The organism is Dactylosporangium sp. NPDC051087 (assembly GCF_055586325.1).
This window is the reverse complement of the sequence record NZ_JBVJIJ010000009.1, coordinates 1-113,097: the sequence shown is the minus strand read 5'-3', so window position 1 is coordinate 113,097 and position 113,097 is coordinate 1. Positions and strand designations below refer to the sequence as shown.

The following is a 113,097-nucleotide window of genomic DNA, read 5'->3' as shown; positions in this document are numbered from 1 at the left end:
CGGGCGCGGCCGGTGGCTCGCCGCGCGGCTCGGCGTGCACCTGGCCGGCGCCCCCGCCGGCGCGGCGGCGTTCACCCAGCTGATGACGTGGTGGTTCGCGCCGATCGAGCGGCTGCGGGCCGGGGGCACCGTCCTGTACGGGCGGCTCGACCCCAACGTCTTCGACTTCCGGGGGATCGTCCCGGTCGCCTACGCCGTGTTCGCGTTCGCCGTCGGCACCGCGGCCGGGGCGCTGCTGCGCCGGACCGTCCCCGCGATGGCCGTCACCCTGGTCGTGTACCTGGTGACGACGGTGCTCGTGCGGGTCTGGCGGGAGCACTTCATGGCGCCGCTGCGGTCGACGTACGCGTTCGGCGGCACCGACCCGCGCGCCGGCAAGGGCGACTGGGTCCTCGCCCACGACACCGTCGACCCGACCGGCGCCCTGACCACGCTCGCCGAGGTGCCCGCCGCGTGCCGGGCGCAGGCCGACCACGCCGCCACCGACGCGTGCCTCGGTGGCCTCGGCTACCAGTGGGCGGACACGTACCAGCCGATCGAGCGCTTCTGGACGTTCCAGCTCATCGAGACGGGCATCTTCGCCGGGCTGGCCGCCGCGGCGCTCGGGCTCGCCGCCTGGTGGGTGGTTCGGAAGCTGGCCTAACCAACCAAGATGTCCTACCATCCAAATGTCCTACATTTGGAGGTCGGGTGCTGGAGAGTCCTCGCCGGAGCGTGCCGCTCGCCGTGCAGGTCGCCGGTCAGTTCAAGGCGCTGATCGCGGCCGGTGACTGGGCGGTCGGGTCCCGGATCCCGCCCGAGCACCGGCTCACCGAGGAACTCGGCGTCAGCCGCAACACCGTCCGTGAGGCGTTGAGCGCGCTCGTACATCTCGGGCTGCTCGAAGCGCGGCCGGGCGACGGCACCTACGTGCGGGCCGACAGCGAGCTGCAGGTCTCGCTCGGCCGGCGGGTCGCCGAGGCCGACCCCGACGACGCCTTCGAGGTGCGGGCGCTGTTCGAGCACCGGGGCGCCCGCCGCGCCGCCACCCACGCCACCGGCGAGGACGTGGCGCGGCTGCGGGAGCTCCTCGAGCATCGCGACGCGGCCCGCGCCGCCGGTGACCTGCCCGGGTTCGTCGAGGCCGACTTCGCGTTCCACCGCGCGGTCGTCATCGCCGGCGGCAACCCGCTGCTCGCCGAGCTGTATCAGCACCTGAGCCCCGTCATCACCCAGACCATCAGCGACACGGCCGCCCTGCACGAGGACCGTGCCGTCCACGACCTGCACCACCGGCTCGTCGACGCGATCGCCGCCGGCGACCCCGCCGCCGCCGAGGCGTGCAGCGTCGCCCTCGTCGAAGAAGGCCGCGACATCCTGCACGGGAGTGCCTCATGACCGCCACCCTCGCCACGCCTGTCCGGGCCCGCACCGGGCTCCTCGTCGTCGGCGTCCTGCTCATCGCCACCAACCTGCGGGCGGCGCTGACGTCCGTCGGGCCGGTGCTCGACGACGTCCGTGCCGACCTCGGGCTCACCGCCACCGCCGCCGGGGTGCTGACGGCGCTGCCACTCCTGGCGTTCGCCGGCTTCTCCCCCGTCGCGCCGCTGGTCGCCCGCCGGCTCGGCCTGGAGCGCACCATCGGCCTCGGTCTCGCGGTGCTCGCCGCCGGGATCGTCCTGCGGTCGCTGCCGGTCGCCGGCGGGATCTGGGTAGGGACCGTCGCGATCGGCGCGTCGATCGCGTTCTTCAACGTCCTGCTGCCCAGTCTCGTCAAGCGCGACTTCCCGGACCGCGTCGCGCAGCTGTCCGGCGCGTACTCCGCGACGCAGAGCATCGTCGCGGCCATCGCGTCCGGCGTGGCGGTGCCGATCGCGGGCCAGTCGACGGCCGGCTGGCGGATCGCGCTCGGCTGCTGGGTCGGCCTCACCGTCATCGCCGCCGCCGTGTGGCTGCCCCGGCTGCGCACCCGCCCGCCCGGCGCGGACGGCGCCGCCGGGACGACGGCCGCGCACCGCTCACCGTGGGGCAGCGCGACCGGCTGGCAGGTGACGCTGTTCATGGGCCTGCAGTCGCTGGTCTTCTACGTCATGGTCGCCTGGCTGCCCACCATCGAGCAGGACCATGGCGTCTCCGCCACCACCGCCGGCTGGCACCTGTTCGTCTACCTGATCGCCGCGGTCGCCGCGAACCTCGCCGCCCCGCACCTGATGCGGCGCCTGCGGGACCAGCGGCTCGTCGCCCTGGTGTGCGCCGCGCTCATCCTGCTCGGCGCGGGCGGCCTGCTGCTCGCGCCGGGCCTGTCGGTCGTGTGGCTGTGCAGTGCGGGCCTCGGCGCCGGCATGTCCCTGGTCCTGTGCCTGTCGCTGTTCAGCATGCGCGCCGTCGACCACCGCCAGGCCGCCGCCCTGTCCGGCATGGCCCAGTCGATCGGCTACCTTCTCGCCGCCTGCGGTCCCGTCCTGATCGGCGCGCTGCGCGACGCCAGCGGCTCCTGGACGCTGCCCCTCGCGACCATCTGCGCACTGACCGCGGTCATGGGCGTGTTCGCGGTCCTCGCCGGCCGCGACCGGGTCATCGGCTGACCGGGGCGGCGGGTCAGGTTCACCCGCGGATCGACTGGTGCGGATGCGGGGCGGGCGCTAGCGTCACAGCGATGAGCATCCAGCGCGCTCTTGTCCTCGCCGCCGTGACCGTGCTGGCGCTGGCAGGCTGCGACGGCTCGCCCGCACCGGCGCCGACGGGGCAGGCGGCCACCGCGTGCGGCGGGGCGGTCGCGGCGGAGGTCCAGCAGCGCCTCGCGCGGCCCGGGGTGCAGAGCGTGACGGTGGACAAGGACTGCGTGACCCTGGTCGTCGCGACCACGTTGTCCGACGGTGACGCGGAGGCCGCCCGGCAGCTGTGCGACCTGGCCGCCACGACGGCGTATGCGGGCGGCGTCATCCACGTCAGGGTCGACAGCGGCACGAGCAAGGAGCTGGCCAGGGGCGTCAAAGGGTCGAAGTGCGGCTGATGGTGTCCTCGAAGCGCCTGACGCTGCCCGCCCGGGTCAAGGCCCTCACGGTGCCGCTGCCCGCGGGCCGGCACATCCGGCCCGACCTCGACGACGACGAGCCCGCGGTGCTCTGGCTGAGCAAGACGTCCCCGCCGCCGGGGCTGTGGGAGGAGCTGCGCGCCGCGCACGCCGGCACCGGGCTGTGGCCGCTGCTGCTGACCCACCTCGACGGCGACCCGGCCCGCCCGTGGATCGAGGGCGAGCTGATCCCCGACGACATGTCCGACCCCGCCACCCACGACCCGGCGGCGCTGCTGTCGGCGTGGTGGGCGGCGTCGGCGACCGGCCAGGAGGACTGGCCCGGCCTCGCGCCCGCCGTCGCGGCCGTCCACCCGGCCGAGGCCGACGCGACCGCGGACCGGGAGGCGGCGGCGCTGCTCGCGTCGCGGCGGCCGTGGCGGCTCGGCCTCGCCGCCGCCGGTCGGGGCGCCGACACCCTCGCCGTCATCGGCTGGGACGGGCCCGCCAACCACGCCGGGGACACCGCCCACATCAGCGCGGTGCTGCGCAGCTGGGAGGAGCGCTTCGGGGTCCGGGTCGTCGGGGTCGGCTTCGCCGAGCTGTTCCTGAGCGTCGCCGCGCCACCGTCCACCGTGGACGAAGCGGTCGCGGTGGCCGCCGAGCACTTCGCGTTCTGCCCCGACAACGTGTGGGAGCACGACGGCCTGTCCGGCTACGCGGCGACCCTCGTCGGCGCGCCCGCCTGGCACTTCTGGTGGGACTGACGCATGCGGCGGATCGTCGACGGGGTGTGGGAGATCGCCACCGGCTTCGTCCACGCGCACCTCGTCGAGGCCGGCGACGGCCTGGTCCTCGTCGACACCGGCCTGCCGCACAGGGCCGGCAGGCTGGCCCACGCCGTCCGCGCGACCGGCCACGACCTCGCCGACGTTCACACGATCCTGATGACGCACCAGCACGCCGACCACGCCGGGTCGCTCGCCGAGCTGCGGCGGCGCACGGGCGCACAGGTCGTCGCGCACCGCTGGGACGCGCCGGTCATCACCGGGGAGCAGGCGGCACCCGTGCACCACTGGCTGCTGAAACTGTCGGCGCGGTTCCTGCGCGCGGATCCGGCGCCGGTGGACCGGATCCTCGACGGGGACGGCCCGACCGGGATCCCCGGGATCACCGCCGTGCACACGCCCGGGCACCCGCCGGGTCACGTGTCGTTCCTGCTCGACCGCGGCGGCGGGGTCCTGTTCGCCGGGGACGCGGCGACCGCGAGGTTCGGCCGGGTCCGCGCGTCGCCGAAGGTGACCAACGCCGACCAGTCCGTCGCCGTGCGCAGCGCCGCCCGCCTCGCCGACCTCGACTTCCAGGTCGCGGTGTTCGGCCACGGCGCCGCGGTCACCGGCGACGCCGTGTCCAAATTCCGCGACTACGCGTCCCGGCTGCGATAGGCGTCAGACGAAGGTGGGCGTCAGACGAAGGAGTCCAGGGCGGCGCGGATCAGGCCGCGCATGGTGTCGCTGCCGGTGTGGCCCGAGTCCTCGACGATGGTGAGGGCGGCGTCCGGCCAGCGCTGCGCGAGGTGCCAGGCCGTCTCGAGGGGGCTGCTGATGTCGAAGCGGCCGTGCAGCAGGACCCCGCGGATCCCGGCGAGCCGGCCGGCGTCGCGCAGCAGGACGCCCTCCTCCAGCCAGGCGGCGTTGGCGAAGTAGTGGGTGCAGATGCGGACCATGGCCAGTCTCGCGTCGTCGGGGCGGCCACTGTACGCATCGGGCACGCCGTTCGGCTCGAGGGAGATCACGGCGTCCTCCCACGTGCACCACGCCTCGGCGGCCGCGGCGCGCACCGACGCGTCGGGTGACTCCATCAGCCGGGCATAGGCCGCGACGACGTCGCCGTCCGCGGCGGCCGCGTGGTCGCGGAACGCGGCCCACTGCGCGGGGAAGAACCGGCCGACCCCCTCATACAGCCAGGCGATCTCGCGGCGGCGGCCGGCGGTGACGCCGTCGATGACGATGCCGGCGACGCGCCGCGGGTGGGTCTGCGCATACGCGAGGATCAGCGTCGAGCCCCACGAGCCGCCGAACAGCACCCACCGGTCGATCCCGAGGTGCTCCCGCAGCCGCTCCATGTCGGCGATCAGGTGCGCCGTCGTGTTGTGCCGCAGGTCGGCGTCCGGGGTGGCCGCGTGCGGGGTGCTGCGGCCGCAGTTGCGCTGGTCGAACTGGACGATCCGGTAGCGGTCCGGGTCGAAGTAACGCCGGGTGCCGGGGGTGCAGCCGGAGCCGGGCCCGCCGTGCACGACGAGCGCGGGCAGGCCGCCGGGGTTGCCGGCGACGTCCCAGTGCACGAGGTTGCCGTCGCCGACGTCGAGCATGCCATCGTCGTACGGGTCGATGAGCGGATACATGCCCGACACGATACAACAGCGCTGTTATATTAGTGCTGTGACATTCCTCGGCAGCCGGCTCCGGCACCTCCTCGAACTGCTCGACGGCGACGTCGCCGCCGTCTACGCCGACCTCGGGCTGCCCGAGGTGCGGCCCAGGTTCGCCCCGGTCATGCGCGTCCTCACCCAGCGGGGTCCGGCGACGATCCGCGACCTGGCCGCCGCGGTCGGCGTCACCCACTCCGCGGCGAGCCAGACCGTCGCGGAGATGGCCCGGCAGGACCTCGTCCGCCTCGAGGCCGGCGACGACGCCCGGCAGCGGATCGTGCACCTCACCGACCGGGCGGCCCGGCTCATGCCGGCGATCGAGGCGGAGATGGCGGCGACCGTCGCGGCCGCCGGCGAGCTCGACGCCGAGCTGCCGTATCCGCTGAGCCGCCTCGTCGAGGAGGCCGTCGCCGCCCTCGAGATCCGCCCGATGCGGGTTAGGATCGGCGAGGTCGTGGTAGGCGGGGAGACGTGACAGCCGACTACCCGAAGACGATCGTGCCGGTCGACCACACCGAGCCGGTGCCGCGCCGGATCCGCGCCGTGCTGGGCGGCCGGACCGTCCTTTCCACCACCCGTGCCGTGTATCTGTGGGAGTCGCCGGCCTACCCGCAGTATTACGTCCCGGCCGAGGACCTCGACCCGGCGGCCGTCGTCGACGAGGACCACGTGCAGCGGCTCAAGCACGGCAGCGCCCGCCGCATCGGCCTGCGGGCCGGCGACGTGGACCGCCCCGGCGCCGGGCGGATCTACACCGACGGGCCCGTCGCCGGCCTCGCCCGCCTCGAGTGGGACTCCCTCGACGCGTGGTTCGAGGAGGACGAGCAGGTGTTCGTGCACCCGCGCAGTCCGTACAGCCGTGTCGACGCCCTGCGGTCCACCCGCGCCGTGCGGGTCTCACTCGACGGGGTGGTCCTGGCCGAGACGTCGTCGCCGGTGCTGGTGTTCGAGACCGGCCTGCCGACCCGGTACTACCTGAACCGGACCGACGTCGACTTCACCCGCCTGGAGCCGTCACCGACCCGCACGTCGTGCCCGTACAAGGGACGCACCACCGGCTACTGGTCGGCCCGGATCGGCACGACGGCGCATGAGGACATCGCGTGGGCCTACGACTTCCCGACGGCGGCGCTGACCCCGATCGCGGGACTCGTCGCCTTCTACAACGAGAAGGTCGACATCCACCTCGACGGGCGCGCCCTCGACCGGCCCTCAGCCGCCGCCTGATGACGCGGCGGCCGCGGACTGGGCCTGCCACATGGACACGATGACGCCGAGGACGAAGACCTGCACCGGCAGCGGCACCCCGGGCAGGTCGACGGCGACGTCGTTGCCCCAGAAGCTGAGCTTGCGCACCGAGCCGACCTTCGAGCCACCCGCATACAGATCCTGCGCCTGGCTCCACATCGAGGCGCGGCGGAACTCGTAGACGAGGCCGCCGGCGGTCACCGTCCACTGCTTGCGGCCGACCCGGTCGGCGGCGGCCACCGTCCCGCCCGCCTTGTCGAGCATGGCGAACTTGTTGCCCCACATGTTGCCGCGGACCTGGAAGGACTGGCCGGCCACGGCGAGATCGCCGCCGCTGCGCCACACCGCGCCCTCCCACGCGGCGACCTGCCGGCCGTTGTCGGTCACCGTGTATCGGGAGCGCCACACACTGGTCCGCTTCGCGATCAGCATGGCTTCGAGCCTAACCCCGCGGGGCAAACCCGACCGGCTGCGGCGGCGGCGCCGGTGCCTCCTCGACGGGTGGCGCCACCGTCGATCCGAGCACGCTCAGCAGCGCCGGCGCGAGCAGCGAGCGGACGACGAAGGCGTCGATGAGCACCCCGACCGCGAGGGCGAAGGCCAGCTCCTGGAAGGGCCGCAGCGGCACGATCAGCAGCAGGCCGAAGCTCACCGCGAGGGTGAACGCCGCGGTACGGATCGCGCGCGCCGAATGTGGCAGCGTCATCGCGAGGGCCTCCCGCAGCGGGCGCGACCGCGCCTCCCGCCACGCGGGCCCGATGCCGAAGATGTTGTAGTCGGAGCCGAGCGCGACGAGCAGCACCGCCGCCGCGAAGGGCACGTAGAAGGTCAGCCCGTCGCCGCCGAGCCGGTCCTGGAAGACCCAGGTCGTCAGGCCCAGCGTGGCGCCGATCGCGAGGACGCTGCAGGCGAGCAGCCCGACCGGCGCGATGAGCGCCCGCAGGAACAGCACCAGGAACAGCAGGTTCGCCAGCAGCGCGGCGATGGCGATGCGGCCGAGGTCGTGCACGGTCTGGTCGACGATCACGTGCGCGACGGCGGTGTCGCCGCCGAGGGTGGCCGTGGCGCCGTCGAGACCGGCGGCGGCGAGCAGGCCCGGCAGGTCCCGCTGGATCCGGCCCGCGGTGTCGACGGCGCGGGCGCCGAGCGGTTCGTCGGCGAGGATGAGCAGGAAGCGGGCGGCGGCGCCGTCGCGGGCCTGGAAGACGCTGAAGCCTTCCGGCAGGCCCTTGGTGCCGGGGCCGAGGACCGCGGCGATGCCGGCCTCCTTGGCCAGGGCCTGCTGGAGCCGGTCGAGCTCCGCCTGCTTCCCGGCGACGCCGGCGCCCTCGATGAGGACCTCGGTCGGTGACAGGATGCCGTCGGCGAACCCGGTCTGGGCGGCGTCCGCGGCGACCCGCGTCGGGTGGCCGGCCGGCAGCGCCTCGACGAACGACACCCCGAGCCGGATGTGCTGCAGCGGCAGCGCGGCGACGACCAGCCCGCCGACGCACAGCAGCAGCATCGGCAGCGCGAACCAGCGCCGGGTGAGCAGCCTCGCCCACCAGCGCCCGCCGGTCGGGGCCGGCTCCGCGCCACGCGTGCCGAGGGGCCGGCGCAGCAGGGACCAGAAGGTGACCCGGCCGAGGATCGCCAGCATCGCCGGGACGAGTGTGACGGCGACGAGCACGCCGATGAGGATGGCCAGGGCCATGCCGGGGCCGAACGCCCGGAAGGTGGGCGCGTCGGCGACGATGAGCGCGCCGGTACCGGCGGCGGCGGTCGCCCCCGCGACGGCGATGATCGGGGTGAAGCGGGCGGTGGCGTGCCGGGCCGCGTCCAGCCGTGACTCACCGGCGGCGAGCTGGCGGCGCGCGGCGGACAGGTAGAACACGACGTAGTCGGTGACGACGCCGAGCAGCAGCGCCACCAGCAGCGGCTGGGTCTCCTGCGGGACGGGCACCCCGAGCCGCGCCGCGAGCGCGCCGCCGACGTAGATGGTCAGCAGCGTGGCGATGCCGGCGGCGGCGAGGGCGAGCAGCGGCGCGATCAGCGACCGGAAGGCGAAGGCGACGATGAGGAACACCGCGCCGACGGTGATCAGCTCCAGGGTCGGCACCTTCGACTGCAGGATGCGGGTCTGCTCGACGCGGGCCGGCACGGAGCCGGTGATCCCCACGACGGCGTCGTCCGCGTCGTAGTGCAGCTTCACGAACTGCTCCGCGGCGGCGACCTGCCCGCCGAAGGTGACCGACGGGTCGGTGAACAGCAGCGTGACGATCGTCGTGCCGTCCTCGGCGGAGCCCGGGAAGAGCCCGAGGGTGTTCATGACCGGGACCGCCGCCTTGATGGGGCCGACGTCGGTGTACGTGCCGTCGCTGACCGACCGGGCGCGTTCGACCGCCTCCTCCTGGGTGGCCTGCGACAGGCCGTCGGCCTTGCGCTGCACCACGGCGACGCGGCTCAGCAGCGGGAAGCCGAACTTCTCGAACGAGCGGACCTCGCTGGCGACGGCCGGGTTGTTCGCCGACACCAGCTGCTCCAGGTCGGCGCCGCCCTGCGGGGCCGGCAGGTACATCACGGACGCGGCGGCCGCGGCGACCCAGCCGGCGAGGATGAACCAGCGCAGCCACACCACGAGGGCGGCGTATCCGCGCAGCAGTGCGCTGGGGCGCCAGCGGCTGCGGGGTTCCACGACATCGGTCACGGCCCGGTCCCTTCCCGAGGTCTGATGTGGCTCGCCAGTACCCGCCGGGCCGGGCCGGAAAACGGTGCCGCTCGATCGGGCGACGGGCAGGGGTGCGAGGCGCCCGGTGTCAGCCGGGCCAGCGGCCGGTGGCTCTGCGCACGCCGACGGCGCCCGCCCGGTCGACGGTCGCCTTCACCACGGCGAAGATCGCGCCCTGCAGGGCGGCGGCGACGAGGATCTCGCCCCAGCCGCGGTCCTCGTCGGTGGCGTTCGGCGCGTCGTCGTCGTTGGCGACGACCTTCCACACCTGTTTGAAGACCAGCCCCGCGACGAGGCCGGCGCCCGCGCCGAGCAGGAGCCCGACCGGCTTGTACGCGATCTTCGCGCCCAGGCGGCCCATCATCGCCCCCTGCGGCGCACGACGACGGCGACGACCGCGGCGAGGATCAGCGCGGCGCCGATCACGGCCACCGGCACCGGCCTGCGCCGCACGACGACCGCCTTGTCCGACACCGTGCCGGCGAGCCCGGCGGCCTGCCCCTGGATGGCGACCTTCGCCTTGCCGGCGGCGTCCAGCGTCGCGTCTTTCGCCTTGCCGGCCGCGTCTCTGGCCTTGCCGGCGGCGTCCGCCGCGGCACCCTTGGCGCGGTCCGCGGCCTGCGCGGCGGCGTCCTTCGCGCGGGCCTTCACGTCGGTCTTCGCGGCGAGGGCCTCGACGGTGTGACCGAGCTCCGCACGGGTCCTCGCGATCTGCGCCCGCAGCTCCTGCGGGTCCTGGGGAACGTCCGAACTGCCCACGACGCCCGTCCTTCCCGGACCACGGTCCGCACCGCGTCCACGTCCACGTCCGCGGTGACACCGGCCACCGGCTGCAGCGGTCATTCCCTTGTCCTCCGGCAACCAAACACGTCGTCGATGGTTCGGCCCTCGACCGCGGGGAATGGCAGCACGTGAGGGCAACGGTCAGGGAGGTCGGCATGGCAACAGGCACGGACGGGCACGAGACAGACGAGGTCGGCCGCACCGCCGCGGACGAGCCGGACCGGCTCCCCCGCCAGCCGACCGCCGAGAAGGGCCCCAGCAGGATCAGCGGCCTGCCGAAGCAGTCGTACCCGAAGGTGCTGCGGCGCACCGTCAAGGAGTTCACCGACGACAACATCACCGTCTGGGCGGCGGCGCTGACCTACTACGGCGTCCTGTCGATCTTCCCGGGGCTGCTGCTGCTCGTGACCGGGCTGCGCCTGTTCGGCAAGGACACCGTGCAGCGGGTCATCGACAACGTCGGCGGGATCGCCCCCGGATCCGTGTCGGAGATCCTCGGCGACGCCGCCAGGAACCTGCAGGAGGGCCAGCAGGGCACCGCCGGCATCCTGGCCGTCGTCAGCCTCGGCGCGGCGCTGTGGTCGGCGTCCGGCTACGTCGGCGTGTTCATGCAGGCGTCCAACGCCATCTACGACGTGCCCGAGGGCCGGCCGATCTGGAAGACGCTGCCGATCCGCCTCGGCGTCACCGTCGTCACCGGCGTCCTGCTGACCGTCGCGGCGCTGCTCGTGGTCTTCACCGGGCCGCTCGCCGAGCAGGCGGGCCGGGCCATCGGCGCCGGCGGCGGCGCGGTCGCGACGTGGAACATCGCGAAATGGCCGGTCCTCGTGCTGATCGTCGTGCTGCTGTTCGCCATCCTGTACTGGGCCTCCCCGAACGCCAGGCACGGCGGGTTCCGCTGGGTCAGCCCCGGCAGCGTCCTGGCTGTCGTGCTGTGGCTGGTGGCGTCTGCCGGGTTCGGGTTCTACGTGGCGAACTTCGGCTCGTACAACAAGACGTACGGCAGCCTCGCCACCGTCATCGTCTTCCTGGTCTGGCTGTGGATCAGCAACATCGCGATCCTGCTCGGCGCCGAGCTCGACGCCGAGCTGCAGCGCAGCCGCGCGATCCAGGCCGGGCACCCGGAGGCCGAGGAGCCGTACGTGCAGCTGCGCGACACCCGCAAGCTGGACACCGCCGCGAGGTCAGACGCCGGCCGGTCCGCGTGACCGTCTCGCCTCCTGCCAGATCAGGCGGGCGATGCCCGGTCGCACCTCGGTGGTGATGACCGCCATCGCCCGCCGGACGAACCGTTCGCCGTCCAGCTGCGCGAGCATGGCCGCGGCGAGGTCGGAGCGGGCGGTGAAGAGCCCGTCCGCCACGTCCGGGGCGGTCTGGAAGCGGGTGACGGCCGGGTGGTCGAACAGGCCGGACGGGCGGGCGAGGGTCCAGTCCAGGTCGCTGTCGCGGACCAGAGCCTCCATCCGGCGCATGTCGTCGTGGGCGGTACCCGCGATCCTGCGGTTGACCAGCGGGTCCATGACCAGGTTGAAGAAGTGCTCGCCGGTGGGCCGCCAGGCGGGGTCCATCACGCTGGAGCTCACCGCGACGAGCCGCTTGACGCCGTGCCGGTGCATCGCCGCGACGATGCTCGCCGCGCCCCGCGAGTAGACGCTGACCGGCCGCCGGGTCGGTGGCACGCCGAGGCTGGACAGGACGGCGTCGCTGCCGGCGACGGCCCGGTCCACCGCGCCGGGGTCGAGGACGTCGCCGGTGACGACGGCGAGCCCGGCGCGGGTCGCACCGGAAGGGGTGGGGCCGGCCGGGACCGGGCGGCGGGTGACGGCGGTGACCTCGTGGCCGGCCGCGAGGGCCTGGTCGACGAGCCGGCGGCCGGTGGGGCCGGTGGCCCCGAAGACGGTGAGTCGCATGCGTTGACGGTGCCTCGCCCGCGGCGCAGTATTCAACCGTGCTGAATAAAACCCGGGGCCGCCCGCGGGGGCATCCGGACACCAAGGCCCGTATCGCCGCCGCCGCGCGCGAGCTGTTCCTGACGAAGGGCTACCGGGGCACGACGGTCCGGGCGGTCGCCGCGGCGGCCGGCGTCGACCAGGCGCTCATCAGCTACCACTTCGGCTCCAAGCAGGGCCTGTTCGGGCAGTCCCTCGACCTGCTGTGCCTCGGCTCGACGGCCCTCGACGAGGCGCTGCGCGGCGACCAGGCGGGCCTCGCCGACCGGTTGCTGACGGCGGTCACCGGCCTGTGGGACGCCGCCGACCCGGCCGGGCACCGGATCGCCGGGCAGGACGACGACACGATGCGCGTGTTCCGCGACTACCTGGAATGTGAGCTCCGTGTCCGCATCGCTGAATTTCTCGGCGGGCCCGGAGCGTCCGACCGGGCCACCGCCGCCGTCGGCGTCATCGGCGGGCTCGTCTTCACCCGGTATCTGCACCCGATCGGCTCGATCGCCCGGCTGCCGGCGCCGGAGGTCGTGCGCGTGTTCGGCCCGGCACTGCGGGCCGCCCTTCACCCGCCCAGGAGGAGGCCGTGACGGGGTGGCGCCGGGGCTGCGTCGATTTGCGATGGTCGGGTCCGTGCGGGGTACCAGGAACGGGTGACGAAGACCGTGCTCGTGACCGGGGCCTCCGGGTTCATCGGGTCGCACCTGGCCCGCGCGCTCGCCGACGAGGGATACGACGTCCGGGCGATGACCCGCCACCCCGACCGCTACGACGGCGCCGGCACCCCCGTGCGTGGTGACGTGTTCGACCCGGACAGCCTCGGCGCGGCCCTCGACGGCGCCGGGGCCGCCTACTACCTCGTGCACTCGCTGGACTCCGCCGACTTCGAGGAGAAGGACGCCGAGGCGGCCCGTACCTTCGCGGCAGCGGCGGGAAAGGCCGGCCTGGAGCGGATCGTCTACCTCGGCGGGCTCGGCGACGACGACAGCGAGCTGTCCCCGCACCTGCGCTCGCGGCGCGCCGTCGAACGCATCCTGCGGGAGGGCCCGGTGCCGGTCACCGCGCTGCGGGCTGCGGTCGTCATCGGCGACGGCGGGATCAGCTGGGAGATCACCAGGCAGCTCGTCGACCGGCTCCCGGCGCTGCTCACCCCGAAGTGGGTACAGACGCGGACCCAGCCGATCGCGTTGCCGGACGTCATCCGGTACCTCGTCGGCGTCCTGGAACCGGTCGAGGCCCGCGGCAAGGTCTACGAGATCGGCGGCCCCGAGGTGCTGCGCTACATCGACATGCTGACCCGCGCGGCGCAGGTCCAGGGCGACCACCTCGCCAACGTGACGGTGCCGCTGCTCACGCCGCGGCTGTCGTCGTCGTGGCTGGTGCTCGTCACCGACGTCGATTTCACGACCGCGCGGAACCTCGTCGACTCCCTCAGCAACGAGGTCGTCGTCCACGACCGCAGCATCGAGGAGGTCGTGCCCGGCCCGACGATCGGCTACGACGAGGCGGTCCGGCTCGCGCTGCGGGACCGCGCGGCATGAGACGGTTCGTGAGGGCCGCGTTCATCGACCGCGTGCCCCGCGACCACACGCAGCCGGACGCGCAGTTCCGCCGCCGGCGGGTCGTGTCCGCGGTGACGCTCGTCGTGGGCGCGCTGCTGCTCGGGCTGTCGCTGTCGATCCGCCCCGGCGACGCGCTGTTCTACCCGATGACCCTGGCCGTCGCCGCCACCTGGGTCGCCGGGGCGTTCCTGTCCGGCCCGCTGCACCTCGGCCGGATCCTGTTCCGCGACACGCTGCGCCGGCCCGTCGTCACCCCGATCCTGACCGGGCTGCTCGCCGGGGCGGTGTTCATCGCCGGTTCGCTCATCGTTCGGGAGATCCCGCCGCTGCGCGCCTCCACCGAGGACGTGCTCGACCACGCCAGGTACGGCTCGATCGTCCTCATCACCGTCGTCACCCTCGCCAACGGCGCCGCCGAGGAGCTGTTCTTCCGCGGCGCGCTCTTCGCCGCCATCGGCCGCACCCTGCCGGTGACGATCTCCACCGCCGTCTACGCGCTCGCGACCGTCGCCACCGGCAACCCGATGCTCGTCTTCGCCGCCGTCGTCCTCGGCACGGTGCTCGCCCTGCAGCGCCGCGCGTCCGGCGGGGTCCTCGCCCCGGTGCTCACGCACGTCACGTGGTCGATGGTCATGCTGTTCGCGCTGCCGCCGCTGATCGCCGGCTGAGCACGCCCTAGCCCTCCAGCAGCGGCCACACCTCGACGACGCCCTGCGCGACGGCGCACGGGGTGCGCGAGACCATCTCCACGGCCTCCTCGATGCTGCCGGCCTCGATGATCCCGAACCCGGCGAGCGGCAGACCGGCGGACAGGAACGCCCCTTCCCGCACGGTCACCCCCGCGCCGTCGTGGTTGCGCACCTGCACCGGGGTGCCGGCCCGGCCGGCGCTCGCGCCGCCCGCGAGGAGCTTCGCGTCGTGCGCGTGCGCCTCGTCCCGGACCGCGGGGTCGGTGCGGTCGTACCCGGCCTGGTCGCCATATCCGATCGTCACGAACCGTGCCATGATGACCTCCTTCGCCTCGATGGTATGTCCGCCGTGCCGGTTTCGCCGGGTTCACCGGGTTCACCGGCCGAAGGTCAGGTCCGCCTCGATGCCGTAGTGGTCGGACAGGAACAGCTCGCGGCCGTCCGCGACCCGGACCGCGTCCTGCAGGACGGTGCGGGCCCGCGCGGTCAGCGGCCGGTCCCGGCCCGGACGGACGAGGACCTGGTCGAGCGCCGGCGGGGAGGGCCAGCGCGGTGTCGGCCGGTAGGTCGTGGCCGTGTCCCCGGCCAGGACGTCGCGCAGCCCGGCCGCGGCGGCGAACCTCGTGAACACGGGCGCGTCCCGGGGCACGTTGAAGTCGCCGGCCACGACCGCGGGCAGCGCCGGCTCGAACCCGGCGACGACGCGCGCCAGCTGCGCCAGCTCGCCGTCGATGATCCGCGTGTACCGGTTGCCCTCCGACCAGTCGTCGTCCCGGTTGGCGGTGAGGTGGGTGTTGACGACGACGAGCGGGCCGGCCGGCGTCTCCACGACGGCCAGCTGCGCGCCCTTGCGCATGAGCAGCTCGGTGCGGCGCGGCCCGGTCATGGGGTACCGCGCGAACCGGTACCGCAGGACCGGCCACCGCGACAGGATCAGCAGCCCACCGGCGGGCAGCACGCCCCAGCTCACGGCCCGGTGCGGGTAGCCGGACACCCGGCGCAGCAGCCGGACGCTCCCGCCGTGCAGGACCTCCTGCAGGCACACGATGTCGTACCCGGAGCGCTCCAGGACGGGGCCGAGCGCCCGCAGCCGGGCCGGCACGTCGTCCCGCATCAGGGCGTTGAACGTCAGCAGCCGAACATCGATCATCGACGCATTCCACCATCCGCCCGCCCGGCGGCGCCACGAGGAATCCCCGGCCCGCCCGCCCGCGCCGGGCCGCCGGCCGTCGCGGGAGGACGGCCGGCGGCACGGGTGCCGGGTCAGGTGCAGGTGGTGCCGTTGACGGTGAAGGCCGCCGGGGCGGCGTTGGTGCCGGTGTACGTGGCGTTGAAGCCGAGGCTGACCGTGCCGCCGGCGGGGACCGCGCCGTTCCAGGCCTCGTTGGTGACGGTGACCGCCGCGCCGGTCTGCGTCCAGCGGCCGGACCAGCCCTGGGTGACGCGCTGGTCGCCGGGGAACGCGAAGGCCATCGTCCACGACGTCCACGCGGCCGGGCCGTTGTTGGTGATCGTGACGCTGCCGGTGAAGCCGGTGCCCCAGCCGTTCACCGAGTACACCACCTTGCACCCGCCGGTCGGTGCCGGCGGCGTCCGTACCGTCACCGGCGCCGACAGCAAGGAGAACTGCCCGGCGGTGTCCTTCGCCCGGACCATCAGGACGTATTCGGTGTTCGCCGTGAGGCCGGTCAGCGCCACCGCCGGCCCGGTGCTGGTGGCCAGCACCGACAGCGCGTCGCCCTGCCGGCGGTGGATCTCGTAGCCGGTGACGCCGTTGTCGTCGGTGGACGCCGGCCAGGTCAGCGTGAAGCCCGTCGAGGTCACGGCCGAGGCGACCGGCAGGCCGGGGGTCGTCGGGCGGGCGTCCGCCGGCGGGTCGGCGGTGGTGACGGTGACCGGCGCGGACGCGGCGGACGTGAGCCCGGCGCCGTTACGGGCCGCCACCACGTACGTGTACACGGTGGCCGGGGTCAGGCCGGTCAGCGACACCGACGCGGTGGTGGTGGTCGCGACGACCGTCGACGTGCCGCCCGAGACGCGACGCACCTCGTAGCCGGTGACGCCGCTCTCCGGGTCGGTGGACGCCGCCCAGGTCAGGCGCAGCCAGGTGGCGGTGACGTCGGACGCGACCGGCGTGCCCGGCACGGTCGGCGGGGTCGTGTCCTGCGGCAGGACCGTGCCGGTGTGATCCGCGGCCCAGCTCGCCAGGGACGCCAGCGCCGAGTTCCAGTTGATCGCGACCTCGTTGACCGAGTAGGCGCCGATGTCGTCGACGAAGCACTTCTGCGCCTTGCACCCGCCGAGCTGCGCCTGCGCGACCGGGTCCTGCAGGCCGCTGTTCGGGCCGCCGGACAGCGACCCGGGCGGCGCGGTCGGCAGCGACGCGTCGGACTGGTTGGCCCAGAACCGGTGGTGCACGTTGCGGACGGCCTTCTCGCCGTAGCCGGCGATGTACGACTGGTTCAGCGGGTTGCGGCCCAGCAGGTAGTCCAGCGTCTGGAACACCCCGGTGCGGTACTTCGCGAGGCCGGTGAAGTCGTGCGCGAGGCCGAGGACGGCGGCGTTGTTGGCGATCTGCCCGTCGGAGCCCCAGTTGTAGGTGGTGCCCCCGTTCGGCGCCGGGTAGCCCTGCGCCGCCATCTGGCTCAGCAGGCCGTCGGCGAACGTCGCGAACTTCGCCCGGGTCGCGGCGACGTCGGCGGCGGGCAGGCCGTTGGGGACGAGCGCGAGGGTGGTGTCGCCGAGGCCGCCGACCCAGCCCCAGTCGTAGCCGCGCTGGTTGAAGCTCGCGCCCTTGTACAGCGGGGATCCGGTCACGTCGGTGCGGTAGGACGCGCCGCCGGTGGTGGTGAACAGCTCCGCCGCGGCCCAGTAGAACTCGTCGCTGACGTTGCTGTCGTCGTACGCGCCGCCGCCGGTGCTGTCGGTGCCGCTCGCCAGCCGGTTCGGGTTGGCCTTCGCCGCGGCGTACGCCTTCTCCGCGGCGGCGAGCGCCCGGGCGGAGAACGCGGGGTCGAGCGTGCGCCAGATCCGGGCCGCCTGCGCGGCGACGGCGGCGAGGTTGAGCGTCGCGGCGGTGCTCACCGGCGACAGCAGGCGCCGCTGCGGGTCGGCCTCCGGGCGCATCGGCAGGCCGGTCCAGTTCTCGTCGTGGATCTTGTGATGGACCATGCCGGCGTCGGTGCGGCCGTCCGGGACCTGCATCCGCAGCAGGAACTCGACCTCCCAGCGGGCCTCGTCGAGCACGTCGGGGACGCCGTTCGCGCGTTCCGGGATGGCGAGGGTACCGTCGCCGAGCGCGGCCCGGTCGCTGCCGGCGACGTTCGCGGCCCGCTCGTAGATGTTGAGCAGCTGCCACGCGGCGATGCCCCCGTTGACGACGTATTTGCCCTGGTCGCCGGCGTCGTACCAGCCGCCGCGCACGTCCAGGGAGTAGCCGCAGGTCGCCCGGCACGGCACGGACGTGTCGCCCTGGTTCGGCGCGACGCCCACGTGCCCCGCGGGTCGGGCGTAGCGGCTGCCGACGTACTGCGACTCGATCGCGATGCCGCTGCGCTGGTGGTAGAAGAACGCGAGGGAGTCGTAGCGCAGCTGCTTCACCGGCGCGGCGGAGATGTCGAAGGGGTAGCTGTCCGACCCGCCGGCCGACAGCACGTAGCCGCTGCCCGGGGTGTCGTAGGCGGAGAAGTCGGCGATGTGGACGGTGTCGCCGGACAGGGCGTCGGCGCCCTTCACCGTCGTCTGTCCACTGGCGACGGTCGCGCCGGCGGCGTTGCGCAGCGTCCAGCCGATCGGCGCGGCGGCCGAGCTGACGACGGTGGCCTGCTTGGTCAGGCCCGGCACGTACGCCACCTGGTTGACCTTGACCGGCGACCCTGGGTCCGGCGCGGCGGCCGCGGGCGGCGCACCCACGGTCAGCGCCAGCAGTGCGCTCGCCGCGGCGATCGCCACGGTACGGCTTCTCATTGTCGGGAGTCCTCCTGCGGCAAAGGGTGCCGGCACTGGCGGGCGCCGGCGTGCCGGACCGTATGGGGGACCTCGACGCGCTGTAAAGCTCTGCCGGAAAGGCGGACGATCCTGCGGCGTCGCCGATGTAACTTACGGTCGGGGGGAACACATGCGGATCGCCGGCTACAACGTCGAGAACCTGTTCAACCGCGCCAAGGCCCTCGACCAGCGCACGTGGGCGGCGGGCCGGCCGGTCCTGGAGGCGTACCAGCGGGTGTGCGAGCTGCTCGAGGAGCCCGTCTACACCGGCGAGGTCAAGCACGACATCCTGCGCGAGCTGGGGAAGCTCGGGCTGCGCGGCGGCGACACGGCGAAGTTCGCCCGGCTGCGGCAGAACCGGGGACGCCTCCTCGTGCGCCGCCGGACCGGCGTGGTCGAGGTCGTCGCCGGCGGCCGCGCCGACTGGATCGGCTGGGTGGAGCTGACCACCGACCGGGTCGACGAGCTCGCCCTGCTCAACACCGCCCGGGTCATCCTCGACGTGCGCGCCGACATCCTCGGCGTGATCGAGGCGGAGAGCCGCCTGGCGCTGAAACGCTTCGCCGACGGCGGCCTCAACGGCATGTACGAGCACTTCATGGTCGTGGACGGCAACGACGAGCGCGGCATCGACGTCGGCGTCATGTCCACTCCCGGCTTCCCGCCGGTGGGCCAGCGCACCCACGTCGACGACGCCGACGACCGCGGCCGGATCTTCAGCCGCGACTGCCCCGAGTACCACTTCCGGCTGCCCGGCGGGCAGATCCTGGTGATGCTGGTCAACCACCTCAAGAGCAAGGGCTACGGCGGGAAGGTCGCCTCCGACGCGCGCCGCCGCCGGCAGGCCGCCCGGGTCGCGGACATCTACCGCGCCCTGGACACGCCGCTCGTCGCCGTCGTCGGCGACCTCAACGACACCCCGGCCAGCGAGCCCCTGGCCCCGCTGCTGCGCGACACCGACCTGCGCGACGTCGGCACCCACCCCGGCTTCGAGGACGGCGGGCGGCCCGGCACGTACGGCTACTGCACCGCCCCCAACAAGCTCGACTACGTCCTGCTCTCCCCCGCCCTCTACGCCGCGACGACCGGCGGCGGCATCCTGCGCAAGGGCGTGTGGGGCGGCCGCCGCGGCACCCTGTGGCCCATCTACGACACGATGACCCAGCCGGTGCACGCCGGCTCCGACCACGCCGCCATCTACGCCGACATCGACCTGTCCCGCTTGTAACTTCCACACCGGGGCACACCGGGGCGGCAGATCAGCGGCCCTGCGCCGGGCGCGTCGTTGACGGCGGGCGCGGCGGCTGCGGAGCCTCTGCGCATGCGTCTGCGGCGGTGGTTGATGGTGCTGGCGGTCGGGATCGGGACCCTGGCGGTCCCCGTGGCGCCGGCCGGCACGGCGGCGGCCGCGACGACCGGCTGGCTGGAGGTCTCGGCGGGCACCATCCACTCGTGCGCGATCCGGTCCGACCACACGCTGTGGTGCTGGGGCCGCAACGACTCCGGCCAGCTCGGCGTCGGCGACCTCACCGAGCGGCCGCTGCCGACCCAGGTGGGCAGCCAGGCGAACTGGCAGACCGTCGAGACCGGCCTGCAGCACACCTGCGCGGTCAAGACCGACGGCGACCGGTACTGCTGGGGCCGCAACACCGACGGCGAGCTGGGCCTGGGCGACACCACCAACCGCACCGCACCGCGCCGGATCATCGACGAGGGCGCCTGGCGGTCGGTGTCCGCCGGCACCTACTTCAGCTGCGGCATCCGGGCCGGGAACACCCTGTGGTGCTGGGGCCGCAACAGCGACGGGCAGCTCGGCGTCGGCGACACCACGGGCCGGTCCCGCCCGGTCCAGGTGGGCAGCCAGGCGAACTGGGACATGGTGGCGACCGCCAGCGGGTTCGTCTGCGCGCTCAAGACCGACGGCACCCGGTACTGCTGGGGGCGCAACGACACGGGCCAGCTCGGGCTCGGCGACACCACCACCAGGACCGCGCCCCGCCGGGTCATCGGCGAGCCCGGGTGGCGGACGGTCACCGCGGGAGCGTGGTCGGCGTGCGGCATCCGCACTGAGGGGACACTGTGGTGCTGGGGCGACAACGACACCCACCAGCTCGGCATCGGCGAGGACCACACCGAGCACCCCTCACCGGTCCTGGTGAGCAGCCGCAGCAGCTGGACCCGGGTCACCATGGCGACCACCGGCCTGTTCGCCTGTGGCCAGGCGGCCGGGGTGCGCTACTGCTGGGGATCGGGCGCGCTCGGCGTCGGCGACCACGCCCTGCGCGATACGCCGGCCGCCGTGTTCGACGGACCTTGGACCGGTCTGTCCGCCGGTGGCGCCCACACCTGCGGCCTGCGCAACACCCACCTGTACTGCTGGGGCGACGCCCGCTCCGCCGGCGCCGGCGGCACCGAGGAGATCCTGGAGCCGCTGCTGATCGCCGCGTGACATTGTCCTGACAGAGCGCATCGGCCCAGCCGATCGGATGATGTCATGACATGCCCGATCCCCATAGATTGCTGACGCGGTGATCGGCCGCCATCAATCACGGGGGGACCGGGATGACCAGGATCGTCGGCGTGCACGGGGTGGGCAACTTCGACAGGTATCCGTCGGCGCACGACGCCGCGGTGGACCTGGCCTGGATCTGGCAGCAGGCGCTGACCGACCACGTGCCGGCCGAGACGGTCGACCTGCGGATGGCCTACTACGCCGACCAGGTGCGCCCGACGCCGAGCCTCGCGGCCGCGGTCGGCCAGCAGCTCAGCGGCGCCAACTTCGGTCAGCTGGCGGCCTGGGCCGACGCGCTCGGCGCGCCCAGCGACGCCGGGCGCGGGCACGCGGCGCTGCCGCCGTTCGTCGACTGGCTGGCCAAGCGCAAGGACCTCGACAACGCGCTCGTCCGCTCCTTCGTCACCACGTTCATCGGCGAGGTGGACCGCTACCTGGGCGGGCCGGCGACCCGTCTCGCCGTGCGCCGCACGGTCGAGGCGCAGGTGGAGCAGCACCGCCCGGACGTGCTGATCGCGCACTCGCTCGGCTCGGTCGTCGCCTACGAGGCGCTCGTCGCCCGGCCCGACCTGCACGTCGACCTGTTCATCACCATCGGCTCGCCGCTCGCCCTCGACACCGTCGTCTACGACCGGCTGCCGCACGACGGCGCGGACACCCCGTCGCGCCGACCGAACGTCGGCCGGTGGGTCGACGTCGCCGACGCCAAGGACCTGGCGGCGGTGCCGCGCAGCCTCGCGGCCCGCTTCGACGTCGACACCGAGCACCGGGAGGACCTCGGGCTCACCGCGCTGCCCAGCGCCGTGGACTACCTCCGGACCCGCGCGGTCGGCGAGCTCCTGGCGGCGGCCTGAGTCCGTTCACCGGTTCGAGCGACCAACAACCGGTGAAAAATCCACGAACTCTACGCTCTGGGTAGCGGATCCATAGCTTTCCGTGACAACCTGAAAGCCGCGAAGATCAATGGGGGTCGACGAACTGCGGCGCGAGGGAGGAGCGGGAGATGACCGCGACTGCGGCCGCGATGAGTCTTGCCTCCGGAGAACCGCCGATCAACTTCGCCGCACACCAGCTGCGGGCCGGCAACATCGCGGGCGCCCGCGACGACTTCGAGCAGATGCTGGCGATGCTGCTCGCCGCGATCTACCCCGGCGCCCGGGCGATCACCGCCAACCCCGGCGACTGGGGCATCGACATCCTCCTCGGCGAGCTGTCGGGGCTCGTCATCATCTGGCAGTCGAAGTACTTCTGGCCCGTCGTCGGCCGCGGCCAGCAGGGCCAGATCCGCGAGTCGTTCGACTCCGCGGTCGCCTCGGCCGCCCGTAACGGCTACCGGCTCAGCCAGTGGGTCCTGTGCGTGCCGGCGAGCATGGACGCGCAGACCGCGCAGTGGTGGGACAACTGGCGGGCCAGGCGGCAGCGGGACACCGGCGTCTCGATCGAGCTGTGGCACGAGAACGTGCTGCGCGGCCACCTCGTGCGGCCGGACTGCGCGCACGTGCGGCGGCACTTCTACGACCCGTACGTGCCGGCGCAGACCCCGCGGGCGCCGGTGCGGGACCTCGACCCCGACGACGACGCCGGCCTCGACCGGGCGCTGTTCGTGCGCCAGCTGCGCGCCGCCGGGCACGTCGAGCTCGGCGCGGCGAAACGGGAGTACTTCAACGCCGAGCTCCTCGCCCGGGACGTCCTCGACAAGCGGATCCCGTCGGAGGTCGAGGCGCTCAGCGAGGCCGACGGGATGGTGCACGGCATCTGGGAGGCGTCCTTCAACGCCAAGGCGGTCACCGGCGATCCGCGCCTGCCCGGGCTGCACGCCGAGGTCATGCACGAGATCCGGGAGTCCGGCGCGTTCCCGTCGCAGCTGCGGGCCGGTCCGGTGCACCGCTGCGGCCTGATGCACCGCGTCGTCGAGGACCGTCGCGCGGGCTGGGTCCGGCACTGGCGGGACATCGCATGACCCCCGAGGAGATCTCCGTCTTCCGCCAGGCGAGGCTGCTCCTCGCGCTGGAGTGCGCCGGCGAGCCCCTCGACGCCGAACGCCTCGGCGTCTACGACTTCCTGGCCACCCACCCGCTCCTGCTGGCCCGCGGCGACGACGACCCGGAACGCACCGCGCTGCGCCTGGCCGGCTTCGACGACCGCGCCACGGAGTACGCCAGCCCCGCGCAGCGGTTCGTCACCGCCCAGCTGCACCTGCCCCGCGACCTCGCCGCCCTCGTCGGGCGCGGCCTGATCGAGGTCACGGCCACCGGACGGGTGACCTACCGGCTCACCCAGGAGGGCGCGAGCATGGCCGCTCGATTCACCGCGATGTATGCTCAGCTGTACCGCACAGCGGCGCGCATCGTCATCCGCCGCCTCCGTCGCCTGAGCACCCGGAGGCTGCGCGAAGGCCTACGGCAGTGGCTCCTTCCGGTTCCTTCTTCCGCGGTGAAGGACCTGACATGATCGGTCTGCGAGCACACGGCATCCGGCTCAGGCGGCTGCGCCTGCACAGCGGCGACCGCACCTATGACGTCGACTTCCGCGCGCCCGACGACTCCCCACGGCCGCTGTCCGTGCTCGCCGGCGCGTTCAGCACCGGCAAGACCACCGTCCTGGAGTTCGTCGACTACTGCCTCGGCGCGTCCGACCACCCGCGCCACCCGGAGATCATGCCGAAGGTCCGCGCGGCGACCCTCGAGGTGGAGCTGTCCGGCACGCCGTATCTCATCGAGCGGGCCGTCGGCGAGCCGTCGATGTTCGCCTACGTGCGGGCCGGGCGCCTCGACGAGCCGGGCGCGGCCCCTCCGGTGCGCCGGCCGCTGCGCCCGGCGAGCCACCCGGAGAGCCTGTCGTCGCTGCTGCTGTCGCACTGCAAGCTCGAGGGTGTCCGGCTGCGCGACAGCGGCGTCGACACCGACCCGCTGAGCTTCCGAGACCTCATGTGGCTGTGCTTCCTGCCCAACGAACGCCTCGACGACAAGGACCTGCTCTTCCGCAGCGTGCCGATGAAGCACCTCAAGCTGCGGCAGGTCGTCGACGTCGTCTTCGACGTCCACGACGACCACTCCGTGGAGATCGGCCGCCGGATCCGCGCGGTGGAGGCCGAGCTGTCCGCGGCGCGGGCCGCCTACCGCGCGGCGGAGCAGATCGTCGACGAGCAGCACGCCGGCGACCGCGACGACCTCGAGGCGCTGCACCGCGGCGCGAAGGACGAGCTCGCCGCGTGCGCCCAGGCCCTCGCGGCGCTGGACGCGCAGGGCCGCGCCGGCACGATGTTCGCCGAGGAGCTGCGCGAGCGGCACCGCGCCGCGGCCGTCGAGGCCCGCCGGGCCGCCGAGGAGCTGCGCGACCGGGAGACCTCGCTGCGGCGGATGGCGGAGCTGCACGGCAGCTACGCCGACGACGTCGCGAAGTGGACGATGCTCGCCGAGGCCGACCACCTCTTCGAGCCGATGCGCGTGTCGGCGTGCCCGTCGTGCCTGGCACCCCTCGCGGGCGGCGAGGACCGGTGCCCCGAGTGCCGGCTGCCGATCACCGACGGCGGTTCCGTCGACGTGACCGCCGAGCTGCGCTCCGCGAAGACCCGCCTCGCCGAGCTCAACCGGTACACCGACGAGCTGCAGGAGCGGCTGCCCCGCCTGCGGGACGCGGCGGAGCGCGCCCAGCGCGCCGAGGCCCGCGCCGCGGCGGAGGTCGACGAGGCGACGGCGCACACGATCACACCGTTTCTCGCCCAGCGCGACGCCCTCGCCCGGCGCCGGGAGGAGGCCGCCGCGACCCTCCAGCGGGCGCTGAGCGGGCTGCGGCTGGTGCAGAGCCTGGAGCGGCGGGCCGCCGGCATCCTGCACCAGATGGACCAGGTCGCCGCGTACCGCGAGGAGCTGGCCGCCGCCGGCCCGCAGGCGCGGCGCGCGGACCGGTCCGCGGTCGTGCGCCGGGTCGGCGAACGCTACCGGGAGATCCTGCAGGAGTGGCGCTACCCGAAGGTCGCCGACGCCTACCTCGCCGAGGACCTGACCCCGTACATGCGCGGCGAGCCCTACACGGCCGCGTCCTCGGGCGGCCGGACCCTGATCGCCCTCGCCTGGCAGCTGGCGCTGTTCGAGGTCGCGTGGGAGTCCCGCTCGTCGCATCCGGGCTTCCTGATGCTCGACAGCCCGCAGAAGAACCTCGGCGTCGCCGACGACCTCGCCGACGGCGTCACCATCGAGCGCATCTACCAGCACCTGGAGCGCTGGCTGGCCGGCCGCGGCGTCGGCGCGCAGATCGTCGTCGCCGACAACGCGCCACCACCCGCCGCGGCCGACGACGTCATCGTCCGCTTCACCCGCCGGCCGGACCAGCCGCCCTACGGCCTCATCGACGACGAGACAGGGTGACCCGACGACCGGTCAGCGCGCGGCCACCTCGTCCACGCGCCCCGGCACCCACCCGAGCCGCGTCGACAGCCGCGCGGTCGTCTCGAGCAACGCGTCGCGGCAGGCGTCGAACTCGGCCTCGAACCGCTCCTTGGGCCCGCAGACGCTGATGACGGCCGCGACCTTGCCGTTGTGGTCGAAGACCGGGGCGGCGACCGATGCCGCACCGCTGCGACGCTCGCCGATGGATCGCGCCCAGCCCTGCTCGCGCACGGCCCTGAGCTCCTTGAGCAGCGCCGCCGTGTCGGTGATCGTGCCGTCGGTCACCGCCTCGAGCGCGCTGTCGAGGTAGCGGTCGACCTCCTCCTCCGTGAAGAAGGCGAGGAACGCCTTGGACGACCCGCCGGCGTGCAGCGGGTAGGGGATGCCCAGGCTCACCGACATGATGACCTCGCGCCGCGGCACCACCTCGTCGACGTAGATGCGCCGGCGCTGGTCGACCCGGACCGACAGGGTCGCCGTCTCGTTCGTCCGGTTGGACAGCCGGACGAGCTCCGGGTGCGCCATTCGACGGATGTCGATCTGATCCATGTAGGCGAGGCCGAGCTGCATGATCCCGATGCCGAGGGTGTACCTGCGGGTGGTCTCGTCGAGCTCGATCAGGCCGCGCACGCGCAGCGACGCGAGCATGCGGTGCGTAGCCGCCTTCGACATCCCGAGCCCGTCGGCGATCTCACTGACGCCGAGGTCACGGGTCGGGGCGTCCTTGAAGTACATCAACAGATCCACGGCCCGCACGACCGTCGCGATGGTGGCGCTCGAGACCTTGGCTCCTCCTAGTTGGAGCTCGAGGTCATCCAGCTGCGTGCCCTGAGACAACGTGTCCATCCCTTCCCAAGTCGTGCCCCTCGGCCGCGTCAGTGGCATCGAGCACGGTGCCGGTCCAGCCCGTCGTGGTGGGTCGCGAGGCTACTCATCGAGCCTGACCCATCCGCCGGTCCGCGCGGAGGTATACCAGAGATCTACGAGACGCACGGCGGCCAGTCCTTCGTCCCCCCGCACGGGGAACGGGTCCCCCGACCCGACGGCACGGTCGGCTGCACGAAAGTACTCCAGATGGCCTGCGCCGTAAAGGAGGTCCGCGCCATCGGCCTCCGGTTCCGGCGGGATCATCCCCACGGGGGATGAGACTACCTGAGCACCTTCGATGACCACGTTGCCCTGATCGGCGAAGAGGGTCATCCGCACCCCGGCGCCGCGGGCCGCGACGGCCGCCACCGACACCGCCGCGCTGACGTCGCCGGGCAGCCCGATCAGTGCCGTCGCGACCTCGTCGGACGGTCCGGTCACGTGGCCCACGAGCCGCTCCGGCAGGCCGAGCCACCAGACGAGCAGGTCGAGGTAGTGGACCCCGACGGTGCGCAGGAGGCCGCCGCCGGCCCGTGCCCGGTCCGACTGCCAACCGGGCACCTGGACGGGCGCCGGTAGGTTGACCTCGACGACGACGCTGCGCACCCGCAGCGTGCCGTCGGCGATGACCTGCCTGACCCAGCGCAGGTGAGCGTAGGCCCGGTAGTTCATCAGGCAGCCGAGCTCGACACCGGCGGCTTCGGCGGTGGACACCATCCGGCCCGCCTCTTCCGCGTCGCGTGCGAGCGGCTTCTCCACGAGGACGGCGAGCCCCTTGGCCGCTGCCACCTCGACCGTCCACTCGTGCAGGTCGTGCGGCAGCGCCACCGAGATCGCGTCGGGGCGCTCCCGCTCGATCGCCGCCTCGAGGTCGCCGTAGACGGTGTAACCGGCGGCGGATGCCTTCTCGCGAGCCTCCGGAACGGAGTCGACGATGCCCGCGACGACGGCCGACGGGACGCGCGACAGCGCGGCCGCGTGCACCTCACCGGCCCGGCCGTAGCCGACGATCAGCCACCGGCTCATCGCGGACCTCCGGCCCGCGTCCGGAACCACTCCGCGACGAACGCCCAGTCCTTCTCGGCGGCCGTGCCGTCGACCCCCTCGCCGAGCGCGCCGGCGATGACGTCGCCGAGGGGCAGGTGTCCCCCGTGCTGCCGGGCTTCCGCCCGGGCGAGGTCGACGTCCTTCTTCCCCAGCCGCATCGTGAACGCGACCGGCTCGTAGCGTTGCTCGCTGACCATCTGACCGTAGGAGCGATGGATCAGTCCGGAGAACAGCCGCTCGGTGAGGACGTCGAGCAGCCGGCCCGGCTCGAGCCCGCCGCGTTCGGCGATCCCGGCCACCTCGCCGAGCGAGCCGGCCGTCACCGAGATCAGGTAGTTGCCCAGGATCTTGACGAGATTGGCCTGCGCCGCCTCGGGGAAGGTGTGGACGCTGACCGCCAGGTCGTGCAGGACCGGGCGGATCAGATCCACCGGCTCGGCGTCGCCACCCGCGACGATGGTGAGCTGACCCCCGGACGCGGCCGCGGACCGGCCGAACGCCGGCGCCGAGACGTAGTGGGCGCGCCGGGAGCGGTAGAGACCGTCGAGCTCGCGCGAGAGACCGGGTGAGATCGTCGCGCAGTTGACGTGGACGCTGCCCGGCGTGACGGCCCCGAGGACCGTGGCGCCGGCGAGCACCTCCCGCACGGCGTCGTCGTTCGGCAGCATGCTCAGGACGATGTCGCACGAGGCGGCCGCGGAGATGTCGGACGTGACGGTGACGCCGTGCGCGGCCGCGCCGGCCGCGCGTGCCGCGCCCCGGTTCCAGCCCAGGACCGGACGGCCCCGGTCGACGAGCCTCGTGGCCATGGCCATGCCCATGGCACCCAGCCCCAGCCACCCGATGGCCGGCTCCGCGCGGGCTCCCGGTGCCGCGCCGCCCGTCGTCACGACCACTGCCAGGTCGAGCCGCGCCGCAGGAAGCTGTCGCAGCCGGTCTCCTCGAACAGTTCGAGCTGGACCTCGTTCGCGCGGCGCACGGCCTCCTTGAGATCGACCTGGACCGGCTGCCCTCGGAGCATCACGGTGCGGCCGCGCACGACGACCCGGTCGATGGAGTCGGGGGCGGGCCCGCCGGACCAGACGAGGTTGGCCAGCAGCGCCCCCTCGGGGGCGGCGGTCGGCTCGGCCGACAGGTCGATGACGAGCAGATCGGCCTCCTTGCCCACCTCCAGCGACCCGATCCGGTCGCCGAGGCCGAGCGCCCGCGCACCGCCGATGGTGCCGAGCTCGAGCGCCTGCTCCGCGGTGCCGAACAGCAGTTCGTCGCCGAAGTGGCCCTTGTCGCCCCGGACGAGCTTGCGCGCGCTGTCGCCGATTCGCTGGGCCATCAGGTACGACCGCATCCCGAGCCAGAAGTTGTGGCCGTAGGAGACGACCGGGCCGTCGAGGCCGAGACCGACGGTGACCCCGGCGTCCAGGTACTGCCGCGAGTCGAAGGTGACCATGCCGAGGATGAGCTCCATGTCCGGCACCAGGGAGACGCTGGCGCCGGCGCGGGCCAGCAGCTCGGCCTCGCCCGGGCGGATGTTCTGCGCGTGGATGCCGATGACGTGCTTGTCGAGCATGCCCTCCGAGTGCAGCCACTCGAAGGAGCCGCCGTCCCAGCCGCGCACGTCCTTGAGGTAGGCGCCGTCCATCATCGAGGGCGCGTGGATGTCGAACTGCTTGCGGTTGTCCAGCGTCCACTGGTAGAGCGCACGCAGGTCGGACTCGCTGACGTAGGTGATGCCGATGGTGCTGGCCGTCACCGACATCGTCGCCGAGTCGTAGGCCGCGGCGAGCCGGTCGGTCTCGCTGAGCGCCGTCTCGACGTCCTCGCGCAGCTCCTCCGGCACCGCGAGCGGGTCGTTGATGAGCAGGCGCGCGGCACGGGCGCGGATGCCCGCGTCGGTCAGGGCGCGCAGCACGCCGTCCATCGAGCGCTTGTTCGCGTGGGTGAAGTGGTCGTCGGTCGTCGTGGTCACGCCCGAACGCAGCAGGTCGAGCGTCGGCGTCATCGCCGACCAGTAGGACCGCTCCTCGTCGCAGGCACCGGTCATCGGGTAGTAGAACCCGAAGAGCCGCTCCTGGAACCTGGTCCCCTCGGCCATGCTGCGGATGCAGCCCTGGACGAGGTGCGTGTGCGTGTTGACGAGGCCCGGCATGATGAGGTGGCCGTCGCCGCCCCAGGTGTCGCGCGGCTGATAGGGGGCCGGCCCGGTGCCGACACCGACGATGGCGCCGTCGGTGACGGCGACCCAGCCGTCGGAAAGTACGCGCCGGTCGGCGTCCATGGTGATGATCCGGCCCCGGATCAGGACGTCACACGGTGTTGGCTCGTTCATGTGGAGACCTTCCTCTGGCGCCGCGGCGGTGCCGTCCGGTGACGGATGACGCGATCCGCGGTCGCAGGACGGGAATCAGGCTTGGTCGAACTGTCCTGGGTAGTGGCACGCGACGAGCAGGCCGTCCCGCCGGGGCGTCAGGCGCAGCTCGTCGGTGCGGCAGTCGGGCCGCGCGATCGGGCAACGCGGCGCGAAGCCGCAGGCGGACGCCGGGTCGACGTCGCCGGCGTCCCCGCGCAGCGGGATCTCGGGGCGACGCTCTTCGGTGTCCAGTTGCGGGACGGCGCTGAGCAGGGCCGCCGTGTAGGGGTGCAGGGGGTCGGTGAGCAGGCTGCTCGCCGGCCCGGCTTCGACGACGCGGCCGAGGTACATCACGGCGACGCGGTCGCAGAGGTGCCGGATGACGCTGATGTCGTGGGAGACGAGCACGGCCGTCAGCCCGAGATCCTTCTTCAGGTCCTGCAGCAGGTTGATGATCTGCGCCTGGACCGACAGGTCGAGACCGGACATCGGCTCGTCCATGACGACGACCTTGGGCTGGACGACGAGCGCCCGGCAGATGCCGACCCGCTGCCGCTGCCCGCCGGACAGTTCGTGCGGGTAGCGGGACTCGATGCTCGGCATCAGGCCGCACTCGGCCATGTACTCGCGGATCCGCTTGGCACGCTGAGCTTTCGAAAGATCGGTGAGCCGCTTGAGCGGCTCCTCGATGATCTGCCAGACGGTGCGCCGGGGGTTGAGCGAACCGAACGTGTCCTGGAAGACGTACTGGACGAAGGTGTGGTCGACGCGGCCCCGCCGGTGCGTGAGCTCCCTGCCGTCGGCGTAGCGGATGAGGCCGTCGGACGGCTGGTCGAGCCCGGCGAGGATCCGTGCCGTCGTCGACTTGCCGCAGCCGGACTCGCCGACGATGCCGAGGGTCTCGCCGAACGCGAGCTGCAGGTCGACGCCGTCGACCGCCTTGGTGATGTGCCCGCCGCCGGCGAACACGCGGCGCAGCCCCTCGACGCGGATGGCCGGGACGCCGGGCTCGGCCGGGGCCGGGGGCAGTGAGATCGACACGCCGGCCGACCGGACGGGTTCGCCCGGCGCCGGCGAGGCGTAGGGGTGGATGCAGCGCGCGAGGCGGTCCCCGGTCGCCTTCGGCGGCGGCAGCAGCGCCGGGTTGGCCTCGCCGCACTCGGCCGTCGCGACCGCGCAACGCGGCTGGAACCGGCAGCCGACGGGGAACTTGAACAGCTCCGGCGGCCCGCCCGAGATCGCGTTGAGTTTCATGCCGGGGCGGCCGTTCTCCGGCCGCGCGTCGAGCAGTGCCCGGGTGTAGGGGTGCGCCGGATCGGCGAGGACCTCCTGCGTGGGTCCGCTCTCCACGACGTTGCCGGCGTACATGACGACGACGCGGTCGCTGTACCCGGCCACGACACCCAGATCGTGGGTGATCAGCAGCACGCCCATGCCCCATGACACGGCGGCCTCGCGGACGAGGCGCAGGATCTGGGCCTGGACGGTCACGTCGAGCCCGGTCGTCGGCTCGTCCGCGATGAGCAGCTTGGGCTCGTTGGCCAGCGCCATCGCGATCATGACCCGCTGCTGGGTGCCGCCGGACAGCTCGTGGGGGTACTGGTCGATCCGCTGCCTGGGGTTGACGATGCCGACGTCGCCGAGCAGGCGCAGGGTCCGCTCCCGCACGGCTTCCCTGGACAGCTTGCGGTGCACCGTCATGGCCTCGCCGATCTGCTGACCGACGGTGTGGAACGGGTTGAGCGCGGTCATCGGGTCCTGGAAGATCATCCCGATCTCGCCGCCACGCACCCGGCGCAGGTCGGCGGGCTTGAGGGCGGTGAGGTCCTCCCCCGCGAGCCGCACGCTGCCGCGGGTGAGCCGCACGGGGTTACGGATCAGCTGGAGCACCGACAGGGCCGACAGGGACTTGCCCGACCCTGTCTCGCCGACGATGGCCACGATCTCTCCGGCGGCGACGTCGAAGTCGATGCCCGTGACGGCGTCGGTCTGGCGCTTGCCCTTGGCGATCGTCACGGTGACGTCGCGCACCGCGAGCAGGGGCGCGTTCGGGGTGGCAGTCATCGGGTCCTCGGGTTCAGCGTCGTGCGGAGCGTCCGGCCCAGCACGGTCGCGCAGAGCACCGTGACGGTGATGGCGACGGCGGGCATGAACGCGTACCACGGGTTCTGGATGAGGAAGGCCCGCCCGGAGGCGAACAGCTGGCCCCAGTCGGAGGCCGGGGGCTGCACGCCCAGGCCGAGGAAGCTGAGGCCGCTCACGAGCAGCAGCACCGTCGCGACCGCGAACGTCCACAGGACGAGCACGGACGACATGACGTTGGGCAGGATGTGCTGGAAGGTGATGGTGAGGGTCGACCCTCCGCTGCCGCGCGCCGCGAGCACGAAGTCGGCCTGCCGGAGGGTGAGCACCGCGCTGCGCACGACGCGGGCGAAGTGCACCCATCCGAAGATCGACAGGACGACCAGCAACGAGCTGATGCTGTTGCCCTGCGACGTGATGACGACGAGGGCGAGGACGATGTTGGGGAACGCGAGCTGCACGTCGCAGAGCCAGTCGACGACCGGCCCGACCCATCGGCGGTTCATGCCGCCGACGAGCCCGAGCACGGTGCCGACGACGGCACTGATCGTGGCGGCGCCGAAGGCGAGGGCGAGCGCGGTCCGGGCGCCGAAGATGAGCCGCGAGAGCAGGTCCCGGCCGAGCTCGTCGGTGCCGAGCAGATGGTCGCCGCTGCCGCCGGCCCACACCGGCTTGAGCAGTGACTTCGCGGGGTTCAGCTCGCCGGGGTCGTAGGGCGCGACCCGGTCGGCAAGCAGGGTGACGACGACGATGCCGAGCAGCACGACGAGGCTGAGCACGCCGGCCTTGGAGCGCAGGAACGAGCGCACCAGTGTCCGCGACGGGTCGCGGCGCTCGGGAACGGCCGGACCGGCGGGCGTCGTCGCGGCCGTCGGGATCTCGGCCGCGACCGTGTCGATCCGGTCGGCCGGGCCCGGCACGCCGGCCGGTGGCAGTGGCTGAGCCATGGTCAGCGCCCCTTTCGGATCCGCGGGTCGAGCTGGCGATAGGCGATGTCGATGATGAGGTTGACGAGCACGACGAGGACGGCCGCGACGAAGGTCGCCGCGCCGACGATGGGGTAGTCGCGGTTGGAGACGCCGGAGATGAGCACGTGCCCGAGACCGGGCCAGACGAAGATGAACTCGACGACGACGCCTCCGGAGAGCATCCCGGCGAAGTCGACGCCGAGGACGGTGATGAGGCTGTTGAGCACCGGGCGGATCGCATGACGGGTCACCAGCCGGGCCGGCGGCACGCCCTTGGACAGCGCGGTGCGGACGAAGTCCTCCTGCATGCTGTCGGCCAGGCCCGCCCGGGTCACCTCGAGGATCCGCGAGATGGGATGGATGGCCAGGACGAGGATCGGCAGGATGATCGCCCGTGGGTCCGAGGCGAAGCCGGCCGTCGCCAAGGTGGGCACCCAGTGCAGCTGGACGCCGAACAGGTAGACGAGCAGGACTGCGACGGCGAAGACCGGGATGGCCTGGCCGCCCACGACGATGACGTCCATCGCCTTGTCGTAGACCTTGCTGCGGGCGAGTGCGGCGATCATGCCGAGCGGTATGCCGATGAGCGGCGCGAGCGCGAGCGCGGCCAGGATGAGCCCGAGGGTGGCCGGCAGCCGGTGCAGCACCTCCGCCATCGCGTCGGAGTTGAGCCGGTAGGAGTCGCCGAAGTCGAACAGGAACGCCCGGGTGACGAACTCCCAGTACTGCGTCATGATCGGCCGGTCGAGCCCGAGGTCGGCGCGGATCCGCAGGAGGTCGGCGGGTGTCGCGTCCTGCCCTGCCAGGGCCTTGGCCGGGTCGCCGGCCATCCGGAGCAGGACGAACAGCAGCGTGAGGACGCCGACGATGACCAGGACGAGCCGCACGACACTGCGCACCGCGAAGCGGACGACGCCATGCGAGATGAGACGGGACCAGAGCGGGGCCTGCGGCCCCCGGTCGTCGCCACGGGTCGTCGCGGGGGCGGTGCCCATGGGCGCGACGTTCAGAGTCATGCGATCAGCCTTTCCGTCGCTACGGGCACGGGCGTCGAGGGTCGTCGGTGGGTTCCGCGGACAGGCGGACGAGCAGCTTCGCGAGCCAGTCGGGCCGCGCGATCATCAGGTCGTGAGGGCTGTCGACGACGTGCTCGGACCACCCGCCGCCGGACCGGACACGGGAGAGGTAGGGGCGGTCGGCGACCTCACCTGACCGGCCGCACAGGACGTAGTCCTTGGGCAGGTCGAGCGGCCAGCCACCGGGCAGGCTGACCGGGTCGGTCACGCACCGCAAGGGCTGGGGGGTGACGTTGCCGGCGATCCAGGCGTTGTCCGCCGGGGGAAGGCGGTCATCGGGCCCACCGGCGATCGGGATGATGTCGGTGTCCCCCTGCCGCCGCGCCCGGGCCCGGAGCGCGGCGCCGTGCGGGTGCACGTCCGCCCCGCTCTCGCCGTCCTCGACGACGGGACCGTCGAGGAGCACAACCCGCGCGACCTGCTCGGGCATGGCCCCGACGACGCCCGCGACGACGACCGCGCCGTAGCTGTGGCCGACGAGGCACACCGGGGCCGGAGCCCGCCGGGCCAGGACCGCGCAGACGTCGTCGACGTGCGTCCGCAGGCCGACCTCGGGACCGAGCAGGTGCGCGCGGTCCGCGAGCCCGGTCAGCGTCGGCGCTTCCCATTCCACCCCCGCCGCGTCGAGCAGCGGGGTCAGCCGCTGCCAGCACCAGGCACCCCGGCCGGCGCCGTGGACGAGCACAACGCTCAGGTTGTTCACGGCACCTCCCATCAGTCGGAACAGCGTTCCGCACAACGTAATCCAGCCCTACTGGGTGGTCAATGCTTTTCGGCACTCTCGGTTGCGGCGATCAGCTGGGCGACCGCGGCCGGCCGCTCGACGTGCGGCCAGTGCCCGCAGCCCGCCAGATGGACCCGCCGGGCGCCGCCGCCCTCCCGGATACCTTGACCTTCGACGCAGCTCACTGCCTCCCAGCCGGGATCGCCGAAGATCCCGAGCCGGTGCAGCGGCGAGTCCCGGGAGGGGACCCTGGACCACTCCAGCACCGAGGACAGCGCCTCGGCCAGGGCCGCGGGGTCGAGCTGTCCGGTCACCGCGGACAGACCCAGTCGCTCCCGCTTCTTGTTCACGTTTTCGGACCGGCGTTCCGCATCAGCGAGATCGATGGGCCCCACATGCGCCGGGACCCAGGCCCACGACGTCTCCACGGTCACGACACGGGTGACGAGCGCCGGTTCGAGCCGGGCCGCGGCGAGCGCGACCGCGCCACCGAGGCTGTGGCCGACGAGGAGGGCCGGCCCGCGTTCCAGTGCGCGCACGAGGTCGAGCACGCACCGCGCCATCGCCTCGACCCCGTAGGCCGGGCCGAACGCCGCCCCCGTGCGCGGATGGCCCGGCAGCCCGGGGACGACGACGTCGAACCGGCCCGCGAGCTCGAGGGCGAGCGGCCGCAGGTCCTCCCCGGCGCAGGCCCAGCCGTGCAGCAGCACCGCGAGCGGCCCCCCTCCGGGGTACCGGTCGTACGCGAGTACCGCGGACACGGCGCTCGTCAGTGCCCGGCCGGTCGCGCCGGCGGCAGGTCGACGTAGACCTGCATCGAGGCGTTGACGCGACAGACCATGCAGTAGAAGGAGGTGAGGATGATGAGCTCGGCGGTCCGCCTGACCCCGAGGCGCGACTGGCACTCCCGCACGAGCGGCTCCGGCGCCCCGCCGACGACGACCGCCGCGGCGAGGTCGCAGGCGAGACGCTGGTCGGCGTCGAGCCCGTCCGTCTCGCCGGAGGCCGCCGCGCGGAGCGCCCGCTCGGCCACCCCGGCAGCGGCGGCCAGCCGCTCGTGCGACGCGGCCACCCGGCCGTTGCCGTGCAGCCGCGCGACGGTGATGATCGCCGGCTCCGTGAGCCGCGGTTCGACCGCCAGCTCACGGCGCAACCGGCGGAGCATGTCGACCCAGCCCGACAGGGCCGTCGGCGCGTTCGCGAGGACGGAGAACAGCTCGGAGACATGTCCGAACAGCTCGCGGGACTTCGCGTAGGCCTCCATCGTCTCCGGGTCCTGGGTGGACTCGGGAACCGGAGCGAACAACGCCGGCGACCCGCCGGACGGCATCGTCGTCATGCCGTGATGTAGAGCCGGTCGTAGTACTGCTCGGTCTGCACGTCGCACTGGACCAGGCCCTTGAGGTTCTTCGCCGCGGCGTCCACCCACACGTCGCCGCAGGCGAACAGGAAGCAGGACTCCTCGTGGAAGACCTCGGTCGCCTTGGCGAGGATCGCCTGGCGCTTGGTCGGGTCCTGCTCGCCGAGCTGCTGCTTGTAGAGCTGGTCGAACTCGGGGTTGTTCATGTGGTACGAGCCGCTGTCGGAGACGAACCGGCTGTAGGCCCGCGCGGCGTCCATGTAGGGGCGGGTGAACAGACCGAAGTGGTAGATGTCGGGGCGCTGCTTGGTGTTGTAGAAGTACTCGAGCTGCAGCGCGGTGTCGGTCAGCGCGGTGAACTCGACCTTGATGCCGAGCTTGCTGATCGACGACTGCATCCACTCGCCGATGAGCCGGCGCACCGAGCCGGTGCCCGCGAAGGCGGAGGCCATCGTGATGGTGAAGCGCGTGCCGTCGGCCTTCACGGGGTAGCCGGCCTCGTCGAGCATGGCCTTGGCCTTCGCGACGTCGTACGGGTAGTCCTTCACGGTGTCCGTGTAGCCCGGCAGGCCCTTGCCGATGAGCTGACCGTCGTCGGCGACGGTGCGGTCCTGCAGCACGGCCTTGACGAGCTCTTCCTTGTTGAGCGCGTGCTGGATCGCCTGGCGGACCCGCTTGTCACCCATCGGCCCGGTCTTGGGCTTGCCCTTGTTGTCGACCGAGTCCATGAAGGCGCCGAGGTCGTTGCCCTTGGTCAGCTGGACGAGCGTCGCGCCCGCGTTCTTGAGGGTCGGCAGGTTGTTGAGCGGCTGGATGTTGATGTAGTGCACGTCCCCGGCGAGCAGCGAGTTCAGCTGCGTGCCGGCGTCGGTGACCTGCAGGAAGGTGATCTTCTCGAGGGTCGGCTTACGCCACGTCGTGTCGCCGGCCTTCTTCACGACGGCCTTGTCCGAGGCGTACGACTCGAACTTGTAGGGGCCGGTGCCGATCGGAGCCTTGGCGAAGGCGGCGTCACGCGTCTTCTGGTCCGTGCCGAGGCCTTCGTAGTACTTCTTCGGCAGGATGGCGACCTGGGCGAGGCGCTTGAGGATGAGCACGTCCGGGGTCTTGGTGACCAGCTCGACGGTCTTGTCGTCGACGATGCGCGCGCTCGCCATCGTCGAGAAGTGCGTGGCGATGCCGTAGCCCTGGGTCGCGGCCCGCTGGAAGCTGAAGACGACGTCCTCGGCCGTCATCGGCGTGCCGTCGTGGAACTTGACGCCCTGCCGCAGCGTGAACTGCCAGGTCTTGTCGTCGACCTGCTTCCACTCCGTGGCGAGGAACGGCCGCGGCTCGCCGGTGCTGGGGTGGGTGTCGACGAGCGCTTCGTAGATGTCGAAGCGCCGGGCGCCGCCACTGACGACGACCATGGGGTCGATGGAGGAGGCCAGGTTCGACACGGCGATGGTGGCGACCTGTGAGGCGGCCAGTTTCACGCCGGCCGGCGGCGTGTCGCCCGGCGCGCCGTTGGGCGAGAGCGCGTCGGTGCTGTCACCGGCGGCCGAGGTGGTGTCGTCGACGCCGCCGCACGCGGCGAGGCCGAAGGCCGCCGCGCCGCCCAGCCCTAAGAGCAGCGCGCTCCTTCGGCTGAGCCGGGCCGCCGAGGGGAAGTCGTTCATGATGTCCTCCGATGAGGAGAGGCCCGGTTTAGCAGCCGGGAAGGAAGGTGTTGTAAGGACTGCGAAAGCCGGTCGCGGTAGCGCCGTCCCAGGTCCATCGGACGGGGAGTCGACCGCCAAGTTTCACCTATCGGAACTGTTTTCCTCTAGGTGAGAGTATGAAGCCGCTGAAGCGATGTCAACGGCCGTCAAGACCGTGGTTGAAGTGCGTCGGCCATCCCCTCGGGAGGTGCTGTCGGCACCTCCCGAGGCGGCCGTCCGGGCCTCAGCCGACCGGCTGCACACCGTTGTGCAGGCGGGCTCGAATAAGGTCGAACGCGTATGTTGTGGGATCAACCACCCAGCTGCCGGACCACGGCGAAGGGCCGGTCGCGACAGCGCTGCACCCGTTGAGCACGATGGTGACGCCGGCCCGGGCGCGCTCGTCCACGACCCGGCCCAAGGCGGTCGTCCATTCCCCGTGGTGGACCACCTTTTCAACTTCGAGGTTGAGAACGTCGGTCCCTCTGAACTGCTCGGCGAGGCCGTAGCCCCGCAGTCGCGCCTCGAGCTCGCCGGCGATCGCCGCGCTGCGGGTCACCGCCGAGAACGGCCTGCCGAGCCCGTGCAGACCCGCCGCGATGAGGCGGAGCAGGCCGAGGACGGGGATCCCGCTGTCGGCGCCGGTCTCCACGCCGGGGTCGAGGACGCAGTCCGGCACGACGACGTCATAGCGCGCCGGGTCCAGACTCGCCGCCACGGCGGTGATGTGCGCCGTCGCGGCCTCGATGTCCTCCGGCCGGTCGAGCGCGCGTGGCGCCTCGGGAGGCAGGCCGACGAGATCCACGTCGAGGTCCGACCCGCCGAGCTTGCGCAACCGCTCCGCCCGGGCCGCGGTGACCTGCTCGGGCAGGTGGATCGGCGAGATCATGCAGATGCGCAGCGGCACCGCTCCGGCCTGCTCCATCACAGCTCCAGGACCGACGGGACGCCCGCGACGACCAGGGCCGCGACCTCGCCCCGGTTGATCTTCGCGCTCGAGTTGCGGGGCATCTCGTCGATGAGCAGCAGCCGCGTCAGCTCGGCCGGGAACTGCGCGACCGCGGCCCCGATGGCCTCCCGCTGCTCGGCGGCGTCGCCCTTGAAGTGGACGACGACGGCCATGAAATCCGCGGGAAGCTCGCCGCCGGCGGGCTGTCCGTCCGTACGCAGGCCGATCACGACGGAGTCGAGCACCCCCGGGATCTCACCGAGGATCCCCTCGATCTCGTACGGGTAGACGTACGTGCCGTTGAGGACGAAGGCGTCCTTCCAGCGACCGAGGATCTGCAGGTTGCCCCGCTCGTCCCAGCGACCGACGTCACCGGTGTAGAACCACCCGTCGCCCGCCGCGCCGACGTTGGACGTGGCCGTCTGGTGGAGCTCGGACGCCAGGACGTAGCCGGGCGAGATGCCCGGGCCGCTCGCCCGGACCTCCCCGGCGCCGCGCGTGTCGCCGCGGGCGTCCTGCCGGGGCGCGATGTCGACGGTGCTCAGCGGTGCGGGACGCCCGACCGAGGACGAGTCGCCGTACTCCGGCATCGAGGACGTGAGGATCGCGAGCGTGCTGGTCTCGGTGAGGCCGTAGCTGTTGACGACCTCACCCCGTCCCGCCGCGAGCTCGCCGAGGCGGCGCAGCGTCGCGCGCGGCGTCCGCTGCCCCGTCGCGACGAGGACCCGCAGGCCCTTGTCGAGCAGGCGCTCGGCCGTGCCGGAGTCGAGCATCGCCCGCCAGGCGGGCGCCTGCAGCGGCAGGACGGTGACGCCGTCCTCGCTGTTGCGCTCGATCGAGGCGATGGAGACGTCGTCGAGGGCGATCGTCGTGCCACCCATGAGCGTCATGCCCCGCAGGGCACCGACGGAGACGTTGATGTTCGTCGGGCTGGCGGCGAGCCACCGCTCCGAGTGGCGCAGCCGCATGCACAGTGAGCGGTTGACCGCGTCCCAGTAGTCCGCCCCGACGGAGCGGACCATCCCCTTGGGCACGCCCGTCGTACCCGTCGAGTACTGGATCCCGGACACCGTGTCGGGCGCCCGGAGGCCGACCCACTCGGTGTCGCCGTCCGGCCGCGCGACCTCGTCGTAGGTGTCGGTGCCGGGCTCGGTGAACCAGACGGGCGCCGAACCCATCGCCCGCCGGGCCGCCTCCAGCAGCTCCGGACCGGTGAACAGCTCCTTGAGATCGAGGGCGCGCGCGGCGGCGTCGAGGTGGTTGTTCAGCGTGATGCCGAGCAGCACCGGCTGCAGGCCCGCCGCCTGCGCGGCGAGGTAGAGCTCGAGGCCGAACGTGCCCTGGTAGTGGGCGATGCCGATGCGGTCGCCGGGCTTTCGGCCCCGCTCCCGGAAGCCGCCGACGAGACCGTCGAGACGGGTCCCGAGTTCTCCCCACGTCAGGGTGCGGCGCGACGCGGTCGTCACGTCGCCGACGATGGCGGGGTTGCCGGACAGCAGGTTGATGTTCTGCCTGACCTTGAGAAGCAGATCGGTCATGGATCGCCTCCTGGATGCGCTGAGGGTGATCGGAAAGGCCGGGCCGACGGACTAGGCGAGCGGCCGCGTGCGGTTGATGCTCGGTAGGACCTCGGCGATGACGCCCGCGTCGATCGCCGACTCCCAGATCGACGTGAGGGCGGCCTCCGCACGGGCGCGGACGCCGTTGAGGTCGATGCCGACGAAGGTGCCGTCCTCGATGAGGACCCGGCCGTCGACCATCTCGAACTGGACGTCGCGGCCGTTGCCGTAGTAGACGAGCGACTGGACGACGTCGAGCGCCGGGGCGATCGACGGGTCGGTGATGGCGACGCCGATGAGGTCGGCTCGCGCGCCCTCCTTGATGGCGCCGAGGTCGGGCCGGCGCAGGATCGCGGCGGCCCGGCTCGTCGCGAGGTCCACGACCTCGGCGGCGGTCGGCCGGTGCGACTGGGCGACGCCGATCTTGCCGAGCATCGCGGCGAACTTCAGCTCCTCGACCATGTCGCAGTTGAACCCGTCGGTGCCGAGCGCGACGGAGATGCCCGAGTCCATGAAGGACACCGACGGTGAGATGACGGCCTCCTTCGCCTTGCGCGAGGCGCAGTGGACGATGGTGATGCCGGTGTCGGCCGCGAGCCGGCGGTCCTCGTCCGGCAGGTACGTGCCGTGCGCGGCGATGAGCCGCTCGTTGGCCAGCTCGGCCCGCTGCAGGACCCGCAGCGGGGTCGTGCCGAACCGCTGCTGCGTCGCGGCGAGCTCGCTCGGCGCCTGGCACAGGTGGGTCGTGACGAGGCAGTCGAGCCGCTTCGCCGCCACCCCGACCCCGGCCAGCACGCTGAACTCGTCGGTGTGCACCGCGGCCGGCCCGAGGACCATCGTGATCCGCCCGCCCGCGGCACCGTCCCACTCCCCGAACATCCGCTCGAGCTCCTCGAGCTCGGCCAGCTGGGTCTCCTCCGAGGTGGTCTGCTTGCGGTCCTCCCGCCCACCGGAGAGCTGGCCCAGGCGGGCGGTGACGTCGAGCGGGATCGTCGGGCCGGCGAAGGTCCGCACCCCGACGCGCTCGGCGATGTGCAGGTAGCCCTCGATGTCGGTCGACGCGTGGTTGAGGATCGTCGTCGTCCCGGTCCGCATCATGCCCAGGACGTCCCACTCGATGACCGCGCGGAACTGCTCCCGCAGCTCTTCACGGTAGGCGTGCCGCCACAGCCGCGACAGCGGCACGTAGAACGGCATGCCCGTCGGCAGCTCGTAGTCCTCTGACACGGCTCGGCCGACGGGGCCGGCACCCGCGTGGGTGTGCATGTTGACCAACCCCGGCAGCAGGACCTTGTCGGCCAGCTCGATCCGCCGGGCGTCGATGCCCTCGGCCTGGGCGGCCGGCACGACCCCGGCGATCCGGTCGCCCTCGACGACCACCGCCGCGCCCGTGCGTACCTCACCGCCGCCGAGGTACACCCAGCGAGGGAGAATGACCGAACGTTCCACCATCGTCAACCGCCTTCCGGCCCCGTCGTGAGTTTTCGTTGCTGCTGATGCGCGCCCGCCGGTGTGCCGGCGGGCGCGACGATGGCTGCGCTCAGCCCTTTTCCTGCCGCAGGACGAACACGTTGCCGTCCGGGTCCTTGAAGGTCGCCCACCAGCCGAAGCCGGCCAGGAACGGCTCGGAGACGAACTCGACGCCCTTGGCCTTGAGCTCCTCGTAGGTCGTGTGGATGTCGTCGCAGGTGAAGGTGATGCCCGAGTAGAACTCCACCTCGTCGAAGACCGGCCAGTGCAGGATCATCAACGAGTTGCGCGACGTGGGGGCCGTCTCCAACCAGCGACGCGGGGCGAAGTCGGGCATGACGACGTCGCTGACGACCTCCAGGCCGACCTGGTCGGTCCAGAAGCTCGCCGCCCGATCCTGGTCACGAACCTTGATGTTCACACCGCGGATTCCGGTGATCATGCGTGTTCCCTTCCGTTGTCGACCGATTCGGATGCCCGTCGCCCGCTGGGCGCCGGGTCGCGTGGGCGAGGGTGCCCACGAAGCACTTCGAAGACGACGGCCGTGTCGCTGGCCACGAGACCGTCGGACAGGCCGTCGCGGTAGATGGCCCGGGCGGCGTCGAACAGCGGCGTCACGGTGCCCGCCTCGGCCGCGGCCGACCCGATGATCTCGAGGTCCTTGGCGAAGACGTCCATGCGGATGCTCGCCGGCTCATAGCGCCCCTGCACCATGGCGGGGCCGCGGACACCGAGCATCCGCGAGGCTCCCGCCCCGTCCCCGACGGCGGCGAGCACCTGCCACAGGTCGAGACCGAGGTCCTGGGCGAACCCGAGCGCCTCGGCGGCGGCGACGTTGTGCACCGCGACAAGGTGGTTCGCCACCAGCTTCATCAGGGTGCCGTTGCCGACCTTGCCGAGCTCGAAATGGGCGCGTGTGAAGGCCTCGACGAGGCTCCTGGCCCGTCCGACCGGTTCCGGTGCGCCGCTCACGTAGGCGACGAGGTCGCCGGCCCGGGCCTGGGCACCGGTCCCGCTCAACGGGCAGTCGAGCATCTCGACGCCCACCCGGGCGAGGCGGGTCGCCCCGTCGAGCTTGGTACGCAGATCCAGCGTGCTCGTCTCGACGACGACCGTCCCCGGGCGCGCGGCCTCGACGAGTCCACTGAGGACGGACTCGAAGGCCGCCGCGCTCGGCAGGGAGGTGAGCACGAGGTCGCAGGCGGCGACGAGCGAAGCGAGGTCGTCGTGCACCGTGCCGCCGGCGTCGGCGAACGCCCGGCGCCGGTCGGTGTCGATGTCGTGGCCGTGGACCTCGAAGGCCCCGCCGGCGAGGACGTTGCCCGCCATGGCCGAGCCCATGACCCCGAGCCCGACGAAGCCGGCGCGTGGCCGTCCGGTCGCGTTCATCCCCGGCTCCCCTCGTCCGGGCTGTCATTCCCCGGTCGCACCCAGTTGCGCACGAGCCGCGCGAAGGGCTCGGCGAACTCGAGCGCACTGGCGTGCCGGGCCCCGGCGATGACGGCGCGGTGGGAGCCCGGGATCGACCAGGCGAGACGGGCGGCGCCGTCGTGGAACATCGGTGCGTCGAGCTCGCCGTCGACGAGCAGGGTCGGCGCCGTGATCGTGCCGAGCCGCGAGGAGACGTCGGCCTCCGCGAGCGCCAGGCACGCGAGGGCGTAGCCGCGCGGGTCGATGTCCGCGAGGGTGCGCTTCACGTAGGCGACCTCGGCCCCGTCGGCTTCGAGGGCCGCGGGGGTGAGCCACAGCTGCAACGTGGGCTCGACGAACGGCATCACGCCCAGGCGTGCGGCGTCGGCGGCCCGGACCCGCCACCGCTCGCGCCAGTCCTCCGGGTAGAACGGCACGGTGGCCGCCACGACGAGGCTGGAGACGAGCCCGGGATCGTGCGCCGCGAGCTCGAGGGCGACGAGGCCGCCGAGGGACAGCCCCACGACGTGCACACCCTGGTGACCGAGGCCGCGCAGGTGTTTCGCGAGCGCGACCGCGACGTCCGCCGTGCCGTAGGGGGCGCCGGGGACGGGGCAGCCGCCGTGCCCCGGGAGGTCGACGCAGTACACGCCGAGACCGTCGAGCGACTCGGCGGCCCGCTCCCAGAAGCCGGCGCTCGCGCCGAGCGGGTGCAGCAGCACGACGGTCGGGCCGTGGCTCTCCCGCAGGGCGCGCCCGCGGACCACCACCCCGCTCACGGCGCGCTCATCTCGACGGGCGGGCTGAGCGCGCCGGCGTCGGTCCGGGTCGCGTTCATCACCATGGCGAGGGTCGTGTAGTAGCCCGCACAGACGATGACGTCGATGAGGCCCTCCTCGCCGAGCACGTCGAGCGCCCGGTCGTAGAGTTCGTCGGTGATGTCGTTGTCGGCGAGGACGTCCGCGACGACCGCGTAGCCCGTCGCCAGCGGCTCCGCCAGCGGACCCGGCTCCCGGCCGGCCGCGATGTCCTCCACGACCTGCCTGGGGACGCCCGCGTCGAGGGCGAGCTGACAGTGGTAGCCCCACTCGAAGGCCTGGTTCCGGGCGCGGGCCACCTGAAGGACGGCCGTCTCCAGCACCGCCTTGGGCAGGGTGGACCCGAAGCGGAGGTGGGCGCCGACCTCCTGCAGCCGGACCATGGCGCCGGGGCTGCGCAGCAGGGGGACGAACGGCCCGAAGAGGTCACCCCGGGGGCCGGCGGTGATCGCCGCGACGGCCTCCTGCTGCGCCGGCGTCAGCGCCGCCGCCGGCAGCTGCGGCATCCGGTCACGCACCGCTGCCGTGCCTCTCGACCAGCGGCATGACCTTCGTCGCCATGAGCTCCATCGACCGGCGGGCGAGCCCCTCGTCGACCCAGTCGAGGCCGGCGTAGACGAGCTCCCCGAAGGGTCCGGTCTGCTGCTCGAAGGCGACGAGCTGCTCGGCCACCTGCTCGGGTGTACCGCAGATGACGAGGTCGTCGAGGACCCGGTCAAGGGTGATCGCCTCGTCCGGCTCGTTGCGGTCGCGCTTGAACAGACCCAGCCGCCCGAGCTTCGTCATCTTGCGCAGCATCTGCTCGTAGTAGAAGCGGTAGGGGCTGTTGCGGTCGTCGCGCCCGTAGGCGCGGGCCTCCTGCTCGGTGTCGGCGACGAAGACCGTCCGCGCGATCCGCCAGTCGGCCGGGTCCGCCTCGACCCCCGCGGCCTGCTTGCCCTCGACGTACTTGCCCCAGTGCGAGGCCACCCATTGCGGGAGCAGGAAGTTGGCCGACAGGGGGTGGAAGTCTTTGCGGCCCATCTCCACGACGCCCTTGGAGAACGGCGCGACGACGGTGCCGACGACCTCGGGGCGCGGGCTCTGCAGCGGCTTGGGCAGGACGCCCACGCCGAGCGCGAGGTCCATCGAGCGCCGCGTCGAGACGCTGTAGCGGCCGCTCCCGGACACGATGTCGTAGGGCGGCTCACCCTCCCAGATCTTGAGGATGACCTCGATGGCGTCGGCGAACATCGCGCCCCGGTCCTCGTCGAGGATGCCGAGCACCTCGGCGTCCGACGGCAGCGCGCCGGGGCTGATGCCGAAGATGAGCCGGCCGCCGGTCAGGTGGTCGAACATCGCCGCGTTCGCCGCGACGAGCGCCGGGTGCTGGTGCGACAGGTTCGTCGTGCCGGTCGCGAGCTTGATCCGGGGAGCGTCGCTGACGAGGGTCGCGAGGAACAGCATCGAGTTGGTGATGTTCTCCAGCTCGTCCGTCAGGTGCTCACCGATGAAGGCGTCGTGGAATCCGAGCCGATCGGCGAGGATGACCGCCTCGCGGTCCTCGCGGAGCGTCTCCGCCCATCGGCGTCCGGGGCGGTGCAGTGGCATCGCGAAGTATCCGAGTCTCACCGGCTCAGTCAATCCGCTGGTCAACCCCGGAACAATTACGGCTTCTCACAGCGTGACCGGGGCAGGATGTGGGAACACGTGATTGTTCTGCCTCCGGTGTGGAGGTTGACTCGGGACATGACCGTCGTTCGGACGCCAAACGTTGACCGCGACCATTTCCGCAACGTCGCCGGTCGCTTCGCCACCGGCGTAGCCGTCCTCACGTCACGAGGCGTCCAGGCACGGGCCGGCATGACGGTGAGTGCGCTGACGTCGCTGTCGCTCGACCCGCCGATGGTCCTGGTCTGCGTCAACCGTTCGGTGCCGACCGAGCGGAGCGTCGCCGAGGCGGGCACCTTCTGCCTCAACATCCTCGCCGAGGGCCAGGAGCAGCTCGCGCTGCAGTTCGCCCGCCCGAGCGACGACAAGTTCACCGGGGTGCGCGTCCACGAGGGGGTCCTCGGCAATCCCGTCCTCACCGACGCCCTGGCCTCGATCGAGTGCGAGGTGTCGGACACGGTGCAGGCGGGCAGCCACAGCATCTTCATCGGCCGGGCGCGCGACGCCCAGGCGCGTGAGGGGCTGCCCCTGACGTACTTCCGCGGCGGGTTCGGCGGGCTCACGCTCGACCGCTTCAACCAGGTGTACCAGCGGCTGCGCGACATGATCCTCGGGCGGGAGATCGACGGGCACGACGACATCGACGTCCCGCGGCTCGCGCGGCGCCTCGACGTCGAGCCGGCCGCCGTCCTCGCCGGGCTGTCGACGCTGCGCCGCGAAGGGCTCATCACCTCGACGCGGTACGGCCACCGGGTCGCCCCCTTCACGGCCGCCGACGCCGCGGAGGCGTTCGAAGCGCGGGCCATCATCGAGAAGGGGGTCGCCGACCTGACCGTCGGCTCCGTGTCCGATGACGACCTGGCCGCCCTCGACCGGCTGTGCGGCGACCTCTCCCGGTTCATCCTCAACGACGAGTTCACCGACTTCGAGGCCTATCTCGAGGCCAACGAACGGTTCCACCGCTTCCTCATCGGGCTCTCGGGCAACCGGCGCACCATCGCCCAGTACGAGGCGCTGGCCATGCCGACGATCATGGCGCACAGCTTCGGGATGACCCGGAAGAGCTCCTCCCAGTTCGTCGACGTCCACCAGCGGATCGTCAGCGGCTACCGGCAGGGTGACCTGACGGCGGTCAAGGCGGCGATCGTGCAGTACACCACGCTGGCGACCGAGCGGGCCCGGGAGCTGCTCACATCGCACGGCGGATCGGTGTAGCCGTCTCGTCCAGGCCGGCGAGCAGGTCGTGCAGGCGCAGCGCGAGCATGAGCTCGGCCTGGCGGGACTGCAGGTCGTGACCGAGCAGCTCCTCGATACGGTGGACGCGGTTGCGCACGGTGTTCTCGTGCAGGTGCAGGGCTCTCGCGGTCGCGGCGTAGTTGCGCTCGCGCAGCCAGACGCACAGGGTCTCGCGCAGCACGTCGAGTCCGCTGCCGGTGCCGCTCAGGGTCGCCAGCTCCTCCTCGACGAGCTGGGCCGCGATGGGCAGGTCGTCGAGGAAGATCGCCTCGAGGCGGACGTCGGCGTACTCGATGACGCCGTCACCGGCCAGCTGGTGGTGCCGGCGTCTCCCGGCGAGCGCCGCCCGGATCCGGCGCAGCCGCCCCGTCTGGCCGTAGGTGTGGCGCAGTCCCTCGAGGCCGCGCGCGGGTGCGCTCACCTCGGCGGCGACACCGTGCTCGGCGAGCAGCCGGCGCAGCCCGGCCCGCGCCTCGGCGGTCCACGCCCGCCGGGCGAGGAAGTGCACCTGGGTGCCGTCCGGCTCGGTGTGGTGCAGGACGTCCGTCACGGCACACGTCGCCTGGGCGCGTCGCACCCAGGCGGTGCCGCCGGCATCGGACCGCGACGCGACGGCGATGTGGTCGGCGTCGATGTCGTAGCCGAGGCCGAGCAGTTCGAACTTGTCCGGCACGTGGTCGCCGCTGAGCAGGTCCTTGACGAGGCGGAAGCGGAGGTGGTCCCGCGAGCGCTGCAGGCTCTCCTCGGTGACCATGTGCTCGCGGGCCACCTGGGCCAGCGCGGCGTTCTGGTAGGCCATGACGAGTTCGGTGAGCAGGCGGGCGCCCTCGCACCGGCGGGCCGGGTCCGGCTCGGCGGCGTCGAGCCGGCTCACCCAGTCCCGCCACATGGTGAGGAACCCGACGCGGTAGGACAGGTGCAGGGATGCCTGCACGACCCGCCGCCGGGCCTGGACGACGGCGAGCCGCCGGGGCTGGACGAGGTCGAGCTCGTCGAGCTCGACCTCGCCCATCGCGACCCGGTGCAGGGTGCGCACGTTCTCCGTGACGCTTGCGGTCAGCGCGGCGACGAACTCCTCGTCGTCGCGCAGGTGATCGAACGCCGCGTCGATGTCGACGGCCACGACCTTCGTGATGAGCTCGGTCGAGACGGCGGACCTGAGGGCGTCCCGCAGCCACGAGGGCAGCGGCGCGGGGCAAGCGGACTCCGGAGACACGTTGATCAGCGCTCCTGGAAGGGCAGCAGGACGCTCGATCGGTGGTCACCGCCGCAGTGGACGCGAACCCGTGCGGCGTCCCGCTGTGCCGGACGGTCGACCGGGTCGTCGTGCAGGAACGGCCCGCAGCCCTTCATGGCGTTCTTGAAGTTGGACATCGTCACCGAGTCGTCGAGCGCCGGATTCTCGTAGTCCCGGCCGCCGATGGTCACCGCGAGCGTGTAGCCGGCGGGGACGACGATGCACGTCGGCCAGACCTCGACGTCGACCTCGTACACCGTGCCCGCCTCGACGGGAAGGGTGCGCGAGTGCGAGCGGACCGGCCGCCACCCGGTGGAGGCGGCCTCGTCGAGCTCGCGGTGGCTCAGGCGCAGCCACCCCATGCTGATCGGCGCGTTGGGGTCGACGGCACCGGCGAAGGTGACCTCCTTGCCGTCGGGGTCGAACAGCCGCACGGTGAGGAAGATGTCGGCGTCGTCCGAGTCGGTGGACACGAACAGCTTCGCCGAGACCGGACCGGTGACCTCACGGGCCGCGTCGGTCGCCGGCAGCCGGAAGGTGACCTCCCGGCCACCGGAGAACTCGACGGTTCCCGCCGCGGCGTCGCTCTGCCCGACGAAGTGGAGCAGGTCGGGGTCGAGCTCGAGACGCCGCCACGCCGTCTCGGGGAGCGGCCACGCGGACGCGGTCCGCTCCTCGTAGACCTCGCCGGGTGAGCGGGCGAGCAGGCTCACGGGCGGGCGCCGGTCCCAGCCGTTGTCGGCGCCCTTGAGGAAGTGGTCGAAGAACGCGAGCTGGATCTCCCGCCCGTAGTCCGTGTAGTACGTCGTCCAGTGCTCCAGGCCGTGCATCTCGAGCCACTTCTGCGCGCTGCCGGCGCGCAGGAAGCCCTCGACGTTGCCGCGCAGGTGCAGGCCCGAGCCGCCCCAGTTCCCGGCGGTGAGCAACGGCACCTCGATGTTCTCCAGTACGCCGGACCGCTCGCGGTGCCAGTCGTCCAGCAGCGGGTGGGCGCGGATGACCGCGCCGAAGTCGCACCGGTTCGCGGCCAGCTCCTCCTCGCTGAGCGTCTCGTCGCCGCAGACGTTGAGGCCGGTGATGGGGTTGACCGGGCCGCGGTCACCGAGGCCGTACTGGACGACCTTGATCTGCTTGTCGTACCAGTGCTCCCAGAACGTCGACAGGATGCCGCCGTGGTGGGACGCGTCGCGGTAGAAGTCGCTCGCGCCCTCCCAGATGCAGACCGCGGCGAGGCCGCGTGGCCGTTCCGCCGCGACCTGCCACTGGTTCATCCCGAAGTAGGACACACCCGAGGTGCCGACCTTGCCGGTCGACCAGGGCTGGTCCGCCGCCCATTCGACGCACGCGACGAAGTCCTGCGTCTCGCGTGGGGAGAAGTGGTCGATGTAGCCGGGCGAGCGGCCGCAGCCCCGGGAGTCGACCCGCACGACGGCGTAGCCGTGCGGCACCCACTTCTCCGGGTCGACGACCTCCCAGTTCTGGTATACGCAGGAACTGCCCGCGGCGACATCGGGATGGTTGCTCGACAACGACTCCCACGCCGTGGGGTAGCCCACCTGGAAGGGCAGCCCCTTGGCGTAGGGACCGTAGCTGACGAGCACCGGGTGTCGTCCGGGCTCCTCCGGCAGGAACACGTCGGCGGCGAGCGGCAGGCCGTCGTCCATCGTGATGGTGACGTCCCACAGGATCCGCATGCCGTCGCGGACCTGCTTGATTCGGGCGGCGGTCTCGGTCACAGGCCTGCGGACCTCACTTCTCGGGGATGTGGACGATGAGGTCGACGCTGAGCGCGCAGCCCGGAACCTCCTGGAAGTCCCGTGGGACCTCGTAGAACCCGGCCGCGGGCAGCCCGTTCGTGAAGGGCTCGGGCCAGGCCTGGAAGACCGCGGACAGGTCGTCGAGGTCGGACACGAACAGGTCGGCGCGGACCGCGTTCTCGATCGAGGTCCCGGCCGCCTCGCAGATCGCCGCCACGTCCTCGTGGATGCGCCGCACCTGGTCGACGACGTGCCGCCGGGTGTGCGGCAGGCTGCGGGCGAAGGCGCCGTCGGGCACCCCGGAAGCGGTGCGGCCGAGCTGGGTGGACAGGAACAGCAGGGAGCCGCTGCGGACGGCCTGGGCCTGGTGCCCGATCGGGGCGAGCGCGTTGTCGGTGCGGATGATGTGGCGGTCGCCGCCGTGCCCGGGACGCGCGACGACGACGTAGATCTCGACGTTGCCGCCCTTGACCCCGCCGATGCCGGAGACGGGGACGATGGTGCGCGCGGGCGGGTCGGTCGGCCAGTGCTTGGCCCAGACCTCGTCGATGGCGGGCAGCTGCCGGACGCCCTCGGGCGTGAGGTAGACGACGACCTTGACGACGTCGCGCCATTCCCCGCCGGCCGCCTCCATCGTGATGCGGATCTGCCGCAACGTCTCGTCGGTCTCCGCGGCGACCTGGTTGCCGTACCAGATGTGCTGCGGCACGCGGGCGTTCGGGTGCATGCCGGTCTGGAAGTCGGTCGGGATGAAGCCCGCGCTGAACAGGTAGGGGCCGGACTCGACGCCGACCGAGTAGCCACCGAGCGGGTTGTGGACGTCGTGGGCGTAGGCGCGCTTCTCGATACCGGACCCGTCGAGCAACGAGATGAGCTGGACCTCGACGTGCGTGTCGGTGGCGACGAGGCGCTCGACGGGCAGCAGGCAGCTCGCCGGGCGGTCGGACAGCAGGAACTCGTCGCGGCCCTGGATGTACGAGTGCGCGACGAAGCGCCAGTCCTCCCAGTGGGTCTGGTAGCGCGGCGTCCACTCCGGCTCCAGGTGCCCGCCGGTGTGGAAGGTCGGCTGCCACTGGTTGATGCACACGCCCTGCTCGAGGCTCGACCCGGCGACCTTGAGCGCGGAGTCGAGGCGGCGGTACACCTCACGGATCTGCTTCTTCACCGGGTGGCCGCTGTGCAGCGGCAGGCCCGGCTCGACCTGCGCGGCCTCGACGAGACCCCCGTTGTCGAAATCGGTGGCGCTCATCGAAGCGGTGAACGCGAAGGGGCCCGCGGTGACGACCGGGCTGCTCGGGTACCAGTCAGGGAAGGACGCGTCGGGCACGTCGTGCACGACGCGAGGGCTGTTTTCAGTCAAGGCGAAGCCTCCAGGGGGTTGTGCTCGGAAGGCGTTTCAGAGGGTCTGGCCGCCGTCGACCATGAGGGTCTGGCCGAGGATCATCCCGTTGACGGGGCTGAGCAGGAACGCGGTGGGCAGGATGAGCTCACGGGCATCGAGGATGCGGCCGGCCGGGATGCCCGCGACGACCGCCGCGGTGAAGTCCGGGTCGGCGAAGAGGGCCGCGTTGACGGGCGTCAGCGTCGCGGTCGGGCCGATCGCGTTGACGCGGATGCCGCGCGGCGCCCACTCGACGGTGAGGGTCTCGGCGAGCATCGACACGGCGGCCTTGCTCGCGTTGTAGCTGGACCAGTCCGGGAAGCCGCGGCGGGCGAAGCTCGAGCTGGTCAGGACGATCGAACCGCCGTCGGTCATCCTCCTGGCCGCGCTGCGGGCCGTGAGGAACACGCCGTTGAGGTTCGTGTCGACGACGGAGCGGAAGTCGTCCGCGCTGACCTCCAGCGCGGGCTGGACGACGGCGATACCGGCGTTCGCGACGACACCGTGCAGACCGCCGAAGGTCTCGACGGCGCGGTCCATGGCCGCGTCGAGGGAGGCCTCGTCGGTGACGTCGGCGACGGCGTAGGCGAACGAGGTGCCGGCATGCGCGGCCTGCTCGGCGGTCGCGGCCAGTCCCTCCTCGCGCCTGGCGAGACCGAGGACGTTGGCGCCGAGCTCGGCGAGACCGAGGGCGACGGCCTGCCCGATGCCGGAGTTGGCGCCGGTGACGACGACGGTGCGCCCGGCGAGGCCGAGGGCCTGCCCGAGCGAGGAACGCAGCGCGGGATCGATGAGGATGGCCATGTCAGTGGTCCATCTGGGGAGCGCCGAGGACCCGCTGGATGAGGCGCATCCGCTCACGCCGGAGGACGACCTGCAGCCCCTCGGAGGGCAGGTGCTCGTCGACGGTCGACTCGGTCAGCGTGCCCTTGCCCGCGAGGACCTCCTCGAGGACGAACAGCCGGTCCTTCGTCACCCACAACTCCTCGACGAGGCCCTCGATCATCCGGGCGAGATCGTCGATCGTGGCGTGCTCCAGGTACTTGGGAACTTCCATGGTTTCCTCTCAGGCTGCGGGCTTGACGCCCTTGGTGATCCATGGGTAGTTGGCGGCGCCCACGCCGTACTCCTGGACGTCGACGAACCCGGCGGATTCGAGCAGGGCCTTCCGGTCGGTGAGGAGCGCGCCGCGCCAGAACGGCTCGTTGCGGTTGTCCGTCTCCCAGTCGAGGACCACGGAGCGGAAGAGGCTCTCGTGCTCGCTGTAGGGCGCGACGTCGGCGACGAGGAACTCCCCGCCGGGCTTGGTGACCCGGAACGCCTCCTTGACGGCGGCCTTGGCGGCCGGGGCCGGGATCTCGTGGAAGAGGATGAAGGCCGTGGTGAGGTCGAAGGTGTCCGCGTCGTAGCCGGTGGACTCCACCCGGGCCTGGCGCAGGTTCCACTCGAAGCCGTTGCGGGCGGCGACGAGCTTGGCGTGCAGCAGCTCGCTCGGGCCGAGGTCGACGCCGTGGATCTTCGCGTTCGGGTAGGCGTGCTGCAGCGCGAGGGCGTAGCGGCCGGTCCCGACGCCGAGCTCGAGGATGTTGTCGTAGTGGTCGCGGTTGCCCTCGACGGCGGTGACGTAGCGCAGGTCGGAGAAGTGGCTGCCCGGCTTGATGGCGCCGATCCCGCCGGTCGCGAAGATCAGGTCGTAGACGTAGTCGTGGATGATGAAGCCCATGTGCTCGTGGCCGTCCCAGCCGCCCGGCGTGAGGTGGAACTCCGTCGTCCAGTAGTCGGGGATCTCGACGTCCGGGTCGAGCTCGAGCACGCCACCCTTGCCGGCGTTCGCCTCGTATTCCGCCCGGATCTCCGCCGCCCCGTCCTCGTACGCCTCGAGACCCGCCACGAACTGGCGCTCGGCGATGACCCGGGTGTAGAAGCGGTCCCAGGCGAAGGACTTGGAGCCGTCGAGCAGCTCGTAGCCGCGGCGCAGCCGCTCGCGGTCGCCCTCGGGAAGGGTCTCGCCTTCGAGCCGCTCGTCCAGCGTCCGCTCGGCCGAGGCCTGCAGCTCCCGGCCGCTCCAGGCGGCCATGTCCGCCAGCAGATTGAAATGGGCCCGGCCGCGCTGCTTGAGACCTGTCTTCACGTTCATCCCTCCATGGGTGAGCCGTCCATCAATTCCACTATGCGTAACGCCGTTCCATTGAATGCACCATAGCGATCTAGGTATCCGCCGAACAAGAGGTCCGCGTCAACTCGTCGGACCACTTCGTCACGGTCACCGGCCCTTTTGTTTCGGTTGCCGGCGTCCTTGTTACGGACACCGGCCGCTTTGTCACGGTCACCGGCCGGCCACCCGGCGGCCCACGTCCTCGGCCGCGATGAAGGCCAGCCCGAGCGCCGCGAGCAGCCCGTTCCCGGCCAGGTAGCCGTCCGCTCCCCGGCCGCTCATGCCCACGGCGGCGCCACCAGCCGCGTAGAGCCCCTCGATGGGCTCGCCGGCGGCGTCGAGGACGCGGGCCGCCCCGTCGACAGCGAGCCCGCCCTGGGTGTGGAAGAGCGCGGGACGCACCTCGACCCCGTAGAACGGCGCCGCGAGGTCCGTCTCGCCCCATCGGGAGCGTCCGTGCGGGTCGGTCGCGCCGCGGCGCCCGGCCACGGCCTGCGTGAAGGAGACCTCGAGCCGGTCGGCGGGCAGGCCGAGCCGCGCGGCGAGCTCGGCCACCGAGCCGCCCTGCCGCAGCACCCCGGACTCCTTCGTCTGGCGGAAGTCCTCGAAGGCGAGGCACGCGTCGTGGATCCGCTGGTCGAAGATGATGAACGCGCGGTGGTCCGGCTGCGTGAGCTCGAGCGCGGCGAACTCGGAGTAGCCCTGGGTCTCGTCGGCGAAGCGGTCCCCGCCCGTGTTGACGATGAACCCGCCGTGCATCACGGTCGCCCAGCCGACGAGGATGCTGCTGAGCGAGAGCGCCCCGTGGCCCTGGTAGGCGTCGAGGCAGTCCACGGCCGCGCCGAACGTCCGCCCGATGCTCAGCGCGTCGCCCCGGGAGGCCTCGCTGCCGTGGTAGACGGCGCCGGCGATCTCCGGGATGTGCTCGGCGACGAGCGCGGCGTCGGCCCCGAAGCCGTTCGTCGCGAGGACCAGGGCGTCGCAGGAGATCTCCTCGGTCGTCCCGTCCGGCGCCTCGGTCACGGCGACGACGGCCTTGTCCCGGTGGCCGGCGGCCACGAGCCGCGCGGGGACGATGATGTCGATCCCCCGCTCCCGGGCGACCCGGTGGAGCATGCCGAGCAGGACCGTGCCGTGCCGGCCGGGCACGGTGTGGCAGCGGTGCCGGGTGTGGCCGGGATACTCGAAATCCGTGACGAGCTCGAGCGGCAGTCCGAGCGAGTCGGCCAGCCACTCGACGAGCGGGGCCGAGATCCGGCTCAGCGCCTCGGTGACGACCGGGTTGGCGCGGCCCTTGGTCTTGTACCGGACATCGTCCGCGAAAGTCTCCGGCGAGTCCTCGACTCCTGCCGCGTGCTGGAACCGCGATCCGGCACCCGGAATCATGGCCGTCGACATCGCCGTGTTGTTCGCCCGCAGGAAGTGCTCGTTGGCGTCGATCACCGCGACCGAGAGGCCGAGCTCCTGGGCCCGCAGCGCCGCGACGACGCCGCCGCCCGCACCGGCCACGAGCAGGTTGACGTCCGCCATCTCATCTCCTCCTTCGGGCGCCCCGCGGGGCCGCCTCGGTGCTGCTCATCGGGCGCCTGCTCATCGGGCCGCGACGCGCCGGAACGGCGACCCCGGCCGGCGGTCGGCGATCGCGAGGCCGATCCCCCGGGGGGAGTCGTCGTCGGCGAGCGAGCTGAAGCCGTAGTAGTACAGGTGCAGCCGGTCCTCGACCGGGACCAGCCGGGTCGCGGCCGCGCCGAGGCTGTCCCACGCGCCGGGCTCCCCGGCCGTCAGCACCGGGCCGTCGGACCGGTGGTGCCAGTGCCGGCCGTCGTCGGACTCGGCGGTCGCGACCGAGCGGCCGTGCCGCTCGTCGAGCCCGGTGTAGAGCATGAGCCAGCGGCGGCCCTCGCCGAACGGGTTCTCGAGCACCTGCCGCGTCACGATGCCGTGCGAGTCCCAGGGACGCTCGCCGTCGGCCCAGACCAGCGGTCCCACGCCGGTGAAGACGACCCCGTCGGCGGACCTGAAGGTGTCCGTGTGGAACACGCCGAGGTCGAGGGTCGGTGAGGTCGTCTGGAGCAAGACCGTCCCGTCGGCGTCACCGAAGGCGTTCGGCCACGCGCGGTAGAGCCGGTCCTGGTCGTAGTCGAGCAGGGCACCACCGGTGGCCGGGCCGGCAACGCGGGACCAGGTCACCCCGTCGGGGCTCGTCGCGTGCCCCGGGCGCATCCCGAGCCCCGTCACCGACCCGAGCGCCGTCCGGCTGGCCCGTTCGGTCAGGTCTCCCCCGAAATACCACAGGTGCCAGAGCCGGCCGTCGAAGGTGACGTCGGTGAGCCCGACGTGAGAGGCGTCGAACCCCGACGGGTCACCGCTCGGGGCGAACACCGAGCCGAGCTCCTCAGGGCCGTCGAACCGCTCCCACCCGACGCCGTCGGCGGAGGTGGCCATCGCGATCCGCCCGGACCCCAGCGTCCCCGGTGCCGGGCGGTCATAGGCGCGGTCCCGGCAGTAGTACCACATGAGCCAGCCACCGCCGGTGCGGTGCACGACGGCCCCACCCACCCGGTGGTCGTCACAGCGGCCCGCGGGGCCAGGCCCGAGGACGAACCCGTCCATACGCATCGTGCGGCCTCCCAATACTTCGCTCAGATCTGCTGGAGCGCCCGGACTCGCTCGTGTACGGCGACGACGTGCTCGGCCTCCGCGGCCATGGCGGCGTCGACCATCTGCCCGTCGGGCAGGACCACGACGCCCGCCGCGAGCCGCTGCCCCCGGGCGAGCGCCTCGAGCAGGCTCCTGGCCTTCTCGACCTGCGCCGGCTCGGGTGCGAAGCCCTCCACGATCAGCGGCAGCTGCTTCGGGTGGATGGCGGTGCGCCCGAGGAACCCGGCGGCCCGCCCGGCCGCGCACGACCGGAGCAGGCCTTCGTCGTCGTTCAGCCGGGGGTGGACCGACATCATCGGCGGCGGCAGCCCGGCGGCGCGGGCGGCGACGACGAGTCGCGAGCGCACCCAGTCCAGCCCGCCGTCGCCGGTCAGCCGCAGGTCCGAGCGCAGGTCGGCCTCGCCGAGCGCGACCGACGCCACGCCCTTCGCGGCGGCGATCTCCCCGAGCCGCTCGACGCCGAGGGCCGACTCGACGAGGACGGACACCGGCACGTCCCGCCCGAAGCAGGCGCGCGCCGACTCGACGTCCTGGGCCGACTCGACCTTCGGCAGCCGGACCGAGTGCACGGTGACGCCGGAGAGGACCTCCGCGAGCGCCTCGAGGTCGGCCTGCCCCCACGGACTGCCCACCGGGTTGACCCGGACGCAGAGCCGCGCGGTGTCGGACCCCGACGCCCGGTGCCGCAGCAGGTCGACGACCTCGCGCCGCGCCGCGTCCTTACGGCTGGGCGCGACGGCGTCCTCGAGGTCGACGATGACCACGTCGGCGATCGTCGCGAGGGCCTTGTCGTGCCGGTCCGGACGGTCCGCCGGCACGTAGAGTGCGGTCAGCTCCGGCACGGGACCCGGTGCCTTGCGGGGATCCACGCTGCCCGCCTCACCCGGTGGTCAGCGGACGCCGCAGGTGCTCGCCGCGGGGCTCACCCTGGATGGCCCCGCCGGCCAGGACGTGGTGGCCGCGCACGAACGTGTCGGTCACGGCGGCGGACAGCTCGAAACCCTCGAACGGCGTGTACTCCTGCGTCGAGAGCGAGTCCTCGGCGCGCACGACCCACGACCGCGAGTCGTCGACGAGGCAGAAGTCGGCGTCGTGTCCCACCTTGATGACGCCCTTGCGACCGGACAGTCCGTAGCGCTGTGCCGGGTTCCACGCGGTGAGCGCGGCGATCCGGTCCAGGCCGAGACCGCGCTTGCGGCCCTCGCTGACGAGCGCCGGCAGGAGGTACTCCGCGCCGCCGAAGCCGGACTTGGCCACGAAGACGTCGTCGCGCTCGGCGCCGAACTTCATCTCGTCACGGCAGCAGGCGTGGTCGCTGACGACCCAGTCGACCTCGCCGGCGAGGACGTGCTCCCAGAGCCCCTCGACATCGTCACGCGAGCGGAGCGGGGGGTTGACCTTGCCGCCGATCCCGGACGCGCTGTGGTAGTCGGCGACGAGGTGACCGATGGTGACCTCGCGGCGGAAGTTGATGTGCGGGAAGGTCTTCGCCATGAGCAGGGCCGCCTCGACGGCCTTGCGTCCGCTCAGGTGCAGCAGGTTGATGTTCGCCAGCTGCGTCTCGTGGGCGAGGTAGGAGGCGATGGAGATGGCCAGGCCCTCGGAGTGCGCGGGCCGGGAGGCGGAGTAGGCCTCGAGCCCGGTGAGCCGCCCCTCCTGCTCGACCATGGCAGTGTAGGCCGACATGATCTCGGCGGTCTCGCAGTGCAGGCTGAGGGAGATGGAGTCCGCGATCTGCGGCTCGGCCGTCCGGGCCGCCTGGATGGCGCGCATGACGAACTCGAAGTGCGCGAGGTCGTAACGCTCGCCCTCGGGAGTCATGAGGAAGGAGCTCTGGTCCGCGGACCGGCCGTGCAGGCCGTGACCGCCGTAGAACATGAAGATCTTGAACGACGTGACGCCGTGCTCCTTGATGAGCTCGGGGATCTCGCCGATGTGCTCCTTGGTGATCGGCGCGAGGTGGAAGGCGTAGTCGATGTACGCCCGCCCCTGGGTGCGCTCCAGTACCTCGGGGAACAGGTCACGGTACGCGCCGGTCTTGTTGAGGTAGTACTGCCCGGTGCGCATGTAGTTGAGACCCGTCGTCACGCCGCCCTGGGCCGCGGCCTTCGACTCGGTCTCCGTGTCGACCTCGAGCGGGTTGTAGATGCCCCAGTGCTGGTGGGCATCCACGACGCCGGGAAACGCGAGCTTGCCGCCACCGTCGACCGTGGTCGTCGCGCCGGCGTCGCCGAGGTGACCGACGGCGGCCACCCGCCCGTCCGTCACGGCGATGTCGGTGAGCACGGCCTGGGGCGACTCATGGGTGACGAGGCGAACGTTTCGGACGATGAGGTCGTAGTTCATAGGTCGCCTTCCTGCGCGGTAGTGGTGACGGAGTACTCGGCGGCGGCCACGTCGTCGAGGGCATCGAGGACGGCACCGGCGTCGCTCAGTTCGTCGAGAGCCAGCACGCGCGCCGCGATCCGCGCCACCGCCGTCTCGGGAAGGTGCCGCCCCGCGTTGTCGCGGAACTTGAGCTCGACCTCGTCGTCGGAGAGCGGGTGTTGCGGGCCGCCGCGGTTGACGAGGACCCGCTCGGTCACCGCCGAGCCGTCGACGAGCTCGGCGGTGAGGACCGCGGGGAACTGGCCGGGGAAGATCCGGGTGCACTCGTCGTCGGCGACGACGCTCACCTTGTCCATGATCTCCCGGCGCGTGGGGGCGACCGCGAGCTCGTCGGTGTAGTCGTCGAGGCCGACCCCGAGGCCGCCGCCGCCACCGAGCAGGCCGACGGCGACGGCGTAGGGTCCGGAGAACTGGGCCTGGTAGCCCGTGACCGGTCGGCGCTTGCCGTCGATCGGCTCGCCGATCGTCCTGACGACCGGCGCCGGGACGCCGAGGGTGAGGGTGCGCACCGCACGGTGGTCCACGCCCCTGCGCCGCAGCGCGGTGGCGGCGTCGACGGCGGCGTGGGTGAAGTGGTTGGCCGGGTAGGGCTTGAAGAAGATCCTGGGCACCTCCCACTCGGTCCCCAGGCCCTCGAGGATGGCGGCGGGGTCGAACTCGCCGCGCAGGAACGCCTCGAAGAACCCGAACCGTCCTTCGAGCACGGTCGGCGGACCCGTGATGCCGCGGCTGACGAGGTCGGCCGCCGTCACGGCGGAGTGCGCGGCCCAACCGCAGTGCAGCCGCTTGACGTTGCCGCCGGTCCGGTTGGCCTCGATGATGCCGGCGGCCATCGACGCCGCGACGCCGAGGGAGCTGGTGAGCTGCGCCTCGTCCTGGCCGAGCACGACCCCCACGGCCACCGCGCCACCGAGGGCGCCGCAGATCGAGGTCGCGTGCTGCCCGTGCTCGAAGAACACCGAGTTGCCGGCCTTCCGGTCGTAACCGGCCATGCCGATGCGGACGCAGACCTCGAGGCCCACGGCGATCGCCGTGACCGCCGTGCGACCGTCCGTGCCCGCGCGCTCGGCGGCGGCGAGCACGCTGGGCACGATGCTCGCGCTCGGATGGAGCACCGAAGGCAGGTGCGTGTCGTCGTAGTCGAGGGAGTGGGCGAGCACCCCGTTGCCGAAGGCGGCGAGCGCGGCGGGGACCCGGTGCGGCACCCCGATCGCGCGCGCCTGGGGGGCACCGCCCTGCTCGGCGACGTAACCGATGACCGCCTGGCTGCTGTCGAGTTCCTGCGCCGCGATGCAGATGCCGAGGGTGTCCAGGACGCGCTGCCGCACACTGGCCGTGACCGCCGGGGGCAGGGTCTCGTATCGGGCTCCGGCGGCGAATCGCGCGATCGCCTGGGCGAGGGTCGCCTCATGCACGGCTGGTCACCGCCAGAGGACGGATGGGCGATCCGGTCGCACCGTAGAACTTGAGCGGCGAGGCGACGAAGACGAACTCGTGCACGCCCTGGGCGGCGAGCTCCTCGAGGTCGAGGGTTTCCATGATGTAGATGCCGGCGTCGACGAGCAGGACCCGGTGGGCGGGCAGCACGCTGTGCCCCGCGCCCGGGCGGAGGCACTCGAACGCGATGGTGTCGGCGCCTACGGCGACGACGTCCCGCTCCGCGAGCCACCGGGCGCCGGCCTCGCCGACCCCGGGGACGCCGGATGCGCCGCCGACGAACACCGAGCGGTCGGGGTTGTCGAAGTGCCTGCCCCAGCCGCTGCGGATCAGGACCACGTCACCGGCCCCGACGGACCCGCCCTGACGCTTGAGGGTGACCTCGAGGTCGTCGGGCGTGATCTCGTAGCCGGGCGGGCACCCCTCGGGGGTGCCGAGCGCCGCCGGCACGTCGAGGAGAACGCCACGGCGCACCATGGCGGGGATGGTGTGCGCCCCGAGCTCGGTGAAGCGGCCGCCCGAGGAGGCCTCGCCGGCGTCGGAGCCGTCGAAGAGGCGGCCGTCCTGCGACACGTGGGCGAGGGCGTCGATGTGCGTGCCGACGTGTGTGCCCATGGTGATGATGTCGTTCGAGGCCGAGCCGCCGTCCGCCCGCACCATGTCGCCGTGCCTGCGCGGCAGCGCGTGCCAGTAGTGAGGGTGGTTTGGAGACTGGGGCATCCCCACGAAGAGGACCCGCCCCAGGTCGAAGACGCGCACTCCCTGTGCCACGGCTTCAATCAACACGTCATCCGGCACGTGAACCCTGTCCTCCGTATCGGTCGGGCACTGAGGGTGCCCTTCACCTCCGGTCCCGGTGGTGGTAGTCACGGAGACTAGCCGAGAAAGTCGCAGAGCGGAACATGGTTGCGCCTCGTGGAAAGGGTCTCTTTCGCGGCACTGCTTCAACGTTAGCGCCGCCTTCTTGACCGCCCTCGCGACCGGCGCCACAGTCCCAGGACATCGATGCCCGCCCGGCATACGGGCAGGACCGGGGGCACGGACCGCGAAGTTCGGGCGATTGACTCCGAGCGACATCGAACCTAGCTTGAGTTCGGAACGATGTTCCGCAGACGGGAATCAGGGAGGGACATGACTCAGGATTCGTTGCGTGGCGTCAGGGTCATCGACGCGTCCACGATCCTGGCAGGCCCGCTGTGCTGCCAGATCCTCGGCGACTACGGGGCCGAGGTCATCAAGTTGGAACACCCCACCAAGGGCGACGCACTGCGAGGTCACGGACCGTCCAAGGACGGGGTGCCGCTGTGGTGGAAAGAGGTGTCCCGCAACAAACGGGCCGTCACCTTGAACCTCAAGGTTCCCGAAGGGGCCGAGGTGCTCAAACGGCTCGTCTGCGAGTCGGACGTGCTCGTCGAGAACTTCCGTCCGGGGACGCTCGAGCGCTGGGGGCTGTCGCCCGAGGAGCTGCACGCCCTCAACCCCGGGCTCATCATCGTGCGGATCACCGGCTTCGGCCAGAACGGCCCCTACGCCTCCCGTCCCGGGTTCGGGACCCTGGCCGAGGCGATGAGCGGCTTCGCCCACCTCACCGGTGAGGCCGACGGCCCCCCGATGCTGCCCGCCTTCGGTCTGGCCGACAGCATCGCGGGCATCGCCGCCTCCTCCGCGACCCTCATGGCCCTCTACCACCGCGACGCGCGCAACGGGGCCGGCCAGGTCATCGACCTCAGCCTCATCGAGCCGATCCTCACCGCGGTCGGCCCCGGTGTCACCGTCTACGACCAGCTCGGCGTCGTCGGACATCGGCACGGCAACCGCTCGACGAACAACGCCCCCCGCAACACCTACCTCACGAAGGACGGCCACTGGGTGGCCGTCTCGACGTCCGCGCAGGCGATCGCCGAGCGGGTCATGCACCTCGTCGGGCACCCCGAGGTCGTCGCCGAGCCGTGGTTCGGGGCCGGGCACACGCGCGCCGAACACGCCGACGAGCTGGACGAGTACGTCGGCACCTGGGTGCGCAAGTACGACCGTGACGAGGTCATCGCGGCCTTCGAGCAGGCCGGTGCCGCGCTCGCCTCCGTCTACTCCGCCGCCGACATCGCGCACGACCCGCACATGCGCGAGACCGAGATGATCACGCAGGTCGAGGACCCCGAGCTCGGGCCGATGCTCATGCACAACGTCATGTGGCGGATGTCCGGCACACCCGGACGGATCCGCTTCACCGGGCGGACCAAGGGCGCCGACACGGAAGAGGTGCTGACCGAGCTCGGCTACACGCCGGAGGAGATCGCCGGGCTGAACGCGGCCGGAGCCGTCTGACGCGTTTCGGCCCCCTGGACGATCACCAGCTGCCGCGTCGCCCGGGTCATGGCGACGTAGCGGTCGACCGCGCTGTCGAACGACCCGGGTTCGACGAGGACGACCAGGTCGAACTCGAGGCCCTTCGACAGCTCGGGGGTCAGCGACCGCACGCGGTCCCGCGCCGCGAACCCGGGGTCGCCGATGACGCACGCCGTGCCTTCCGCGTGCTCGGCGAGCCAGGTGTCGATGATGCCGGCGAGTTCCGCTTTCGCCGCGTGTACGACGGGCAGCCCGCTCCTGCGGATCGAGGTCGGCACGTTGGCGTCGGGAAGGGCGGCGCGGATGACCGGCGCGGCGTGTGCCATCACCTCTTCCGGGGTGCGGTAGTTGATGCTCAGCGTCGCCGTCGTGACCCGGTCGACGCCGACCCGCTCCAGCCGCTCCTGCCACGACTCGGTGAACGGCCGGCGGGCCTGGGCCCGGTCACCGACGATCGTGAAGCTCCGTGACGGGCAGCGCAGCAGCAGCATCTGCCACTCGGCGTCGGTGAGCTCCTGCGCCTCGTCGACGACGATGTGCGCGAACGGTCCCGCCAGCCGGTCCGGGTCGCCGTCCGCGATGCCCGCCCCGTCGACGAGGGCCTCGTGGAAGTCCTCGCCGCGCAGCATCGTCACCAGGCCGGTGCCGTACTCGTCGTCGGCGGCCTCGATCAGGTCGTCGACGACCCGGTCCATCCGCTCCCGCCGCGCCTTGACCTCCGCCTGCTGCCGGCGCCGCGCTTTCGCCGCCGCCGGGTCGCCGAGCCGCTGCCGCGCCGCGTCGAGCAGCGGCAGGTCGTGCGTCGTCCAGGCCTGCGGCGCTTGCCGTTGCAGCGTCCGTACCTCCGCCGCCTGCAACCACGGCGCGCACCTACGGAGGTAGGCGGGCACCGACCACAGGTCACCGACCAGGTCCGCCGCCCCGATCAGCGGCCACGCCCGGTTGAACGCCGTGACGAGGTCGCGGTTCTGCGTGAGCGACCTGCGCAGCAGCTCGTCGTCGACGTCCTCGTCGTGCTTCTCCGTCAGGATCCGCAACAGCTCCTCCCAGACGAGGTCGCGGGCGTCGTTGTGCGGGATGCCGGGCTCCGCGGCCTCGAACGCCTCCGCCCAGTCGTCGGCGCCGAGCCAGATGTCGGACCAGTGGGTCTCCACCGTCATCCCCTTCGCCGGAGGGCGTTCGTAGAACCGGACGGCCTCCTCGATCGCCTGCACCATCTCCTTCGTGGACTTCAGTCGGGCCACCTCGGGATCCGTCTCGGCCGTCGCGTCCTGCCCGACGAGGTCCCGGATCGTGCACGTCTGCACGCCCTCCTCACCGAGGCTCGGCAGCACGTCGGCGACGTACGCCAGATACGGCTGGTGCGGCCCGACGAAGAGCACCCCGCCGCGCCGGTGACCGAGCCGGGGGTCGGCATACAGCAGGTACGCCGTGCGGTGCAGCGCGACGACGGTCTTGCCCGTGCCGGGACCGCCGTCGACGACCAGCGCGCCGCTGGACCCCGCCCGGATGATCGCGTCCTGGTCGGCCTGGATCGTGCCGAGGACGTCGCGCATCTTCGCCGACCGGCTGCCGCCGAGGGTCGCGATGAACGCCGACTGGTCGTCGAGCGCCGCGTTGCCCCGCAGGCCTTCGGCGGTGAAGACCTCGTCCCAGTAGTCGGTGATCCGGCCCCGCGTCCAGCGGTACCGCCGCCGGCTGGCCAGACCCATCGGGTTGGCGTGCGTGGCGCCGAAGAACGGCTCGGCCGCCGGCGACCGCCAGTCCAGCAGCAGCCGCCCGCCGAGCTCCGCGGTCAGCCCGAGCCGGCCGACGTACACCGGCTCGCCGTCCGTCGGGACCATCCGCCCGAGGCACAGGTCGAGCCCGAACCGCCGCAACGTCCGCAGCCGCGCGCTCAGCCGCCGCACCTCCTGGTCCCGGTCCATCGCCGCCTGCCCGATCCCGCCGGGCATCCTCCGCTCCGCGTCGAGCCGCTGCTCCAGCTCCGCGACCGTCCCCGCGAGGCTCCTGGTGACGGCCGCGAAGTGTGCCTCGTCGGCGGCGATCAGCCCGGGCTCCCCCTTCACCGCAAGCCGCTCGGGCAGTTCGAACACGCTGGCATCCATCAGTTGGTCCCCGTTTCCGCAGGTTCCGGCTCCGGCCAGCGATTCTGCGCCCCGCACCGGGGCTTGCCGCAAGCCCCGGGGTCCGCTATACGTTGAGAAGGGAAGAGTGCGGCTCAGGCGTGCAGGGTAGGGCGGTAGGTGAGCTCCTGGATGCGGCCGTCGAGCGTCCGGCTCTCCAGCAGTTCGAGGTCGAAGTCCTCCGCGCCCTGGAAGATCGGGGCCGCGCCAGTCCGCCCGCTGATCACCGGGAAGACGGTCACCTGGACGCGGTCGACCAGGCCGGCGGCCATCAGGGCCCGGTTCAGCGACAGGCTGCCGTGCGAGCGCAGCGGCACCGGGGACTCCTTCTTGAGGCGGGCGACGATGTCGGCGGCGGCGCCGGTCGCCAGGGTCGCGTCCGGCCAGTCCAGGGGTCCGCGCAGCGTGCTCGACACGACCGTGGTCGGCAGGTGCTTCATCCGGGTGTTGATCGGGTCGTTGACCGGGGACTCGTCGGCGGCCCCGCCGAGGAAGTGCGTGAAGAGCCGGAAGGTGCCGGCGCCGAGGACCAGCCGCTGCTCCTCGCTGTACTGGGCGAGGCGGCGCTCGAGAAACTCCGGACCTTCCTTGCTCCAGTAGCCGCCCCAGTCGCCGTCGGCGGTGTACGAGCCGAAGCCGTCGAGGGTGGAGAAGACGTCGAACGTGTAGGTGACGGTCATGGTGCGCTCCTCTGTGCGGTTGGGTCGGGCGTCCTTCTCCCCTTCTACGAACGCCTCCGCCCCGATCCGACACCGCGTCCCTGACTTTTTTCGGATCCGTTCTTCGGGTCCCTTTTGCCGGGTCCTTTTCGGGTGCGGCCTCCCGCATCGGCAGGCTGAGCCGATGCCGGAGGCCGCGTCGGTACGGGTGTTACGCGCAGCGCTTCCAGGCCAGGTTGTACACCGTGCTGAAGCTGCCGTCGGTCGAGTCCATCGCCATGAAGCTGGTGGTCTTCTTGGGGTTGGAGCGGCCGGCGTTGACCCGCAGCTCGGTGTTGATGTTGAGGTTGCGCTCCTCGCCGCAGGGCTGGAAGACCAGGGCGGCCACGCCGACGGTGTCCTTGGTCTGCCAGTTGTCCTCCATGGGTCCGCGGAACGGGTGGCTGGCCCGGGCGGTCTGCGAGTTGCCCTGGAAGTAGTAGCTCGCCACCGCCGTGCCGGTCGCGCCGGACGCGAGGCTGGCGTAGCCGCGGTAGTCGGCCTCCGCGATGGCGTACGTGAAGCCGTTCGGGATGTGCACCTGGAGGGCGATCTGGCAGTTCTTCCGGAAGTCGGTGGGTTTGGTGCCGACACCGACCTGCGCCATGTACTGGCTGTAGGTGATCGTGAACGCGCGCCGGTCGAGCGAGACGTCGACCGCGGCGGTGCCGTCCGGACACCCCGAGCCGTTGGCCGTCGCCACGCTGATGCTGACCTCGTTCGGCGGCGGCGACGTGGGCGCGACCGGCGCCGCGAGCGAGGACAGCAGCATGGCACCGGCGGTGATGGCGTGGAACATGGAACCCCCGAAAATCAAGCGAACCCATGAGGTCGCTTACGGTGATGACATGGCCACTCTATGGAGTCGGTTTGCCGGGGATCGCCGGTCTGGCATGACCGCTCAGGTCGTTGTAGGGCGCTGACCGAACGATCACCCTTCATCCGTTCGGTCAGCGCCATGCGTGAAATCAGCGCAGGCCGGCCCGGCGGGCCACCTTGATCAGCTTCTCGGGGTCGTCGGAGATGATGCCGTCGACACCGAGGGCGATGGCCCGGTCCATGGTCGGCTCGTCGTCGATGGTGTACGGGACGACCTTCAGACCGTCACGGCGGTGCAGGACGTCGACGGCCGGGCCGTGGAAGTAGGACGGGTCCTGGCGCAGGTACCAGTCGTCGGAGACGACGGTGCCCTGCGCGGGGTCGTGCACCTGCCAGTTCGCCGAGACGGTCGACGCGCCGCTCGCTTTCACGAGCTTGCCGAGGTCGCGGTACTTCCACCAGTCGAGCGTGCCGGTCCACGGGCTCTTCACGGCCGGGTTGCCGTACACGGCCTGCAGCGAGCACTCGTCGGCGAGCGTGGCGCACTCGCGGGGGCCGTACTGCCACACGAGCGCGACCGTCTCGATGCGCGCGTCGATGGCGCGCGACAGCTGGATGGTCCGCCAGTCGAACGACTGGATCGTGACGCGGCGGGCGAGGCCGGCCTTCTCGATCGCGGTGACGAGCCGGATCGTGAAGATCCAGTAGGGCTCGGTGTCGGCGACGGTCGGGCTGATCTTCGTCTCGATGTTCATGCGGATGTCGTCGCGGCCGCTGGACCGGACGAGCTTGAAGAGTTCGTCGAGGGTCGGGATGCGTTCGCCGGGCGCCGAGGCGTCGCCGCAGTCGATGGTCTTCACCTGGGCGAGCGTCAGGCTGTGGATGGTCCGGCCGATGTACGGGTACAGCGGGTCACCCGGACGCACGGGCGCGGTATCGCGGCAGTGCGAGCCGTTCAGCGCGCGGTCGTGGCTGACGACCAGGACGCCGTCCTTCGTGACGCCGGTGTCCAGCTCCAGGGTGGAGATGCCGGGGTTCGCCAGCGAGTTGCGGAACGCGGCCAGGGTGTTCTCCGGCCGGGTCGCCTTGCCGCCACGGTGCGCCTGCACGTCGAACGGCGACGCCGTGCCGCGCGGCAGCGCGAAGCCCCGCTTCGCGGCGACGGTCCGCAGCCGGTCGGGGTAGTCGGTGATGATGCCGTCGACGCCGTCGTCGATGAGCTTGTTCATCGTCGCCGGGTCGTCGATCGTCCACGGGACGACCTTGATGCCGTTGCGGTGCGCGCGGTCGACCATCGCCTTCGTGACGTACGGCTCGTAGCCGGGGTCGGTGACCTTGCCGTTCTGCGGGAAGCCGTGCACCGGCGAGAAGGCCGCGACGCCGAGGGTCTTCACCGCGGCGATCGGGTCGCCGCCGAAGTCGTCGATGTCGAGGCCGCCCAGCCACGGCGAGGCGCCCGGCTGCCCGGTCTGCAGGAAGTCGCGGTTGGTCAGGGCGACCAGCCCGAGCCGCGGCTCGACCTCACGGAAGCGGCGCAGCGCACCCCAGTCGAAGCTCTGGATCGTGACCCGGCGCAGCAGCCCGGCGGCGCGGATCTCCCGCGCGGCGACCTGCACGAACTGCTCGCGGGGCGCGGTCTCCTGCGGGGCGCCGGCCTCGACCTTGGTCTCGAGGTTGAACTTCACGTCCTCGTTGCCGTAGCGGGCGACGAGGTCGAACACCTCGCGCAGCAGCGGCATCCGCGACCCGGGCGTCAGCACCTGGCCCGGGTGCTCCGGCAGCCCCTTGCTGCCGCAGTCGAGCGTGCGGACCTGCGCGAGCGTCAGGTCCTTCACGAACTTGCCGACGTAGGGGTACGCCGGGTCGCCGGCGACGACCGGTGCGGTGTCGAGGCACTTCGCGCCGCTGACCTTCCGGTCATGGGTGACGACTGCCTGACCGTCTGCGGTGATCTGGATGTCGAGTTCGAGGGTGGTGACACCGAGGCGCAACGCGTTGCCGAACGAGCTCAGCGTGCTCTCGCTGCGCAGGCCGAGCCCGCCGCGATGGGCCTGGATGTCGAAGGACTTCGGTGCGCCGTGCGCCGCGGCGGGCACGGCCACGGCCAGCGGAAGGAGCAGGCCGGCGCTGAGCGCGACGGCCGACCATCGAGACATGGACATGCCGGGCACGTTGCCAACCGCAGGCGGCGCGGGACCGGGCTGCGGTTGGCTCCCCCGTGAACGCCGGGCGTACAACGCCCGGGCCGGCCCTTCCCGGAAAACGGCGTGCGGTGATGATCGCCGGCGCGGAGACTGGTGGGCGTGAAACTCGCTGAAGCGCTTGCGCTGCGCGCCGACGCCGCGCGCCGGGTCGAACAGCTCCGGACCCGGATCGCCGGCAACGCCCGGTTCCAGGAAGGTGAGACGCCCGCCGAGGACGCGGCCGCGCTGCTCGCCGAGTCGGCGGCGGTCCTCGACGAGCTCGAGTCGCTGATCCGGCGGATCAACCGCACCAACGCCGCCACCCCGCTCGGGGACGGCACGCTCACCGACGCCCTGGCCCGCCGCGACGTGCTGCGCCTGCGGCACAACGTGGTGACGACCGCGGCGAACGCCTCGGCGGGCGACGGTCAGCGCGGCCACCGGCAGCTGCGGTCGGAGCTGAGGATGCTGTCGGCGCTGCCGGTCGCCGACCTGCGCGCCGAGGCCGACGACCTGGCCCGGCAGCTGCGCGAGGTCGACACCGCCGTGCAGCGCACCAACTGGGAGGCCGACCTCCTGGACTGACGCGGGATCGACGCGGAGCGGGTAGCCGTCGTGGAGGCGTGCACGACCCGAGGGCCGACGGGCAATTCGGCTCCCTTTCTGGCGCGCCGGGGGCAGGCGCAGGGGTTCGACTCCCTGACATACGACGCACGCCCAGCACGGCGTACAAGTGAAGGCGCACCGGGCACAGCACACCACCGGGTGCAGATCCACGACGGCGAGGGCGGGCAAGGGGCACTCCGCGTCGATCCCGGCCCCTGCGCGGGGTTTCACCGCCGCCGTGCGGTGATCTCCTCCAGCACCCACGCGACGGCCTCGTCGGCCGTGGCCATCACCGGGTAGGACGGGCCACCGTCCGGAGCCGCGACGGCCCAGCTGCCGACCGCGGCGAGCGGCCGCCCGAGCCGCATCGCGAAACCGATCTCGCTGAGCGTCCCCCACCCGCCCCCGACCGCGACCAGCCCGTCCGCGGTCCGCGCGACCAGGCCGTTGCGCAGCTCACCCATGCCGGTCGGCAGGACGACGGTCAGGAACGGGTTGCCGTCGGCCCGGTCCGCGCCGGGCAGCAGACCGACGGTGAGCCCGCCGCGCTCGTGCGCACCCCGGCACGACGCCTCCATCACGCCACCGAGGCCGCCGGAGACGACGACCGCCCCGGCCTCCGCGAGCAGCACCCCGACCCGCTCGGCGACCCGCTCCTGCCCGGCGGTCGCCTGCCCCGCCCCGATCACCGCCACATACGGTCCCCGCACCCCGCCGACGATACCGCCGGGACGTCGCGGCGGGCCGGGTGCCGGGAGTCAGCTGACGCTGTCGTTCGAGACGTTCGCGGTCAACGGCGCGCCCGGCAGCCCCTCGGCGCAGGCCCTTCGCCTCCTGACGACCGTCGCGGTGAGCTAGACCCTTCTGACGTGTCCGCCGGTGTACCGGCATTCGCTGTCGAGCGTCTCGGCCGGCTGGAGCGTGCCGGGGTCGAACGGGACGCGGGCGGTGGTGCCGTTGTCGAGGGTGAGCTCGACCTCGTGCTCGGCGGTGAAGGCGGCGGACGTGACGCGGACCTTCGGGTGGTCGTTCCAGACCGCCTGGACGCACAGCAGGGGGCGGTCGGACTCGCGGGTGAGCAGGCCGTCGGGGTGGGCGACGCGCAGCTCCTGGCGCCAGGTGAGGCTGTCCTCGGTCAGGCTGACGACCTGGTAGCCACCGCCGGGCGAGGTGGCGAGGACGGCGCGCTTCCAGTCGGGGGTGGTCCACAGGGCGACACCGGCGCCGCCGCACGCGGCGATGAGGGTGGCCACGCCGGCGACGACACCGATGACGACGGCCAGCGCCCGGACGCGGATGAGCAGGACGGCGAGGACGCCGGCGGTGAGGGGGACGACGGTGACGGCGCCGGCCAGCCAGTACGTGCTGGAACCGAGCCGCACGTATCCCTGCGGGTTCCAGGCGGCGAGGCCCGCCAGGACGACGAGGACGGCGGCCGCGGCACCGGTGAGGGCGGCGGCACGGCGGCGGTTACGGCTGAGCGGGGCTATAGGTGCGCGAGGCGTTGTGAACGAGCTCATGCGCGATGGTGGACGGCGGACCGCGCCTCGCGCCGCCGTCAGTCGTGATCAGGACACGATTTCCTGGCGTGGTTCCTTCTTGGTGTGGTGCCTGCGGATCACGCCGGCGGCTTCCCGGTCTGGTTCCGGCGGAGCAAGCCGGCGGCGAGGGGTGCGCTGTCGAAGGCGCCCGCGGCGAGGCGTGCGGCGACGGTACGGCGGACCATCGCATCGGCGAGCGACGGGAAATGGCGGGCGATGGCCATCTCCAGGCGGCCGCGGCCGGTGGTGGCGACCGCGCGGGGGGCCTTGCGGGCGGTCGCCGCGCGGAGGATCGCGGTGACGACGCCGTCGGCCGGTTCCATCCTGGAGACGCCCTGCAGCGACAGGCCGGCGGCGGCGGTCGAGTCGTGGATCGGCGAGGCGACCATGCTCGGATAGACGACGCTGACCCCGACGTGGCTGCCGACCTCGAGGCGGAGCGCGTCGGCGTACGCGACGAGGGCCCGCTTGCTGACGCCGTACGCGGCGGCCAGGGGCAGCGGCAGCACGGCCATCCGGCTGGCGACGAACACCACCCTGCCGCGGGCCGCTTCGAGGGCCGGCAGGGCGGCGGCGGTGGTCCGCCACGCGGCGAGGAGGTTGACCTCCAGCTGCCGGGCGACGACCTCGTCCGGGGGCAGCTCCGCCGGCGCGGGACCGCCGACGCCGGCGTTGTTGATGAGCAGGTCGAGGCCGCCGAGCCGCTCGACGGCCGCGGCGACGGCGGCGGGCACCGCGGCCGCGGACGTGAGGTCGCAGGCGAGCACCGGCACGGGGCCGTCGACGGCGACGAGGTCGATGCCGACGACGGACGCGCCGGCGGCGGTGAGCCGCTCGCCGAGCAGCCGCCCGAACGTCCCGTTCGCCCCGGTGACGATGACCCTCTTGTTCATGCGGCGGCTCGCTTCCGGCCCTCGTCCAGCTCCCGTGCGGCGAGGTCGAGATAGGCGTCGAAGTCGATGCGCATCGCCGGCCTGCGCTCGCCCCACCGGTCCCGGGCGGCACGCAGCTCGGCGGCGCAGTCGTCGCGCTGCCGGTCCGGCGGCGGCAGCCGGTACGTGCCCGCGAGGTGGCCCGCGACGAGCCGGGCCTGCGCCTCGACGACGGGGAACGCGGCGCCCGTGGACTGCATCAGCCCGACGAACATCAGCCCCGGTGCGTCGAGGTGGAACACGTGCCGGAACAGCGGCAGCCGGTCCGCCCCGCCTTCCAGCAGCGCGGGGTCCAGGAACGGGAGTTCGACGCGGTAGCCGGTACACCAGACGACGAGGTCGACCGAGTCCCTGCGGCCGTCCTCGAAGACCACTTCATCGCCCTCGAACCGGGCGACGGCGGGCCGGACCGCGATCTCGCCGTGGGTGATGCGCGGCAGCAACGCGTCGGACAGCGTGGGATGATCCTGCAGGAACCCGTGCGCGGGCGCGGGCAGCCCGTACCGCTGCGGCGGCCCGACCGCGAGCCGCAGCATCGTCTGGCTGATGCGCTGCCGGACCCGCCACGGCAGCCGCTTCGCGAGCGCGCCGTTCAGCGTGTCGGACGGCCGGCCGAACAGGTACTTCGGCACGATCCACACCCCGCGGCGCACCGACAGCAGCGTCCGCGCGGCGACATGGGACGCGTCGACGGCGATGTCCATCGCGGAGTTCCCGCCGCCGACGACGAGGACGCGGCGGCCCCGCAGCTGCTCGGGCCCGCGGTAGTCGTGGCTGTGCAGCTGCTCGGCGGCCGGCTCGCCGGGGTGCGCCGGGTCGGGCAGCCTGGGCACGGTGTTGTGCCCGTTGGCCACGACCACCGCCCCGGCCCTGACCTCGACCGTCCCTTGTGGACCTTCGGCGGTGACCTCCCAGGTCCCGTCCTGCGCCTGGTGTACGCGGGTCACGACGTGCCCTGCCCGGATGCTCCCCGTGAGGCCGAACGCCCCGGCGTAGTCCGCGAGGTATCCGGCCACCCGCTCGTGACCCGGATAGTCGGGCCAGTCGGCGGGCATTGGGAAGTCGGCGAACTCGGTGCGGGTGCGGCTGGTGTTGAGGTGCAGGGTCCGGTACGCCGACGAGTGCGGCCCGCCGAGCACCCACAACCCGCCGGGCCGGTCACCGGCGTCGAAGCAGACCGCGGGCACACCGGCGGCGCCGAGCGCCTTGAGCGTCGCCAGGCCCGCCGGCCCACCCCCGACGACCACCACCCGGTATTCCAACACGCGTTGGATTCTGGGTCACCCGCGTCGCGCGCGTCAAGGCCGCCCGTACATGCGGTCCAGCCACCGGTGCACGAACGCCCTCAACGCAACCCTCGCCTCAGCACTCATCCCACCCCGCAACGCCGTCACCGTATGCGCGTGCACAGCCCAGATGAGGCTGCGCACGGCGAGGTGCGGCTGCGGCTCGTGCAGCACCCCACGCTTGTGCGCGACCGCCAGGACTGCCTCCACCTGCTCGTACAGCGGCGTCGCGAACCGCTCGTCCATCCCCTCGTGCCGGTCGGGGTCCAACCACCGCCGCAACCACAACCCGGTGGTCTCGGGCCGCTCCTCCAGAAAGTCCACGAACGCGTCGACAACCCGGTGCAGGCCCTGGAGAACCTCTTCCGCCTCTCCGCCCTTGCCCGCCGCCGTGTCATTGCCGGGGGTGGTCACGGCTTCGATCGGGTGCCCGGTGCCCGGCTGTCGCGCGGTCGCTGGTTCGCCGGCCGCCGCTTCGGCTGCCTGCTCGCCGGCCGCGGCCTGCTCGACCACCGCTCCGGCCGCCGTTCGCCCGGCGGCTGCTCCAGTCGCTGGTTGCCCGGCGGCCGCCCCGGTCGCAGTTCGCTCGGCGGCTGCTCCAGTCGCTGGTTGCTCGGCGGCCGCCCCGGTCGCAGTTCGCTCGGCGGCCGCTCCAGTCGCTGGTTGCCCGGCGGCCGCCCCGGTCGCAGTTCGCTCGGCGGACGCTCCAGTCGCAGTTCGCTCGGCGGACGTTCCGGCTGCCGACTCCTCAGTTGCGCCTCGGGCTGCCACCGCCTCGGCCGTCGGATCGCCGGCCATCCCCCGCGCGGCCAACGCCCTGACCGCCGTTTCCTCAGCCGCCCCTAGTGCTGCCACCGCCTCGGCCGTCCGCTCGCCGGCCACCCCTCGCGCGGCCAACGCCCTGGACGCCGTTTCCTCAGCTGCTCCCCTCGCGGCAACCGCCTCGGCCGTCCGCTCGCCGGCCACCCCTCGCGCGGCCACCGCTCCTGTCGCTGTCCGCGCAGGGGCCGCCACGGTCACCGCAGTCGCCGTTTCGTCGGCCACCACCTCGCCCACCCGCTCGGCGGTCAGTCCCCGCGCAGGCACCGGCCCGGTCGCCGTCGGCTCATCGGCAGCCCTGGACGCTCTCTCGCCGACAACCACCTCGCCAGCTCGCTCGGCGGCCACTCCCCCCGCAGCCATCGGTCCGGTCGCCATTGGCTCAGCGGCCGCCGCGGTCGCCGTCTCGTCAGCCGCACCGTGCTGCTCGCCGCCCGCCGCCGCCGCGACGGCACCGAGGTGCACCCGGTCTTGCGCAACCACCGACTCAGCCACCCGCTCGTCGGGCATCCCCTGTGCAACCACCGCCCCCGTCGCCGCCCCCGCCCCCGTCGCAGTCGCCGTCGGCTCAGCGGTCGGCGCTTCGTCGGCTACGGGCCCGGCATTGACCACGCCGTGCGCCGCCACCGCATCGGCTGCGTTTTCGTTGACGGCACCCTGCTCGACCGCCTTCGCGGTGACGGCCTCCCGCGCGGGTGCCGCTTCGGCAGGCGTACGTTCAGCGGCCACCGCGGCCGCCATCTCCTCGACCACACCTCGCCTGGCCACCGCGTCGGCCGCCCGCTCGGTGGCGACCTGCCGCGCGACCGCCGCATCGGCGGCGGTTTCGTCGGCCACGCCGCGGGCAGCGGCCGCTTCGGTCGCCGCCAACTCGGCGACCACCGCGGCCGCCGCCTGGTCGGCCGCCCTTCGCGTGGCCATCACCTCGGATGCCTGCTCCTGGGTGGCACCCCGCGCGGTGGCCGCTTCAGAGGTCGCGCGGCTCATGGCCGTCACTTCGGCCGCTGCCTTTTCGGTCGCCCCGCCGGCCACCACTCCGGTTGCCGCCCCGGTCACCGCTTCAGTCGTCGCCCTGTCGGTCGCCCCACCGGCCACCGCTCCGGTTGCCGCCCCGGTCACCGATTCAGTCGTCGCCCTGTCGGTCGCCCCACTGGCCGCCACTCCATCGGTTGCCCCGTAGACCGTCGCCGCGCGCTCCGCCTCAATCACCGCACCGTCGGTCACCCCGTCGGCCGCCGCCTCGATCACCGCACCGTCGGTCACCCCGTCGGCCGCCGCCTCGATCACCGCACCGTCGGTCAACCCGTCGGCCGCCGCCCCGGGCACCGCTTCAGTCGCCGCTCCATCGGCCGCCGCCCCGCGCACCGCCTCAATCACCGCGCCATCGGTCAACCCGTCAACCGCCGCCCCGGGCACCGCTTCAGGCTCCGCACCATCGGTCACCCCGTTGGCCACTGCTTCGGTGACCGCTTTGATGACCGGTTCGAGGGCGCGGCGTTCGGCGTCGAAGACGACCGCGAAGCAGGCCTGGTACAGCGCGGCCTTGCTGCCCGCGTGGTGGTGCACCGTGGCGACGTCGACGCCCGCGCCCTCGGCGACCGCGCGGATGCTCACCGCGTCGAACCCGTGCCTGGCGAACAGTCCCGTCGCCACCCGCAGGATCACCTCGCGCGTGTCGACGGCGTCCGCCGCGCGGGGTCTGCCGGGGCGTCGTCGCGTGCTGTTCAGATCTTCCATCGTCCCCTATTATCCATCGCACGTTGGATTCCCGGGAGCGTGGTTATGTCGAACGTACGGCTGCCGCTGCGCGGGCTCGTCCCGTTCGCGACCGGCTCCGTCGGCATGGGTGTCTGGGTCACTGTGCCCGGCCTGCTGCTGCTGTACTTCCTCACCGACGTCCTCGCCGTGACGCCCTTGCTCGCGGGTTTCGTGCTGCTCGCGCCGAAGATCCTCGACGTCGTGCTGCACCCGTGGGTCGGCCGGCTCTCCGACGCCGACCTCGCCCGCCGCGGGCACCGGCGGCGGCTCATGCTCGCCGGTTGCGCGCTCGCCGTCGCTTTCGCCGCGATGTTCGCCGTGCCAGGCGGCCTGCGCGGCGCCCCGGCGGCGTTGTGGGTCGCGGTCGCGTTCATCGCCGGCAACCTCCTCTTCGCCGCCTACCAGGTCCCTTACCTCGCCACCCCGGCCGACCTGAGCATCGGCTACCACGAGCGCACCCGCCTGATGGGCTTCCGCATGGTGGTGCTCACCGTCGGCATCCTGCTCAGCGGTGTCGCCGCGCCCCTGCTCGCCGACGCGCTCGGCTACACCCGCATGGGCCTCGTCCTCGGCGCCACCATGCTCGTCGTAATGCTGGTCGGCATTCTCGGCGTCCTCCGTCTGACCGCCGCCGCTCCGGTACTGCGCACGACCGGCACCCGGCACGGGCTCCTCGCCTCGTTGCGGGACCGGCAGTTCCGCGCGCTCGTCGCGTCGTATCTCGCGATGTCGACCACGACACACCTGGTGCTCGCCGCTGTGCCCTACTTCGCCGAATACGAGCTGGGCCGCCCCAAACTGACCACCGTCCTCGTCGCCGCATTCGTCGCTCCCGCCATCCTCGCGACGCCCGTCTGGGTCGTCGTCGCCCGGCGCATCGGCAAGCAGCGCGGGCTGCTCGTCGCGCAGGCGTCGTTCGTCGCGGGGTCCCTCGTCCTCGCCCTCGGCTCCGCGGCCGGCCTGCCGGTCATCGTGGCCGCCGTCGCCGTCCTCGGGGTCGCGTTCGCCGCCATGCAACTGCTGCCCTTCTCGATGCTTCCCGATGTCATCGCCGCCTCCGGTCCCGACGGCACCAGCCGCGCCGGCGGCTACACCGGCGTCTGGACCGCGGCCGACGCGACCGGCGGCGCGCTGGGCCCTTACGCCTACGCCGCCTGCCTCGCCCTCGGCGGCTTCGTGGCCAGCGATTCCAGCTCCGTCGTCGTCCAGTCCTCCTCCGCGCTCGCCGCCGTCCGCTACGGTTTCGCCGTCGTGCCCGCGGTCCTCATGACCGCGGCCGTCCTCCTGCAGCGCCGATACACGCTCGACAAGCGTGCAACCGTTCCCGAGCCGATCGCGTCATGAACAGTGCGATCATGCTTGCGGAGGTGACCCCTGTTGAACGGACTGTCCCGCCGACGCCTGCTCGGCGCCGGACTCATCGCGACGGGCACCGCTCTCGTCGCCGCCGGCTCGACGGGTCCTGTCCTGAACGCCTCCACGATCACGGTGCCTCCGTCGTCTCCATCGCCGTCACCTCCACCGCCGTCGCCCTCCGTGCCGGCCATGACGCCGCTCGACCGGCCGGTGTTCACGCTTGAGGAATACCGCCGGCTGGTGCCCGGCCCGCCCTTCCCCGCCAACGCGGTCGCCCTGACCATCGACGACGGTCCGCACCCCACGTGGACGCCGAAGGTGCTCCGCCTGCTGGACCGCTATCACGTGCCCGCGCTCTTCTGCCTCATCGGCAACCAGGTCCTCGGCCACGAACCGGTCGCCCGCGACATCGTCGCCGCCGGCCACCACGTCGCCAACCACACGTGGAGCCACCCGGCGAAGATCGCCCACTTCGACCCCGCCCGCGTCCAGCAGGAGGTCGACCGCGCCCAGGACAAGATCTACAGCACCACGGGCAAGCTCCCCACCATCTTCCGATCCCCGGGCGGTGCCGTCTCCCCCGCCGTCTTCACCGCCGCCGCCCAGGCCCGGATGGTCCCCATCAACTGGACCAACGACCCCCGTGACTGGACCCGCCCCGGCACCCGCTCCATCACCGACCATCTCCTCGCCGCCCGCCCGGGCCAGATCCTGCTCTGCCACGACGGCGGCGGAGACCGGGCCCAGACCTGCGCCGCCCTCTCCACGGTCATCCCCGCCCTGCAGTCCCGCGGCTACCAGTTCGTCGTCCTTGACGGCACCCCCGGCCCCACCTGACCCACCCGTCACAGCCGCTCTTGCCTGGAACCACATGCGGCGCCGACGCGCCGGAGCGGGGCGGGTCATCGGAGCTCAGCCCGGCTCGGCGCGGTGAGCTGGCAGTGGGCCTCTTCGATGACGTCGGCCAGCGGCGCGGTGGCGTCGAGCAGCACGTGCGGGTCCTTCCAGGGCTCATACGTGCCGGCGAGCGCCTCGACCCGCGCCCAGGTCGGCTCGGGAAGGTGGCGCAGCCCTCGTCGGCGCCCTTCCAGCCGCCGGCGGTGCTCCACCCGATCGGCGCAGACGAGCACGACGAACCGCAGCGCGACCCCGGCGGCCGAGGCCGCGCGCCGCCACGTCTCGCGGGCCGGCTCGCTGTCGTTGACGGCGTCGACGACGACGTCGCGCCCCAGCGCGAGATTCTGCTCCGCGGCCGCCCTGACCGCCTCATATGCGGCGACGCCGGTCTCCCACCCGGCGGCCAGCCCCGCGCCGAGCATGGCGTCCTCAACGGTGTCGATGGACAGCTGCACGGCACCCGACCGGGCGGCGACCCCCTCGGCCACGGCGCTCTTGCCCGTGCCCGGCAGGCCCGAGATCACGATCAACATTGCTGGGTGTCCTTTCGGTCGGCAACGCCTGGAGCCGGTGCGCACCCACCCGGCCGCGAGTGACCACGGCCGGGCGGGAGTCCACATTCGCTGGTCATACGTCGAGCAGCTCGACGGTCACGGTGGCCACGTCGCCGATGTCGAGGGACTCGGCCTTGCGGACGGCGGCCTTGACGGGCAGGACATAGGCGTCGCCGCCGGGGAAGATCGACGTCTTCCAGGTGGTGCCGCCGATGGTCACCCGGACCCGCAGCGAGCCGAAGCCGCGCCTGACGTCACCGGTCAGATGCCGGATGTCCTCGGACTCGTCGGCGGGCAGCGAGACGAACACCCACGTGTCCGCCCGCCTCGCGTCCCAGGACCACAGCTGCGCTTCGAAGTTCACCACCACGCGCTCACCTTCGCACGTGGGTACGACAGAAAAATCGCTACGCGGCGGGCGGGGTGTCGTCGGTGTAGCCGGCGCGGACCTGGACCGTCCAGCTCATCAGCGTGCCCGGCCCGGTGGCGGGAACCGACCACGACTCGAGCGCGAGCGCCCGCCCGTCCGCCACGTCGACGATCAGGCGTTGCTGGCCGAGACCGCCGCCGTCACCACGCCGCGTGTACGCCACCGCCAGCCCCGACCTGCCGTGCCGGTCCTGCACGGTGCCGAGGAATTCGATGCCCGGGACGTCGGCGAGCATCCGGTACGCGGCGGCGCGCACCGGCCTGGGCACGGGCAGTTCGGCGACCAGGTCGCGGCCCGCGAAGAACAGCGCGGCCGGCGAGCCGTCGACGAAGCCGCGCTGCTCCAGCCACGACCGCAGCGCGGCGGGCGAGACCGGCAGCCCGGCGAGGTCGGCGAGCGTCACCGGCCGGCCCGCGAGCGTCAGCGTCACCGACGGGGGAAGCGGACGCACCAGGCGCGGTCCGGGTGCGGTGGTCCGTACGATCGGGGCGGTGCCGGCCGGTCCGGTCTCGGTCCACTGCGACGGGGAGCCGGCGGCCTTCCACGCGGCCTCGTCGGCGCCGGTGGCGGGCACGGTGCCCTGGTCCTGCATCACGTCGACGCTGTGGTCGCCCGGCCGGATGGCCTGCCACCGCTCGATGCTGAGCCGCACCGCGATGCCGTAGGCGCCGACCTCTTTGCGCTCACCGTGCTCCTGTGCCCGCACCCAGAAGCGGCCGCCGGTCGCCTCGCCGGTCGCGTCGGTCTTCGCGGCCGCCAGCGCCAGCACGTCGCGCGCCGAGAGCGGCACCGCCGAAGGAGTGGCAGCCGCGGGCCCGGACGGTTTGCCGTCGCCTGGCAGTACCGACGCGGCAATCGCAATCGCGGCTGCTGCCGGCAAGGCGGCGGCCACGACGAGGCGCCGCGGGACCGTGCGCTTCCGGGCCGCAGGGTGCGCCGGAGAGGCCATGAGGACGGCCGGGTCGGGGCGGGCGCCGGGTTCGAGGCGATCGGGGCGGGCCTCGGCCAGCAGTTGCAGGACGTCACGTCTGGGGGTCATCGGCTGTACTCCTTGGAGAAGGCGGATTCGTGCTGGTCCACGGCGTGCCGCAGCCGCTTGCGGGCCCGGTGCAACCGGACGAGGAACGTGGCCGCCGAGCAGCCGACGACCCGTGCGGCGTCGCGGGCGGGCAGCCCCTGCCAGGCGGTGAGGGTCAGCACTTCGCGGTCGTCCTCGCTGAGCGTCCCGAGCGCGACGAGGACCGCGGCGCGGTCGGTCACCTGGTCGGCGACGTCGTCGTCGGCCTCGCGGATCCAGGTCCGGAGCTCGGCGGCGACGGCGGCCTGGCGGACCTCGTCGCGGAAGCGCTCGCGGGCGACGTTGCGGGCGACGCCGAGCAGCCACGGCAGGGGCGCCGCCGGTAGCTCGCGCACTCTTCGCCAGGCGACGAGGAAGGTGTCCCCCACCACGTCGTCGGCGTGTTCCCGACCGGCGCGGGTCACCGCATACGCATACACCTGCCGGTGATGCGCGTCGTAGATGGCGGTGAACCGCCTGCTTGTCTCGGCATCTGTCACACCTGCTCCTCGCGTGGAAGTTACGCCGTCACGAGTAGTGCTCGGGGACCTCCGGTTCTTACAGTACCCGAAGCTATTCCTTGACATGAATATTCTCCACGGCGCATACTTCTCGGCATGGACGCACTTCTCACCGCGCTCGCCGATCCGGCCAGGTGGCGGCTCGTCTGCCTGCTGGCGGAGCGGCCACGGGCGGTCGGGGTCCTCGCCCAGCTGACCGGGGCGCGGCAGCCACAGACCACCAAGCACCTGCAGACCCTCGAGCGGGCCGGCGTCGTGACCTCGCGAAGGACCGGGCAGCGCCGGGTGTATGCGCTGCTGAGCCAGCCCCTGCTCGACCTCGCCGCGGCACTCAACGGGCTCGCCGCGGGCGCCGCCAGGGTCAGCGGTCCCGACACCGTCTTCGAGCGGCACGGGATCAGCGTCGAGATCGAGCGGCTCGCGGCGGACAGTTCCGGCTGGGCCGACGGGCGCACGTTCCGGTTCCACCGCTCCCTGGCGGGCAGCCCCGACCTGGTCTGGCGGCACATGACGGAGCCCGACCTGGTCGCGCGGTGGTGGGCACCCGAGGGGCTGCGTGTCTCCGACCTGGTCCTGGAGGCACACCCCGGCGGGCGCCTCCACCTGGAGTATCGCGACGCCGAGGACACCGACGGCACCGACCAGGTGCTCGGCCGCGCCGAGGGCGCCGTGGACGACGTCCGTCCCGGGGAGCGCCTCGCATATCGGCTCTCCCCGCTGCTACCCGGCGGCGACGGGATCGCGTTCACCTCGCACGTCGAGGTGGACCTGCGGCCGCACGGCGACGGCACCGAGCTCGACGTGCTCTACCGGGTCACCGACAGCACCGTCGACTCCGCCGACTTCATCGCGGGCATCGAGATCGGCTACGGCCAGACCCTCGACAAGCTCGCGGCCAACCTGCACACCACCAGCTGAAGGAGCACACCTTGACCCGCAGGATCGTCACCAACATGAGCCTCTCCCTCGACGGCCGCTACGCCGCGCCGGAGAATCCCGTCGACATGCGCTGGGTGATGCCCTACGCGATCACGGACGTCGCCCGGGACCACCTGACCAGCCTGTGGGAGCCGGCGACCACGGCCCTACTCGGGCGGGTCAACGCTGAGGGGTTCCTCGGGTTCTGGCCCACGGTCATCGGCATGGACGGCGCCGACCCGCGCGACGAGGCGTTCGCGAAGTGGCTCGTCTCGGCCGACAAGGTCGTGCTGTCGTCCACGCTGGGCGAGGCGCCGTGGGAGCGCACGACGATCGTCGACAGGCCCGCCGCGGAGGTGGCCGCCGAGCTGAAGGAGACCGACGGCGGCGACATCCTCGTGCTGTCCAGCGCGAGCGTCATCAAGGCGCTGCTCGCCGCCGACCAGGTCGACCGGCTGGCGCTCATGGTCTTCCCGGTGTTCCTCGGTGGCGGGCCGCGGCTGTTCGACGACGGGCTGCCGGCGGGGCAGTGGGCGCTCACGAGTCAGGCGGCGGGCGAGCATGGCACCCTCGCGCTCGTCTACGACCGGGTCCGCTGACCCACGGTCGTTCAGGGGGCCGACGGCGACTTGGGCACGATGAGGGACCTGCGCGACGAGCGGCGCCGGCCGACGTGGGCGGCGACCGGGAGAGGCTGGCGACCTGACGCCTGCTGAACGGCACGACCCGCATGGGGTTTGCGACCGGACGGAGGCCGGAGTTCGCGGCGCAGGAGCCGCTCGTTGTGGGCTGTCGCTGCCGTGCGTTTGTTCGGTGATGGGACAACGCCGGTGCGACCCCGTGCCAGTTGGCCAGCATCGGACGGACCTCTGCAAGCGGCTCCGCGACCGATTCCACGACCGGCAGGGCCACGATGGTGCCACCGACAGAGCGTGCGGATAGGGGCGCGCCGACAGGTCTGCACCCCGGCACCGACTCGCGCGAAGCGGCGCACCGTCCCGGGTCGAACGCAGGGCGTCCGAGGCCGAGACCCGAGGCCGAGACCCCGAAGCGCGCGGCCTGAAGCTCGGCCGCGGCAGGGGCAGGCGGCGGCACGGGACCACGCCCTGGAACCGGGGCTCCAGGGCGGGCAGCGCGGGATGCCCGAGGCGGCAAGCGGTCGGGGCCGGTCAGCACTGGGTCCGAGGGCTCGGGACAGGACAGGAGCAGCGTCCAGGCCCACGACCGTGACCCAGTCACAGCAACCGGGCCCGGGAGCTCGCCAGGCAGGGCCCAGGGCGGGCACCACCCCACGCGAGGCGGCACGGCCGGGCGGCGCAGCGCAGCGGTGCAAGGCCCAGGGACCGGAGGCCAGGAGCGGGGGAACCGGGAGCCGACGAGCGGGAGCCCGGAGCGGAGAGCCCGGAGCGGAGAACCGCAGAACAGGAACAGGAAACGGGGGCACACGGCGCCAATGCACAGACACCGGGTACGGCTCGAGCACCGGGCTCCCGGGACTGGGCTGAGGAGCTGACCAGCACCGCGCTGAGTTATGGCCGAGACCGGCGACGAAATACGAGGCTGATCCGGCCTGGACCCTGCGCAGCCTGCCCGACTACGACGGCGGCTTCACCTGGCGGCGGCCGGCGGCGGCCTGCTCGTGGACAGCGGTCTGCTCGCGGGCAGTCGGGTGGCGGAGCGGGCAAGCCCCCCACTCCCCACCAGGGCGGGCAGGGCTCAGTTCCACCACAGGGTCAGCACCCGGTGGCCGGGCGGCACGGGGAGGGACCGGAGCGGGGGCAGGTCGCCGGGCTCGTCCGGGTGCAGCTCCGCAGCCCATGACCAGAGCGCCGCCTCCGAGGCGGTTGTCAGGACGTAGACGTGGCAGCTGAAGGGCCACTCGGGAGGTTCCATGACCTCGTCGACGCCGACCAGGACGTCGTGGACCTCAGGGCGGTCCCGGATGGTGCGCAGGACGGTGTGGAAGCGGGCGATGCCCGGGTGGTCGGGCAGGTTGCAGCCGATCGACGCGAGATCGTCGTTGCCCTCGAAGAACAGTTCGAGGCTGATGATGGGCTCGGCCTCGGTGTTCTGCCGGGCGATCTCGGCGAGGAGTTCAGGCAGCATCGGTGTCAACTGTCGCATGGGAGGGCCCGCGCCGGAGGCGTCAGCCGGCGGATCGGTGGTGGGAAAAACCAACGGTGGCCTGTAGCGACAGGTACAGGCCACCTACGGCCGTGACGCGACGAGACGCCGCTGATGAGTGATTCGACACAGTTTGATGGAGCTTCGGGGCGGGTATCGATGATCCCGCAACGAAGGGAAGGTACAGATGTTGGCGCACGACGAACGGGAATACCGCGAGTTCGAGCACGACGACGATCTGCTGATCATCGAGGAGGAGCACGTCAGCGGGCCTTACCGCGACGGGCGTCCGATTCTCTAAACGGTCACCTGGTCCTTCTGGATCGATGGCCTGGTGGTCCGGCCGAGGGCGCTGGGCCACCACATGCGCTCACCGATGTCGAGGTTCAGTGCGGTGACGAGCACGGACCGGACGATGATCGTGTCGAGGAGCACACCGAAGGCCACCGCGAAGCCGATCTCGGCGAAGGCGGTGAGGGGCAGCGTGGCGAGGACCGCGAACGTGCCCGCGAGGACGAGGCCCGCCGAGGTGATGACGCCCCCGGTGGCCGACAGCCCGATCAGCGCCGCGCGGCGGGTGCCGTGCTTGACCGCCTCTTCCCGGACCCGGGTCATCAGGAAGATGTTGTAGTCGATACCGAGCGCGACCAGGAACACGAAGACGAAGAGCGGCAGCGACGAGTCGGCGCCGCCGAAGCCGAAGACGTGCCTGAAGACCAGGGCGCTGACGCCGAGCGCGGCGCCGAAGGACAGCACGACGGTGGCCATGAGGACGACCGGGGCGAGCACCGAGCGCAGCAGCAGGATGAGGATGAGCAGGACGACCGCGAGGACGATCGGGATGATCAGGTTGCGGTCCCGGGCGGCGGCGCGCTGGACGTCGAGGTTGACGGCCGTCGTGCCGCCCACGAGGGCACGCGCGTCGGGGACGGCGTGCACGGCGGCCCGGACGCGGTCCACGGTGTCGTACGCCGCCTGGCTGTCCGCCTGGTCGACGAGGTTGCCGGTGACGTACGCGTAGGCGCCGGCGGTCAGCGGTTCGCCCACCGAGGAGATGCCGGGCACCGCGGCGAACGCCGCCTTGACCGCGGCGGCGCTGGAGGCGGTGCTGATGACGATCACCGGGCTGCCGGCCGCGCCGGCGCCGTGCCGGGCCAGGACCTCCTCGCCGACGATCGAGTCCTGGGTGCCGCGGAAGGACTCCTTGTTGGTGAGCCCGGTGGCGTCCAACTGGACGATCCCGATCGTGGCGACCGCCAGCACCAGCGCGGTCACGATCCAGACGGAGCGCGGCCGGCGGGCGATCCGGCCGCCGACGCGGGCCCACAGGCCGGTCGCGGTCGGCTCGGAGGAGCCGAGCCGGGGGCGCAGCGGCCAGAAGATCCACCGGCCGCAGATGGTGAGCAGCACGGGCAGCAGGGTGAGCATGACGGCGAGCCCGACGGCGATGCCGATCGCGGCGACCGGGCCGAGGCCGCTGGTCGAGTTGGTCTCGGCGAAGAACAGGCAGAGCATGCCGAGCACGACCGTGGCGGCGCTGGCGATGATCGCGGGTCCGGAGCGGTGCAGCGCCTCGGCCATCGCCTCGTGCCGGTCCTCGTGCCGGCGCAGTTCCTCGCGGTACCGCGCGATCAGCAGCAACGCGTAGTCGGTGCCGGCGCCGAAGACGAGCACCGTGAGGATCCCGGCGCTCTGCGCGTTGACGACGAGGTCGGCGTGCTTGGCGAGCAGGTAGATCACCGCCTGGGCGGCGATCAGCGCGACCCCCGACGAGATGACCGGGAGCAGCCAGAGCAGCGGGCTGCGGTACGTGATCAGCAGGATCACGACCACGACGGCGATCGTGCCGAGCAGCAGGCTGCTGTCGATGCCCTCGAACGCGGCGCTGGAGTCGGCGGCGTTGCCCGCGGGGCCGGTGACGTGCACGCTGAGCCCGTCGGCGCCGTCGGAGGCCGTCGCGCGCAGGCGGTCGACCAGGGCGCCGGCGAGCGCCCAGCCGTCGCTGCCCAGGTTGACCGGCACGATGACCTGGGCGGCCTGACCGTCGGGCGTCGGGAGCGGGCCGGTGACCTTGCCGTCGAGCTCCGGGATGGCGCCGAACGCCGTCGCGTCGGCGGCCATCTTGGCCCGGTCACGCTCGGTCAGGCCGGAGTCACGCGAATACACCACGATGGCGGGGATCGTGTCGGGCGAGGTGAAGCTCGACTGCACGTCGATGACCTTCACGGACTCGGCACCGCTGGGCAGCCAGGACTTGGCGTCGTTGCGCTCGACATCGGTGAGCTTGCCGGCCAGCGGGCCGGCGAGGGCCGCTACGGCCAGCCAGAAGATCACGAAGACGTACTTGATCCGGCGGCCCGCGACGGCGCCGGCGACAGACTTCCCCATGCATCGATGCTTACATAGGTAGGCGCGCTACGCATTGTGACCCAGGACACGCTCAGTAATGCCCCAAGGCTGGGGGTTCTCCAGAGAGCGCTCTCCCGCGTATCGTCTGTGCGGACCAGTGTGAAAGGAACTCCGTGCCAGCGCCTCTGCCCTACCTCGACCCATCTCTCGCCGTCGCCGAGCGCGTCGCCGACCTGCTCGCCCGCATGACGCTGCCCGAGAAGGTAGGGCAGATGCTGCAGCTCAACGCGCGCGACGGCGTCCGCCACCTCGTCGAGGACATGCACGCCGGCTCGATCCTGCACGCCTCGCCGGAGCGGGTGCTGGAGGCGACGGCGCTCGTGGAGCGGACCAGGCTGCGGATCCCGCTGCTGGTCGCCGAGGACTGCATCCACGGCCACTCGTTCTGGAGCGGCGCGACGATCTTCCCGACCCAGCTCGGCATGGCCGCGTCCTGGGACCCTGACCTGGTGGAGCGGGTCGCCCGCGTCACCGCCGTCGAGGTCGCCGCCACCGGCATCCACTGGACCTTCTCCCCCGTGCTGTGCATCGCCCGCGACCTGCGGTGGGGTCGGGTCAGCGAGACGTTCGGCGAGGACCCGTTCCTCATCGGCGAGTTCGCCTCCGCGATGGTCCGCGGCTATCAGGGCGACGGCCTGTCCGACCCGACCGCGATCCTGGCCACCGCGAAGCACTTCGCCGGCTACTCCGAGACGCAGGGCGGCCGCGACGCCAGCGAGGCCGACCTGTCCCCGCGCAAGCTGCGCTCGTGGTTCCTGCCGCCGTTCGAGCGCGTCGCCCGGGAGGGCTGCCGCACGTTCATGCTCGGCTACCAGTCGATGGACGGCGTGCCGATCACCGTCAACAGCTGGCTGCTCGACGACGTGCTGCGCGGCGAGTGGGGGTACACGGGCACCCTCGTCACCGACTGGGACAACGTCGGCCGGATGGTCTGGGAGCAGCGGGTCCACGTCGACTACGCCTCCGCGTCCGCCGCCGCCGTCAAGGCCGGCAACGACATGGTGATGACCACGCCGGGCTTCTTCGAGGGCGCCCAGGACGCGGTCGCGAAGGGGATGCTCGACGAGTCGGACATCGACCAGGCCGTGCGCCGGATCCTGACGCTGAAGTTCGAGCTCGGCCTCTTCGAGCAGCCCCGGCACCCCGACCCGGAGCGGCAGGCGGCGGTGATCGGGTGCGGCCCGCACGCCGCGGTCAACCTGGAGATCGCCCGCCGCAGCCTGGTGCTGCTGCGCAACGACGGCACGCTGCCGTTCACCGACCCGCAGCGGAGCGGGAAGACCGTCGCCGTGGTCGGCCCGAACGCCGACGACCAGCACGCGCAGATGGGCGACTGGGCCGGCGCGTCCGGGCAGACCGAGTGGCTGCCCGACGGCCACCCGCGCGAGCTGACCGAGACCGTGCTCGACGGCCTGCGCGCCGCCGTCCCCGACGGCTGGACCGTCACCACCGCCCGCGGCGCCGACATCCTCACCGTCGGCCCCGACCCGGAGGGCGAGTTCTTCCCCGACGGCCAGCCCCGCCCGCACGTCGTGCACCCGTGCGCGCCCGACCCGGCGATGATCGCCGAGGCCGTCGCGCTGGCCGAGGAGGCGGACTACGTCGTCGCGGTCGTCGGCGACCACATCGAGCTGGTCGGCGAGGGCAAGTCGACGGCGACCCTGGAGCTCATCGGCGGGCAGGTCGCCCTGCTCGACGCGCTCGCCGCGACCGGCAAGCCGCTCGTCGTCGTCCTGATCAGCTCGAAGCCGCTCGTGCTGCCGCCGTCGGCGCTCAACGCGGCCGCGATCATCTACGCGGCCAACCCGGGCATGCGCGGCGGCCTCGCGATCGCGGAGCTGCTGCTCGGCGCCATCGAGCCGACCGGCCGCCTGCCGATCTCCTTCGCCCAGCACTCCGGCCAGCAGCCGACGTACTACAACCAGGTCCGCGGCCAGCACGGCAGCCGCTACGCCGACCTGACGCAGCGCCCGACGTTCGCGTTCGGCCAGGGCCTGAGCTACACCACCGTCGAATACGGCGACCTGCGCATCGAGCAGACCGAGGTCACCGAGGCGGACACGCTGCGGGCGACCGTCACGCTGAGCAACACCGGCAGCCGCCCGTCGCTGGAGACCGTCCAGGTGTACGTCAGCGACACCGTCACCTCGGCCACCTGGGCCGACAAGGAGCTCAAGGCCTACACGCAGGTGCACGTCGCGCCCGGGGAGCGGCAGGTCGTCACCATCGACCTGCCGGTGGCGGCCTGCACGTTCGTCAACGCGGCGGGTGTACGGGTCGTCGAACCCGGAGCGTTCGAGCTGCTCGTCGGCCCGTCCTCGCGCGACGAGGACCTGCTCCGCGCCGGGTTCAACGTCAGCCAGCCGGTCCGCACCTCCCTGTAGGACCTGCCTGGGGTGAGCTGACCTGTAGGACCTGCCTGGGGTGAGCTGACCTGTAGGACCTGCCTGGGGTGAGCTGAGCGGCCGCTCGGCTCACCCCGGCTAACGGGACAGTGGCAGGCGGACGGGTGGCGGCAGGGGCGCGGCGACCGGGTCGGCCTGAAACGACTGGAGCATCAGGGCGGCGAAGCGGCGCGACGCGGCCACCCGCAGCCGCGGCGTCTCGGCCCGGATCCCCTCGTTGGCCATCAGGGCGAGGCTGACGTCCTCCAGCACGAAGTCCTGCCGCAGCGGTCCCGCCGCCTTCGCGCGTCGCACCAGCTCCAGCAGCATCCGCAGGGTCCGGTCCCGGTCCTCGGCGAACCCCGCCGCCTCGGGCAGCGCGGACGTGAACGCGCGGGCGAAGCCCCGGTCGAGCGCGTGCAGCTCCATGAGCCGCTCGATCACCAGGCTGAACCCGCGCCACGGGTCGGCCGCCGCCAGCCCTTCGGCGACGATCGACGAGCACGTCGTCAGCTGCTCCGCGAACGCCTCCGCCAGCAGCGTCTCCTTGGTCCCGAAATGCCGGTACACGGTGGCGACGCCGACCTCGGCGCGCCTGGCGATCTCCCGGATCGGCACGTCCAGGCCCTCGGCGGCGAACGCCAGCCGGGCGACGGCGAGGATGCGCTCCCGGTTGTCACGGGCGTCGGACCGCAGCTGTGCTCCCACTTGCGCCGTCACCGCTCTCACTTTACCGAAACGGACGGGGTGCTCCGTTACGGTCGGCCCCATGCGAGCTGTGCAGTTCACGCGGTACGGGCCACCGGACGTCCTCCACATCGCCGAGGTCGGGGCGCCGCACGCCGGGCCGGGCGAGATCCGGATCGCGGTGCGGGTCTCCGGCGTCTCGCCCGGGGAGGTGACCATCCGCTCCGGCGCGTGGCGCGACGTGGTGCCCCTGACGTTCCCGTACCGCACCGGCTTCGACGCCGCGGGCGTGGTCGACGAGATCGGCGAAGGCGTCACCGGGGTCAGCGCCGGCGACGAGGTGTTCGGGATGACGAGCATGACCACCCGCGCGGCGAACGCCGACCACGCCGTCCTGACCGCGTGGGCGCCGAAGCCCGCCGGGTGGAGCTGGGAGGAGGCGGGGGGCGCCGCGGGTGCCGTCGAGACCGGCGTGCGGGTCCTGGACCGGCTCGGCGTCGGCGCCGGGCACACGCTGCTCGTGCAGGGCGCGGCCGGTGGCGTCGGCGGCGTCGCCGTGCAGCTCGCCGCCGCCCGGGGCGCGACCGTCATCGGCACCGCCCGCGAGCCCAACCACGACTTCCTGCGCTCGTTCGGCGTCATGCCGGTGGTGTACGGGCCGGGCCTGGCCGACCGGGTCCGCGCCCTGGCGCCAGGCGGGGTGGACGCCGTGTTCGACTGTGCCGGCGGCGCGCTGCCGGACCTGGTCGCCATCGCCGGCGACCCGGGCCGGGTGGTCACGATCGCCGACCTCGGCGCGGCCGCGCACGGCGTGCACCTGTCGCACGGCGCACCGGCGGGCGCCGGCGACACGACCGCGGACCCCCTCGCCGTGCACGCCCTGCCGATCGCGGTCGACCTCGCCGGGCAAGGGCGGCTGCGGATCCCGGTGGCGGCGGCGTTCCCCCTCGGCGAGGTCGCGGCCGCGCACGAGCTCAGCGAGACCCGGCACGCCCGCGGCAAGATCGTCCTACGGCACCAGGACTAGCACCAGGACCGCCCTCAGGACCGCCCTCAGGACCGGCACCAGGCCTGAGGCCGAACACGCCTTAGGCTTCCGGATGTGATCACCACGGCTGTCCAGGACGTCGACGACCGGTTCGTGGCGGCCGCGCACCGGATCCTCGCCGACCTCGTGGCCGGCGGTGCCGCGCTCGGCTGGGTCGACCCGCCGTCCCTCGACGAGGTCGCCGCCCTGCTCGGGCACGTCGTCACGGCGGTGCGGCGCGGGGACGGCGCGCTGCGGGCCGCCCACGTCGACGGCCGGCTGGCGGGACTCGGGTACTGGCTGCGCTACGCCCGGCCGACCCACCGCCCGCACGCGGACCTGGAGAAGCTCGCGGTCGCCGCCGGCACCCAGGGACACGGCGTCGGCCGGGCGCTCACCGCGGCCCTGATCGACGACGCCCGGCGGGCCGGGATCGAGGTGCTGACCCTGGACGCGCGGGGCGACAACAGCGCCGCGCTGGGCCTGTACCGGTCGCTCGGCTTCACCGACTACGGGCGGCTGCCGGACTTCGTCGCCTTCGGCTCGCGCCGCTACGACAAGGTGCTGCTCATGCTCGATCTGCGCGCGGGGTCCAGCTGAGCAGCAGCGCGGTCGCGTCGTCCTGCAGCTGGTCCTGCTGGCGGGTGAGCAGGGTCCGCACCAGGCGGCGCATCGTCTCCGCCGGGCGGAGCTGGTCGGCGAGCGCCCTGGTGACGCAGTCGACGAGCCGATCGACACCGAACTGCTCGCCGCCGTCGATGCGGGCCTCGACGACGCCGTCGGTGTAGAGCAGCAGCGCGTCGCCGGGCTCGAGGTGCTCCTCGACGACGACCGGGGTGGGGTCGCCGAGATGGCCGAGGCCGAGCGGCAGGGCGGTCGGCGCGGACAGGGTCCGCACCAGCCGGCCGTCGCGCAGCAGCAGCTCCTCGGGGTGGCCGGCGCTGATCTTCCGGTAGACGCCGGTGGTGATGTCGAGCTCGCCGAGGACCGCCGTGACGTAGTCGGCCGGATACTGCGCGTGCACCCACTTGTCGACGGACCGGTAGGTGTCCGCGAGGTCCAGACCGCAGCGGCGGGCGTTGCGATACGCGCTGATCGCCAGGGACGTGAGCGCGCTCGCCGCGATCCCGTGACCGACGGCGTCGAACACCGCGACGTGCAGCACCGACTCGTTGATCGCGTAGTCGAAGGCGTCGCCGCCGACGTCGTAGCAGGGCTCGAGGACCGCGGCGAGCGCGGCGTCCGGGGTGGCGAACGTCAGCGGCGGCAGCTGATTCCAGATGATCTCGGCGGCGAGCTGCATCGGCAGGCGCCGCCGGGTGCGCTCCAGGGCGTCGCCGTAGGTCCGGCGGGTGGCGACGATGCCGGCGAACGCCGCCGCGAGCATCCGCAGCTCAGGGTCGAGATCCGGGCCCGGGCCCAGGTGCGCGGCGAGGACGCCGAGGCGGTCGGCGCCGCTGATCACGGGCATCCAGATCCGCTCGCCGTCGCCGGTGCCGTCGCCGGAACGCACCGGCTCGCCGCTGGTGTAGGCGCGGCCGGCCAGGGTGCCGTCGATCCGCACCGGGTCGCCCGGGCCGCCCGACCCGCGGGGCAGCGGCAGCAGCTCCAGCTGCCCGTAGTCCACGAGGTAGAGCTCGATGTCGCGCGCGCCGAGCGCCAGCGCGACTCTCGACGCGACCATCGGCAGGTCCTCGGGCCGCGCGTGGTGCAGCGCGTCGACGAGGTCGCGCACCGCTTGCATCGTGCCTGTCACCCTGCCACCCCGGTCTGCGTCGTCGTGCCCCCCGATGGTGCTGCAGCGGCACCGCAAACACCAAACGTCGGGGCGGGTGAGCGCGGTGACCGGCCTCACCCGCGGCGTCACAGGTCCAGGACGAGGTCGGTCAGGGGGCGGGCGCAGCAGATGAGGACGGCGCCCTCCGCCGGCGGGTCCAGGGGCTCGGGGTCGGAGGACACCGAGCCCGACAGCAGGCCGCTCTCGCACGAGTGGCAGACGCCGGTCCGGCACGACCAGCGGACCGGGACGCGGCACTCCTCGGCGAGCCGCAGGACGCTGCCGTCGCCGTCGGCCCAGCCCGCGGTGACGCCGCTGCGCGCGAACGTGATCGTGGGGCCGGGACCGGGGCGGGACCGCGGCGGCCCGGCGGCGGCCGGGCGTACCCCTGGGGTCGACGCGGCGACGGTCGTGAACAGCTCAGGGCGGATGTCCCCGACGCCCTGCGCGGTGAGGGCGGCGGTCACGTCGTCCATGAAGCCCGCGGGCCCGCACACGAACGCCACCGCGTCCCGCGGCAGGTCCAGCCCGCGCAGGACGGCCGCGTCGAGACGGCCGGCGACGGCACCGCGGTCCTGCGGCCGGGGGTGGCTGTAGCAGATCACCTCCCGGGTGGGGTGCAGGGCGCGGACCTCCTCGGCGAAGGCGTGCCCGGCGCCGTCCCGGGCACCGTGCAGCCACCAGACCGCCCGGTCCCGCTGGTGCGCGGCGAGGTCGTGCAGCATGGCGAGCAGCGGGGTGGCGCCGATCCCGGCGGAGACCAGCAGGACGGGCCGGTCCGACCGGTCGAGGGCGAACGTCCCGCGCGGGGCGGCGGTGTCCAGCACCGCCCCGGCCCGCGCGTGGTCGCGCAGATAACCGCCGCCCGCGCCGCCGGGCTCGAGTTTGACGCTGACGCGGTACGACGGCCCGCCCGGCGGCCCGGACAGCGAGTAGCTGCGCACCAGGCCGGGCGCCAGCCGGAAGGTGAGGAACTGGCCGGCCGCGGCGGCGGGCAGCGGCGTGCCGTCGGGCGCGGCGAGGTGCAGCGACAGCACGTCGGCGGTCTCGTGCTGCACGGCGGTGATCAGCAGCGGCCGGAACCCGGGCCACGCCGGCGGTGCCGCGACGGCGGCGAGCCCCGGGTTGCCCGCGTCGCCGGGCCGGTCCCGCAGGGCCCGCAGGGACGCCTTCCACCCGGGGCTGAGCGCGCCGACCCGCAGCGCCCGGGCGACGGCCGCGCGGTCGTGGCCGGGCAGGTACAGCAGCGCGTCGATCTCCGCGACGGTGACGCCCTCCGGCCCGGCGGCGACCTTGACGATGTCGTCGCCGGCCCGCACCTCGCCCTCCTCGATGACCCGCAGGTAGAAGCCGGGCCGGTGGTGCGCGACGAGCAGGGCGGGCAGGCGCGGCTCGCCGAGGCGCAGGCCGACGCGGTAGCAGGTGACGCGCGGCTGGGTCACCTCGACGACCGCTCCCCCGACGCGGAAGCGGTCGCCGATGCAGACCTCGTCGTCGGGCAGGCCGTCGACGGTGAAGTTCTCCCCGAAGATGCCGGGCGTGAGGTCGGCACGGCCGAGGACGCCGCGCCAGTGCTCGTAGGAGCCGAGCTGGTAGACGAGGACGGCCCGCTGCTCGCCGCCGTGGCCGGCGAGGTCGCCCTGGCCGTCGCCGTCGAGGTTGAGGGTGCGCAGCATGACCGGCCCGGCGGCGGGCGCCTTCCACACGCCGGTGTGCACGGTGCGCCCCTGCCACGTGACATCTTTTGGCAGGCCGACGTTCACGGACACCAGGGTCGCCACGGCACCGACGCTAGCGGCCCTGCCGGCTCCCGCCACCCGTTGCGCGGGTGATGCCCGCGAGCGCTCAGGGCAGGACCGGCGCGGGAGGCACGACGGGCACCGCGGAGACCGCCGGCAGCACGGGGACCGCGGGCGCGGACGGCACCGGCGGCACCGCGGGCACCACCGGGACGGCGGGCACCACCGGCTCCGAAGGGGCGACCGTCACGGACGGCACCGGCCCGGCGCCCGGGGTCACGGGCACCGACGGCACGACCGGCACGGAGGGCACCACGGGCACGGAAGGCACGACCGGCACCGAAGGAACGACCGGCACGGAAGGCACGACCGGCACAGTGGGCACGCCCGGCACCGCCGGTACCGTCGACGCCGCGCAGTCCAGGTCGGCGATGACGTCGGCGATCATCTCGCGGTGCTCCCGCAGCGTGGGCAGCATCGTGGTGGCGAAGGAGCGCAGCTGCGGGTTGTTGCCGTAGGCGGTCTCCCGCTCGAAGAGCCCGATCGTCGCGGTGTGGTCGAAGAACTCCGCCGGCGCGTACGCGCAGTCCAGCGCGGTGCCCGTCATCGACGACAGCAGCGTGAGCACGGCCTTCTGGTCGGGGTCGGGCGCGTCGGGCACGGTCAGGCCCAGGCCGACCGCCATGCTCCCCAGCGACGCGGCCACCGCGCCGTGGTCCACCACCATCCGGCCGCCGAACTCACGGACCGCGTCGTTCGCGGCGTTGATGCTCGCGTGCCGGCCCGCCGCGACCTCGAAGGCGCCACCGCGACCGGCCGCCGACACGAACGCGCGGTCCTGCTCGGAGATGACCGGTGGGGCGGCGAACGCCGGAACGGCGAAGCCGGCGGTGACGGTGCCCAGTGCGACGGACAGGACGCGAAGACGGACCCCCATGGCGCTACCTCCGAACGATCTTGAACCAGCTCACCGCCTTCGGGGTTTCCTGGCGCGCCGGGCGCTAACGCCGGCCTCGGGTGCAAAACCTTCTGCACACGATCCGCAAACTTTTGCTGAGACAGCCGAAAGGTATGGACATGTCGATCGGAACTGCCTAATCTTCCGGCCAGGTGGTCCAGTCGTCGGCGTCGATAGGCCCGCCTGCGCTCAAGCGTCCCCCGACCGCCATCCGGGGACGTTCTCCATTCCCCCAGGAGGAAGCATGGGCATCAGGCCTTTGCGCTCGTTCACCATCGCCGCTGTCGCCGTCGCGACCGTCGCCGCCACCGGGCTCTGGGCCGTGCCCGCCAGCGCGATCCCCGCCCAGGAACCCGGCGTGACACTGCGCGTCTACGACGTGCAGACCGCGCTGAGCAACATCTGCACGCTGAAGTCGGGCCAGACCCCGAACGTCGACAAGCTGATGCCGACGATCAACTGGACCAGCACGGCCGACTTCGGCTTCGACAACAACTTCGTGTCCCAGGTCCTCGGCAACATCAACATCAGCACCGCCGGCAGCTACACGTTCCGGCTCAGCAGCGACGACGGGTCGCGCCTCGCCATCGACGGCGCCACCGTCATCGACCACGACGGCCTGCACGGCGCCACGCCGCCGAAGGACGGCACCGTCACCCTCACCACCGGCTACCACGCGCTGCGCATCGACCACTTCGAGCGCGACGGCGGCCAGCAGATCACCCTCGAATGGAAGACGCCCGGCTCGTCGGCGTTCGTGCTCGTGCCCAACTCGGTGCTCAGCACCGACGCCGGCGTCGTCCGCGTGACCGCCCCCGGCCGCAAGGAGTGCGAGGGCGCCGGCGACTCGCCGGGCGACGGCCTGCCGCTGACGTCGGTGCACCCCGGCTTCAACCTGACCAACCTGCGGCCGAACTCGTCGTTCCAGCCGAAGGTCACCGGCATGGACTGGCTGCCCGACGGGCGCCTGGTCATCTGCACGTGGGGCGGCAACGACCAGTCCGGCACGTCGCAGGCCGGCGAGGTCTGGATCCTCGGCAACACCGGCGGCTCGACCAGCCCCGGCAACGTGACGACCAAGCGGATCGGCAGCAACCTCAAGGAGCCGATGGGTCTCAAGGTCGTCAACGGTGTGGTGTACGTGTCGGAGAAGGCCCGCCTGACCCGGCTCGTGGACACCAACGGTGACGAGGTCGCCGACCAGTACCAGACCGTCGCGAGCTGGCCGTTCAGCGGCGCGTTCCACGAGTTCGCGTTCGGCCTGCTGTACCGCGACGGCTTCTTCTACCTGAGCCTGTCGGTGCCGATCGACTACGGCGGCGCGAGCACCGTCCCGCAGCCGGTGGCCAACCGGGGCACCTCGATCAAGGTCAACGCGACGACCGGCGCGGTGGAGTACGTCGCCGGCGGCCTGCGCACCCCGCACGGCATCGGCTGGGGCCCGGAGAACGGCCTGTTCGTCACCGACAACCAGGGCGGCTGGCTGCCCGCGTCGAAGCTGGTGCAGATCAAGCCGGGCCGCTTCTTCAACCACTACAACACCCCGGCCGGCCCGTTCGACTACAACGCCGTCACGCCGCCGGTGCTGTACATGCCGCAGAACGAGATCGCGAACTCGCCGAGCACGCCGATCGTCATGCCCACCGGCGTCTACGCGGGCCAGCTGCTCATCGGTGACGTCACCTACGGCGGCCTGCAGCGGGCCTACCTGGAGAAGGTCAACGGCGAGTACCAGGGCGCGCTGTTCCGGATGACGCAGGGCCTCGAGGCCGGCATCGCCGAGGTCAACATCGGCCCCGACGGCGCGATCTACCTCGGCGGGCTCGGCGCCGGCGGCAACTGGGGCCAGGCCGGCAAGCTCACCTACGGCCTGCAGAAGCTGACCCCCAACGGCACCACCACCTTCGACATCCTCGCGATGCGGGCCACCGCGGCCGGCTTCGAGATGGAGTACACCCAGCCGCTGTCCGCCGCGACCGCGACGGACCTGGTGTCGAAGTACAAGTTCAAGCAGTGGCGCTATGAGGCTACGTCCTCCTACGGCGGCCCGAAGGTCGACGAGGAGAACCTCACCGTCACCGCCGCGTCCCTGTCCTCGGACGGCAAGAAGGTCTCGCTGACGGTGTCGGGCCGCAAGCCCGGCCGGGTCGTCTACGTGCGCTCGCCGAAGCCGTTCAGCTCGTCCAGCGGGCTGTCGCTGTGGAGCACCGAGGCGTGGTACACGCTGAACTCCATCCCGGGCGGTGCCACCGTCGCCAACCTGGCGCTGAACGCACCGGCCACCGCCGACAGCTCCTGCATCGCGGCGGAGAGCCCGGCGAAGGCCGTCAACGGCACCGTCTCCGGCGGCAGCAGCGACAAGTGGTGCTCCAACAGCGCCAACAAGTGGCTGCAGGTCGACCTCGGCTCGGCGAAGCCCGTCGGCCAGGTCGTGGTCCGGCACGCCGGCGCCGGCCGCGAGGCCGTGGCGAACACGCAGAACTTCACGATCCAGACCAGCACCGACGGCACCACGTGGACGACCCGCGCGACCGTCACCGGCAACACGGCGAACATCACCACGCACAACATCACCGGGGTGACCGCCCGGTACGTGCGGTTCGCCACGACCGACACGCCCTACGCCCGCGTCTACGAGCTGGAGGTGTACTCGCAGACCGGTCCGACGTCCGGGCCGATCACGGGCATCGCCGGCAAGTGCCTCGACATCGACAACGCGGGCACCGCCGACGGCACGAAGATCCAGCTGTGGACCTGCAACGGCACCGCCGCGCAACGGTGGAGCCGGGTCGGCAGCACGTACCAGGCGAACGGCAAATGCCTCGACGTCGACAACGCCGGCACCGCGAACGGCACCAAGGTCCAGCTGTGGACCTGCAACGGCACCGGCTCGCAGGTGTGGCAGCCGCAGGCGAACGGTTCGATCCTGAACCCGCAGTCCGGCAAGGTCCTCGACGCCCTCGGCGGCGCCTCCGCCGACGGCACCCAGATCCACATCTGGGAGTACGCGAACGTCGCCAGCCAGCGGTGGGTCGTCCCCGCCTGACAAACTCCGCCTGACGTCCACTGCGACGGGGCCGCGGCGCACTCGCGCCGCGGCCCCTTTGCGTCGGTCGTCGATGGTGTGCCGTAACCCCCGTTCACCCCCGGCGGGCGATGAACCCGGCGGCGTTCGGGTCGACGCTGAAGGTGCCGGGGTTAACCCGGGTGAGGATGTTCGAGCAATCGGAGGTAGGCCATGGACGTCTCGTTCGGCGAGGTCGTGCTGTCGACCCTGTGGTTCATGCTCGTGTTCGCCTGGATCTGGCTGATGGTCAGCATCTTGACGGATCTGTTCCGGGATCCCGCGGTGTCGGGCTGGGGCAAGGCGGCATGGACGGTGTTCCTGATCGTGCTGCCGTGGGTGGGTGCGCTGACCTACCTGATCGCGCGGGGCCGGTCGATGAACGAGCGCAGCGCTCAGCGGGCGCAACAGCACGAGGCGCAGTTCCGGCAGTACGTGCGTGAGGTCGCCGGCGAGACCGCTCCCCGCACCGGCTCCGGCACCTGGTCCGGGGCGGACGAGCTGGCGAAGCTCGCCGATCTGCGGCAGCGCGGTGTGCTGACCGACCGGGAGTACGAGCGGGCCAAGGCGTCGCTGCTCGGCTCCAACGGCACGTCACCTCGCCAGCCGGCCTGAACCGTCAGCCGTGTTCCAGCGCGTCGCGAACTTTCAGCAGTTCGCGGCGCGCCCTCGTGTCGACGACCGGGTACTGCGGGTCGATGCCGTCCAGGGCGGCGACGATGACGGCCGCGGCGGCGATGCGGGAGAACCATTTGTGGTCGGCCGGGATGACGTGCCACGGCGCGTGATCGGTGCTGGTGTGGGTCAGCATGTCGGCGTAGGCCCGCTGGTAGTCGCGCCAGTAGCCGCGTTCGCGGATGTCGGCCTCGGAGAACTTCCAGTTCTTCTCCGGCCGGTCGATGCGGGACAGCAGGCGCTTGCGCTGTTCCTCCTTGGACACGTTGAGGAACAGCTTCACGACCCGGAAGCCGTTGCCGGTGAGGTGCCGTTCGAAGGCGTTGATCGCCTCGAACCGGCGCCGCCAGATCGCCCCCTTGCGCGGCACCCGCTGCCGGTCCAGGAGCTCCTTGTGGACCCGCACCACGAGGACCTCCTCGTAATGTGACCGGTTGAAGATGGCGATCTCGCCGCGGGCCGGGAGGCGGCAGGCGTAGCGCCACAGGAAGTCGTGGTCGAGCTCCTCCGCCGAGGGCACCTTGAAGCTGTGCACCCGCACGCCCTGCGGGTTGACGCCGCTCATCACGTGCCGGATGGTGCCGTCCTTGCCGGCCGCGTCGAGCGCCTGCAGCACCACGAGCAGCCCGTCGGTGCGCTGCGCGGCGAGCCTCGACTGCAGGTCGGCGAGCATGGCCACGCCGCGCTGCAGCAGTTCGGCGCCGGCTTCCTTGTCGCTCATGCCGGCGGTGTACCCGGGGTCGAAGTCCTCCGGGAGCCGCACCTTCGTCCCGGGGCGGACCCGCAGCGGTGCGATGAGCTCGGCGATGCGGTCACGCGGCTGGTTCGGCACGGTGGTCACCTTTTCTGCGCAGGAAGGCTTTTCGGATCTCGGTCAGCGCCACGACCGGCACGGCCGTGAGCGCGCAGGCGAGCCACTGCCCCAGTCCGAGGCCGGTGGTGTCCAGCAGCCGTTGCAGGACGCCAAGCTCGGTGGACAGGACGATCAGCAGGACCGACAGCCCGCTGGTGATGACGAACCGGTGGTCGCCGAGGGTGTCGAGGTCGAACACGGACCGGGTCTCGCTGCGGACCGTGAGCGACAGCGTCAGGCTCATGATGGAGAACGCGGCGAGCGCCATGGTGCGGGCCACGTCGACGCCGTGCCGGCTGCCGGACCACGCGATCACCAGCAGGGTCAGCCCGCCGATCAGGGTGCCGACGACGGCGAGCCAGCCCAGCGTCCGCCCGGGCAGCAGCGGCTCGTCGCCGCCGCGTGGCCTGCGGCGCATGAGGTCCGGCTCCGGTCTGCCGTAGCCGAGCCCGATCGACTGCAGCAGGTGGACGGTGAAGTTGACCCACAGCGTCTGCAGGGGCAGCAGCGGCACCCCGGCGGCGATGTTGAGCACGCTCGCGCCGAGGAACATGGCGATGTACCCGATGAGCGCGCCCATCTGGAAGAAGACGTACCGCTTCAGGTTGTCGTACAGGGCGCGGCCGATCGCGACGGCCTTGACGATGGTGGCGAAGTCGTCGTCGGTGAGGATCATCGCGGCGGCCTCCTTGGAGACCTCGGTGCCGGTGATCCCCATCGCGATGCCGATGTCCGCGCGTTTGAGCGCCGGCGCGTCGTTGACGCCGTCGCCGGTCATCGCGACGATGTGCCCCTTGCGGCGCAGGACGTCGACGAGCCGGACCTTGTGCTCGGGCGTCACCCGGGCGATGACGCCGATGCCGTCGATCTCGGCGGCCGCCTCGTCGTCGCTCATCGCGGCGAACTCGGCGCCGGTGATCGCGCGCCCCTCGATGCCGAGCTGCCCGGCGATCGCGCCGGCGGTCACCGCGTGGTCGCCGGTGATCATGCGGACCTGGATGCCGGCGGCCTTCGCGGTGGCGATCGCGTCGCGCGCCTGCGGCCGCGGAGGGTCGACGATCCCGGCGAGGGCGAGCAGCGTCAGCCCGTCGAGACCGGCGAGGAGGTCGGCGCGGGGGTCGAAGGTCGCCGGGTCGAAGTCCTGGCGCGCCGTCGCCATCACCCGCAGTCCCTGGCCCGCCATGCGCTCGTTCTCGCCCATGTACCGCCCGCGCAACGTCTCGTCCAGCGGCCGCGGTTCCCCACCGGGCGTCACGACCGCCGCCGCCCGGGCCAGCAGCTGGTCCGGGGCGCCCTTCACGAAGCACCGGACCACGTCCCGGCCGGACTCGTCGGTCATCCGGTGGTAGGTCGCCATCAGCTTGTAGGCGGCGTCGAACGGGAGCTCGGCCACCCGGGGGTACCGCTGCCGGGTCGCGGCGACGTCGAGGTGTCCCTTCTCGGCGAGGACGACGAGTGCCCCCTCGGTCGGGTCGCCGACGAGCTGCCCGCCGCTGACGACGGCGTCACCGGCGAGCACCATCGGCAGCAGGAACGGCTCCAGCGGCACGTCCGGGTCGCCGGCCGCGTGCCGGATGTCGCCGGCGGCGCCGTAGCCGGTGCCGGACACCGTGTACCGGCGGCCCGGGATCGCCAGTTCGGCGACCGTCATCTGGTTGAGCGTCAGCGTCCCCGTCTTGTCGGAGTTGATCGCCGACGTCGACCCGAGCGTCTCCGTGGACCGCAGCCGCTTCACGATCGCGTCGGCCTTCGCCAGCAGCTGCGTGCCCATCGACAGGATCGTGGTCACCACCGCCGGCAGGCCCGTCGGGATCGCCGAGATGGCGAACGCGACCGCGGCGCTGAACACGACGGCGAAGCTGTTGCCACGGGACAGGTTCAGCAGCACCGACACCAGCAGCGCGACACCGGCGACGACCAGGATCTGGTCGGTCAGCCGGCCCAGCTGCCGGGTCAGCGGCGTGGCCGCCTCGGTGTCGGCCTGCAACAGGCCGGAGATCCTGCCCACCTCGGTGGTCATGCCGGTCGCCGTCACCACCAGCTCGCCGGTGCCCCTGGTCACGCTGGTGTGCATGTACGCCATGTCGACCCGGTCCCCGAGCGCCGCGCCGAGGTCCACGACCGTCTCCGCGTCCTTGACGACGGGCAGGCTCTCCCCCGTCAGCGCCGACTCGTCGATCTCCAGCCGGGCCGCCCGGACGAGCCGGCCGTCGGCCGGGATCCGGTCGCCGGCCTCGACCAGCACCACGTCACCCGGCACGAGGTCCTCCGCCGGCACGCTCATGAGGTCCCCGCCGCGGCGTACCCGCGCATGCGTGATCATCGAGCGCTGCAACGCGCTGACCGCGGCCGCCGCCTTCCCCTCCTGCCGCAGGCCGAGCACGGCGTTGAGCAGGGTGAGGGCCAGCAGGAGCGCGCCGGTGCCGTACTGCTTGAGCGGGTACGCGCTGCCGATCGCCGCGCACAGCAGCACGATCTGCATCGGGTCCGCGTACTGCCGCACGAACGCCTGCCAGCGCCGCTCCCGCCGCGCCTCGGTGAAGCGGTTCGGGCCGTAGCGGGCCCGCCGCGCGTCGACCTCGCCCGGGGTGAGGCCCGCCGGCGCCTCGACGCGCTCCACGGACAGCGCCTCGCCGGCGGAGAGCGTGTGGAACGCCGGCGCCTCGGTCTCCTCGATCGTGGACATCGATCGCCTCCCGTCAGAGCAGCTGTTCGTACCCGTGCCCCGCCCCGGCAACCGCCGCGCGCCTCTGATCCCCCGCGGCCACCCCCTGCGCCGTCACCCGTTGGTGTCGGCTACCCGCCTGTCGCGAGCGGGTGCGTCGTCCGGTCCCTACGCTCCCCGCCATGAGACGTGTCCTGAGTCACGCGGCCGTAATTGCCGCCGGTGCGCTGCTGCTGGCCGGATGCGGCGGCTCCTCCCCCTCGGCCGCGCCTTCGGCCGCGGCTCCGGCGGCGGCATCGGCGGGGGCTCCGGCGTCGGAGGAGCCGGCCGCCGAGGACCCGCCCGCGTCGCTGCCGCCCGGCGCCCAGCCCGGGCTCGACGACTACGACGGCGACGGGCAGAAGGACCCGACCTGCTCGACCCAGGACTTCGGCGCCGGTCTCGTCCTGCGCATCCCGTGCGAGATCCACAACGCGCACGACCCGGAGAACGACACCAGGCTCGTCAAGAACTCCCTGTACCGCCTGCCCGGCCCCGACGTCGACCTCACCGGCGTGTCCGGCTCGGTGCTGGAGGGCCGCGACCCCGACGGCGGCCACGTCTACATCGTCACGTTCAACAGCGATGCGCTCTTCGCCACCGGCAGCGCCGACGCCGGCAGCCCCGAGACCCTCGACAACACGGTCCTCGTGATCAACAAGCACTACCCCGGCGGCACCATCCAGGTCCGCGGCCACACCGACGCCACCGGCTCCGCCGCGGCCAACCAGACGCTGTCCCAGCGCCGGGCGGAGACGGTCCGCGCGTACCTGACCGCCCACGGCGTCACCGCCTCCTCGGTCACGGCGGTCGGCCTCGGCAGCACCCAGCCCCTCGTCGAGGAGAAGAACCCCGACGGCTCCGCCAGCACCGCCGGCCGCGCCTTCAACCGCCGCGTCGAACTCGTCATCCGCCTCCCGAAGTGACGGCGACGCCGGCCAAGGCTGCACACAACCTGCAAACGCCGGCGGGGTCCGCCGGGCCCGGATGAGCCTAGAGTGACGCACATGGATGTGCCGTTCGCCGGGGAAGGCGCCGGGTCCGGCGAGCTGTCCTGGGGGCAGCTCGACGTGTGGGTCAAGATGGGACGGCTCGGCAGATCGTTCGCGATGGGCGGGGCCAGGGCGCTGCCCGCCGGCACCACCGTGGACGACGTCGCCGGGGAGCTCGCCTACCTCATGGGGCGCTACCAGTCGATGCGGACCCGGTTCGTGCCCGCCGGCGACGGCCCGCCGCGGCAGGTGGTCCACGACCGCGGCACGATCGATCTGGAGATCGTCGCGGCCGGCGACGACCCGGCGGCCACCGCGGAGACCGTGGCACGGCGGTACCGGACGGCACCCTTCGACTACGCGCACGCCTGGCCGGTCCGGATGGCGGCCGTCGTGGACGGTGCCCGGTGCACCCACGCGGTCCTCGTCATGTCGCACCTGGTCTTCGACGGTGCCGGGGCGGTCGTCATGATGGCCGAGACCGCCGCCCGCACCTCCGCCCCGGTGCGCGGCATCACACCCCTGGAACAGGCCCGGCAGCAGGCGCTGCCGGCCGGACGGCGGCACAACGCGGCCGCGCTGCGGCACTGGGAGACGCGGCTGCGGGCGATCCCGGTGCCGGACCTGCCGCCGTCACGGGACGTCGGCAGCCCCCGCTACCACCAAGGGGTGCACCGCACGACGGCGCTGCCGCGGGCGCTGCTGGCCGCGGCGCGGGAGCACGGCACCGACACGGCGGCCGCGCTGCTGGCAGTGTTCGCGATCGCGTTCGCCGAGGTGACCGGCGTCGTCGTGCTGCCGCTGCGGCTGATGGCCAGCAACCGCTTCCGCGCCGAGCTCGACGGCAGCGTCAGCCCCGTGTCGCAGAACGGCCTGTGCGTGCTCGACACCGCCGGCGCCTTCGGTGACGTCGTGCGGCGGGCCCGCGGCGCGGCGATGACCGCGTACAAGTACGCCTACTACGACCGGCGGGAGCTCGAGGCCCGCGTCGCGGCCGTCGCCGCCGAGCGCGGGCCCGGCGTGGCCCTGGACGTCAACTTCAACGACCGCCGCTTCGGCGGCACGCTGCGCCCCGTCGCGCCGCCCACCGGCGCCGAGGCCGGGTTCGCCTGGGTCAGCGCCCACGACGACCCGCAGTCCGGGTTCTTCCTCAACGTCGACGGCTCCGACGAGGCGCTGGAGCTCACCGTGTACGTCGACAGCCACTTCCTCGCCCCCGACGACGCGGCCGCGGTCCTGCGGGCGATGGAGACGACCGCGGCCCGCGTCGCCGGGGCGGCACTGTCCTGAGTGGAGCCGGCGGCGCTGTGGCGACCGTCGTCAGGCGGGCTTGACCGCGACGCCGCCCCAGAAGGCATCCGGCACCTGCTCGGGCTCGCCCTCCGGCCGCCACAGCGCCACCGGCACGACCCCGTCGTGCGTGGTGCTCCACCGCCCCAGCAGGTCCTCGAAGCGGGCCGGTGAGCGCATGTGGAAGCCCGGCCCCATCATCGCCAGGGCCTGCGGATACGCCTCCAGCTCGGTGGTGTCGAAGTCGAACGCGAGGCGGCTGGCGGGCGGGACGGCGTCGTACAGCGCGTCCAGCGCCCGCGTCAGCGTCGCGTCGTCGAGGAACGCGGCCAGCCCCAGGAACACCACCCCGACCGGCCCGCCGTCGAGGATCCGCGCCAGGGCGCCGGCGTCGATGCCGGCCAGGTCGGTGGCGTCGCCGCGGACGTAGCCGACGCCGGGAAGGTCCGCGACGAGCGCGGCGCCGGCCGTCACGATCTGCGGGTCGATGTCGGTGTACAGCACCCGTGCGCCGGGCGCGTTCTCGTGCACGTTGCCGAGGGTCGGGATGCCGGCGCCGAAGACGAGGAAGCGGTCGACGCCGTCCGCGACGAGGTGCCGCACCGCCCGGCCGGAGAAGGCCCGCAGCGAGCGGAAGATGTCCGCGCACGGCCCATACGCCGACTCGAACGCCTGCGCGGCGGCGACGTCGACCGGCAGGTGGTCGCTGCCGCCGAGCCAGTAGTCGATCATCCGTGCGGTGCTGGGCTCCGTCATGGGTGACAGCATGCCACTCAGCCGGGCCAGGCGAGGGCGCGCAGCGCCGCCGGGCCGCCGTTGACCACGTCCCGGTCGTGGTCGTGCCGCTGCTCGGGGTTGCCCGGCCGGTACTGCCACAGCGCGAACGTGCTCCAGCCGGCCGGCAGCCTCGGGGGCTGCGCGGTGTACCCGGCGATGTCCAGCGGGTGGTCGCCGAAGGAGGTGTCGTTGCCGGTGCACGGGTTCCACCAGTTGGTGTTCGTGTAGATCATCGGCTGGCGGCCGATGCCCGCCTCGATGCGGTCGACGAACGCGCGGATCCAGGCGCGCATCTGCGTTGGGGTGAGGTCGTAGCAGTCGTCGGTGCCCACCCCGCCGTACGGCCATTCCAGGTCGACGAACGGCACCAGGGTCCGCGCGTCGCGGGTGAAGCGGGCGTGCCGCAGGAAGTGCTCCGCCTGGCCGACGGGGTTACCGCGGTCGGGCCGGGCGTAGACGTAGGCGCCGACGTAGAGGCCGGCCTTCCGCGCCGCGGTGTAGTCCGCGGCGAAGTGCGGGTTGACGTAGGTGCTGCCCTCGGTCGCCTTGACGTGGACGAACTGGCTGCCGGCCGCGACCTCGGTCGGCCAGTGGATGCCGAAGCGCCGGTGGTCATGGCTGGAGATGTCGATCCCGCCGACCGGATACGCCGCCGGCCGTTCGGCCCGGATCCGCTCGGCGGCCGCCATGACCGGCGGGTCGGCGGGCTCCGGCGGTGCCCCCGGCGCCGACGCCACCGCCCACACCGGAGCGGTCACCAGCAGGACCCCGGCCGCTGTCGCCCGGCGCTGCGCACGGGTGAGCCCGGCGGCGAACTGTCGCAGGCGCGGCCACATCGTCGTCGAAGGCACCGCTCAAGTGTGCCCCGGCGGTTTGCCCCACTTTGTTACCCAGGGGTAACAAAGTCATCCATGGACGGCTATACATGCACCATGCGCGCCCGCCTGACTGTCCTGCTGCTGGTCGCAGCGTTGCTCGCCGTGCTGCCCGACCGCACCCCCGCCTCCGCCGCACCACCCGCCGGCGGCATGACGGGCGCCCAGCTGACGAACGCGTTCAACGCCTACGGCGACACCGGCGGGCGATGGTCCGGCGCGGACAGCACCGCGTCGGTGCTGCTGCCCGACGGCCGGATCGTGTGGCTGTTCTCCGACACGCTGCTCGGCACCGTCAACGCCGACCACAGCCGCCCCCGCAGCTCGCCGTTCATCAACAACTCGATCGTCGTGCAGGACGGCGCCGCGCTGAGCACGACCCTGACCGGCGGCACCGCGGGCGCGCCGCAGGCACTGCTGCCACCCACCGCCGACGGCCAGTTCTACTGGGTCGGCGACGGCGAGGTCGAGGGCGCCAACCTGCGGGTGATCTACAACCGGTACCGGCGCACCGGCACCGGCAGCCTCGACGTGGCGCTCAGCGGGACCGTCCTGGCGACGTTCGCCCTGCCGGCACTCACCCTGACCGGCGTCACCGACCTGACCCCGTCGGTCGGCGGCACCGTCGCCTGGGGCGCGCAGCTGGTCACCGACGGCGGGTACACCTACATCTACGGCTCCGACTACGTGCCGGCCGACGCGATGCGCTTCGCCCGCCTCGCCAGGGTCCCGGCCGGCGGGCTGAGCGGCCCGTGGGAGTACTGGAACGGCACGGGCTGGTCCACGGGCGTGGCGAGCTCCGCGCGGCTGCCGCTGTCCGGCGTCGGCAGCGCGTACGGCGTGCAGAAGTTCGGCGGCCAGTGGGTCCTCGTCACGGTCGAGAGCAACGTGGTGTTCAACTCGCAGGTCGTCGCCTACACCGCGAGCAACCCGTGGGGCCCGTTCTCCGGGCCCGTCGACCTGCTCACCGCGCCGGAGCCGGCGAACCAGTCCGGGGTCATCGTCTACGACGCCCACGTGCACCCGGAGCTGGCGCCGTCGGGGAAGCTGCTGCTGTCGTACAACGTGAACTCCCTCAACGACGGGGACCTCTACGACGACGCCCGCATCTACCGCCCGCGCTTCGCCGACATCGCCTGGCCGCGACCGGTGCCCGACCCGTCCACCGTGCCCGCCGCGCCGGCGGCGCTGACCGCGACCGCGTCCAGCGCCGGCACCGTCGCCCTGTCGTGGCCCGGCGGCAGCCCGTCCTACGTGGTGTACCAGCGTGACCTCACCGCCGGGCAGACGCACTTCGCGCGGGTCGGCCAGCCCACCACCAGCAGCACCACGCTCGGCGGGTTCAAGACCGCGCACACCTACGAGTTCAAGGTGACCGCCCGCAACGCCAACGGTGAAGGGCCCGCGTCGCCGGTACGCGGCGTGCTGATGACGATCGCGCCACCGGCCGCGCCGGCGGGTCTCACGGCGAGCCCGCAGAGCGACGGCTCGGTGAACCTGTCCTGGTCGGCAGTGCCGAACGCGTGGCGCTACGACGTGTCCCGCCGCGACCTCACCGCCGGCGAGACCGACTACGTGGAGGTCGGCGACCCCAGCCCGGCCGACACCACGGCGACCGTGGCGTGGCTCGCCGACGACCACCAGTACGAGTTCGTCGTCACCGCGTCGCACGGCGGCGGGAAGTCGCCGTACTCCACCTCGGCCAAGGCGACCGTGCACTACACCGTGCCCGCCGCGCCGACCGGGCTGACCGCGACGGCGCAGAACGACGGCCAGATCAGGCTCGCGTGGAACAGCACCGCGAGCAACGTCTACTTCTGGGTGTACCAGCGGGACGTGACCAACGGCGAGACCGAGTTCACGAAGCTGCCCCTGCCGACGACGGCGACCACCCTGACGGCGGGGTACCTGGCGAACAACCACCGCTACGAGTTCAAGATCGTCGCGAACAACCTCGGCGGCGACTCGCCCCCGTCGAACCTGGCCCAGGCCACGGCGGTCTACCCGGCGCCGGCCGCGCCGTCGAACCTGCGCGCGGTCGCCGGCAACCGCCAGGTGCAGCTGACCTGGGACACCAGCCCCACCCCGGACGTCTGGTACTGGGTGTACCAGCGCGACGTGACCGCCGGCGAGGCCACCTTCCAGCAGCTGTCCATCCCGATCTCGACCTGCTGCACGATGACCGCGGGCTACCTGGTCAACGGCCACCAGTACGAGTTCAAGGTGACCTCGGTCGCGGCGGGCGGCGAGTCCGGGCCGGCGAACCTGGTGCGCGCGACGCCGAACGTCCCGCTGCCGGCGACGGTGACCGGGGTGACGGCGACCGCCCGCGGCGACGGGCAGATCGGCCTGGCGTGGGCGTCGGCCGGGCCCGACCTGTACTACTGGGTCGCCATGCGGGACGTGACGGCCGGCGGCGCGATGACCCGGCTGTCGCTGCCGACGACGGCGCTGTCGTTCACCGCCGGGTACCTCACCAACGGCCACGTCTACGAGTTCACGGTGACCGCCGCGAACTCCGCCGGTGAGGGCCCGGTGTCCGCGGCGGCCCGCGCCACGTCGAGGTTCTCGCCGCCGCCGGCGCCGACCGGGCTGAAGGCGGTCGCGGCCGGGGACGGCACGATCGACCTCGACTGGGACGCGCCGGCGCCGAGCCTGTACTACTGGATCTACTCGCGGGACGTGACCGCCGGTGGCGCCTTCGTGAAGTCGGGGCTGCCGACCGACCGGACGTCGGCGTCGTGGGGTCCGCTCGTCAACGGGCACGTCTACGAGTTCAAGGTGACCGGGGAGAACCCCGGCGGCGAGGGCCCCGCGTCCGCGACCGCCAGGGCCACCTCGACCGGCGGGCTGCCGAAGGCGCCGAGCGGGCTGACCGCGACCGCCGGGGACGGGCAGGTGACGCTGCGCTGGACGGCCAGTGCCACCGCCAACGTCTACTACTGGGTCGAGTACCGCCCGGCCGGCGGCAGCTGGCAGCGGCTGCAGTACCCGCTGTCGACGTGCTGCACGTACACGGTCGGGCTGCTCGCCAACGGCACCACGTACGAGTTCCGGCTGCGGGCGAACAACGTCTCCGGCGACAGCCCGGCGTCCAATGTGGCCGGTGCGCGCCCGTTGCCGCCGCTGCCGGCCGCGCCGACGGGGCTGACCGCGGCGGTCGGCGACGGGCGGATCACGTTGCGCTGGACCGCCAGCAGCACGCCGAACGTCTACTACTGGGTCGAGTACCGCCCGGCCGGCGGCACGTGGCAGCGCCTGGAGTACCCGGTGTCGACGTGCTGCACGTTCACGGTGACGTACCTGACGAACGGCACCTACTACGAGTTCCGGCTGCGGGCCACGAACCTCGCCGGTGACTCGGCGGCGTCGGTGGCCGCGGGCGCCCGCCCGATGCCGCCGCTGCCGACCGCGCCGGGCTCGCTGTCGGCGGCCGCGCAGGGCGACACCGCGGTCCGGTTGAGCTGGACCGGATCCACACCGTCCAATGTGTACTACTGGATCTACTACCGCTACTCGGGCACGTCGGCGTGGACGCGGGCGGCGTACCCGGTGACGACGTGCTGCACGTTCACGATGAGCCTGCTGACGCCCGGCCGCTCGTACGACTTCATGCTGCGCGCGGAGAACCTCGCCGGGCTCAGCGGCAACTCGAACGTCGCGCCGGTGACGCTCACCGTCATCACGCCGGGCGCGACGGGCAACGTGCGCGCGTATCCGAGCTCGACGTCCACATCGGACTCGACGGTGACGGTGGCCTGGAACGCGGCCTCCAACGCCACCGGCTACTCGGTGGAGGCCCGCGCGTGCCGGGGCGGCGGCTGGCAGACCATCAAGATGATGATCACGGGCACGTCGACGACGGTGAGCTACACGACCGGCTGCTACGAGTACCGCGTGGTCGCCGACCGTTTCGGCAAGTACGGCGCCCGCAGCGGCACCGTGATGGCGTTCGGCCCGGTCGACGACTACCCGTGGCGCGACTACTGGTTCCCGGTGCTGGACCCGTACGAGTTCGTGAAGAACCAGTGCACGTCGTTCGTGGCCTCACGGGTCGACAAGTACTACTCCCGCAAGCCACCGAACTTCAACGGCTGGAACTACTACAACGCCAAGAACTGGGACGAGGCGACCGCGAAGTACGGCGGCGCGATCAGCCACACCGCGGCGCCGGGCGCGGTCGCCCAGTGGAACGGCGGCTCCTACGGCCACGTCGCCTGGGTCTCCGGCATCAACGGCAGCATGGTGTTCCTGGAGGAGTACAACTTCAACAACCCGGAGGCGTACGGCCGCCGCTGGGTGCCGGCGTCCTCCGTGGACAACTTCCTGCTCGTCAACTGAACCCGGAGGTGTGGTGGCGGGCCGGTCAGTCGCGGGGCAGGAGCGGGCCGAGCGGGCCGAGGTCGATGTTCAGGTCCTCGGGGCGCAGGCCGAAGTGCTCGCGGAGCTCGGTCATGCGCTCTTCGAGCGCCATGAGCGTGAGCCCGATCCGCTCGACCTGCTCCGCGGTGAGGTCTCCGTCGTCCACCCGGCGCAGCGCCTGCCGTTCGACGAGCTGGCGCAGCAGCTCCACGACCGTGAGGACGAGCGAGGCGAAACCGCGTTCGACGGACTCCCGGTCCAGTTCGACCCGCGTGTCCCGGGGCGGCCCGGTCACGGCGACCAGCTCCCGTCCGGGTCCGCGCCGCCGGACGCGGTCGAGACCGACGAGACCAGCGCCCGCAGGGACACCCGGACCAGGTCGACGTCGGCGATGGCGATCGTGATGTCCCCGGCGACGACGACGCCGGTGGTCAGCACCCGGTCGAGCAGGTCGACGAGGGCGACCTCGCGGGAGTGGGCGGGCACGCTCACGACGGCCCGCCGGCGTGCGCGGGGGCGGCACCCGGCAGGCGGTCCGCCTCCGGCGGTCCCATGGCGAGTGCGGGGACGAACGAGTACGGCGGCCACGGCCCCGTGAGCCGCAGCGTGATCGTGGGGTGCCGGGCGCCGAGGGCGTCGACGGCGGCCGCGAACGCCTCGGCCTCCGCGTCGGGCACCAGGTAGGCGCCGTTGAGCACCATCACCTCCGGCTCGCCGGACAGCCGCCGGTCCTGGGGCGGGTGCAGGTGCGCCCCGTCCGCCCGGCCGGACAGCGCGGCGTGGGCCGCGTCCGCGTCGCGGACCGCCTCGTCGTGGTGCCGTTCGCGGTCCGACAGTTCGGCGCGGCGGCGCTGCAGGTAGGCGGTGCCCGGGCCGCCCGCCGTGGGTGCCGGCGCCGGCGCCGGACGGTCGCGCACGTATCCCTTGACGCCCCACTCGGTCCGCCCGGTCAGGCGGTCCAGCGCACCGGTGAGCCCGGCGGCGTGCTCGGCGAGGAACGCGGTGAGGCGGGACTCGTCGCTGCACACCGTGGCGAGACCCGCGGGCAGGACCGGGCCGGCATCGGCGAGCGCCGCCACGACCCGGTGGTGCTCGACCGCGGTCCGTGCCACCCACTCCGGGTCCTCCAGGTGCGCCTGCAGGGCGTCCGCGCCGGACAGGCCGGCCGGTGCCGGGCTGACGAAGGCGTGCAGGCCCGCGGCGTGGACCACGCGGACGGGCGCGTCACCGATGCCGGCGACCTCGACGGGCCCGCCGTCGAGCGCGACGGCGTGCAGCCACAGCCGCCACTCGCCGCTCACCGCTCGTCACCGCGCCGGCGGATCCGGGGACGGGTGTCCGCGTCCTCCGGATAGTGGTCGTGATCCTCGGTGCGGCGGTCGTGGTCGACCACCTGGTACGCCGGCTCCACCGCGGGCCGGGCCGCACGCCGGTCGCCGGCCGGCCCGACCGCCGGCCGGGTCGCCGCCCCGAGATCGTCGCGGTCCGCCTCGCGGGGCCCGAGGGCTTCGCGGTCGGTGGCGTCGCGGTCGAGCGCGTCGCGCCCCGCGGCACCGCGCCCGGTCGCCCGGCGGCCGGACGAGGACAGCCACGGATCGGTCTCCCACCAGTCGATGCCGAGCTGCCGCGCCGTGTCGACGGAGGCGATGACCAGCCGCAGCTTGAGGGTGAGCAGCTCGATGTCGAGCAGGTTGACCTGGATGTCACCGGCGATCACCAGGCCCCGGTCCAGGACCCGTTCGAGGATGTCGGCGAGGTTCGTCGGCTGGTGCCCGGTGCCGAGCGCGGGGGCGGGGCCGAGTCCCTGTGACGAGGCAACCATGTCAGCCCGCCTTCGCGTCGGTGCTGCCGCGCAGGTACCGGCGGTCGCGGTGGCAGGCCAGCAGTTCGCCGTCGTCGTCGACCTCGACGAGGTACAGCCCGAGCATGTCGGCCGACGACGGGATGCGGCGCTCCTCGACGACCTCGACGCCGACGAGCCAGCCACCGTCCTCGGCCGGTTCGACGGACACGACGCCCATCGTGTCCTTGTCGGTCAGGTCGCCGACCTCGTCGACCGCGAGACGGGCGATGGACGCGGCGGTCAGCGGCTCGGGACGGGCCTGCTTCCGCCGCTCACGAGGTTCGGTGCTGGAGGGTGTCATGCTTCTGCCTCCCGTCGTTCAGCCGGTCGTCCTGGTGGCGACCCGGTCGAGGATCTCCTGCTCGGCGGCGTGCCGCTCGTCCTCGCTCAGCTCGCCGCGGGCCACCGCCCCGTCCAGCGCCTCCAGCTGCCGGCGCAGGCCCTGCGGGCTGTACAGCTCCTGCTCCGCCTGCTCCAGCAGCAGCTCCGCGACGGCGGTGACCGCTCGTACCGGCGCGAGCGGCAGGGTGAGGATCGTCGTGAGCAGGCCCACGGCTCAGGCCTGTCGCTCCGCCGCGAGCCGGGTGACGAAGTCATACGGTGCGGATGGGCCGAGCGTGCGCAGTTCGACCCGCCCGCTCCAGTCGTCGGCGAGCTCGGCGAGCACCGCGTCGAACTCGGCGCGGCGGTCCTGTTCGACCAGCACCGGCAGGTGCACGGCGTCCAGCTCGTGGGTCGGCTCGGCCACGACGAGGTCCTCGACGACCGCGCCGAGCTTGCCGGCGGCGGTCCGGGTGTCGGCCTGCCGCAGCGCCTCGATCGCGCCGTTGATGCGCTCACCCAGAGCCATGCGCTGCTGCGTGGTCTCCTGCTCCGGGCGCCCCTGGATGTCCTCGCGCAGCCGGCGCGCGTCGGGGTCGGCCTCGAGGATCTCGGCGAGCACGGCGTCCTCGGCGTACCGGCCGCGCACCACGTACTCCACGCGACCCTCGAGCCGGTCGAGCAGCGGGGCGATCTCGTCGTGCTGGTCGGCCAGCAGCCGCCGCACCGCGTCCGGGTCACGCAGGACGGTGCCGAAGCGGACCGGCAGCACCGGCGCCACGGCCGCGGTGCCGTCCAGCAGCCGCTGGTAGGCGGTCAGGTCGTCGGGCCGGCCGAGCGGCCGGTCGAGCGGGACCTCGCTCACCAGCGCGGTCAGGTCCTCCTCGGTCACGGTGGTGACGTCGGCCGGCGGGCTGCCCACGCCGTGGGCGGTCCCGGTCGGTTCGACGTCCGCGGGCACCACGCCGTAGATCATCATGCCGACCCGCAGTCCGGTGGTGTCGGTGGCCACGTCAGTCTCCTCTGCGTCGCCGTTGCCGGTCGCGGTCCTCGTCGGCCGGACCGGCGATCTGCTCCAGCACGTCGCCGGCCTTCGACAGGATCTTCTCGCCGGCGCCTTCGACCGCCCGGCGTCCCATGTGCCCGGCCACCGCGCCCTTGGCGCCGCCGACCACGTCGGGCAGGCCCTTGCCTTCCTGCGCCCGCAGGTCCAGCCGGTTGGCCGCCTCCGCGAACCGTAGATACGTGTCGACGCCGGCCACGACGACCCGCGCGTCGATGGTGAGGATCTCGATGCCGACGACCCCGACGCTCACGTGCGCGTCGATCACCAGTCCTTTGTCGAGAATGGTGTCGATCACGTCGGCGAGCGACGAGGACTGCCCACCGCCGCCGCCGGCCTGCACGACCGACATGCTCGTTCACCCCCTCGTGGTGCTGCGCTGGCGGCGATCTCCACGTTCGGGGTCGCGGCGTTCGCGGGGTGCGGTGCCGGTCCGGCGCCGCGCGGTGCGCTGCCGGGGGCGCGCCTGCGGCGTCTCGCCCTCGTCGTCGCCCTCCGCGGTCTCGTCCTCTTCCGCGGTCTCGTCGTCCTCGTACTCGTCCTTCTCCTCGTCCCTTTCCTCGTCCTTCTCCTCGTCCTCGTCCTCGTGCTCGGCCTCGTGCTCGGCGGCCTCGTTCCGCGCATCGGCGTCTTCCGGCTGCTCTTCCTGCGGCTCCTGTTGCTCCTCGCGTTCGCGCTCCTGCTGCAGTGCGGTGTCGTGGTCCAGGACCACCTCGCCGTCGCGGATGACACCGCGCCAGCCCTCGACCTCGTCGGGGTTCAGGATCGTCTGCGTCATCGTGTGCCGCACGTAGTGCTTGAACTCCAGCCGGGCCCGGCGGCCCTG

General features: G+C 72.6%; 104 protein-coding genes and 1 pseudogene (1 of these 105 only partly in view). 33 read left to right on the top strand and 72 right to left on the bottom strand.

The window, feature by feature from the left end; genetic code table 11:
- The 6 genes from ACZ6TV_RS18705 to ACZ6TV_RS18680 all read left to right on the top strand — a co-directional run.
- Positions 1 to 643, top strand: partial view of a transporter gene (locus tag ACZ6TV_RS18705; protein ID WP_465298447.1) — the 3' portion only. 149 nt of this gene lie to the left of the window's left edge; 643 of the gene's 792 nt are visible here — the last part of the coding sequence; the start codon falls outside the window, past its left edge; its stop codon occupies positions 641 to 643.
- A 47-nt stretch (positions 644 to 690) separates the two neighbouring features.
- On the top strand, positions 691 to 1,377 hold the full coding sequence (locus tag ACZ6TV_RS18700; RefSeq protein WP_465298446.1) for a FadR/GntR family transcriptional regulator: 687 nt from the start codon (positions 691 to 693) through the stop codon (positions 1,375 to 1,377).
- Positions 1,374 to 2,564 (top strand): MFS transporter, encoded by a 1,191-nt coding sequence (locus tag ACZ6TV_RS18695; RefSeq protein WP_465298445.1) that lies wholly within the window; start codon positions 1,374 to 1,376, stop codon positions 2,562 to 2,564. Before ACZ6TV_RS18700 ends, ACZ6TV_RS18695 begins: the two co-directional genes overlap by 4 nt.
- Before the next feature lie 71 nt (positions 2,565 to 2,635).
- Positions 2,636 to 2,992: a hypothetical protein gene (locus tag ACZ6TV_RS18690; protein ID WP_465298444.1), complete on the top strand. Its 357-nt coding sequence runs from the start codon at positions 2,636 to 2,638 to the stop codon at positions 2,990 to 2,992.
- Positions 2,992 to 3,759 (top strand): DUF4253 domain-containing protein, encoded by a 768-nt coding sequence (locus ACZ6TV_RS18685; RefSeq protein ID WP_465298443.1) that lies wholly within the window; start codon positions 2,992 to 2,994, stop codon positions 3,757 to 3,759. Before ACZ6TV_RS18690 ends, ACZ6TV_RS18685 begins: the two co-directional genes overlap by 1 nt.
- A 3-nt stretch (positions 3,760 to 3,762) precedes the next feature.
- Complete coding sequence (locus ACZ6TV_RS18680; RefSeq protein ID WP_465298442.1) at positions 3,763 to 4,437, top strand: MBL fold metallo-hydrolase; 675 nt, start codon at positions 3,763 to 3,765, stop codon at positions 4,435 to 4,437.
- A 20-nt stretch (positions 4,438 to 4,457) separates the two neighbouring features.
- Here ACZ6TV_RS18680 and pip read toward each other — a convergent pair whose 3' ends face one another.
- Positions 4,458 to 5,396: a prolyl aminopeptidase gene (gene pip / locus ACZ6TV_RS18675; protein WP_465298441.1), complete on the bottom strand. Its 939-nt coding sequence runs from the start codon at positions 5,394 to 5,396 to the stop codon at positions 4,458 to 4,460.
- Between the two features lie 37 nt (positions 5,397 to 5,433).
- Here pip and ACZ6TV_RS18670 point away from each other — a divergent pair, with 37 nt between their 5' ends.
- Together ACZ6TV_RS18670 and ACZ6TV_RS18665 are read left to right on the top strand one after the other, a co-directional pair.
- Positions 5,434 to 5,898 (top strand): MarR family winged helix-turn-helix transcriptional regulator, encoded by a 465-nt coding sequence (locus ACZ6TV_RS18670; RefSeq protein ID WP_465298440.1) that lies wholly within the window; start codon positions 5,434 to 5,436, stop codon positions 5,896 to 5,898.
- The gene (locus ACZ6TV_RS18665; protein ID WP_465298439.1) at positions 5,895 to 6,650 is read left to right on the top strand and encodes a DUF427 domain-containing protein; all 756 of its coding nucleotides are present in this window, start codon (positions 5,895 to 5,897) and stop codon (positions 6,648 to 6,650) included. Before ACZ6TV_RS18670 ends, ACZ6TV_RS18665 begins: the two co-directional genes overlap by 4 nt.
- Here ACZ6TV_RS18665 and ACZ6TV_RS18660 read toward each other — a convergent pair.
- The 4 genes from ACZ6TV_RS18660 to ACZ6TV_RS18645 all read right to left on the bottom strand — a co-directional run bounded on the left by ACZ6TV_RS18660 (position 6,636) and on the right by ACZ6TV_RS18645 (position 10,137).
- Positions 6,636 to 7,103, bottom strand: a complete 468-nt coding sequence (locus ACZ6TV_RS18660; RefSeq protein ID WP_465298438.1) for a hypothetical protein — start codon at positions 7,101 to 7,103, stop codon at positions 6,636 to 6,638. The genes ACZ6TV_RS18665 and ACZ6TV_RS18660 overlap by 15 nt on opposite strands.
- A gap of 10 nt (positions 7,104 to 7,113) precedes the next feature.
- Positions 7,114 to 9,357, bottom strand: a complete 2,244-nt coding sequence (locus tag ACZ6TV_RS18655; protein WP_465298437.1) for an MMPL family transporter — start codon at positions 9,355 to 9,357, stop codon at positions 7,114 to 7,116.
- Between the two features lie 109 nt (positions 9,358 to 9,466).
- Positions 9,467 to 9,742 (bottom strand): DUF4235 domain-containing protein, encoded by a 276-nt coding sequence (locus ACZ6TV_RS18650; RefSeq protein ID WP_465298436.1) that lies wholly within the window; start codon positions 9,740 to 9,742, stop codon positions 9,467 to 9,469.
- Entirely contained in the window at positions 9,739 to 10,137 is a 399-nt protein-coding gene (locus ACZ6TV_RS18645) for a DUF3618 domain-containing protein (protein WP_465298435.1), read from the bottom strand. Before ACZ6TV_RS18645 ends, ACZ6TV_RS18650 begins: the two co-directional genes overlap by 4 nt.
- A gap of 179 nt (positions 10,138 to 10,316) precedes the next feature.
- Here ACZ6TV_RS18645 and ACZ6TV_RS18640 point away from each other — a divergent pair, with 179 nt between their 5' ends.
- Positions 10,317 to 11,369: a YihY/virulence factor BrkB family protein gene (locus ACZ6TV_RS18640; protein WP_465298434.1), complete on the top strand. Its 1,053-nt coding sequence runs from the start codon at positions 10,317 to 10,319 to the stop codon at positions 11,367 to 11,369.
- Here ACZ6TV_RS18640 and ACZ6TV_RS18635 read toward each other — a convergent pair.
- On the bottom strand, positions 11,346 to 12,071 hold the full coding sequence (locus tag ACZ6TV_RS18635) for an NAD(P)-dependent oxidoreductase (RefSeq protein ID WP_465298433.1): 726 nt from the start codon (positions 12,069 to 12,071) through the stop codon (positions 11,346 to 11,348). The genes ACZ6TV_RS18640 and ACZ6TV_RS18635 overlap by 24 nt on opposite strands.
- Before the next feature lie 38 nt (positions 12,072 to 12,109).
- Here ACZ6TV_RS18635 and ACZ6TV_RS18630 point away from each other — a divergent pair, with 38 nt between their 5' ends.
- The 3 genes from ACZ6TV_RS18630 (at position 12,110) to ACZ6TV_RS18620 (ending at position 14,334) form a co-directional block, all read left to right on the top strand.
- Positions 12,110 to 12,694, top strand: coding sequence for a TetR family transcriptional regulator (locus ACZ6TV_RS18630; RefSeq protein WP_465298432.1), 585 nt, complete (start codon positions 12,110 to 12,112; stop codon positions 12,692 to 12,694).
- 63 nt (positions 12,695 to 12,757) lie between these two features.
- Positions 12,758 to 13,645 carry an NAD(P)H-binding protein gene (locus ACZ6TV_RS18625; RefSeq protein ID WP_465298431.1) on the top strand — a complete coding sequence of 296 codons (888 nt, stop codon included), beginning with the start codon at positions 12,758 to 12,760 and terminating at the stop codon, positions 13,643 to 13,645.
- Positions 13,642 to 14,334: a lysostaphin resistance A-like protein gene (locus ACZ6TV_RS18620; protein WP_465298430.1), complete on the top strand. Its 693-nt coding sequence runs from the start codon at positions 13,642 to 13,644 to the stop codon at positions 14,332 to 14,334. The genes ACZ6TV_RS18625 and ACZ6TV_RS18620 overlap by 4 nt, the downstream gene beginning before the upstream one ends.
- Before the next feature lie 7 nt (positions 14,335 to 14,341).
- Here the strand turns inward: ACZ6TV_RS18620 and ACZ6TV_RS18615 are convergent, their stop codons facing one another.
- The 3 genes from ACZ6TV_RS18615 to ACZ6TV_RS18605 form a co-directional block, all read right to left on the bottom strand.
- Entirely contained in the window at positions 14,342 to 14,671 is a 330-nt protein-coding gene (locus ACZ6TV_RS18615) for a YciI family protein (RefSeq protein WP_465298429.1), read from the bottom strand.
- Between the two features lie 60 nt (positions 14,672 to 14,731).
- Positions 14,732 to 15,505, bottom strand: coding sequence for an endonuclease/exonuclease/phosphatase family protein (locus ACZ6TV_RS18610; protein WP_465298428.1), 774 nt, complete (start codon positions 15,503 to 15,505; stop codon positions 14,732 to 14,734).
- Positions 15,506 to 15,618: 113 nt separating this feature from the next.
- A complete protein-coding gene (locus ACZ6TV_RS18605; protein WP_465298427.1) occupies positions 15,619 to 18,321 on the bottom strand; it encodes a glycoside hydrolase family 9 protein in 2,703 nt (900 codons plus the stop codon).
- Positions 18,322 to 18,472: 151 nt separating this feature from the next.
- On the opposite strand from ACZ6TV_RS18605, the gene ACZ6TV_RS18600 reads away from it, so the two are divergent.
- From ACZ6TV_RS18600 to ACZ6TV_RS18575, 6 genes are all read left to right on the top strand, one after another.
- Positions 18,473 to 19,570, top strand: coding sequence for an endonuclease/exonuclease/phosphatase family protein (locus ACZ6TV_RS18600; protein ID WP_465298426.1), 1,098 nt, complete (start codon positions 18,473 to 18,475; stop codon positions 19,568 to 19,570).
- Positions 19,571 to 19,663: 93 nt separating this feature from the next.
- Complete coding sequence (locus tag ACZ6TV_RS18595) at positions 19,664 to 20,791, top strand: RCC1 domain-containing protein (RefSeq protein WP_465298425.1); 1,128 nt, start codon at positions 19,664 to 19,666, stop codon at positions 20,789 to 20,791.
- Between the two features lie 113 nt (positions 20,792 to 20,904).
- On the top strand, positions 20,905 to 21,708 hold the full coding sequence (locus tag ACZ6TV_RS18590) for a serine/threonine-protein kinase (protein WP_465298424.1): 804 nt from the start codon (positions 20,905 to 20,907) through the stop codon (positions 21,706 to 21,708).
- Positions 21,709 to 21,857: 149 nt separating this feature from the next.
- A complete protein-coding gene (locus ACZ6TV_RS18585) occupies positions 21,858 to 22,814 on the top strand; it encodes a hypothetical protein (protein ID WP_465298423.1) in 957 nt (318 codons plus the stop codon).
- A complete protein-coding gene (locus tag ACZ6TV_RS18580; protein WP_465298421.1) occupies positions 22,811 to 23,305 on the top strand; it encodes a hypothetical protein in 495 nt (164 codons plus the stop codon). Before ACZ6TV_RS18585 ends, ACZ6TV_RS18580 begins: the two co-directional genes overlap by 4 nt.
- Complete coding sequence (locus ACZ6TV_RS18575) at positions 23,302 to 25,221, top strand: DNA recombination protein RecN (protein ID WP_465298420.1); 1,920 nt, start codon at positions 23,302 to 23,304, stop codon at positions 25,219 to 25,221. Before ACZ6TV_RS18580 ends, ACZ6TV_RS18575 begins: the two co-directional genes overlap by 4 nt.
- A 12-nt stretch (positions 25,222 to 25,233) precedes the next feature.
- On the opposite strand, the gene ACZ6TV_RS18570 is transcribed toward ACZ6TV_RS18575, so the two are convergent.
- From ACZ6TV_RS18570 to ACZ6TV_RS18480, 19 genes are all read right to left on the bottom strand, one after another.
- Entirely contained in the window at positions 25,234 to 25,998 is a 765-nt protein-coding gene (locus ACZ6TV_RS18570) for an IclR family transcriptional regulator (RefSeq protein WP_465298678.1), read from the bottom strand.
- A 171-nt stretch (positions 25,999 to 26,169) separates the two neighbouring features.
- Positions 26,170 to 27,135 carry a Gfo/Idh/MocA family protein gene (locus ACZ6TV_RS18565; protein ID WP_465298419.1) on the bottom strand — a complete coding sequence of 322 codons (966 nt, stop codon included), beginning with the start codon at positions 27,133 to 27,135 and terminating at the stop codon, positions 26,170 to 26,172.
- The gene (locus ACZ6TV_RS18560; RefSeq protein WP_465298418.1) at positions 27,132 to 28,046 is read right to left on the bottom strand and encodes an NAD(P)-dependent oxidoreductase; all 915 of its coding nucleotides are present in this window, start codon (positions 28,044 to 28,046) and stop codon (positions 27,132 to 27,134) included. Before ACZ6TV_RS18560 ends, ACZ6TV_RS18565 begins: the two co-directional genes overlap by 4 nt.
- Entirely contained in the window at positions 28,043 to 29,482 is a 1,440-nt protein-coding gene (locus ACZ6TV_RS18555) for an amidohydrolase family protein (RefSeq protein ID WP_465298417.1), read from the bottom strand. The genes ACZ6TV_RS18560 and ACZ6TV_RS18555 overlap by 4 nt, the downstream gene beginning before the upstream one ends.
- A 75-nt stretch (positions 29,483 to 29,557) precedes the next feature.
- Positions 29,558 to 31,567 carry an ABC transporter ATP-binding protein gene (locus tag ACZ6TV_RS18550; RefSeq protein ID WP_465298416.1) on the bottom strand — a complete coding sequence of 670 codons (2,010 nt, stop codon included), beginning with the start codon at positions 31,565 to 31,567 and terminating at the stop codon, positions 29,558 to 29,560.
- Positions 31,564 to 32,532, bottom strand: coding sequence for an ABC transporter permease (locus tag ACZ6TV_RS18545; RefSeq protein WP_465298415.1), 969 nt, complete (start codon positions 32,530 to 32,532; stop codon positions 31,564 to 31,566). The genes ACZ6TV_RS18550 and ACZ6TV_RS18545 overlap by 4 nt, the downstream gene beginning before the upstream one ends.
- Before the next feature lie 2 nt (positions 32,533 to 32,534).
- On the bottom strand, positions 32,535 to 33,569 hold the full coding sequence (locus ACZ6TV_RS18540; protein WP_465298414.1) for an ABC transporter permease: 1,035 nt from the start codon (positions 33,567 to 33,569) through the stop codon (positions 32,535 to 32,537).
- A 19-nt stretch (positions 33,570 to 33,588) separates the two neighbouring features.
- Complete coding sequence (locus ACZ6TV_RS18535) at positions 33,589 to 34,332, bottom strand: alpha/beta fold hydrolase (protein ID WP_465298413.1); 744 nt, start codon at positions 34,330 to 34,332, stop codon at positions 33,589 to 33,591.
- A 59-nt stretch (positions 34,333 to 34,391) separates the two neighbouring features.
- Positions 34,392 to 35,114 (bottom strand): alpha/beta fold hydrolase, encoded by a 723-nt coding sequence (locus ACZ6TV_RS18530; protein ID WP_465298412.1) that lies wholly within the window; start codon positions 35,112 to 35,114, stop codon positions 34,392 to 34,394.
- An 8-nt stretch (positions 35,115 to 35,122) separates the two neighbouring features.
- Positions 35,123 to 35,692: a carboxymuconolactone decarboxylase family protein gene (locus ACZ6TV_RS18525; RefSeq protein ID WP_465298411.1), complete on the bottom strand. Its 570-nt coding sequence runs from the start codon at positions 35,690 to 35,692 to the stop codon at positions 35,123 to 35,125.
- On the bottom strand, positions 35,689 to 37,371 hold the full coding sequence (locus tag ACZ6TV_RS18520) for an ABC transporter substrate-binding protein (protein WP_465298410.1): 1,683 nt from the start codon (positions 37,369 to 37,371) through the stop codon (positions 35,689 to 35,691). Before ACZ6TV_RS18520 ends, ACZ6TV_RS18525 begins: the two co-directional genes overlap by 4 nt.
- 265 nt (positions 37,372 to 37,636) lie before the next feature.
- A complete protein-coding gene (locus tag ACZ6TV_RS18515; RefSeq protein WP_465298409.1) occupies positions 37,637 to 38,317 on the bottom strand; it encodes an aspartate/glutamate racemase family protein in 681 nt (226 codons plus the stop codon).
- A complete protein-coding gene (locus ACZ6TV_RS18510) occupies positions 38,317 to 39,879 on the bottom strand; it encodes a class I adenylate-forming enzyme family protein (protein ID WP_465298408.1) in 1,563 nt (520 codons plus the stop codon). The genes ACZ6TV_RS18515 and ACZ6TV_RS18510 overlap by 1 nt, the downstream gene beginning before the upstream one ends.
- Before the next feature lie 51 nt (positions 39,880 to 39,930).
- Positions 39,931 to 41,352: an amidohydrolase family protein gene (locus ACZ6TV_RS18505; RefSeq protein ID WP_465298407.1), complete on the bottom strand. Its 1,422-nt coding sequence runs from the start codon at positions 41,350 to 41,352 to the stop codon at positions 39,931 to 39,933.
- A gap of 88 nt (positions 41,353 to 41,440) precedes the next feature.
- Complete coding sequence (locus tag ACZ6TV_RS18500) at positions 41,441 to 41,812, bottom strand: VOC family protein (RefSeq protein WP_465298406.1); 372 nt, start codon at positions 41,810 to 41,812, stop codon at positions 41,441 to 41,443.
- Positions 41,809 to 42,759, bottom strand: coding sequence for an NAD(P)-dependent oxidoreductase (locus tag ACZ6TV_RS18495; protein WP_465298405.1), 951 nt, complete (start codon positions 42,757 to 42,759; stop codon positions 41,809 to 41,811). Before ACZ6TV_RS18495 ends, ACZ6TV_RS18500 begins: the two co-directional genes overlap by 4 nt.
- On the bottom strand, positions 42,756 to 43,559 hold the full coding sequence (locus ACZ6TV_RS18490) for an alpha/beta fold hydrolase (RefSeq protein WP_465298404.1): 804 nt from the start codon (positions 43,557 to 43,559) through the stop codon (positions 42,756 to 42,758). The genes ACZ6TV_RS18495 and ACZ6TV_RS18490 overlap by 4 nt, the downstream gene beginning before the upstream one ends.
- A complete protein-coding gene (locus tag ACZ6TV_RS18485) occupies positions 43,556 to 44,104 on the bottom strand; it encodes a carboxymuconolactone decarboxylase family protein (RefSeq protein ID WP_465298403.1) in 549 nt (182 codons plus the stop codon). The genes ACZ6TV_RS18490 and ACZ6TV_RS18485 overlap by 4 nt, the downstream gene beginning before the upstream one ends.
- Positions 44,105 to 44,108: 4 nt before the next feature.
- A complete protein-coding gene (locus ACZ6TV_RS18480; RefSeq protein WP_465298402.1) occupies positions 44,109 to 45,209 on the bottom strand; it encodes an LLM class flavin-dependent oxidoreductase in 1,101 nt (366 codons plus the stop codon).
- Positions 45,210 to 45,326: 117 nt separating this feature from the next.
- On the opposite strand from ACZ6TV_RS18480, the gene ACZ6TV_RS18475 reads away from it, so the two are divergent.
- Positions 45,327 to 46,463 carry a flavin reductase gene (locus tag ACZ6TV_RS18475; RefSeq protein WP_465298401.1) on the top strand — a complete coding sequence of 379 codons (1,137 nt, stop codon included), beginning with the start codon at positions 45,327 to 45,329 and terminating at the stop codon, positions 46,461 to 46,463.
- Here the strand turns inward: ACZ6TV_RS18475 and ACZ6TV_RS18470 are convergent.
- The 12 genes from ACZ6TV_RS18470 to ACZ6TV_RS18415 all read right to left on the bottom strand — a co-directional run bounded on the left by ACZ6TV_RS18470 (position 46,438) and on the right by ACZ6TV_RS18415 (position 60,271).
- Entirely contained in the window at positions 46,438 to 47,700 is a 1,263-nt protein-coding gene (locus tag ACZ6TV_RS18470; RefSeq protein WP_465298400.1) for a PucR family transcriptional regulator, read from the bottom strand. The two genes, ACZ6TV_RS18475 and ACZ6TV_RS18470, sit on opposite strands and share 26 nt — an antisense overlap.
- Positions 47,701 to 47,705: 5 nt before the next feature.
- Positions 47,706 to 49,457 carry a CocE/NonD family hydrolase gene (locus ACZ6TV_RS18465; RefSeq protein WP_465298399.1) on the bottom strand — a complete coding sequence of 584 codons (1,752 nt, stop codon included), beginning with the start codon at positions 49,455 to 49,457 and terminating at the stop codon, positions 47,706 to 47,708.
- A 13-nt stretch (positions 49,458 to 49,470) separates the two neighbouring features.
- Complete coding sequence (locus tag ACZ6TV_RS18460; RefSeq protein ID WP_465298398.1) at positions 49,471 to 50,838, bottom strand: Rid family hydrolase; 1,368 nt, start codon at positions 50,836 to 50,838, stop codon at positions 49,471 to 49,473.
- A gap of 36 nt (positions 50,839 to 50,874) precedes the next feature.
- Positions 50,875 to 51,663, bottom strand: a complete 789-nt coding sequence (locus ACZ6TV_RS18455) for an SDR family NAD(P)-dependent oxidoreductase (RefSeq protein ID WP_465298397.1) — start codon at positions 51,661 to 51,663, stop codon at positions 50,875 to 50,877.
- Between the two features lies 1 nt (position 51,664).
- Positions 51,665 to 51,916, bottom strand: coding sequence for a hypothetical protein (locus ACZ6TV_RS18450; protein ID WP_465298396.1), 252 nt, complete (start codon positions 51,914 to 51,916; stop codon positions 51,665 to 51,667).
- Between the two features lie 9 nt (positions 51,917 to 51,925).
- Positions 51,926 to 52,990: a class I SAM-dependent methyltransferase gene (locus ACZ6TV_RS18445; RefSeq protein ID WP_465298395.1), complete on the bottom strand. Its 1,065-nt coding sequence runs from the start codon at positions 52,988 to 52,990 to the stop codon at positions 51,926 to 51,928.
- A 195-nt stretch (positions 52,991 to 53,185) separates the two neighbouring features.
- On the bottom strand, positions 53,186 to 54,544 hold the full coding sequence (locus ACZ6TV_RS18440; protein WP_465298394.1) for an FAD-dependent oxidoreductase: 1,359 nt from the start codon (positions 54,542 to 54,544) through the stop codon (positions 53,186 to 53,188).
- A 60-nt stretch (positions 54,545 to 54,604) separates the two neighbouring features.
- Entirely contained in the window at positions 54,605 to 55,627 is a 1,023-nt protein-coding gene (locus ACZ6TV_RS18435; protein ID WP_465298393.1) for a glycoside hydrolase family protein, read from the bottom strand.
- A gap of 29 nt (positions 55,628 to 55,656) precedes the next feature.
- Positions 55,657 to 56,544 carry an HpcH/HpaI aldolase/citrate lyase family protein gene (locus tag ACZ6TV_RS18430; RefSeq protein WP_465298392.1) on the bottom strand — a complete coding sequence of 296 codons (888 nt, stop codon included), beginning with the start codon at positions 56,542 to 56,544 and terminating at the stop codon, positions 55,657 to 55,659.
- Between the two features lie 10 nt (positions 56,545 to 56,554).
- A complete protein-coding gene (locus ACZ6TV_RS18425; RefSeq protein WP_465298391.1) occupies positions 56,555 to 58,021 on the bottom strand; it encodes a dihydroorotase in 1,467 nt (488 codons plus the stop codon).
- Entirely contained in the window at positions 58,018 to 59,478 is a 1,461-nt protein-coding gene (locus ACZ6TV_RS18420; protein ID WP_465298390.1) for an MmgE/PrpD family protein, read from the bottom strand. The genes ACZ6TV_RS18425 and ACZ6TV_RS18420 overlap by 4 nt, the downstream gene beginning before the upstream one ends.
- Positions 59,471 to 60,271, bottom strand: a complete 801-nt coding sequence (locus tag ACZ6TV_RS18415; protein WP_465298389.1) for a cyclase family protein — start codon at positions 60,269 to 60,271, stop codon at positions 59,471 to 59,473. Before ACZ6TV_RS18415 ends, ACZ6TV_RS18420 begins: the two co-directional genes overlap by 8 nt.
- Before the next feature lie 360 nt (positions 60,272 to 60,631).
- Between ACZ6TV_RS18415 and ACZ6TV_RS18410 the strand changes: the two genes are divergently transcribed.
- Complete coding sequence (locus ACZ6TV_RS18410) at positions 60,632 to 61,825, top strand: CaiB/BaiF CoA transferase family protein (RefSeq protein WP_465298388.1); 1,194 nt, start codon at positions 60,632 to 60,634, stop codon at positions 61,823 to 61,825.
- Here the strand turns inward: ACZ6TV_RS18410 and helR are convergent.
- The 4 genes from helR to ACZ6TV_RS18390 form a co-directional block, all read right to left on the bottom strand.
- Positions 61,777 to 63,954, bottom strand: coding sequence for an RNA polymerase recycling motor ATPase HelR (gene helR / locus ACZ6TV_RS18405; protein WP_465298387.1), 2,178 nt, complete (start codon positions 63,952 to 63,954; stop codon positions 61,777 to 61,779). The genes ACZ6TV_RS18410 and helR overlap by 49 nt on opposite strands.
- Positions 63,955 to 64,067: 113 nt before the next feature.
- The gene (locus ACZ6TV_RS18400; RefSeq protein ID WP_465298386.1) at positions 64,068 to 64,652 is read right to left on the bottom strand and encodes a dihydrofolate reductase family protein; all 585 of its coding nucleotides are present in this window, start codon (positions 64,650 to 64,652) and stop codon (positions 64,068 to 64,070) included.
- Between the two features lie 190 nt (positions 64,653 to 64,842).
- A complete protein-coding gene (locus ACZ6TV_RS18395) occupies positions 64,843 to 65,469 on the bottom strand; it encodes a DUF4360 domain-containing protein (protein WP_465298385.1) in 627 nt (208 codons plus the stop codon).
- A gap of 169 nt (positions 65,470 to 65,638) precedes the next feature.
- Positions 65,639 to 67,651, bottom strand: a complete 2,013-nt coding sequence (locus ACZ6TV_RS18390) for a glycerophosphodiester phosphodiesterase family protein (protein ID WP_465298384.1) — start codon at positions 67,649 to 67,651, stop codon at positions 65,639 to 65,641.
- 141 nt (positions 67,652 to 67,792) lie between these two features.
- Here ACZ6TV_RS18390 and ACZ6TV_RS18385 point away from each other — a divergent pair, with 141 nt between their 5' ends.
- Positions 67,793 to 68,257: a DIP1984 family protein gene (locus ACZ6TV_RS18385; RefSeq protein ID WP_465298383.1), complete on the top strand. Its 465-nt coding sequence runs from the start codon at positions 67,793 to 67,795 to the stop codon at positions 68,255 to 68,257.
- 248 nt (positions 68,258 to 68,505) lie between these two features.
- Here the strand turns inward: ACZ6TV_RS18385 and ACZ6TV_RS18380 are convergent, their stop codons facing one another.
- The 5 genes from ACZ6TV_RS18380 to ACZ6TV_RS18360 form a co-directional block, all read right to left on the bottom strand.
- Complete coding sequence (locus ACZ6TV_RS18380) at positions 68,506 to 68,988, bottom strand: TIGR00725 family protein (protein WP_465298382.1); 483 nt, start codon at positions 68,986 to 68,988, stop codon at positions 68,506 to 68,508.
- 144 nt (positions 68,989 to 69,132) lie between these two features.
- Positions 69,133 to 69,798 (bottom strand): hypothetical protein, encoded by a 666-nt coding sequence (locus ACZ6TV_RS18375; protein ID WP_465298380.1) that lies wholly within the window; start codon positions 69,796 to 69,798, stop codon positions 69,133 to 69,135.
- A gap of 98 nt (positions 69,799 to 69,896) precedes the next feature.
- Complete coding sequence (locus ACZ6TV_RS18370; RefSeq protein WP_465298379.1) at positions 69,897 to 70,712, bottom strand: SDR family NAD(P)-dependent oxidoreductase; 816 nt, start codon at positions 70,710 to 70,712, stop codon at positions 69,897 to 69,899.
- Positions 70,709 to 72,016 carry a flavin-containing monooxygenase gene (locus ACZ6TV_RS18365; protein ID WP_465298378.1) on the bottom strand — a complete coding sequence of 436 codons (1,308 nt, stop codon included), beginning with the start codon at positions 72,014 to 72,016 and terminating at the stop codon, positions 70,709 to 70,711. Before ACZ6TV_RS18365 ends, ACZ6TV_RS18370 begins: the two co-directional genes overlap by 4 nt.
- Positions 72,017 to 72,049: 33 nt before the next feature.
- Complete coding sequence (locus ACZ6TV_RS18360; protein ID WP_465298377.1) at positions 72,050 to 74,593, bottom strand: TetR/AcrR family transcriptional regulator; 2,544 nt, start codon at positions 74,591 to 74,593, stop codon at positions 72,050 to 72,052.
- Between the two features lie 45 nt (positions 74,594 to 74,638).
- On the opposite strand from ACZ6TV_RS18360, the gene ACZ6TV_RS18355 reads away from it, so the two are divergent.
- Together ACZ6TV_RS18355 and ACZ6TV_RS18350 are read left to right on the top strand one after the other, a co-directional pair.
- Positions 74,639 to 75,958, top strand: a complete 1,320-nt coding sequence (locus tag ACZ6TV_RS18355; protein WP_465298376.1) for an MFS transporter — start codon at positions 74,639 to 74,641, stop codon at positions 75,956 to 75,958.
- Between the two features lie 201 nt (positions 75,959 to 76,159).
- Positions 76,160 to 76,807, top strand: coding sequence for a polysaccharide deacetylase family protein (locus ACZ6TV_RS18350; protein ID WP_465298375.1), 648 nt, complete (start codon positions 76,160 to 76,162; stop codon positions 76,805 to 76,807).
- A gap of 65 nt (positions 76,808 to 76,872) precedes the next feature.
- Here the strand turns inward: ACZ6TV_RS18350 and ACZ6TV_RS18345 are convergent, their stop codons facing one another.
- The 4 genes from ACZ6TV_RS18345 to ACZ6TV_RS18330 all read right to left on the bottom strand — a co-directional run bounded on the left by ACZ6TV_RS18345 (position 76,873) and on the right by ACZ6TV_RS18330 (position 79,408).
- On the bottom strand, positions 76,873 to 77,400 hold the full coding sequence (locus tag ACZ6TV_RS18345; protein ID WP_465298374.1) for a P-loop nucleotide/nucleoside kinase family protein: 528 nt from the start codon (positions 77,398 to 77,400) through the stop codon (positions 76,873 to 76,875).
- A 94-nt stretch (positions 77,401 to 77,494) separates the two neighbouring features.
- A complete protein-coding gene (locus tag ACZ6TV_RS18340; RefSeq protein ID WP_465298373.1) occupies positions 77,495 to 77,791 on the bottom strand; it encodes a DUF1905 domain-containing protein in 297 nt (98 codons plus the stop codon).
- Positions 77,792 to 77,828: 37 nt separating this feature from the next.
- On the bottom strand, positions 77,829 to 78,890 hold the full coding sequence (locus tag ACZ6TV_RS18335) for a CU044_5270 family protein (protein WP_465298372.1): 1,062 nt from the start codon (positions 78,888 to 78,890) through the stop codon (positions 77,829 to 77,831).
- Complete coding sequence (locus tag ACZ6TV_RS18330; RefSeq protein ID WP_465298371.1) at positions 78,887 to 79,408, bottom strand: RNA polymerase sigma factor; 522 nt, start codon at positions 79,406 to 79,408, stop codon at positions 78,887 to 78,889. Before ACZ6TV_RS18330 ends, ACZ6TV_RS18335 begins: the two co-directional genes overlap by 4 nt.
- Before the next feature lie 117 nt (positions 79,409 to 79,525).
- Here ACZ6TV_RS18330 and ACZ6TV_RS18325 point away from each other — a divergent pair, with 117 nt between their 5' ends.
- A complete protein-coding gene (locus ACZ6TV_RS18325; RefSeq protein WP_465298370.1) occupies positions 79,526 to 80,347 on the top strand; it encodes a metalloregulator ArsR/SmtB family transcription factor in 822 nt (273 codons plus the stop codon).
- An 11-nt stretch (positions 80,348 to 80,358) separates the two neighbouring features.
- Positions 80,359 to 80,946, top strand: coding sequence for a dihydrofolate reductase family protein (locus ACZ6TV_RS18320; protein ID WP_465298369.1), 588 nt, complete (start codon positions 80,359 to 80,361; stop codon positions 80,944 to 80,946).
- A gap of 1,117 nt (positions 80,947 to 82,063) precedes the next feature.
- Here ACZ6TV_RS18320 and ACZ6TV_RS18315 read toward each other — a convergent pair.
- Together ACZ6TV_RS18315 and ACZ6TV_RS18310 are read right to left on the bottom strand one after the other, a co-directional pair.
- Entirely contained in the window at positions 82,064 to 82,453 is a 390-nt protein-coding gene (locus ACZ6TV_RS18315) for a hypothetical protein (protein WP_465298368.1), read from the bottom strand.
- A gap of 315 nt (positions 82,454 to 82,768) precedes the next feature.
- A complete protein-coding gene (locus ACZ6TV_RS18310) occupies positions 82,769 to 84,859 on the bottom strand; it encodes an MMPL family transporter (RefSeq protein WP_465298367.1) in 2,091 nt (696 codons plus the stop codon).
- Positions 84,860 to 84,993: 134 nt separating this feature from the next.
- Between ACZ6TV_RS18310 and ACZ6TV_RS18305 the strand changes: the two genes are divergently transcribed.
- Positions 84,994 to 87,264, top strand: coding sequence for an exo-beta-d-1,3/1,6-glucosidase (locus tag ACZ6TV_RS18305; RefSeq protein WP_465298366.1), 2,271 nt, complete (start codon positions 84,994 to 84,996; stop codon positions 87,262 to 87,264).
- A 99-nt stretch (positions 87,265 to 87,363) separates the two neighbouring features.
- Here ACZ6TV_RS18305 and ACZ6TV_RS18300 read toward each other — a convergent pair whose 3' ends face one another.
- On the bottom strand, positions 87,364 to 87,984 hold the full coding sequence (locus ACZ6TV_RS18300) for a TetR/AcrR family transcriptional regulator (RefSeq protein WP_465298365.1): 621 nt from the start codon (positions 87,982 to 87,984) through the stop codon (positions 87,364 to 87,366).
- Positions 87,985 to 88,033: 49 nt separating this feature from the next.
- Here ACZ6TV_RS18300 and ACZ6TV_RS18295 point away from each other — a divergent pair, with 49 nt between their 5' ends.
- On the top strand, positions 88,034 to 88,978 hold the full coding sequence (locus tag ACZ6TV_RS18295) for an NADP-dependent oxidoreductase (protein ID WP_465298364.1): 945 nt from the start codon (positions 88,034 to 88,036) through the stop codon (positions 88,976 to 88,978).
- Positions 88,979 to 89,053: 75 nt separating this feature from the next.
- Entirely contained in the window at positions 89,054 to 89,578 is a 525-nt protein-coding gene (locus ACZ6TV_RS18290) for a GNAT family N-acetyltransferase (RefSeq protein WP_465298363.1), read from the top strand.
- Here ACZ6TV_RS18290 and ACZ6TV_RS18285 read toward each other — a convergent pair.
- From ACZ6TV_RS18285 to ACZ6TV_RS18275, 3 genes are all read right to left on the bottom strand, one after another.
- Positions 89,547 to 90,722 carry a PP2C family protein-serine/threonine phosphatase gene (locus ACZ6TV_RS18285; RefSeq protein ID WP_465298362.1) on the bottom strand — a complete coding sequence of 392 codons (1,176 nt, stop codon included), beginning with the start codon at positions 90,720 to 90,722 and terminating at the stop codon, positions 89,547 to 89,549. The genes ACZ6TV_RS18290 and ACZ6TV_RS18285 overlap by 32 nt on opposite strands.
- 119 nt (positions 90,723 to 90,841) lie before the next feature.
- Entirely contained in the window at positions 90,842 to 92,536 is a 1,695-nt protein-coding gene (locus ACZ6TV_RS18280; RefSeq protein WP_465298361.1) for an MOSC domain-containing protein, read from the bottom strand.
- A 64-nt stretch (positions 92,537 to 92,600) separates the two neighbouring features.
- The gene (locus tag ACZ6TV_RS18275) at positions 92,601 to 93,431 is read right to left on the bottom strand and encodes a DUF4142 domain-containing protein (RefSeq protein ID WP_465298360.1); all 831 of its coding nucleotides are present in this window, start codon (positions 93,429 to 93,431) and stop codon (positions 92,601 to 92,603) included.
- 265 nt (positions 93,432 to 93,696) lie between these two features.
- On the opposite strand from ACZ6TV_RS18275, the gene ACZ6TV_RS18270 reads away from it, so the two are divergent.
- Both ACZ6TV_RS18270 and ACZ6TV_RS18265 read left to right on the top strand, forming a co-directional pair.
- Positions 93,697 to 96,498, top strand: a complete 2,802-nt coding sequence (locus ACZ6TV_RS18270) for a ricin-type beta-trefoil lectin domain protein (protein WP_465298359.1) — start codon at positions 93,697 to 93,699, stop codon at positions 96,496 to 96,498.
- A gap of 192 nt (positions 96,499 to 96,690) precedes the next feature.
- On the top strand, positions 96,691 to 97,131 hold the full coding sequence (locus ACZ6TV_RS18265) for an SHOCT domain-containing protein (RefSeq protein WP_465298358.1): 441 nt from the start codon (positions 96,691 to 96,693) through the stop codon (positions 97,129 to 97,131).
- A 4-nt stretch (positions 97,132 to 97,135) separates the two neighbouring features.
- Here the strand turns inward: ACZ6TV_RS18265 and ACZ6TV_RS18260 are convergent, their stop codons facing one another.
- The gene (locus ACZ6TV_RS18260; RefSeq protein WP_465298357.1) at positions 97,136 to 98,023 is read right to left on the bottom strand and encodes a polyphosphate kinase 2 family protein; all 888 of its coding nucleotides are present in this window, start codon (positions 98,021 to 98,023) and stop codon (positions 97,136 to 97,138) included.
- Entirely contained in the window at positions 98,004 to 100,730 is a 2,727-nt protein-coding gene (locus ACZ6TV_RS18255; RefSeq protein ID WP_465298356.1) for a cation-translocating P-type ATPase, read from the bottom strand. The genes ACZ6TV_RS18260 and ACZ6TV_RS18255 overlap by 20 nt, the downstream gene beginning before the upstream one ends.
- Positions 100,731 to 100,891: 161 nt before the next feature.
- Here ACZ6TV_RS18255 and ACZ6TV_RS18250 point away from each other — a divergent pair, with 161 nt between their 5' ends.
- Positions 100,892 to 101,674 carry an OmpA family protein gene (locus tag ACZ6TV_RS18250; RefSeq protein WP_465298355.1) on the top strand — a complete coding sequence of 261 codons (783 nt, stop codon included), beginning with the start codon at positions 100,892 to 100,894 and terminating at the stop codon, positions 101,672 to 101,674.
- Positions 101,675 to 101,755: 81 nt separating this feature from the next.
- A complete protein-coding gene (locus ACZ6TV_RS18245) occupies positions 101,756 to 103,030 on the top strand; it encodes a condensation domain-containing protein (RefSeq protein ID WP_465298354.1) in 1,275 nt (424 codons plus the stop codon).
- Positions 103,031 to 103,060: 30 nt separating this feature from the next.
- Here the strand turns inward: ACZ6TV_RS18245 and ACZ6TV_RS18240 are convergent, their stop codons facing one another.
- Entirely contained in the window at positions 103,061 to 103,786 is a 726-nt protein-coding gene (locus tag ACZ6TV_RS18240; protein WP_465298353.1) for an SAM-dependent methyltransferase, read from the bottom strand.
- A gap of 17 nt (positions 103,787 to 103,803) precedes the next feature.
- On the bottom strand, positions 103,804 to 104,658 hold the full coding sequence (locus tag ACZ6TV_RS18235; protein ID WP_465298352.1) for a GH25 family lysozyme: 855 nt from the start codon (positions 104,656 to 104,658) through the stop codon (positions 103,804 to 103,806).
- Positions 104,659 to 104,739: 81 nt separating this feature from the next.
- On the opposite strand from ACZ6TV_RS18235, the gene ACZ6TV_RS18230 reads away from it, so the two are divergent.
- A complete protein-coding gene (locus ACZ6TV_RS18230) occupies positions 104,740 to 109,023 on the top strand; it encodes a fibronectin type III domain-containing protein (RefSeq protein ID WP_465298351.1) in 4,284 nt (1,427 codons plus the stop codon).
- 25 nt (positions 109,024 to 109,048) lie between these two features.
- On the opposite strand, the gene ACZ6TV_RS18225 is transcribed toward ACZ6TV_RS18230, so the two are convergent.
- From ACZ6TV_RS18225 to ACZ6TV_RS18185, 9 genes and pseudogenes are all read right to left on the bottom strand, one after another.
- On the bottom strand, positions 109,049 to 109,339 hold the full coding sequence (locus ACZ6TV_RS18225; protein WP_465298350.1) for a gas vesicle protein K: 291 nt from the start codon (positions 109,337 to 109,339) through the stop codon (positions 109,049 to 109,051).
- Positions 109,336 to 109,536 (bottom strand): gas vesicle protein, encoded by a 201-nt coding sequence (locus tag ACZ6TV_RS18220; RefSeq protein WP_465298349.1) that lies wholly within the window; start codon positions 109,534 to 109,536, stop codon positions 109,336 to 109,338. The genes ACZ6TV_RS18225 and ACZ6TV_RS18220 overlap by 4 nt, the downstream gene beginning before the upstream one ends.
- Positions 109,533 to 110,345, bottom strand: coding sequence for a GvpL/GvpF family gas vesicle protein (locus tag ACZ6TV_RS18215; protein ID WP_465298348.1), 813 nt, complete (start codon positions 110,343 to 110,345; stop codon positions 109,533 to 109,535). Before ACZ6TV_RS18215 ends, ACZ6TV_RS18220 begins: the two co-directional genes overlap by 4 nt.
- Positions 110,342 to 110,866 (bottom strand): gas vesicle protein, encoded by a 525-nt coding sequence (locus ACZ6TV_RS18210; protein WP_465298347.1) that lies wholly within the window; start codon positions 110,864 to 110,866, stop codon positions 110,342 to 110,344. The genes ACZ6TV_RS18215 and ACZ6TV_RS18210 overlap by 4 nt, the downstream gene beginning before the upstream one ends.
- A gap of 1 nt (position 110,867) precedes the next feature.
- A complete protein-coding gene (gene gvpO / locus ACZ6TV_RS18205; RefSeq protein WP_465298346.1) occupies positions 110,868 to 111,188 on the bottom strand; it encodes a gas vesicle protein GvpO in 321 nt (106 codons plus the stop codon).
- 18 nt (positions 111,189 to 111,206) lie between these two features.
- Complete coding sequence (locus tag ACZ6TV_RS18200) at positions 111,207 to 111,440, bottom strand: gas vesicle protein GvpG (protein WP_465298345.1); 234 nt, start codon at positions 111,438 to 111,440, stop codon at positions 111,207 to 111,209.
- Between the two features lie 3 nt (positions 111,441 to 111,443).
- Complete coding sequence (locus ACZ6TV_RS18195) at positions 111,444 to 112,220, bottom strand: GvpL/GvpF family gas vesicle protein (RefSeq protein WP_465298344.1); 777 nt, start codon at positions 112,218 to 112,220, stop codon at positions 111,444 to 111,446.
- Between the two features lies 1 nt (position 112,221).
- A complete protein-coding gene (gene gvpJ, locus ACZ6TV_RS18190; protein ID WP_465298343.1) occupies positions 112,222 to 112,623 on the bottom strand; it encodes a gas vesicle protein GvpJ in 402 nt (133 codons plus the stop codon).
- Between the two features lie 6 nt (positions 112,624 to 112,629).
- Positions 112,630 to 113,097, bottom strand: a pseudogene (locus ACZ6TV_RS18185) (hypothetical protein); the annotation flags it as partial.

Excerpts from the sequence above, each read along its gene's own strand:
- ACZ6TV_RS18600 (WP_465298426.1), top strand. The coding sequence starts at position 18,473 with ATGCGGATCGCCGGCTACAACGTCGAGAACCTGTTCAACCGCGCCAAG.
- ACZ6TV_RS18315 (WP_465298368.1), bottom strand. The coding sequence starts at position 82,453 with ATGCTGCCTGAACTCCTCGCCGAGATCGCCCGGCAGAACACCGAGGCC.
- ACZ6TV_RS18355 (WP_465298376.1), top strand. The coding sequence starts at position 74,639 with ATGTCGAACGTACGGCTGCCGCTGCGCGGGCTCGTCCCGTTCGCGACC.
- ACZ6TV_RS18325 (WP_465298370.1), top strand. The coding sequence starts at position 79,526 with ATGGACGCACTTCTCACCGCGCTCGCCGATCCGGCCAGGTGGCGGCTC.
- ACZ6TV_RS18590 (WP_465298424.1), top strand. The coding sequence starts at position 20,905 with ATGACCAGGATCGTCGGCGTGCACGGGGTGGGCAACTTCGACAGGTAT.
- ACZ6TV_RS18650 (WP_465298436.1), bottom strand. The coding sequence starts at position 9,742 with ATGATGGGCCGCCTGGGCGCGAAGATCGCGTACAAGCCGGTCGGGCTC.
- ACZ6TV_RS18620 (WP_465298430.1), top strand. The coding sequence starts at position 13,642 with ATGAGACGGTTCGTGAGGGCCGCGTTCATCGACCGCGTGCCCCGCGAC.
- ACZ6TV_RS18520 (WP_465298410.1), bottom strand. The coding sequence starts at position 37,371 with ATGAACGACTTCCCCTCGGCGGCCCGGCTCAGCCGAAGGAGCGCGCTG.
- ACZ6TV_RS18245 (WP_465298354.1), top strand. The coding sequence starts at position 101,756 with ATGGATGTGCCGTTCGCCGGGGAAGGCGCCGGGTCCGGCGAGCTGTCC.
- ACZ6TV_RS18690 (WP_465298444.1), top strand. The coding sequence starts at position 2,636 with ATGAGCATCCAGCGCGCTCTTGTCCTCGCCGCCGTGACCGTGCTGGCG.
- ACZ6TV_RS18510 (WP_465298408.1), bottom strand. The coding sequence starts at position 39,879 with ATGACCGATCTGCTTCTCAAGGTCAGGCAGAACATCAACCTGCTGTCC.
- ACZ6TV_RS18230 (WP_465298351.1), top strand. The coding sequence starts at position 104,740 with ATGCGCGCCCGCCTGACTGTCCTGCTGCTGGTCGCAGCGTTGCTCGCC.
- ACZ6TV_RS18400 (WP_465298386.1), bottom strand. The coding sequence starts at position 64,652 with ATGACCGTCACCTACACGTTCGACGTCTTCTCCACCCTCGACGGCTTC.
- ACZ6TV_RS18555 (WP_465298417.1), bottom strand. The coding sequence starts at position 29,482 with ATGAACGAGCCAACACCGTGTGACGTCCTGATCCGGGGCCGGATCATC.
- ACZ6TV_RS18615 (WP_465298429.1), bottom strand. The coding sequence starts at position 14,671 with ATGGCACGGTTCGTGACGATCGGATATGGCGACCAGGCCGGGTACGAC.
- ACZ6TV_RS18275 (WP_465298360.1), bottom strand. The coding sequence starts at position 93,431 with ATGGGGGTCCGTCTTCGCGTCCTGTCCGTCGCACTGGGCACCGTCACC.
- ACZ6TV_RS18640 (WP_465298434.1), top strand. The coding sequence starts at position 10,317 with ATGGCAACAGGCACGGACGGGCACGAGACAGACGAGGTCGGCCGCACC.
- ACZ6TV_RS18575 (WP_465298420.1), top strand. The coding sequence starts at position 23,302 with ATGATCGGTCTGCGAGCACACGGCATCCGGCTCAGGCGGCTGCGCCTG.
- ACZ6TV_RS18450 (WP_465298396.1), bottom strand. The coding sequence starts at position 51,916 with ATGGAAGTTCCCAAGTACCTGGAGCACGCCACGATCGACGATCTCGCC.
- ACZ6TV_RS18440 (WP_465298394.1), bottom strand. The coding sequence starts at position 54,544 with ATGGCGGACGTCAACCTGCTCGTGGCCGGTGCGGGCGGCGGCGTCGTC.
- ACZ6TV_RS18265 (WP_465298358.1), top strand. The coding sequence starts at position 96,691 with ATGGACGTCTCGTTCGGCGAGGTCGTGCTGTCGACCCTGTGGTTCATG.
- ACZ6TV_RS18345 (WP_465298374.1), bottom strand. The coding sequence starts at position 77,400 with ATGTTGATCGTGATCTCGGGCCTGCCGGGCACGGGCAAGAGCGCCGTG.
- gvpJ (WP_465298343.1), bottom strand. The coding sequence starts at position 112,623 with ATGTCGGTCGTGCAGGCCGGCGGCGGCGGTGGGCAGTCCTCGTCGCTC.
- ACZ6TV_RS18350 (WP_465298375.1), top strand. The coding sequence starts at position 76,160 with ATGACGCCGCTCGACCGGCCGGTGTTCACGCTTGAGGAATACCGCCGG.
- ACZ6TV_RS18695 (WP_465298445.1), top strand. The coding sequence starts at position 1,374 with ATGACCGCCACCCTCGCCACGCCTGTCCGGGCCCGCACCGGGCTCCTC.
- ACZ6TV_RS18270 (WP_465298359.1), top strand. The coding sequence starts at position 93,697 with ATGGGCATCAGGCCTTTGCGCTCGTTCACCATCGCCGCTGTCGCCGTC.
- ACZ6TV_RS18505 (WP_465298407.1), bottom strand. The coding sequence starts at position 41,352 with ATGGTGGAACGTTCGGTCATTCTCCCTCGCTGGGTGTACCTCGGCGGC.
- ACZ6TV_RS18485 (WP_465298403.1), bottom strand. The coding sequence starts at position 44,104 with ATGCCGCAGCTGCCGGCGGCGGCGCTGACGCCGGCGCAGCAGGAGGCC.
- ACZ6TV_RS18295 (WP_465298364.1), top strand. The coding sequence starts at position 88,034 with ATGCGAGCTGTGCAGTTCACGCGGTACGGGCCACCGGACGTCCTCCAC.
- pip (WP_465298441.1), bottom strand. The coding sequence starts at position 5,396 with ATGTATCCGCTCATCGACCCGTACGACGATGGCATGCTCGACGTCGGC.
- ACZ6TV_RS18370 (WP_465298379.1), bottom strand. The coding sequence starts at position 70,712 with ATGAACAAGAGGGTCATCGTCACCGGGGCGAACGGGACGTTCGGGCGG.
- ACZ6TV_RS18495 (WP_465298405.1), bottom strand. The coding sequence starts at position 42,759 with ATGAACGCGACCGGACGGCCACGCGCCGGCTTCGTCGGGCTCGGGGTC.
- ACZ6TV_RS18240 (WP_465298353.1), bottom strand. The coding sequence starts at position 103,786 with ATGACGGAGCCCAGCACCGCACGGATGATCGACTACTGGCTCGGCGGC.
- ACZ6TV_RS18660 (WP_465298438.1), bottom strand. The coding sequence starts at position 7,103 with ATGCTGATCGCGAAGCGGACCAGTGTGTGGCGCTCCCGATACACGGTG.
- ACZ6TV_RS18335 (WP_465298372.1), bottom strand. The coding sequence starts at position 78,890 with ATGACCCCCAGACGTGACGTCCTGCAACTGCTGGCCGAGGCCCGCCCC.
- ACZ6TV_RS18565 (WP_465298419.1), bottom strand. The coding sequence starts at position 27,135 with ATGAGCCGGTGGCTGATCGTCGGCTACGGCCGGGCCGGTGAGGTGCAC.
- ACZ6TV_RS18680 (WP_465298442.1), top strand. The coding sequence starts at position 3,763 with ATGCGGCGGATCGTCGACGGGGTGTGGGAGATCGCCACCGGCTTCGTC.
- ACZ6TV_RS18595 (WP_465298425.1), top strand. The coding sequence starts at position 19,664 with ATGCGTCTGCGGCGGTGGTTGATGGTGCTGGCGGTCGGGATCGGGACC.
- ACZ6TV_RS18515 (WP_465298409.1), bottom strand. The coding sequence starts at position 38,317 with ATGGAGCAGGCCGGAGCGGTGCCGCTGCGCATCTGCATGATCTCGCCG.
- ACZ6TV_RS18580 (WP_465298421.1), top strand. The coding sequence starts at position 22,811 with ATGACCCCCGAGGAGATCTCCGTCTTCCGCCAGGCGAGGCTGCTCCTC.
- ACZ6TV_RS18310 (WP_465298367.1), bottom strand. The coding sequence starts at position 84,859 with ATGGGGAAGTCTGTCGCCGGCGCCGTCGCGGGCCGCCGGATCAAGTAC.
- helR (WP_465298387.1), bottom strand. The coding sequence starts at position 63,954 with ATGGATGCCAGCGTGTTCGAACTGCCCGAGCGGCTTGCGGTGAAGGGG.
- ACZ6TV_RS18605 (WP_465298427.1), bottom strand. The coding sequence starts at position 18,321 with ATGAGAAGCCGTACCGTGGCGATCGCCGCGGCGAGCGCACTGCTGGCG.
- ACZ6TV_RS18525 (WP_465298411.1), bottom strand. The coding sequence starts at position 35,692 with ATGACGACGATGCCGTCCGGCGGGTCGCCGGCGTTGTTCGCTCCGGTT.
- ACZ6TV_RS18210 (WP_465298347.1), bottom strand. The coding sequence starts at position 110,866 with ATGGTTGCCTCGTCACAGGGACTCGGCCCCGCCCCCGCGCTCGGCACC.
- ACZ6TV_RS18410 (WP_465298388.1), top strand. The coding sequence starts at position 60,632 with ATGACTCAGGATTCGTTGCGTGGCGTCAGGGTCATCGACGCGTCCACG.
- ACZ6TV_RS18455 (WP_465298397.1), bottom strand. The coding sequence starts at position 51,663 with ATGGCCATCCTCATCGATCCCGCGCTGCGTTCCTCGCTCGGGCAGGCC.
- ACZ6TV_RS18425 (WP_465298391.1), bottom strand. The coding sequence starts at position 58,021 with ATGAACTACGACCTCATCGTCCGAAACGTTCGCCTCGTCACCCATGAG.
- ACZ6TV_RS18285 (WP_465298362.1), bottom strand. The coding sequence starts at position 90,722 with ATGCAAGCGGTGCGCGACCTCGTCGACGCGCTGCACCACGCGCGGCCC.
- ACZ6TV_RS18390 (WP_465298384.1), bottom strand. The coding sequence starts at position 67,651 with ATGTCCATGTCTCGATGGTCGGCCGTCGCGCTCAGCGCCGGCCTGCTC.
- ACZ6TV_RS18475 (WP_465298401.1), top strand. The coding sequence starts at position 45,327 with ATGACCGTCGTTCGGACGCCAAACGTTGACCGCGACCATTTCCGCAAC.
- ACZ6TV_RS18585 (WP_465298423.1), top strand. The coding sequence starts at position 21,858 with ATGACCGCGACTGCGGCCGCGATGAGTCTTGCCTCCGGAGAACCGCCG.
- ACZ6TV_RS18545 (WP_465298415.1), bottom strand. The coding sequence starts at position 32,532 with ATGGCTCAGCCACTGCCACCGGCCGGCGTGCCGGGCCCGGCCGACCGG.
- ACZ6TV_RS18635 (WP_465298433.1), bottom strand. The coding sequence starts at position 12,071 with ATGCGACTCACCGTCTTCGGGGCCACCGGCCCCACCGGCCGCCGGCTC.
- ACZ6TV_RS18500 (WP_465298406.1), bottom strand. The coding sequence starts at position 41,812 with ATGATCACCGGAATCCGCGGTGTGAACATCAAGGTTCGTGACCAGGAT.
- ACZ6TV_RS18250 (WP_465298355.1), top strand. The coding sequence starts at position 100,892 with ATGAGACGTGTCCTGAGTCACGCGGCCGTAATTGCCGCCGGTGCGCTG.
- gvpO (WP_465298346.1), bottom strand. The coding sequence starts at position 111,188 with ATGACACCCTCCAGCACCGAACCTCGTGAGCGGCGGAAGCAGGCCCGT.
- ACZ6TV_RS18395 (WP_465298385.1), bottom strand. The coding sequence starts at position 65,469 with ATGTTCCACGCCATCACCGCCGGTGCCATGCTGCTGTCCTCGCTCGCG.
- ACZ6TV_RS18685 (WP_465298443.1), top strand. The coding sequence starts at position 2,992 with ATGGTGTCCTCGAAGCGCCTGACGCTGCCCGCCCGGGTCAAGGCCCTC.
- ACZ6TV_RS18435 (WP_465298393.1), bottom strand. The coding sequence starts at position 55,627 with ATGGACGGGTTCGTCCTCGGGCCTGGCCCCGCGGGCCGCTGTGACGAC.
- ACZ6TV_RS18255 (WP_465298356.1), bottom strand. The coding sequence starts at position 100,730 with ATGTCCACGATCGAGGAGACCGAGGCGCCGGCGTTCCACACGCTCTCC.
- ACZ6TV_RS18375 (WP_465298380.1), bottom strand. The coding sequence starts at position 69,798 with ATGAGCTCGTTCACAACGCCTCGCGCACCTATAGCCCCGCTCAGCCGT.
- ACZ6TV_RS18360 (WP_465298377.1), bottom strand. The coding sequence starts at position 74,593 with ATGGAAGATCTGAACAGCACGCGACGACGCCCCGGCAGACCCCGCGCG.
- ACZ6TV_RS18540 (WP_465298414.1), bottom strand. The coding sequence starts at position 33,569 with ATGACTCTGAACGTCGCGCCCATGGGCACCGCCCCCGCGACGACCCGT.
- ACZ6TV_RS18550 (WP_465298416.1), bottom strand. The coding sequence starts at position 31,567 with ATGACTGCCACCCCGAACGCGCCCCTGCTCGCGGTGCGCGACGTCACC.
- ACZ6TV_RS18610 (WP_465298428.1), bottom strand. The coding sequence starts at position 15,505 with ATGATCGATGTTCGGCTGCTGACGTTCAACGCCCTGATGCGGGACGAC.